This window comes from Bifidobacterium asteroides, from assembly GCF_003202755.1.
GTDB classification, from domain to species: Bacteria; Actinomycetota; Actinomycetes; order Actinomycetales; family Bifidobacteriaceae; genus Bombiscardovia; species Bombiscardovia asteroides_F.
In genome coordinates this window covers 749,728-865,070 of the sequence record NZ_QGLK01000001.1, presented here as the reverse complement: position 1 = coordinate 865,070, position 115,343 = coordinate 749,728, and the positions used below count along the sequence as shown (strand labels likewise).

General features: G+C 61.7%; 90 protein-coding genes and 1 other RNA gene (2 of these 91 only partly in view). 32 read left to right on the top strand and 59 right to left on the bottom strand.

The window, feature by feature from the left end:
• Positions 1–1,326, bottom strand: the 5' portion of a protein-coding gene (aspS, locus tag DKK74_RS03165; RefSeq protein WP_110412852.1) for an aspartate--tRNA ligase. The gene continues 477 nt to the left of window position 1, outside the view; the window shows 1,326 of its 1,803 coding nt (coding positions 1–1,326); the start codon lies at positions 1,324–1,326; the stop codon falls past the left edge of the window.
• Positions 1,327–1,365: 39 nt separating this feature from the next.
• Positions 1,366–2,751: a histidine--tRNA ligase gene (gene hisS, locus DKK74_RS03160; RefSeq protein ID WP_110412704.1), complete on the bottom strand. Its 1,386-nt coding sequence runs from the start codon at positions 2,749–2,751 to the stop codon at positions 1,366–1,368.
• A gap of 84 nt (positions 2,752–2,835) precedes the next feature.
• On the opposite strand from hisS, the gene DKK74_RS03155 reads away from it, so the two are divergent.
• Positions 2,836–4,398 (top strand): DUF349 domain-containing protein, encoded by a 1,563-nt coding sequence (locus tag DKK74_RS03155; protein ID WP_110412703.1) that lies wholly within the window; start codon positions 2,836–2,838, stop codon positions 4,396–4,398.
• 208 nt (positions 4,399–4,606) lie between these two features.
• Here the strand turns inward: DKK74_RS03155 and DKK74_RS03150 are convergent, their stop codons facing one another.
• The 3 genes from DKK74_RS03150 to DKK74_RS03140 all read right to left on the bottom strand — a co-directional run bounded on the left by DKK74_RS03150 (position 4,607) and on the right by DKK74_RS03140 (position 7,808).
• Complete coding sequence (locus DKK74_RS03150) at positions 4,607–6,967, bottom strand: RelA/SpoT family protein (protein ID WP_258334425.1); 2,361 nt, start codon at positions 6,965–6,967, stop codon at positions 4,607–4,609.
• An 83-nt stretch (positions 6,968–7,050) separates the two neighbouring features.
• On the bottom strand, positions 7,051–7,515 hold the full coding sequence (gene dut / locus DKK74_RS03145) for a dUTP diphosphatase (protein WP_110412850.1): 465 nt from the start codon (positions 7,513–7,515) through the stop codon (positions 7,051–7,053).
• Positions 7,515–7,808: a DUF4193 domain-containing protein gene (locus DKK74_RS03140; protein ID WP_024627827.1), complete on the bottom strand. Its 294-nt coding sequence runs from the start codon at positions 7,806–7,808 to the stop codon at positions 7,515–7,517. Before DKK74_RS03140 ends, dut begins: the two co-directional genes overlap by 1 nt.
• A gap of 167 nt (positions 7,809–7,975) precedes the next feature.
• On the opposite strand from DKK74_RS03140, the gene sepH reads away from it, so the two are divergent.
• Entirely contained in the window at positions 7,976–9,061 is a 1,086-nt protein-coding gene (gene sepH / locus DKK74_RS03135) for a septation protein SepH (protein ID WP_110412702.1), read from the top strand.
• 22 nt (positions 9,062–9,083) lie between these two features.
• Here the strand turns inward: sepH and DKK74_RS03130 are convergent, their stop codons facing one another.
• Positions 9,084–10,307 carry an alkaline phosphatase family protein gene (locus tag DKK74_RS03130; RefSeq protein ID WP_110412701.1) on the bottom strand — a complete coding sequence of 408 codons (1,224 nt, stop codon included), beginning with the start codon at positions 10,305–10,307 and terminating at the stop codon, positions 9,084–9,086.
• Between the two features lie 112 nt (positions 10,308–10,419).
• Here DKK74_RS03130 and DKK74_RS03125 point away from each other — a divergent pair, with 112 nt between their 5' ends.
• Positions 10,420–13,044 (top strand): DNA gyrase/topoisomerase IV subunit A, encoded by a 2,625-nt coding sequence (locus DKK74_RS03125; RefSeq protein ID WP_110412700.1) that lies wholly within the window; start codon positions 10,420–10,422, stop codon positions 13,042–13,044.
• Between the two features lie 17 nt (positions 13,045–13,061).
• Here the strand turns inward: DKK74_RS03125 and DKK74_RS03120 are convergent, their stop codons facing one another.
• From DKK74_RS03120 to DKK74_RS03105, 4 genes are all read right to left on the bottom strand, one after another.
• Positions 13,062–18,011: an ATP-dependent helicase gene (locus tag DKK74_RS03120; RefSeq protein ID WP_110412699.1), complete on the bottom strand. Its 4,950-nt coding sequence runs from the start codon at positions 18,009–18,011 to the stop codon at positions 13,062–13,064.
• Between the two features lie 48 nt (positions 18,012–18,059).
• Positions 18,060–20,417: a DNA gyrase/topoisomerase IV subunit B gene (locus DKK74_RS03115; protein ID WP_110412698.1), complete on the bottom strand. Its 2,358-nt coding sequence runs from the start codon at positions 20,415–20,417 to the stop codon at positions 18,060–18,062.
• 129 nt (positions 20,418–20,546) lie between these two features.
• Entirely contained in the window at positions 20,547–21,971 is a 1,425-nt protein-coding gene (locus tag DKK74_RS03110) for an RNA polymerase sigma factor (protein WP_375537543.1), read from the bottom strand.
• 113 nt (positions 21,972–22,084) lie between these two features.
• Positions 22,085–22,693 (bottom strand): DUF4192 family protein, encoded by a 609-nt coding sequence (locus DKK74_RS03105; RefSeq protein ID WP_181414887.1) that lies wholly within the window; start codon positions 22,691–22,693, stop codon positions 22,085–22,087.
• Between the two features lie 200 nt (positions 22,694–22,893).
• On the opposite strand from DKK74_RS03105, the gene DKK74_RS03100 reads away from it, so the two are divergent.
• Both DKK74_RS03100 and DKK74_RS03095 read left to right on the top strand, forming a co-directional pair.
• Entirely contained in the window at positions 22,894–24,120 is a 1,227-nt protein-coding gene (locus tag DKK74_RS03100) for a polyprenyl synthetase family protein (protein ID WP_181414886.1), read from the top strand.
• On the top strand, positions 24,113–26,344 hold the full coding sequence (locus tag DKK74_RS03095; protein ID WP_110412694.1) for a protein kinase domain-containing protein: 2,232 nt from the start codon (positions 24,113–24,115) through the stop codon (positions 26,342–26,344). Before DKK74_RS03100 ends, DKK74_RS03095 begins: the two co-directional genes overlap by 8 nt.
• Before the next feature lie 25 nt (positions 26,345–26,369).
• Here the strand turns inward: DKK74_RS03095 and DKK74_RS03090 are convergent, their stop codons facing one another.
• Positions 26,370–27,059: a lysophospholipid acyltransferase family protein gene (locus tag DKK74_RS03090; protein ID WP_110412693.1), complete on the bottom strand. Its 690-nt coding sequence runs from the start codon at positions 27,057–27,059 to the stop codon at positions 26,370–26,372.
• Positions 27,060–27,107: 48 nt separating this feature from the next.
• Here DKK74_RS03090 and DKK74_RS03085 point away from each other — a divergent pair, with 48 nt between their 5' ends.
• On the top strand, positions 27,108–27,653 hold the full coding sequence (locus DKK74_RS03085) for a hypothetical protein (RefSeq protein ID WP_110412692.1): 546 nt from the start codon (positions 27,108–27,110) through the stop codon (positions 27,651–27,653).
• An 82-nt stretch (positions 27,654–27,735) separates the two neighbouring features.
• On the opposite strand, the gene trpD is transcribed toward DKK74_RS03085, so the two are convergent.
• The 3 genes from trpD to hpf form a co-directional block, all read right to left on the bottom strand.
• On the bottom strand, positions 27,736–28,836 hold the full coding sequence (gene trpD / locus DKK74_RS03080; protein WP_110412691.1) for an anthranilate phosphoribosyltransferase: 1,101 nt from the start codon (positions 28,834–28,836) through the stop codon (positions 27,736–27,738).
• Between the two features lie 229 nt (positions 28,837–29,065).
• Positions 29,066–32,020: a preprotein translocase subunit SecA gene (gene secA / locus DKK74_RS03075; RefSeq protein ID WP_110412690.1), complete on the bottom strand. Its 2,955-nt coding sequence runs from the start codon at positions 32,018–32,020 to the stop codon at positions 29,066–29,068.
• Positions 32,021–32,245: 225 nt separating this feature from the next.
• Positions 32,246–32,920, bottom strand: a complete 675-nt coding sequence (gene hpf / locus DKK74_RS03070) for a ribosome hibernation-promoting factor, HPF/YfiA family (protein WP_110412689.1) — start codon at positions 32,918–32,920, stop codon at positions 32,246–32,248.
• A gap of 177 nt (positions 32,921–33,097) precedes the next feature.
• Here hpf and rnpB point away from each other — a divergent pair.
• Positions 33,098–33,474: RNase P RNA component class A (gene rnpB / locus DKK74_RS03065), an RNA gene on the top strand.
• Positions 33,475–33,510: 36 nt separating this feature from the next.
• On the opposite strand, the gene DKK74_RS03060 is transcribed toward rnpB, so the two are convergent.
• From DKK74_RS03060 to DKK74_RS03030, 7 genes are all read right to left on the bottom strand, one after another.
• Entirely contained in the window at positions 33,511–34,278 is a 768-nt protein-coding gene (locus tag DKK74_RS03060) for a regulatory protein RecX (RefSeq protein WP_258334424.1), read from the bottom strand.
• Between the two features lie 151 nt (positions 34,279–34,429).
• Complete coding sequence (recA, locus tag DKK74_RS03055) at positions 34,430–35,584, bottom strand: recombinase RecA (RefSeq protein ID WP_110412687.1); 1,155 nt, start codon at positions 35,582–35,584, stop codon at positions 34,430–34,432.
• 228 nt (positions 35,585–35,812) lie between these two features.
• Positions 35,813–36,046 carry a DUF3046 domain-containing protein gene (locus DKK74_RS03050; protein ID WP_110412686.1) on the bottom strand — a complete coding sequence of 78 codons (234 nt, stop codon included), beginning with the start codon at positions 36,044–36,046 and terminating at the stop codon, positions 35,813–35,815.
• A gap of 145 nt (positions 36,047–36,191) precedes the next feature.
• Entirely contained in the window at positions 36,192–36,710 is a 519-nt protein-coding gene (locus DKK74_RS03045; RefSeq protein ID WP_373637637.1) for a helix-turn-helix domain-containing protein, read from the bottom strand.
• A 270-nt stretch (positions 36,711–36,980) separates the two neighbouring features.
• Positions 36,981–37,550, bottom strand: a complete 570-nt coding sequence (locus DKK74_RS03040) for a CinA family protein (protein WP_110412685.1) — start codon at positions 37,548–37,550, stop codon at positions 36,981–36,983.
• Positions 37,547–38,152 carry a CDP-diacylglycerol--glycerol-3-phosphate 3-phosphatidyltransferase gene (gene pgsA, locus DKK74_RS03035; protein ID WP_110412684.1) on the bottom strand — a complete coding sequence of 202 codons (606 nt, stop codon included), beginning with the start codon at positions 38,150–38,152 and terminating at the stop codon, positions 37,547–37,549. Before pgsA ends, DKK74_RS03040 begins: the two co-directional genes overlap by 4 nt.
• Before the next feature lie 107 nt (positions 38,153–38,259).
• A complete protein-coding gene (locus tag DKK74_RS03030) occupies positions 38,260–40,968 on the bottom strand; it encodes an FtsK/SpoIIIE family DNA translocase (RefSeq protein WP_110412683.1) in 2,709 nt (902 codons plus the stop codon).
• A gap of 100 nt (positions 40,969–41,068) precedes the next feature.
• Here DKK74_RS03030 and DKK74_RS03025 point away from each other — a divergent pair, with 100 nt between their 5' ends.
• Positions 41,069–41,779, top strand: coding sequence for a Fic family protein (locus DKK74_RS03025; RefSeq protein WP_181414885.1), 711 nt, complete (start codon positions 41,069–41,071; stop codon positions 41,777–41,779).
• A gap of 24 nt (positions 41,780–41,803) precedes the next feature.
• Here DKK74_RS03025 and DKK74_RS03020 read toward each other — a convergent pair whose 3' ends face one another.
• From DKK74_RS03020 to miaB, 3 genes are read right to left on the bottom strand one after another with little or no spacing between them, the layout of a single operon-like run.
• Positions 41,804–42,325: a MerR family transcriptional regulator gene (locus tag DKK74_RS03020; protein WP_110412682.1), complete on the bottom strand. Its 522-nt coding sequence runs from the start codon at positions 42,323–42,325 to the stop codon at positions 41,804–41,806.
• Positions 42,326–42,359: 34 nt separating this feature from the next.
• Entirely contained in the window at positions 42,360–43,364 is a 1,005-nt protein-coding gene (gene miaA / locus DKK74_RS03015) for a tRNA (adenosine(37)-N6)-dimethylallyltransferase MiaA (protein ID WP_110412681.1), read from the bottom strand.
• Positions 43,351–44,751 (bottom strand): tRNA (N6-isopentenyl adenosine(37)-C2)-methylthiotransferase MiaB, encoded by a 1,401-nt coding sequence (gene miaB, locus DKK74_RS03010; RefSeq protein WP_258334423.1) that lies wholly within the window; start codon positions 44,749–44,751, stop codon positions 43,351–43,353. Before miaB ends, miaA begins: the two co-directional genes overlap by 14 nt.
• Positions 44,752–44,902: 151 nt before the next feature.
• On the opposite strand from miaB, the gene DKK74_RS03005 reads away from it, so the two are divergent.
• Positions 44,903–45,613 (top strand): GTP pyrophosphokinase, encoded by a 711-nt coding sequence (locus DKK74_RS03005; RefSeq protein WP_232347151.1) that lies wholly within the window; start codon positions 44,903–44,905, stop codon positions 45,611–45,613.
• Positions 45,614–45,733: 120 nt separating this feature from the next.
• Here the strand turns inward: DKK74_RS03005 and DKK74_RS03000 are convergent, their stop codons facing one another.
• Positions 45,734–46,573 carry an aldo/keto reductase gene (locus tag DKK74_RS03000; protein WP_110412678.1) on the bottom strand — a complete coding sequence of 280 codons (840 nt, stop codon included), beginning with the start codon at positions 46,571–46,573 and terminating at the stop codon, positions 45,734–45,736.
• Between the two features lie 695 nt (positions 46,574–47,268).
• On the opposite strand from DKK74_RS03000, the gene DKK74_RS02995 reads away from it, so the two are divergent.
• Both DKK74_RS02995 and DKK74_RS02990 read left to right on the top strand, forming a co-directional pair.
• The gene (locus DKK74_RS02995; RefSeq protein WP_258334422.1) at positions 47,269–50,466 is read left to right on the top strand and encodes an InlB B-repeat-containing protein; all 3,198 of its coding nucleotides are present in this window, start codon (positions 47,269–47,271) and stop codon (positions 50,464–50,466) included.
• Between the two features lie 328 nt (positions 50,467–50,794).
• Entirely contained in the window at positions 50,795–51,598 is an 804-nt protein-coding gene (locus tag DKK74_RS02990; RefSeq protein ID WP_110412677.1) for a Bax inhibitor-1/YccA family protein, read from the top strand.
• A 51-nt stretch (positions 51,599–51,649) separates the two neighbouring features.
• Here DKK74_RS02990 and acnA read toward each other — a convergent pair whose 3' ends face one another.
• The 12 genes from acnA to DKK74_RS02930 all read right to left on the bottom strand — a co-directional run bounded on the left by acnA (position 51,650) and on the right by DKK74_RS02930 (position 69,160).
• On the bottom strand, positions 51,650–54,382 hold the full coding sequence (gene acnA, locus DKK74_RS02985; protein WP_110412676.1) for an aconitate hydratase AcnA: 2,733 nt from the start codon (positions 54,380–54,382) through the stop codon (positions 51,650–51,652).
• Between the two features lie 110 nt (positions 54,383–54,492).
• On the bottom strand, positions 54,493–56,979 hold the full coding sequence (locus DKK74_RS02980; RefSeq protein ID WP_110412675.1) for an HAD-IC family P-type ATPase: 2,487 nt from the start codon (positions 56,977–56,979) through the stop codon (positions 54,493–54,495).
• 13 nt (positions 56,980–56,992) lie between these two features.
• Positions 56,993–57,607, bottom strand: coding sequence for a substrate-binding domain-containing protein (locus DKK74_RS02975; protein WP_110412674.1), 615 nt, complete (start codon positions 57,605–57,607; stop codon positions 56,993–56,995).
• Position 57,608: 1 nt separating this feature from the next.
• Positions 57,609–58,895 (bottom strand): class I SAM-dependent RNA methyltransferase, encoded by a 1,287-nt coding sequence (locus DKK74_RS02970; RefSeq protein ID WP_110412848.1) that lies wholly within the window; start codon positions 58,893–58,895, stop codon positions 57,609–57,611.
• Positions 58,888–59,574, bottom strand: a complete 687-nt coding sequence (locus DKK74_RS02965) for a DUF3159 domain-containing protein (protein WP_110412673.1) — start codon at positions 59,572–59,574, stop codon at positions 58,888–58,890. Before DKK74_RS02965 ends, DKK74_RS02970 begins: the two co-directional genes overlap by 8 nt.
• Positions 59,575–59,578: 4 nt before the next feature.
• Positions 59,579–60,427, bottom strand: a complete 849-nt coding sequence (locus DKK74_RS02960) for a DUF3710 domain-containing protein (protein WP_110412672.1) — start codon at positions 60,425–60,427, stop codon at positions 59,579–59,581.
• Positions 60,428–60,464: 37 nt separating this feature from the next.
• A complete protein-coding gene (locus DKK74_RS02955; protein ID WP_110412671.1) occupies positions 60,465–62,462 on the bottom strand; it encodes a dipeptide ABC transporter ATP-binding protein in 1,998 nt (665 codons plus the stop codon).
• A gap of 11 nt (positions 62,463–62,473) precedes the next feature.
• Entirely contained in the window at positions 62,474–63,463 is a 990-nt protein-coding gene (locus DKK74_RS02950; RefSeq protein WP_110412670.1) for an ABC transporter permease, read from the bottom strand.
• A gap of 31 nt (positions 63,464–63,494) precedes the next feature.
• Positions 63,495–64,421, bottom strand: a complete 927-nt coding sequence (locus DKK74_RS02945; protein ID WP_110412669.1) for an ABC transporter permease — start codon at positions 64,419–64,421, stop codon at positions 63,495–63,497.
• A gap of 190 nt (positions 64,422–64,611) precedes the next feature.
• Positions 64,612–66,258: a peptide ABC transporter substrate-binding protein gene (locus DKK74_RS02940; protein ID WP_110412668.1), complete on the bottom strand. Its 1,647-nt coding sequence runs from the start codon at positions 66,256–66,258 to the stop codon at positions 64,612–64,614.
• Between the two features lie 126 nt (positions 66,259–66,384).
• A complete protein-coding gene (locus DKK74_RS02935; RefSeq protein ID WP_110412667.1) occupies positions 66,385–68,055 on the bottom strand; it encodes a peptide ABC transporter substrate-binding protein in 1,671 nt (556 codons plus the stop codon).
• Positions 68,056–68,227: 172 nt separating this feature from the next.
• A complete protein-coding gene (locus tag DKK74_RS02930) occupies positions 68,228–69,160 on the bottom strand; it encodes a tyrosine recombinase XerC (RefSeq protein ID WP_110412666.1) in 933 nt (310 codons plus the stop codon).
• 104 nt (positions 69,161–69,264) lie between these two features.
• On the opposite strand from DKK74_RS02930, the gene DKK74_RS02925 reads away from it, so the two are divergent.
• A complete protein-coding gene (locus tag DKK74_RS02925; protein WP_110412847.1) occupies positions 69,265–69,537 on the top strand; it encodes a DUF6725 family protein in 273 nt (90 codons plus the stop codon).
• Here the strand turns inward: DKK74_RS02925 and DKK74_RS02920 are convergent.
• The 14 genes from DKK74_RS02920 to msrB all read right to left on the bottom strand — a co-directional run bounded on the left by DKK74_RS02920 (position 69,527) and on the right by msrB (position 83,939).
• A complete protein-coding gene (locus tag DKK74_RS02920; RefSeq protein WP_181414905.1) occupies positions 69,527–70,564 on the bottom strand; it encodes a prephenate dehydrogenase in 1,038 nt (345 codons plus the stop codon). The genes DKK74_RS02925 and DKK74_RS02920 overlap by 11 nt on opposite strands.
• Before the next feature lie 65 nt (positions 70,565–70,629).
• On the bottom strand, positions 70,630–71,616 hold the full coding sequence (locus DKK74_RS02915; RefSeq protein ID WP_110412664.1) for a prephenate dehydratase domain-containing protein: 987 nt from the start codon (positions 71,614–71,616) through the stop codon (positions 70,630–70,632).
• Positions 71,613–72,032 carry an alcohol dehydrogenase gene (locus DKK74_RS02910; RefSeq protein WP_181414884.1) on the bottom strand — a complete coding sequence of 140 codons (420 nt, stop codon included), beginning with the start codon at positions 72,030–72,032 and terminating at the stop codon, positions 71,613–71,615. The genes DKK74_RS02915 and DKK74_RS02910 overlap by 4 nt, the downstream gene beginning before the upstream one ends.
• Positions 72,033–72,148: 116 nt before the next feature.
• On the bottom strand, positions 72,149–74,068 hold the full coding sequence (gene typA, locus DKK74_RS02905) for a translational GTPase TypA (protein WP_110412846.1): 1,920 nt from the start codon (positions 74,066–74,068) through the stop codon (positions 72,149–72,151).
• Between the two features lie 114 nt (positions 74,069–74,182).
• Complete coding sequence (gene scpB, locus DKK74_RS02900; protein ID WP_110412662.1) at positions 74,183–74,845, bottom strand: SMC-Scp complex subunit ScpB; 663 nt, start codon at positions 74,843–74,845, stop codon at positions 74,183–74,185.
• Complete coding sequence (locus DKK74_RS02895) at positions 74,842–75,645, bottom strand: segregation and condensation protein A (RefSeq protein WP_110412661.1); 804 nt, start codon at positions 75,643–75,645, stop codon at positions 74,842–74,844. Before DKK74_RS02895 ends, scpB begins: the two co-directional genes overlap by 4 nt.
• A complete protein-coding gene (locus DKK74_RS02890) occupies positions 75,642–76,481 on the bottom strand; it encodes a ParA family protein (protein WP_110412660.1) in 840 nt (279 codons plus the stop codon). Before DKK74_RS02890 ends, DKK74_RS02895 begins: the two co-directional genes overlap by 4 nt.
• Before the next feature lie 45 nt (positions 76,482–76,526).
• Positions 76,527–77,456, bottom strand: coding sequence for a site-specific tyrosine recombinase XerD (gene xerD / locus DKK74_RS02885; protein WP_110412659.1), 930 nt, complete (start codon positions 77,454–77,456; stop codon positions 76,527–76,529).
• Positions 77,457–77,535: 79 nt separating this feature from the next.
• Positions 77,536–79,296 (bottom strand): spermidine synthase, encoded by a 1,761-nt coding sequence (locus DKK74_RS02880; protein WP_258334421.1) that lies wholly within the window; start codon positions 79,294–79,296, stop codon positions 77,536–77,538.
• 117 nt (positions 79,297–79,413) lie between these two features.
• Positions 79,414–79,797, bottom strand: coding sequence for a 50S ribosomal protein L20 (rplT, locus tag DKK74_RS02875; RefSeq protein WP_110412658.1), 384 nt, complete (start codon positions 79,795–79,797; stop codon positions 79,414–79,416).
• Positions 79,798–79,845: 48 nt separating this feature from the next.
• The gene (rpmI, locus tag DKK74_RS02870; protein ID WP_015021617.1) at positions 79,846–80,040 is read right to left on the bottom strand and encodes a 50S ribosomal protein L35; all 195 of its coding nucleotides are present in this window, start codon (positions 80,038–80,040) and stop codon (positions 79,846–79,848) included.
• Positions 80,021–80,692: a translation initiation factor IF-3 gene (infC, locus tag DKK74_RS02865; RefSeq protein WP_110412657.1), complete on the bottom strand. Its 672-nt coding sequence runs from the start codon at positions 80,690–80,692 to the stop codon at positions 80,021–80,023. The genes rpmI and infC overlap by 20 nt, the downstream gene beginning before the upstream one ends.
• 236 nt (positions 80,693–80,928) lie before the next feature.
• A complete protein-coding gene (gene asnB / locus DKK74_RS02860) occupies positions 80,929–82,818 on the bottom strand; it encodes an asparagine synthase (glutamine-hydrolyzing) (protein ID WP_110412656.1) in 1,890 nt (629 codons plus the stop codon).
• A gap of 146 nt (positions 82,819–82,964) precedes the next feature.
• Positions 82,965–83,939, bottom strand: coding sequence for a peptide-methionine (R)-S-oxide reductase MsrB (msrB, locus tag DKK74_RS02855; RefSeq protein WP_110412655.1), 975 nt, complete (start codon positions 83,937–83,939; stop codon positions 82,965–82,967).
• 172 nt (positions 83,940–84,111) lie between these two features.
• Between msrB and DKK74_RS02850 the strand changes: the two genes are divergently transcribed.
• From DKK74_RS02850 to gap, 5 genes are all read left to right on the top strand, one after another.
• Positions 84,112–84,849 carry an AzlC family ABC transporter permease gene (locus tag DKK74_RS02850; RefSeq protein ID WP_110412654.1) on the top strand — a complete coding sequence of 246 codons (738 nt, stop codon included), beginning with the start codon at positions 84,112–84,114 and terminating at the stop codon, positions 84,847–84,849.
• Positions 84,846–85,202, top strand: a complete 357-nt coding sequence (locus DKK74_RS02845) for a branched-chain amino acid transporter permease (protein WP_110412653.1) — start codon at positions 84,846–84,848, stop codon at positions 85,200–85,202. The genes DKK74_RS02850 and DKK74_RS02845 overlap by 4 nt, the downstream gene beginning before the upstream one ends.
• Before the next feature lie 14 nt (positions 85,203–85,216).
• Positions 85,217–86,011 carry a thiamine diphosphokinase gene (locus DKK74_RS02840; protein WP_181414883.1) on the top strand — a complete coding sequence of 265 codons (795 nt, stop codon included), beginning with the start codon at positions 85,217–85,219 and terminating at the stop codon, positions 86,009–86,011.
• Between the two features lie 40 nt (positions 86,012–86,051).
• Positions 86,052–86,477: an arsenate reductase family protein gene (locus DKK74_RS02835; protein ID WP_110412651.1), complete on the top strand. Its 426-nt coding sequence runs from the start codon at positions 86,052–86,054 to the stop codon at positions 86,475–86,477.
• 189 nt (positions 86,478–86,666) lie between these two features.
• Positions 86,667–87,722 carry a type I glyceraldehyde-3-phosphate dehydrogenase gene (gene gap / locus DKK74_RS02830; protein ID WP_110412650.1) on the top strand — a complete coding sequence of 352 codons (1,056 nt, stop codon included), beginning with the start codon at positions 86,667–86,669 and terminating at the stop codon, positions 87,720–87,722.
• Positions 87,723–87,796: 74 nt separating this feature from the next.
• On the opposite strand, the gene DKK74_RS02825 is transcribed toward gap, so the two are convergent.
• Positions 87,797–88,393 carry a DedA family protein gene (locus DKK74_RS02825; protein WP_110412649.1) on the bottom strand — a complete coding sequence of 199 codons (597 nt, stop codon included), beginning with the start codon at positions 88,391–88,393 and terminating at the stop codon, positions 87,797–87,799.
• A gap of 77 nt (positions 88,394–88,470) precedes the next feature.
• On the opposite strand from DKK74_RS02825, the gene ybaK reads away from it, so the two are divergent.
• Positions 88,471–88,977 (top strand): Cys-tRNA(Pro) deacylase, encoded by a 507-nt coding sequence (ybaK, locus tag DKK74_RS02820; protein ID WP_110412648.1) that lies wholly within the window; start codon positions 88,471–88,473, stop codon positions 88,975–88,977.
• Positions 88,978–88,995: 18 nt separating this feature from the next.
• Here the strand turns inward: ybaK and DKK74_RS02815 are convergent, their stop codons facing one another.
• Positions 88,996–90,063, bottom strand: a complete 1,068-nt coding sequence (locus DKK74_RS02815; RefSeq protein WP_110412647.1) for a 4-hydroxy-3-methylbut-2-enyl diphosphate reductase — start codon at positions 90,061–90,063, stop codon at positions 88,996–88,998.
• A 172-nt stretch (positions 90,064–90,235) separates the two neighbouring features.
• On the opposite strand from DKK74_RS02815, the gene DKK74_RS02810 reads away from it, so the two are divergent.
• Together DKK74_RS02810 and DKK74_RS08875 are read left to right on the top strand one after the other, a co-directional pair.
• Complete coding sequence (locus tag DKK74_RS02810; protein WP_110412646.1) at positions 90,236–91,204, top strand: aldose 1-epimerase family protein; 969 nt, start codon at positions 90,236–90,238, stop codon at positions 91,202–91,204.
• 96 nt (positions 91,205–91,300) lie between these two features.
• Positions 91,301–91,375, top strand: a complete 75-nt coding sequence (locus DKK74_RS08875; RefSeq protein ID WP_099327425.1) for a 50S ribosomal protein bL37 — start codon at positions 91,301–91,303, stop codon at positions 91,373–91,375.
• Between the two features lie 157 nt (positions 91,376–91,532).
• On the opposite strand, the gene DKK74_RS02805 is transcribed toward DKK74_RS08875, so the two are convergent.
• Complete coding sequence (locus DKK74_RS02805) at positions 91,533–91,820, bottom strand: hypothetical protein (RefSeq protein ID WP_110412645.1); 288 nt, start codon at positions 91,818–91,820, stop codon at positions 91,533–91,535.
• A 39-nt stretch (positions 91,821–91,859) separates the two neighbouring features.
• On the bottom strand, positions 91,860–92,480 hold the full coding sequence (locus DKK74_RS02800; RefSeq protein WP_110412844.1) for a sigma-70 family RNA polymerase sigma factor: 621 nt from the start codon (positions 92,478–92,480) through the stop codon (positions 91,860–91,862).
• Between the two features lie 153 nt (positions 92,481–92,633).
• On the opposite strand from DKK74_RS02800, the gene DKK74_RS02795 reads away from it, so the two are divergent.
• The 4 genes from DKK74_RS02795 to DKK74_RS02780 all read left to right on the top strand — a co-directional run bounded on the left by DKK74_RS02795 (position 92,634) and on the right by DKK74_RS02780 (position 97,204).
• Entirely contained in the window at positions 92,634–93,392 is a 759-nt protein-coding gene (locus DKK74_RS02795) for an exonuclease domain-containing protein (protein WP_110412644.1), read from the top strand.
• A 172-nt stretch (positions 93,393–93,564) separates the two neighbouring features.
• On the top strand, positions 93,565–95,133 hold the full coding sequence (locus tag DKK74_RS02790; RefSeq protein ID WP_110412643.1) for a Mur ligase family protein: 1,569 nt from the start codon (positions 93,565–93,567) through the stop codon (positions 95,131–95,133).
• Positions 95,134–95,219: 86 nt separating this feature from the next.
• The gene (locus DKK74_RS02785; protein ID WP_110412843.1) at positions 95,220–96,464 is read left to right on the top strand and encodes a carboxylate--amine ligase; all 1,245 of its coding nucleotides are present in this window, start codon (positions 95,220–95,222) and stop codon (positions 96,462–96,464) included.
• A complete protein-coding gene (locus tag DKK74_RS02780; RefSeq protein ID WP_110412642.1) occupies positions 96,461–97,204 on the top strand; it encodes an aspartate/glutamate racemase family protein in 744 nt (247 codons plus the stop codon). Before DKK74_RS02785 ends, DKK74_RS02780 begins: the two co-directional genes overlap by 4 nt.
• Here DKK74_RS02780 and smc read toward each other — a convergent pair.
• Both smc and DKK74_RS02770 read right to left on the bottom strand, forming a co-directional pair.
• On the bottom strand, positions 97,137–100,775 hold the full coding sequence (gene smc / locus DKK74_RS02775) for a chromosome segregation protein SMC (RefSeq protein WP_110412641.1): 3,639 nt from the start codon (positions 100,773–100,775) through the stop codon (positions 97,137–97,139). The genes DKK74_RS02780 and smc overlap by 68 nt on opposite strands.
• Positions 100,775–102,196, bottom strand: a complete 1,422-nt coding sequence (locus DKK74_RS02770) for a bifunctional folylpolyglutamate synthase/dihydrofolate synthase (protein ID WP_110412640.1) — start codon at positions 102,194–102,196, stop codon at positions 100,775–100,777. The genes smc and DKK74_RS02770 overlap by 1 nt, the downstream gene beginning before the upstream one ends.
• Positions 102,197–102,402: 206 nt before the next feature.
• Here DKK74_RS02770 and DKK74_RS02765 point away from each other — a divergent pair, with 206 nt between their 5' ends.
• The 7 genes from DKK74_RS02765 (at position 102,403) to DKK74_RS02735 (ending at position 111,450) form a co-directional block, all read left to right on the top strand.
• Positions 102,403–103,953 carry an aminopeptidase P family protein gene (locus DKK74_RS02765; RefSeq protein WP_258334443.1) on the top strand — a complete coding sequence of 517 codons (1,551 nt, stop codon included), beginning with the start codon at positions 102,403–102,405 and terminating at the stop codon, positions 103,951–103,953.
• Between the two features lie 3 nt (positions 103,954–103,956).
• Complete coding sequence (locus tag DKK74_RS02760; protein WP_110412639.1) at positions 103,957–104,499, top strand: NUDIX hydrolase; 543 nt, start codon at positions 103,957–103,959, stop codon at positions 104,497–104,499.
• Positions 104,500–104,704: 205 nt separating this feature from the next.
• The gene (locus DKK74_RS02755) at positions 104,705–105,466 is read left to right on the top strand and encodes a LytR/AlgR family response regulator transcription factor (protein WP_110412638.1); all 762 of its coding nucleotides are present in this window, start codon (positions 104,705–104,707) and stop codon (positions 105,464–105,466) included.
• 5 nt (positions 105,467–105,471) lie between these two features.
• Entirely contained in the window at positions 105,472–106,728 is a 1,257-nt protein-coding gene (locus tag DKK74_RS02750; protein WP_110412637.1) for an ATP-binding protein, read from the top strand.
• Positions 106,729–106,835: 107 nt separating this feature from the next.
• The gene (locus DKK74_RS02745; protein ID WP_110412636.1) at positions 106,836–109,769 is read left to right on the top strand and encodes a glycoside hydrolase family 3 protein; all 2,934 of its coding nucleotides are present in this window, start codon (positions 106,836–106,838) and stop codon (positions 109,767–109,769) included.
• A gap of 1 nt (position 109,770) precedes the next feature.
• Positions 109,771–110,145, top strand: a complete 375-nt coding sequence (locus tag DKK74_RS02740; protein ID WP_110412635.1) for a hypothetical protein — start codon at positions 109,771–109,773, stop codon at positions 110,143–110,145.
• A gap of 279 nt (positions 110,146–110,424) precedes the next feature.
• Positions 110,425–111,450, top strand: a complete 1,026-nt coding sequence (locus DKK74_RS02735; protein ID WP_181414882.1) for an alpha/beta hydrolase — start codon at positions 110,425–110,427, stop codon at positions 111,448–111,450.
• A 29-nt stretch (positions 111,451–111,479) separates the two neighbouring features.
• On the opposite strand, the gene DKK74_RS02730 is transcribed toward DKK74_RS02735, so the two are convergent.
• Positions 111,480–112,715 carry an ROK family protein gene (locus DKK74_RS02730; RefSeq protein WP_110412633.1) on the bottom strand — a complete coding sequence of 412 codons (1,236 nt, stop codon included), beginning with the start codon at positions 112,713–112,715 and terminating at the stop codon, positions 111,480–111,482.
• A 192-nt stretch (positions 112,716–112,907) separates the two neighbouring features.
• Between DKK74_RS02730 and DKK74_RS02725 the strand changes: the two genes are divergently transcribed.
• Complete coding sequence (locus DKK74_RS02725) at positions 112,908–114,449, top strand: xylulokinase (RefSeq protein WP_110412841.1); 1,542 nt, start codon at positions 112,908–112,910, stop codon at positions 114,447–114,449.
• Between the two features lie 19 nt (positions 114,450–114,468).
• Here DKK74_RS02725 and DKK74_RS02720 read toward each other — a convergent pair whose 3' ends face one another.
• Positions 114,469–115,343, bottom strand: the 3' portion of a protein-coding gene (locus DKK74_RS02720; RefSeq protein ID WP_110412632.1) for a glycoside hydrolase family 2 TIM barrel-domain containing protein. The gene runs 2,383 nt beyond the window's last position; only the last 875 of its 3,258 coding nucleotides appear in the window; the start codon falls outside the window, past its right edge — the gene reads right to left on this strand; its stop codon occupies positions 114,469–114,471.

Below are 115,343 nucleotides of genomic sequence, written 5' to 3'. Positions count from 1 at the left end.
GTCCGGATCGTCGGTGGGCTTGAAGAGCGGGAAGTCCACCACCCAGGTCAGGGCGAATTCGTCGGGCTTGAGCAACCCCTGGCGACGGGCGATCTCCACGCGGGCCGCACCCAGCAGGGTCTGTGAGGCCTCGCGGGGTCCGGCTGCGAAGAAGACGGCATCCCCGTCCGAAGCGCCCACAGCCTCCTTGAGACCCTGGCGCTCGGCATCGGACAGGTTCTTGGCCACCGGGCCCTTGAGGGTGCCATCGCCAGTGAACTGGACGTAAGCCAGACCCTTAGCTCCCCGCTGGCGGGCCCACTCCTGCCAAGCGTCGAACTGCCTGCGGGGCAGATTGGCCGCGCCCTGATAGACCACGGCACCCACATAGGGGGCCTGGAAAACTCGGAAGGGTGTGTCCTTAAAGTACTCGGTCAGCTCGACGATGGGGTTACCGAAGCGCAGGTCAGGCTTGTCGGAGCCATACTTGTCCATGGCCTCCTGCCAGCTGATCCTGGGGATGGGCAGGGTCACCTCGAATCCCGCAGCCTTCCAGACCTCGGCAATGACCTGCTCGGCCATGGCCATAACGTCCTCCTGGGAGGCGAAGCTCATCTCGATGTCCAGCTGCGTGAACTCGGGCTGCCTGTCAGCACGGAAATCCTCGTCGCGGTAGCAACGGGCAATCTGGTAATAACGCTCGAAGCCACCCACCATCAGCAGCTGCTTGAGCAGCTGAGGGGACTGCGGAAGGGCGTACCAGGACCCGGGCACCAGACGGGCCGGCACCAGGAAGTCGCGGGCACCCTCAGGGGTGGACTTAATCAGGGTTGGTGTCTCAATCTCGCAGAAGTCCATCTTGTCCAAGGCAGCACGGGCGGCACGGTTCATGGCGGCCCTCAGTCGGATGTTGTGCTGCATGGAGGGCCGACGCAGGTCCAGATAACGGTAGCGCAGCCGCACATCCTCGCCTGGCAGCTTGTTCTCGGCCTCGTTCTCCAGGGCTGTGGACACCTGGAAGGGCAGGGCGGCCGACTTGGCCAGTACCTCAATCTTGTCGGCAACGATCTCGATGTGCCCGGTGGACAGGTGCTCGTTGTCATTGCCCTCGGGACGTTCGCGAACCTTGCCGGTGACCTGGATCACATACTCGCTGCGCAGTGGCCGGGCCTCTTCCTCGTCGTAGATGACGATCTGCACCAGACCAGAGCGGTCACGCAGGTCAATGAAAGCCACACCTCCGTGATCACGGCGGCGATCCACCCATCCGGCCACCGTGACCTGGCGACCGACCATATCTTCAGTGACATCCGTGGCGTAGCTCGTTCTGTAAGCCGACTGGCCCATGCTCTCCTGTACCTCCATAATGCTCGGCCTGCCCCTGCGTCAGGCCTGGTATTCCACACTCTGCCGGGCATACAGGCTATCCGGCGTCCACGACACCAGGTCAGCCGGAATCTGTTCGCCGGTGATGATGTTCTTGACCTGGTCGCCCTCCTGCTGGCCATCCTTGGCTGGGAACCAAACATAGGGAATGCCCAGGTGGTCGGCATAGCGGATCTGCTTGCCGATCTTGGCTGCAGTGGGTGACACATCAGCAGCGATCCCCTTGGCACGCAGGTCCTGGGCGATGTGGTTGCTGATGGTGCGATCCTCCTCGTCCCAGACAGCGACCATAACCGCCGCCGGGGAGACCCTTGAGGCCTGGACCCCCTGGGCCAGCAGATAGGAGAGCAGACGGGAAAGCCCAATGGACAGCCCCACGCCTGGATAAGTGCGGTTGCCCTGGCTGGCCAGGTTGTCGTAACGGCCGCCGGAGCAAATAGAGCCCAAGGACTGCGCCCCCTCTAGGAAGGTCTCGTAGACCGAGCCGGTGTAGTAGTCCAGCCCACGGGCGATCTTCAGGTCGGCGATGACCGAGCCCGGCCGGATGCGGGCGGCCTCGTCGATGATCATTGCCAGAGTCTCCAGCCCCTCAATGGCCAGAGCATAAGAAGGAGACTGCTTGTCAATGCCAACCTTGTCAACCAGGGCGTCGAACCGCTGACGCAGCTGCTTGCCATCGTCGGCAGTCAGCTCGGCCAGATCCAGGCAGGCCCTGGCCTGGTCTTGATTGGCACCGCACTCACTGACCAGCAGGCTAGCCACCTCATCAGAGCCGATCTTGTCCAGCTTGTCGATCTCACGTAGAACGCCCTCGACATCCTCCAGACCCAGACCCCGGTAGAATCCCTCGGAAAGCTTGCGGTTGTTGGCGTGCACAGTGGGCTTGGGCAGGCCAAAGGCCCGCAGCTCTTCCAGGGCGCTCAGCATGACCAGGGGTACCTCGACCTCATAGTGGTCGGGCAGCTCCCCGTTGCCGATCACATCAATATCAGCCTGGACGAACTCCCTGAACCGTCCCTCCTGAGGGCGCTCCCCCCGCCAGACCTTCTGAATCTGCCAGCGCTTGAAGGGGAAGGTCAAGTCGTTGCTGTGTTCCACTACATAACGGCTCAGCGGCACAGTCAGGTCAAAATGCAGGCCCAGCCGACGCTCCACTGGCACATCCTTCTCCTGCCCCAGATCCTGCAGTCGGGAGAGCAGGTAGATCTCCTTGCTGGTCTCCCCCTTCTTGAGCAGGCTGGAGCCCTCTTCTACAGCTCTGGTCTCAATGCCGATGTAACCGTTCAATTCGAAGACCTTACGGAGCGTGTCGATGATGCGCTGCTCCACCACTCTTTGCGAAGGAAGCCATTCTGGGAAACCGGATAGAGATGTGCCTTTTGCCATAAGAACCTATACTATAGGAGGTCAAGGAAAATGGTATTGCCATATTTTGCGATCTCTCCAACACACAAGCCTAAGGAGCTGGCCATGGCCGACAACACCGCCGTCACACCCGAGAACACCTCGACACCACAGGAGGAGCACACCGCGGACGCGGAGGGCCAGGTCGCCGCTGCGACAACGCCCGAAGCCGGGCAGGAACAGGCTGCCCCCGGACAGACCGCATCTACTGAGGATGCACCAACCCAGAGCGCACAGGTACCGGCTGAGCCACAGCCTGCAACTGCTGAAGCGCCCGCGCCGGTAGCTACACCTGCTGCGCCCAAGCCCAAGGCGGTTCCCTCCCCCGCGGCTCTGGCCCACAAGGCCCCTCACGTCAAGGCCGCCCCGGCCGCTCCCACCTACAGCCAAGAGGAGATCGACAAGGCAGAAGCCTTCGGCCGGGTGGACGAGCAGGGCAACGTCTTCGTCCGCGAGGGTGATCAGGAGCGTCAAGTAGGCCAGTTCCCCAATGCTGATGCCAAGGAGGCCCTGGACCTTTACGCCCGCCGATACTTGGACCTCAAGGAGAAGCTGAACCTATTCGCCTCCAGACTGCGCAGTCCCAAGATCAAGGCCCACGAGATTGACGAATCCATAACCTCACTCAAGGAGGAGACCAGTCAGCCTGAAGCAGTCGGCGACCTTGCCGCCCTGCGCACGCAACTGGAGCAGCTGGCTGAAAAGGGGCAGACTCGCAAGGCTGAACTGGCACAGGCACGCAAGGACGCTATGGCCAAGGCCATCAAGGAGCGGACCGCCATTGTGGAGAAGGCCGAAGAGCTGGCAGCCTCCCTGGGCGACTCCACCAACTGGCGATCCACAGCAGACAAGTTCCGTTCCCTCTTCGAGCAGTGGCAGCACCACCAGCGCACCACCATCCGCATTGACAAAGCCGACGCGGACGCGCTCTGGAAGCGTTTCTCCTCCGCCCGCACCACCTTCAACCAGGCCCGCCGCAAGTGGGCCCAGCAGCGTGATGCCCAGCGGTCCGAGACCAAGCGGATCAAGGAAGAAATCATCGCCGAGGCCGACCAGATCAAGGACTCCACCGACTGGGGACCCACCTCCCATCAGTTCAACGAACTCATGGACCGCTGGAAGCAGGCCGGGCGTGCAGGACGTCAGGATGACGACGCCCTCTGGGCTCGGTTCCGTCAGGCCGCGGATGTCTTCTTCAACGCCCGTCAGGCCGACCGGGACAAGACCTCGGTCAACGAGCGCGAGAACCTGACCAAGAAGGAGGCCCTGGTGGCCAAGGCCGAGGCCTTGCTGCCCGTCAAGGACTCCAAGGCCGCCAAGCAAGCCCGGCAGGAGCTGGCCAAGATTCAGGAGGAATGGGACGCCATTGGTTTCGTCCCCCGTGACGACGTGCGCCGAATCGAGGGCAGGATGGATGCCGTGGACCGGCAAATCAAGGCCGTGGAAGATGCGGCCTGGAACCAGTCCGACCCCGAGGCCGATGCCCGCGTCTCCAGCTTCGAGCAGCAGCTGGCCGCCCAGCTTGAGGACTTGAATCGGCGGATTGCCGCTGAGCAGGATCCGGCCAAGAGGCAGGAGCTGGAAGCCGAAAAGGCCACTAAGGAACAGTGGATGAACGCCGTGCGCTGATCGATTGCAGCTGTTCCCGCTAAGACCCCCGGCCAGGTCATTGACCACCGGGGGTCCTTCTATAACCACCGTTTATAACCATCTATCAGACTTTAGTCCAGCGAATTTTCAAAAACTGAAAGCAGGTGATCGCTTCGACAAAACAGTTGGAACATGCCGTCGTCAGTGTATGAAGGAAAAGCTGACATAGTGGTGGTTGGGGGAAAGGTCAAATGGCCCGCATATGAGGACTGGTCGAGCCCTTGGCTCCGGTCAGCCGGTAAGCATCGAAGACACCGTCTATCTTCCTGACAGCCGATAAGAGCGTGTTCAGATGCTGGGGGTCACCCATCTCGAAGACGAACTGGCTGACCGCCACCCGGTCCCGGCCGGTAGACTGGCTGCCAGACAGGATATTGACGCCGTGGTCGGACAGCACCTGGGTGATGTCTGAGAGCAGATGGGGCCGGTCCAGGGCCTCCACCTGGATCTGGACCATGAAGGTGCCCTGTTTACCCGTCCAGGAGACCTCAATGATCCGTTCGGGCTGCTTCTTACGCAGGTCCAGAAGGTTCTGGCAGTCGGACCGATGAACCGAGACCCCCTGATTGCGGGTGATGAACCCGGTGATGGGGTCTCCAGGTACTGGGGTGCAGCAGCGTGCCAGCTTGACCCAGACATCATCCACGCCCTTGACCGAGATCCCTTGGGAGGTCTCCGGCCGACTGGATTTGGTGACCCGCTGCAGGGGAATGGCCTCCTGCTCCACCTCGTCCTCAAGGGCCGACCGACCAGCGTCATGGACCAACCGCGAAATCACGTTTTGGGTGGATACCTGTCCGTCACCAATGGCTGCGTAGACCGCCTTCTCATTGGGATAGTTGAGCTCGTCGGCGGCCCCCACCATGGCTTCGGGCGTCAGCAGGGTGGCCACGGGAAGGTTCCGCTTGCGCATGGCGCGGATCAGCTCGTCCTTACCCTCTTCGATAGTCTCCGAACGGCGTTCTTTGCTGAACCACTGACGGATCTTGCTACGGGCGCGAGGGCTCTTGGCGAAGCTGAGCCAGTCGCGCGAGGGCCCATCGGTGTCCGACTTGCTGGTCAGGATCTCCACCGTGTCCCCGTTGCGCAGCTTGGTATCCAGAGGGACCAGACGGCCATTAACACGCGCGCCCATGGTTCTGTGGCCCACCTCGGTGTGGACGGCATAGGCGAAGTCCACGGGCGTGGAATCGGCCGGCAGGGAGATGATCTTGCCTTTGGGCGTGAACACATAGACCTCGGCCGCGCCCAGATCGTCCTTCAGGGAACCCAAGAACTCGTTGGAGTCCGGAGTCTCGCTGGTCCAGTCAGCCAGCTGCTGGATCCAAGTCAGATTGTCTTCCTGGCTCAGCTCTCCCTCCTGGCGCTCACGCTTGACATCGGACTTATCGGGTTGGGAGAGCTCACGGCCGGCAGAACCGTTCTCCTTGTACTTCCAGTGGGCGGCGATGCCGAACTCTGCGCGGCGATGCATCTGCCAGGTGCGGATCTGAATCTCGACTGGCTTGCCGCCCGGGCCCACCACCGTGGTATGCAGGGACTGGTAGCGATTGGTCTTGGGCATGGCAATGTAGTCCTTGAACCGCCCAGGCACCGGGCTCCACCGGGCATGGACGGCACCTAAGGCCGCATAGCAGTCGCGAATGGTGTCCACGATGATGCGCACCCCGACAAGATCATAGATGTTGGCGAAATCGTGCCCGCGCACAATCATCTTCTGGTAAATGCTGAAGTAGTCCTTAGGCCGTCCGGTCACCTGAGCCTTGATGCCTTGGGCGTCCAGATCCTCGTGGATCTCGTCCAGGATCTGCTGCAGGTAGACCTCCCGCTGGCCGGCCCTGCGGGAGACCAGCACTACGATCTCGTTGTAGATCTTAGGATAGAGGGTCTTGAAGCTGAGCTCTTCCAGCTCGGTCTTGATGGCGTTCATGCCCAACCGGTTGGCAAGGGGTGCATAGACGTCCAGGGTCTCACGGGCCTTGCGCTGGGCTGATGCAGCCTTGACATAGCGCCATGTTCGGGCGTTGTGGACCCGGTCGGCCAGCTTGACCACCAGGACGCGCACATCCCGGCTCATGGCCACAATCATCTTGCGGATGGTCTCGGCCTGGGCCGAATCGCCGTAGTCCATCTTGGATATCTTGGTGACCCCGTCCACCAGGCCGGCAACCGTGTCGCCGAACTCGTCCCGGCACTGCTCCAGGGTGTAATCGGTGTCCTCCACGGTGTCGTGCAGCAGACCGGCCGAGACCACAGTGGGCCCCATGCCCAGGTCGGCCAGAATCTGTGCCACAGCCAGTGGATGGATAATGTAGGGCTCGCCGGACTTGCGCCTCTGGTCGGCATGCTGGACCACGGCCCGGTCGTAGGCGCGCTGGAGCATGGACAGATCCTCGCCGGGATGATGGGCGGTGCAGATCTCCCAGATGGGCATCAGGGGGTTGAGCGGATCGTCGCTGACCTCGCACCCCAGGGCTCTGGAGGACAGGCCAGAAGGGGCCTGGTCGCCGACATCATTGCTGCAGACGCTGCCCTCCTGAGTGACCATTCAAGCCTCCAATATCCCGATATAATGCACCAATCCTACACTTGCGCCTGGCCCATTCAGACCGCCCGTGTCCGAAAAGTGCTTTAGCGGCCAGTCGAGCCGAATCCGCCATCTGAACGCACCGAGCCAGGCAGGCGTTCGGCGGGCACAAAGCGGGCCTGCACGTAGCGCTGGATGACCAATTGGGCGATGCGCTCTCCCGGTTCGAAGTGGACCGATTCATGCGGATCCAAGTTGATCAACGGCACCTTGATCTCACCCCGATACCCTGAATCGATGGTCCCGGGCGCGTTGAGCACGGTCACCCCCATTTTTACTGCCAGTCCCGAGCGAGGATGAACCAGGCCGACGTACCCGTTGGGCAGGGCCAAGGCCACTCCCGTGGGAACCAGCGCCCGCTGGAAGGGGGCCAGATCCACAGCCACCCTGGCTCGCAGATCGGCCCCGGCATCGCCAGGCATGGCGTATTCGGGTACGTCGGCCCCATCCAAGGACTTGAACAGGACCTCGACCGTTTCGGGCTCGTTGTAGGACTCGTCATAGGCCATCAGGCGGCGCATTCCTTGCAGACGGGCTTGCCGTCGGGGGTTGTGTAGGCCAGCTGGCTCCGGTGCTTGACCAGGAAGCAGTTAGAGCAGATGAATTCATCGCCCTGCATGGGGATGACAGTCACCGAAGAGTCCTCATTGCTCAGGTCCGCGCCAGGCAGCTCGTAGTCCTCGGCGATGGCGTTCTCGTCATCGTCCAGGTCAGCCCCGGCATCCTGGCCGCTTTTGCCAAGCTCCTGCAGGGATTCCTCGTCTTCGTCCTTGTCTCGCGGGGTATCGTAATCCTGTGCCATCGTGTACCCTTTCCTTGTTCGACCAGCCACCTCGTATACCGGTCATTTCACACGATATGTACTGCGCATAGGATACACGATTTCAAAAGCACGTAAAATACCAACCGTAGGGCACAATGGAAATACCTGAGGCCGTGTAAAGGAACCGTAAGAGGATAGGGGCGTGCATGTCTGAGAATGGGACCAGGATGGCCAGCTTTGACCATGTCGACGACAGGGGCGATCTGGTCTTCGTCTGTGACCACCGGCACTTCGCCGTAAAGGTCGACGATGCGCTTGATCGCGCCATTCTTGAGGCCAAGCAGGTCAGGGAAGAAGAGGACGTGGACCCCCAAACTGGCAAGTCCAAGCCACTGCCTGTCTCTGCCATTCAGGCGGCTGTGCGCGCCGGCGCCCGCCCCGAGCAGGTGGCACAGCAATACGCTGTCAACGAAGCGCTAGTACGGCGTTTCGCGGCTCCGGTGGAGACCGAGAAGAAGTACGCCATCGAGCAGTTCCTGACCATGCCAGCGCCCAAGGGGTCAGGCGGGCGTAACTACCAGGAACTGATAGGCAAAGTACTGGCCCGTGCGGGGGTCAGTCTGGCACAGGTTTCCTGGCAGGCCACCAGGCGAGGGTACGAACCTTGGAATATCAACGGGGTGTTTACCTTGGACAAGCGGATCTTCAACGCCCACTGGGCCTGGAACATGCATGACAACACCGTGACCTGCCTGAATGGGGCGGCCAGGATGCTGCTGGACGATTCCGCAGACGACCATGGACAGGAGCGGCCCGCCTGGGACCAGGGTCGCGCCGAAGAGATCGACGACCAGACCGACAGGCGCCCTCCAACCCAGGACGATACCTTTGCCAAAATCGAAGACGAGGAAGATGACCGTGAAACGGGCGACCAGGAAAATGGTGAGCGTCAGGCGGCGCTCACGGCCTGGCTCTATGGCAAACCCAAGGAAGGCCAGGAGCGGACAACCGAACGAGAGCTCAACCACCCCCGTGCCGAGCTGACAGAGGACCCTGACACGGCCGAGCATCCCCCAATCAGGGACACCGAGTCCACTATGGTTTTGCCCGTTCAGAACCATGGACAGAGCCAAGCTGACCAGGAGCAGCTTCAGCAGCCGGATCAAAGCGATGATGCCAGTCAGGACGATCAGGAGGACGAGCCCAAGGAGGGTCGCCGCAGCAAACGGGCCAAAAAGCACTCCGGACGGTCGGCCGTACCCAGTTGGGACGAGATCCTCTTCGGTAAGTAGCTGAGCACTTTATCCCAGGCGGTCAGACCAGATCGATTAGGCAGGGAATCTGCGTCTCCAAACGGGTCCAAGAGCCGTGGACGCCAGGCAGCCTGGTCGCCGCATCAGTCTGATCGGCCGAATTCACCAGAGTGACCCGGTCACCGGCCAGAACCAGAAGGTCGCCGATCATGGGGCGAATCCGAGCGTCCACAGGGCCAAAGATTCCCTGTTCGATGGCCTGGTCCCGGGTCATCACCCAGGCCCGCTCCCCCAGTCGCTCCTGCCAACGGGCGGCCACGACCCGAGAATCCGCCCCCTGGTCCAGATAGAGCATGACCGCCCTGGGCTCGCCGCCCACCAGTCGCACATCCCGATTCAGCTCCGGGTCCTGGGCGATGTCAATGCGCTGATCCGGATCAGTTTCGACCATGCCGTGATCGGCTACGATCACTGTCAAAGTCCCGGCTGGCAGGCGGCGATGAAGTTCGGCCAGCTGTGCATCGGTCACTTCGAGAGCGGCCACCCATTCTTCGCCCTCCCAACCGCTGTGGTGGCCCACCTTGTCCACATCGCGGATGTAGAGGTAGGTCAGCCCCGGCTGGCGGGCAGCCTCACAGGCGGCCAGAAGGCGCTGGCGGGAGTGGTTGTGGGCCAGGTACTCCCCGCCGCGCAGAGCCGCACGGGTCAGGGCTGAGTCACGAAAACGCGGCAAGCCCGAAGAGGTCACCCTGACCCCCTGCGCCTGGAGGGTCTCGAAGACAGTTGGACGGCGTTGCAGACGTTCGGGGTCCTGGGCCCCTCTGAACTGGATCATCTGGCCAAGCTGGCCGGTGTCGGGGTTCAGCTGGGTATAGCCGGTCATGCCGGTCAGCCCAGGGCTGGTTCCGGTGCCGAATACCCCCATAGCCGCCACAGTGGTCGAGGGCAGACTGGTGTAGAGGGGACGCTGATTGATGGGTTCGGACAGCAGCGAGCGCAGGTAGGGCACATGGCCCTGACGGCTGACCAGGTTCCAGAATCCCAGCCCATCCACTAGGACGACGACAACCGACCGGGCATCAGGCAGTTCCAGGGCCTCCTGGAGGGCCTTTGCAGACGGATGCACGTCGGTGGCCACAGGCACTCCCAGGCATGCGCTCAGGGCGGGCAGGACGGCAGACAGATGCCGAGGTCCGCCAACATGATTGTCCCCCGCCTGGTCCCCGTATTGGATAGGCAGACTCGGCTCCAGCAGTTCCTTCATGTCAGGTGTATCCAGACCCATGTCTTCCATTCAAGCACGGTCAGACCCCAGGCCGACACTGGACCCAGCAGGCACGCTTTGGCGGACCGTCCGGTTATCATAAGGCGGAACGTGAAGGAGCAGGAGCTGGAGCATGGCAACTCATCGCAGGAGCAAGGCGGCGGGGTACGACCCCCGGCAGGTCAAGGAGCACATCGTCGAAACCCCTCTGAACGAGGAGATGAGCAAGTCCTTCCTGGAATACGCCTACTCGGTCATCTACGCCAGGGCCCTGCCCGATGCCCGAGACGGACTCAAGCCGGTCCAGCGACGGATCATCTACCAAATGGGCCAGATGAACCTCAATCCGGACCGCCCATACATGAAGTCCGCCAGGGCCGTGGGCGAGGTCATGGGCAAGCTGCATCCCCATGGCGACTCCTCCATATATGAGGCCATGGTCCGCCTGGCACAGCCCTTCGCCATGCGCCTGCCTCTGGTCGACGGCCACGGCAACTTCGGATCCTTGGACGACGGACCGGCGGCTTCCCGTTACACCGAGGCCAGGCTGGCCCCGGCGGCTCTGGGCATGAACGCCGACATCGACCAGGACACGGTGGACTTCTCCCCCAACTACGACAACAAACTCAAGGAGCCCCAGGTCTTGCCCTCGGCCATCCCCAACCTGCTGGTCAACGGAGCCTCAGGCATCGCCGTGGGCATGGCCACCAATATGATCACCCACAATCTGGGCGAGGTGGTGGCCGCCGCCAAGTATCTGATGGCCCACCCGGACGCAGGGCTGGATGAACTCATGCGCTATGTACCCGGTCCGGATTTGCCCGGGGGCGGGATCATCGTAGGGCGGGACGGCATCCGCAAGGCCTACGAGCACGGCCGGGGGGCCTTTGTGACCAGGTCCGTCACCCACCTGGAAAACGTGACCGCCCGAAAGAAGGCCATAGTGGTCACCGAGCTGCCCTTCATGGTGGGCCCTGAGCGGGTTCTGGAGCGCATCTCCGAGGGGGTGCGCAACCACAAGCTGGAAGGCATCTCCAGCGCCATCGATCTGACCGACCGGCACAACGGGACCCGCCTGGTCATCGAGATCAAGACAGGATTCGACCCGGCTAAGGTCCTGGGCAAGCTCTTCAAGTACACGCCCTTGGAGGACTCCTTCACCATCAACAACGTGGCTCTGGTCCACGGACGGCCCAGAACCATGGGGCTCAAGGAGCTGCTGGAGGTCTGGGTGGAGCACCGGCGGACGGTCATCCACCGTCGCAGCGAGTTCCGCCGCAAGAAGGCCTTGGAGCGTCTGCACCTGGTCGAAGGGCTCCTGCTGGCCTTGGTCGACATCGACGAGGTCATCCAGGTCATCCGCAGTTCGGACGACGCGGATGCGGCTAAGACCAAGCTGATGGCGGTCTTCGACCTGGATCAGACCCAGGCCCAGTATATTCTCGACCTGCGGCTGCGGCGGCTGACCAAGATGAGCAGGATCGAGCTGGAGGGCGAGCGCGACGACCTCAAGAAGCAGCTGGAGGAACTGGAGCGGATTCTGGACTCCTCGGCCGAGCTGGACCGGGTGATCATCCAGGAGATGGACCAGGCGGTGGCACAGTGGGGCACGCCCCGACGCACGGTCATCCTAGACCAGGAGCCCTCTGGAGACCTGGCCCCCGTGCAGTCAGCAGCAGCCGGCGATCAGCAGACCTCTGGCAAGGTGAGTGCTGGCCCACAGGCTGCACTGGTGGTAAGCGGAGGAACCAGCCGCAGCGGAGACGGCGGCGATCTGCACATGGAGGACAAGCCCTGTACGGTCATGATGAGCGCCACCGGCCTGCTGGCACGCAGCACTCCGGGCGCCCTGGATGCCTGGCGGACCCGGCCACGCAACCAGGATAGGGGGCACGACGACCAGATCATCGCCATATTCGCCACCACCACCCTGGCCACCTATGGCCTGGTCACCACGGCTGGACGGCTGATCACGGCCCCTGTGGCCGACCTGCCGCTGATCCCGGCCACCGCCAACCCCAACCTGAGCGGCGGCGTCGTGGCCGACGAACTCCTGGGCGGGACCACCAGCACCGAGCCACAGGCCGACGAGCACGCCGTCACCGTCATCGACATGGCCGACTCCCGGCCCCTGGCCCTGGGCACCCGGCTGGGCACGGTCAAGCGCTGGAACCGCGAATCCCCTACCACCATGGACTCCTGGTCGGTCATCGATCTGAAGGATGGCGACCAAGTGGTCTTCGCAGCCCCCTGCCAGGACGGGGACCGCATGGTGTTCATCTCCTCGGATGCCAACCTGTTGACCTTCACCGGGGACAAGGTCCGACCCCAGGGCCGCAATGCGGCAGGCATGGCTGGCATCCGTCTGGCCCAGGGCTGCCAGGTCGCCACTTTCGCGGTCGTGCCGGCCGGGGAGATCGGCTGGACCTACCAGGAGACCGGCGAGGATGGCATGAGCACCCAGGCCGGGGCGGTGGTTCTGACCGTGGCCGGCGACTCCGAGGCCCTTCCAGGCACCGAGAACGGGTCGGGCAAGCTGACCCCGTTGGAGATGTATCCGGTCAAGGGCCGCGGCACGGGTGGCGTGCGCTCCCAACGCTTCCTCAAGGGTCAGGACACCCTCCTGCTGGCACGGGTAGGCGCTTGGCCCCTGCACGCCAGCACCGCCGCCGGTTCTCCGGTCGAACTGCCCGACGTGGACATGCGCCGGGATGCCTCCGGCCAGGAGCTGGCAGCGCCCATCGCCTTCGTGGCCTGAGGGCGCTCGGCACAGACTCAGTAGAGGGCCATGCCGCCCGGCCCGGCCGTGAATCCGGCGGCGGCCAGGGCCATGCCCACCGGTTCGCGCATGGTCAGGGGCCGGCCATTGGCATCACTGAAGAGGATGCGTCCCTGCCCGCCCCGCCTCAGCCATGAGGCCAGCTGGGCGAAGGCGGCCTCCAGCAATCCACGCTCGGGCTGACCGAAGACCAGGAGATGATGACCCTTGGGTGCCGCATAGACCAGGGCGCGGCCTCTATTCTGCACCAGGAGGTTCCCCATCCGCCGAACGGGCCGGCCGCCGGCATCCCCTGATGTGGTCGGCCAGGCAAGGGCCGTGCCATAGAGGTTGGCTGGATCGGTCACGTCCATGACCACAGGTTCGGCAGTTCGCTGCCCCGATCCGCCTTCACCGTCATCATTGCGATCATCCTCTTGGAAGCCCCTGAGCTGGTCGATCACCTCCCGCGGGGCGAACTGGGCGCCGCCGAAACCGTCGACGATGACCCCACGCGTCAGCTGGCCGGCCTCCTCCATGTGTCTGCAGACCTGATAGAGGGCCGAGAATCCGCCGGGCAGGGTCCGCACTTCGGGCAGGACCGGGGCCAGGAGCCCATAGCGGTCCAGGACGGCTCGCTCCTCGTGGACCAGGCGGACGGTCCGCTGCCGGTCATCGTCCTGGCCGCCTCTGGATCTGTCGCTCGAATCGGTCATGCCAGTTCCCGCTGCAACTTCTGCCGCTCCGCGCTCATCCGCAACCAGAGTCCAGAACCCCTCCATAGCCGCTGACAGCGTTGATGAGCCGGCCACACGCGTCAAGGCTGCGCGACCCAAGGGCCTGCCGCGTCCACGCAGTCCATGGGGTAAACGGCGGGTCCTACCCGAGCGTTGCGGTTCCGATCCTCGGACCAGCCGCCGGACCGGAGCCAGGGAGGCGTTGGTGACCAGTCCACGTCTGACCAGCCCCCAGAGCGAACGGGCCAGGGCCTCCTGGTCGGGGGCTTTAGAATCAGGGGACTCCATGCCATCCCCGCCCCGGCTGGTGCAGGCGCGGAGAAGGCGATCGAAGCGGTAGGCTCCCCCGTCAGCCAGAACATCCAGCAGGGTCTCTTCCATATCGCCACCGTTGCCCGGGTTGCTCGATTTGCCGACCTCATCCGTGACCGACGGAGAACCGCTGGATTGTGCCGGAAGCTCCTCATCCAGGTCCTCGGCCAGATAAAAGGTCATGGCGCCCAGCGGACCCTCCCCCTGGTCGGACCCCACCCAGACCACCTGGCCCGAGGCCAGCAGATCGTCCATCAATGCGGGACCGTAATCACGCACCCTGGCCGGGAAGATGGCCGACTCCCAGAGCGCGGGCGGCAGATTCAGTCCCTCCAGCTGCGCAACCACCTCCAGCAGTCCCTCGGTGCCCATCAACGGCTCCTGGCCAAGGGGTGCCAGACCCTGCCGGTGAAGGAGAAAGTCGCTGTAGACATGGCCGGGAACGGGGCTGGCAGCCTTGCTGGCCTTGTCCAGGGACCGCGAGCGCAGCCGACGGAAGACCCCTGGATCCAGCCATCCTCGGCAGGGTTCGCCTCCCTCCCATCCGGGCTCGCCATAGGCACTCAGGTCAGGACGGGGGAAGACACCGGTCATGAGCAGCTCGCGGGCGACCAGGGAACGCAGTCTGTCCTCCAAGAGCGCACTGCCCAGACCCAGGCGGCCGGCGAGGTCCTGGGTGGTGAACGGCCCATGGACTGCAGCATATTGCCTGACCAGCTGGTCGAAGGCCTCGCTGTCCGATTCAGATTGCTTTGTCGGCTGGGCGGATGGATGGATGATGCCGGGCCCCAGGACCGCAGTCAGCCGCCCCGCCTGACCGGCCCATACCCAGCAGTCACGAGCGCCCAGTCTGACCTGGACCACCCTGGACTGGGCCTGCAGCTCATCCAACATGGCCCGGACCTGCGCATCCGTCACCGATTCGTCCTCCTGACCGCGCATGCGCCGACGAATCCCGGCCAGGTCCATGGGGCCCAGGGTGCGCAAAAGGTCGGCCAGTCCTTCGGCACCCCTGGCCCGGGTCCTGGGCGAAAGCCGCTGCAAATCCGCGATCACCTGGTCGACGGTCTCCTGGTCCAGAAGGTCAGCCATGTCCACCTGGCCGACCATCTGCTCCAGCAGGTCGGAGTCGATGGCCAGCATGGCGGCGTCGCGCTCGGCCTTGGGCATGTCGTACTGGTACATGAAGGTGCCCAGGTAGCCGAAGAGCAGTCCTGAGGCCATGGGTGAGGGGGTCTTGGTGGAGGCCGGGACCAGACGGACGCTCCCCTGCTCCAGGTCGGCCATGAGCTCGCGCAGGGCAGGCATGTCGTAGACATCCTGCAGGCACTCGCGCATGGTCTCCAGAACCAGGGGGAAGTCATCCTCCTTCAGGGCCGCGTCCAGCAGACGGGAGGCCCGCAGACGCTGCTGCCAGAGCGGAACCCTGCGGCCCGGCTCCATCCTGGGCATGTAGAGCGAGCGGGCTGCGCACTGGCGGAAACGGGCCTGGAAGAGCGCAGAGCCAACCAGATGCCGTCGGACCTCGCTCTCCACCTGATCGGGGGTGAATCCGAATATCCGCTGATCTTCCAGGAAGGCATCGGTGCCCGGGATCTGCACGACGATGCCATCCTCCCCAGCCCAGACGGAACCGTCGTAGCCGCGCTCGCGGGAGAGCCGGGCGGCTATGGCCAGGGCCCAGGGCTCGTTGACCCTGCGACCATATGGCGAATGGAGGATCAGCCTCAGGTCGCCTTCCTCGTTGGGGCAGCGCTCGACCACCAGATGCCGGTCGTCGGGCACCCGGCCGGTGGAGGCCTGCTGCTCGGCCAGAAAGGTGGCCAGATTGTTGATGGCAGGACGGTCCAGGCCGTCCTCCAACAGGCGAGAACAGACGGGTCGAGTGAAGCCCGGTCGACCGGAGGCGGTCTGGACCGCCGGTATAAGGCCCTGTGACAGTTCCCTGGCGAGCCTGCCCAGACGACGGCCGAAGGCGGGGTCACGGCCGGTGCCCTCCCCGTGCCAGAAGGGCAGCCTGGCTGAGCGTCCCGGGGCGGGCACCACCACCACACGGTCGCGGGTGATCTGCTGGATTCTCCAAGAGGTGGTGCCCAGGGTGATCACGTCCCCCTTGCGGGACTCGTAGACCATCTCCTCGTCCAGCTCCCCCACTCGGCGGGGCTTGCCGCCGGCGGCCTCTGAGGGCATGACCACACTGTAGGAGCCACGGTCGGGGATGGTGCCTCCGGAGGTCACTGCCAGTCGTTGTGCACCGGGGCGGGCCGTCAGGGTACCGGTCTGGTGGTCCCAGACCAGGATGGGGCGGAAGGCGGTGAAGTCCTGGGAGGTGTAGGCCCCGCTGAGCATGCCCAGCACCGCCCGGTAGACCTGCTGGTCCAGGTGGGCGAAGGGCGCGGCCCGTCTGACCGTGGCCAGCCAGTCCCCCTCCTTGAGCGGCCCCATGGCGGCCGCGGCCACCGTCTGCTGGGCCAGAACATCCAAGGGGCTACCGGGCATGACGGTGGGTTCGATGTCGCCCTGGACCATGCTTTCCATGCTGGCCGTGCACTCCAGGATCTGCCCGCGGGTCAGGGGAAAAAGCCTGGCCTGCGATACCCGTCCCACTTGATGGTCGGCCCTGCCCACCCGCTGCAGCCCCGAGGCGGTCGACAGCGGGGCGTTGACCTGGATGACCAGATCGACCGAGCCCATATCGATGCCCAGCTCAAGGCTGGAGGTAGCCACCACGCACCGCAGTCTGCCGGCCTTGAGATCGTCCTCCACCTGGCGGCGGCGCTCCTTGGACACCGAGCCATGGTGGGCCATGGCAATGGGTTGGTCGACAGGCTGGCCGGATGTTCTCTCGGAGGTGGACCCGATGGCCGAATCGTAGTGGGCGGGCTCCCTGGCCTGCACAACCCTGCCCGTGGTCCGGTCTGTTTCAGGGCACAGACCTGGCTGGTCCTGCCCACTGCTGCCTCGCCTACGGTGGTTGGGCGCTTGCAGATCGGACTGGTGCAGGTCATTCAGCCGGGCGGTCAGGCGCTCGGCAAGACCTCTCGAGTTGACGAAGACCAGGGTGGTGTGGTGGGACAGGACCTGGTCCAGAATGGCCCGTTCGACGGCTGGCCAGGTGGATCCGCTTCTTTGGTCGCCCTCCTGACCCTTCTGGCCGGATTCGCCGGGCGGTGCAGCCAGATCGCCCATGTCCTCCAAGGGCTCGATCAGCCGCAGGTCCATGGCCGTGGACGACTTGGGCTGGATCAGGCTGACCGGACGGCTGCCGCCCAGAAAACGTGCCACCTGTTCGGGCGGCCGTACCGTGGCCGACAGGCCGATCCGCTGCACGGGCTGCCCAACCAGATCGTCCAGCCGCTCCAGGCTCAGGGCCAGATGAGCCCCGCGCTTGTTGCCCGCCAGAACGTGGATTTCGTCCACAATAACGGTCTGCACATTCTTCAACGTGCTGGCTGCCTTGGAGGTCAGCATCAGATAGAGGGATTCAGGGGTGGTGACCATAATATCCGGGGGATGGGCGGTCAGGGCCCTCCGGCCGCGGGCGTCGGTGTCCCCGGTGCGGATGCCCGTCCGGACCTTGGGCGCTTTGTGTCCCTGCTGTCCGAATCGCTCGGCTATACCGTCCAGCGGAGCCTGCAGGTTGCGGGCCACATCCGTCCCCAGGGCCTTCATGGGCGAAATGTAAAGCACGGCGACCCCAGGCTTCCGAGAGCGCCGAGGCATGGTCATGAGCTCGTCGATGGCCCAAAGAAAGGCGGCCAGGGTCTTGCCTGACCCGGTGGGCGAAATGATCAGTGCATCACCGCCTGAGCGGATGGCCGGCCAGGCCTGCATCTGGGTCGGCGTGGGCCCGTCGGGAAAGGCCTGGCGGAACCAGCCGGCCGTCTGCGGGGAGAAATTATCCAAGGGATCGCCCATATGCGTCACACTCCTCTCCCCGTCCCTTTGGGCCTTGCTGAAGGTCGATCAGGTGTCGATCTTGCTCCGGTCGAAGTCGTCGGCATTGTCCACGATGAACTGCTTGCGGGGCGGCACGTCGTCGCCCATGAGCAGGGGGAAGATGCCGGCCGCCTGAGCGGCATCCTCCATGCGGATGCGGCGCAACATGCGGGTCCGGGGATCCATGGTGGTGTCGGCCAGCTGGTCGGCGTCCATCTCGCCCAGACCCTTGTAGCGCTGCACATCGGGATTGTAGTCGATGTGCTTGGCCCGCAGGTCGGCCAGCTTGCCCTCCAGCTCATCGTCCGAATAGGTGTAGATGAACTTCCCCTTGTTCTTGCCTGCAAGCGCGATTCGATGCAGGGGCGGCACGGCAGCGTAGACCCTCCCATTCTCGATCAAGGGCCGCATGTAGCGGTAGAAGAGGGTCAGCAGCAGGATGCGGATGTGGGCACCGTCCACGTCGGCATCGGTCATCATGATGACCTTGTTGTAGCGGGCCTGGTCGATGTCGAAGCTGGCCCCCGAGCCGGCGCCGACCACCTGGATGATGGAGGCGCACTCCTTGTTGGTCAGCATCTGGGACAGGGAAGCCTTCTGCACGTTGAGGATCTTGCCTCGGATGGGCAGCAGGGCCTGGAACATGGAGTTTCGGGCTGCCTTGGCCGTACCCAGGGCGGAGTCGCCCTCGACGATGAACAGCTCGGCGATGTCGTCGTTGCCAGGCATGGAATCCGAGAGCTTGGAGGGCATGGAGGCCGACTCCAGGGCGTTCTTGCGCCTGGTGACCTCCTTGGTCTTGCGTGCCTGGACGCGGGCGTGCATCTCGCCGACGATCTTCTCCAGCACCTGGCCGGACTGCTCCTTGAAGCCGCGTTTGGAGCCGCTGATCATCTGGCCGAACTGGTCGTCGGTCATCCGGGTGACGATGGGCTTGACCTGGGCCGTACCCAACACGTCCTTGGTCTGGCCCTGGAACTGCGGCTCGGCGATACGCACGGTGACCACGGCCACCAGCCCGGCCAGGACATCGTCTCGCTCCACCTTGGTGTGGGAATCCTTGAGGTTGACCTTGAGGCGGCGGGCGTTGGCCTCCACGGCCTTGCGCACCTGGCGGGTCATGGCGTTCATGAACCCGTCCACATGCATGCCTCCGCCGGGCGTCTCCACCACATTGACAAAGCTGCGAACGACTGAATCGTAATCGTTGACCCAGCGCAGGGCGATATCCACCCCGCAGACACGTTCCACCTGCTCGGCGTGCAACTCACCGTCCGAGCCCACCCGCTGGGTCTCCTCCTGGTAGGTGTCCTGGCCGCTGATCCGCCAGATGTCGCTGACCGGCTCGCCCTTGGACAGGAAGTCCACGAAGTCCGTCACCCCGCCGGTGTGCAGGAACTCCTCCACGCGCTGATGGCCGGACTCGTCCTCCGGCTGCAGCATGGCCCGGTCGGCCCGCTCGGTGGCCGAAAGGTCGGCATCATCCGGCTGCGCGTCCTCGGCACGTTCGCCTTCGGTGCCTTCTTCAGAGAGATCGTCGCTGTTGGAAGATCCAAGAAGGTTTTCCCGATCGTCCTGAACGTTCTGATTGTCCGGCTCCGCAGCGGATTCGCCGTCAACCTCCAGGCGCAGGTCCTGTTCGGCGCTTCCTGTGGCGGGGATGCGGTCGTCAATCACGGTGATCTTGAGGCCGGGCACCAGGAAACTGGTCTGGCGCACCCGGTCGATCAGCTGGGCGTAGCTGAACCGGGCCGTGGGGTTGAAGATTTCCGGGTCGGCCCAGTAACGCACCCTGGTCCCGGTCCGGGACTTGGGCACGCTGCCCACTACTTCCAGGGGTGTAGGCCGGTTTTTCCTGGTGCGCTTGAAGGGCGAGTCAGGCGAGGGCCGCTCCGGATCAGGGTCCTGGTAGATGCCGGGATGACCCTGGTGGAAGCGCATCCGGTGGGTCTTGCCATCCCTGTCCACCTCCACGTCCAGTCGGGAGCTCAGGGCGTTGACCACCGAAGAGCCCACGCCGTGCAGGCCGCCCACAGCCGTGTAGGAGGAGTTGCCGAACTTGGCACCTGCGTGAAGCTTGGTCAGGACCACCTCCACGCCGGTCAGCCCGGTTCGAGGCTCAATATCGACGGGGATGCCCCGGCCGTTGTCGTCCACCTCGATGGAGCCGTCCTTGTGCAGAATGACCTTGATATGGTCGCACTGGCCGGCTAGGGCCTCGTCCACGGCGTTGTCGATGATCTCCCAAAGGCAGTGCATGAGCCCCTGGCTGTCCGTGGTCCCGATGTACATGCCTGGACGTTTGCGCACTGCGTCCAGGCCATCCAGGACCGTCAGACTGCCGGCACCATAGGACTTTCCCTTTTCAGGCTTTTTCGCCACCATTTACCTCGCCGTTCACCTCTTGGCGCCCAGGGGACACGGGTCCTCGCATGGGCGGTCGCTTACGCACCGATGACCATTTCTAGCAAGGAGGCCTCGACAGCATCCGGACCTCCCCGCCGGGCGCAGAGGTCACTGATCCAGGAAGTCACGCAGGGTCTGCGAGCGCGAAGGATGCCGCAGCTTGGACATGGTCTTGGACTCGATCTGGCGGATGCGCTCACGGGTGACCCCGTATACGCGGCCGATGTCGTCCAGGGTCTTGGGCTGCCCATCCTCCAGGCCGTAACGCATCTTGATGACGCCGGCCTCGCGGGGGCTCAGGGTCTCAAGCACCTGCTGGAACTGCTCCTGCAGCAGGGAGAAGGCCACAGCATCCGAGGGGGCGATGGCGTCGGTGTCCTCGATCAGATCGCCGAACTCCGAGTCACCGTCCTCGCCCAGAGGGGTGTGCAGGGAAATGGGCTCGCGCCCGTACTTCTGGACCTCCTGGACCTTCTCGACGGGCATGTCCAGCTCACGGGCCAGCTCGTCGGGGGTGGGCTCGCGACCCAGGTCCTGCAGCATCTGACGCTGGACGCGGGAGAGCTTGTTGATGACCTCGACCATGTGAACGGGCACACGGATGGTGCGGGCCTGGTCGGCCATGGCACGGGTGATGGCCTGACGAATCCACCAGGTGGCGTAGGTGGAGAACTTGTAGCCCTTGGTGTAGTCGAACTTCTCCACCGCACGGATCAGACCCAGGTTACCTTCCTGGATCAGGTCCAGGAAGAGCATGCCTCTGCCGGTGTATCGCTTGGCCAGGGAGACCACCAGTCGCAGGTTGGCCTCCAGCAGATGGTCCTTGGCCTTCTTCCCGTCGTTGGCGGCCCACTTGAGCTCGCGGCGGCGCTTGAAGTCCATGCCCTCGCCTTCGGTGTCCAGCAGATGCTGGGCATAGAGGCCGGCCTCGATACGCTCTGAGAGATCCACCTCCTGTTCGGCGTTCAGCAGGCTGACGCGGCCGATCTGCTTGAGGTAGTCCTTGACGGGATCGGCAGTGGCGCCGGCGGTGACCACACGACGCTTGGGGTTGCCTGAGGGAGTGACATTCTCATCGTCATCGGAATCGTCGACGACGAAGGCGCCCTTGACCTTGGCGGCGAGGGCATGCGCGGCCTTGCGGTCCTCCTCGGCCTCATCCTCGACCTGGTGGGCCTCGTCCTCCTCCTGATCGTCCTCGTCGGGCTCGTCCTCCAGCTGATCCTCGCTCTTGTCCAGCTGGTCGTCGTCCTCCTGGTCCTCGAGCAGGTCCTCGTCGGGCTCCTGCTCCTCCGGCTGCAGGATGGGCTCCTCTTCGACCTTCTTCTTGGTCTTGGAGGCCGGGCGACGGTTGGTCTTGGCCGTCGAAGTGCTAGCAGTGGCGGTCTTGCGGGCTGCGGTCTTGCGGGACGCCTTGCTGCTGCTGGTCTTGGACCTGGTGGCGGTCTTGGTCTTGCCGGCGGTTGAACTGGTCCGGCCCTTCCCGGTATCCACTGCGGCTGTCTTGGCTGACTTGGTGTCCTTCGTGGCCAAATTCTCCTCCTGGATCATCCCACCCGCCGACACTGCTTTCAAGGCACAGCTATGGCAAGGTCAAATCTTAGACTCACTAAGTGAACCACCCCAGGGGGACGATTATTCCCGATTCAGCCCGATTGCCTCCAGGCCGGGTCGATGCCGCGACCGATCAAAGCCAGGACGATGGCGGCCAGACTGCATGAGCGGTCGTCGGAAAGAGCTTCCTCGGCGAACCCGCATGCCCGGGATCCCCCATTCCACCAGTCGACGTAGGCCGCGACCGCCAGGGGCTGGGACCGAAACCCCGGCGGAACCTGATCAGCTATGGCTTGAAGCATGGCCAGCCCGGCCCGGCAACGCGGATGGTCCGGCCGCGTGGCAGGGTCCTTGAAGACCGCATCCAGAATGTTGCAGAGCGCCGTCACATTGGACGCATCGTTGGGACGCACACACAGGTCCAGCAGCCGGTCAGCGTGCAGACCAGGCTCAGGCGCCAGGATTGACAGAATCAGCCCGTCGCGTATGGCCAGGGTTTCCTTGACGGCCACAGCCAGACGGTCCGCCGAGTCGGAGTCCAGAGGCGGGTGCGCCTGCTGCCGCCCCCTCAAGCCGGCAGTCCAGTCTGTCAAGGGTTGCTGGAGCCATCGCCTGTCAGCATTTTCCACACCCCATCGTCGTCGACCCTCTCGATAGTTCTCCACCAGTTTTGTCATGCCGTGTTCATATGAATCGTTCATGCCGTCATCGCCTCCCATCCGCTCCCGGTCTGTGGTCCGGGGAGCCTAGGCACCATCCTGAACCCGTTGGAACCGTTAGGAAGACCACAGCCGATCATGTGGTCAAGTGGGGTCATCCATCCACCATGGTCCTTGCAGCCATGGGCCTTGCAGCCTGCCTGCTGGGCAGATATGCGGATAGGCTCTAAGGCATGAAGAGCGTGACTGCAGCACGGGTCGAACAACGCATGGAGGAACTGCTCCGGAGCCAATGCGACCACCTGACTGCTCCAGAGCCCGGACCGGACCATCCCCTGGATCAGAACCCCTCACAGGGGGCTTTGCAGGAGGTCATCCACCAGGCAATCGAGGCAGGCCGTGGCGGCAAACGACTGCGCGCCCTCCTGCTCTGCGATGTCTGGCGGGCTCTGGAATCCGAGCAGAATCCGGACCGTGAACAGGCGGCAGTAGACCTTGCCTGCGCCTTGGAGGTCTATCAGACCAGCGCCCTGGTCCACGACGACATCATCGACGGCTCCCCCCGTCGTCGGGGCCGTCCTGCCGCCCATCTGGCCCTGAGCCGGTCGGCCGCCGGAAACGATCCAAGCGACCGGCTCCCCGCAGGCCCCGATGCCCGTGGCACCGGCCTGGGCATCCTCCTTGGCGACCTGCTGGCATCACTGAGCACAACCATGGCCCTCCAGGCGGCTGCCGACCTGCCTCAGGAATCGGCCATCGGCAGAGCCTTTCAAGCCATGCAGACGGCCGTGGTCACCGGCCAGATCCTGGACATGGGTATGGAAGAGGCTCCACTGGACGATCCGAAACGCCTGGGCAGTCAGGCCCTGCACACCATGGCCTGGAAGACCGCCTCCTACACCACCATGGTCCCCCTGGCCCTGGGCCTGCTGGCTGCCGGAACGGACCTGGAGGGACACAAAGATTCGGTACGCGCCCTGGGTCTGGATCTGGGTCTGGCCTTCCAGCTGGAGGACGATCTGCTGGATGTGGCAGGCGACGACCGCCATACCGGCAAACCCGTTGGCGGTGATATCCGCGAGGGCAAGCGGACCGTCCTCCTGGCCGACACCCTGGCCATGGCCGATTCTGACCAGGCCAAGGAGGTTCGCCGACTCTACGGTTCCCCGACCGAACGCCGCAAGGACGCCCAGGTGAATATGGTTCGTGACCTGATGCAGTCCTGCGGTGCCGTAGACGCCAGTCGTCGACGCATAGCCGACCTGTCCGTCCGAGCCCAGGACCGAGCCCAGGCCTTGGCCGATGATCTGCACCTGTCTGCCAGGGGCCGAACCATCTTCCTGAATGCCTGCCGACGCTTCCTGCCGCTTGCCACCACCGCCGGGTATCATGAACGTGTATCTTCCATTGATGCCGAGGCCGGTCAGGCCTCCGAGGTGCAGAGGGCCGGACAAGACGAGCATGAGTGAAGCAGACGAGAGGACCAGCGACCGGATCATAGACGGGCGCTACCGCATTCTGCGCGAGATTGCGCAAGGTGGCATGGCCACGGTCTACGAGGCTCTGGACCTGCGGCTGTCCAGACATGTGGCTGTCAAAATCATGCACACCATGCTGGCCCAGGGGCCACATAGGGCCCAGTTCGAGGAGCGCTTTCGCCGGGAGGCCAGGTCAGCGGCCGCCATCGCCAACCCCCACATCGTCCAGGTCTACGATACCGGTGTCGACCAGGGGCTGGACTACCTGGTTATGGAGTATGTCCACGGAATAAGCCTGCGGCGGGACATGGCTCGGCAGGGCGTCTATCCCCTGAAGGAGACCCTGCGCATCGTGGGCGAAATCCTGGACGGCCTGGCCTCCGCCCACCGAGTCGGCGTCATCCATCGCGACATCAAGCCGGAAAACATCCTCATCAACGACCGCGGCCACGTAGAAATCACCGACTTCGGACTAGCCCGCGCCGCCGCTCAAGCCACCCTATCTTCGACGGGTATGCTCATGGGCACGGCCGCCTACCTGGCCCCCGAAACCATCGAGAACAACGAGGCCTCCCCCCAAAGCGACCTTTACGCCGTAGGCATCATCGCCTACGAGATGCTGACCGGCACGGTCCCCTTCGCCAGTGACAATCCGGTAACCATCGTCTTTAAGCACGTCCACGAGGACGTCCCCTCCCTGGCCAGGGTCTGCCCCGGAATCGACCCATCCGTAGCCGCCCTGTTCTCCGGACTGACCGACCGCTCCCCCGAAAATCGCCCAGACAACGCAGGCAAGGCCCTGGAAAGTCTGAGAAAGGTGGTCAGGGGGCTGGACCGGCAGGCCATGGACTACATGTTGCCTGCAACAGCTGCAACAAGCGGAGAGCCCGAATCCGCCATCGCCGGAACCCCTAGACACGACCCTGAGATGCCCGAATCGCCAACTCAAAAAGCTACAGCACCCAGCGACGATGCCGAAGATGCAGCCACACAGACCATTGCTGCAGCAACCGACCCGGAGGGTTCAGATACGGTCCCGGCTGTGCCCGCACCACCTGAAGCCGATGCGGACGCAGCAACCAGACGCTATAGGCTCAACGACGTGGACACCCCCTCCAGGGCCGAAACTACAACTGTTCTGCAGCCTCAGAACATAACAGCTTCCCCCGCCGATATGGCTGCCGTACCGGCTTCCGTCCAGACAATGCAGCAAGGCGCTGCAGAGGCCAAGCCCAAGCACCGGCATCACGGCTTGATCATCGTGCTGGTAGTTCTGCTGGTGCTGGCCCTGGCCGGAGGCGGCGGTGGCGCCTGGTGGTACTACCTAGGCCCGGGCAGTTATTACGCCCTGCCCAAGCCAGATGACATCTCCTGCTCCGAAAACCAGGAGTGCAAGATTATCGGTGCCGACTACGCCAAGTTCGCCCGCACCCTCAAGGTCGCAGGCATCGATGTCGACACCGACTACAACTTCAGCGACCAAGTGCCCAAAGGGGCCATCATGACCGCGGATCCCGATACCGTTGGAGCTCGCATCAGCAAGCGGGGCGGCAGACTCAACCTAACCGTCTCCAAAGGGGTTCGCCAAGCCACGGTGCCCAAGGACATCCTCATTCCGGACACCTCCAACGGCAAGGACCCCTTGCAAGCCCTGAAGGCGGCTGGATTCGACAAGATCGACCATGACTCCTCCAAGGACCAGTACTCCATGGATATACCCGAGGGAGCGGCGATTTCGGTGGAGCCGGCCCCAGGGACCAGGACCCGACACGATACCAAGGTCAGCCTGGTCCTGTCCAAGGGTCGGATGCCGGTGGCCATGCCCGACATCATCGGCAAGGCCAGGGATGATGCCAAGGCGGCCTTGGAAGCCCTCCGGCTCAAGGTCAACTACAGCGAGAACTGGTCAGACACGGTCCCCCGCAACCAAGTGATTTCCGCCTCCCACCAGGCCCAGGAACAGCTTCACTGGGGTGATGCGGTCAACGTAGTGATCTCCAAGGGACCGCAGTCCATCACCATGCCCGACGTGAAGGGCAAGAGCCAGGACGAGGCCACCCAGATCCTGCAGGGATACGGACTCAAGGTCAACATCTCAGCGCCGCTGGGCAACCTGACCCACACGGTGCGAATTCAGGACCCCAACCCCGGCACCCAGGTCAAGGTGATCAATGATGACGGCTCGCCGGCTGTCGTGACCCTGACTGTGGTCTGACTACGCTACTCCTTGCAGTTCGTCGTTAGCCCAGTTCTTCTTTGCTCTCATGTGCCTTGATGACCTGGGCATACACATCCACGTAGCGCTGCCCGCTCATCTCTTGGATCTCCTGCATGATCCTGTCGGTCAGGTTGCGAATCTCCTCGTGGGTGAGGCTGTTGACCGGCATGTAGGGCACAGTGATGGGCTTGCCGAAGATGACCTTGGTCCTGCCACGATGCGGAAACACATGGCCGGGCTCCTGAAGCTGCCGGGTACCGATGATGGCGGTAGGCACCACTGTCGTTCCAGTCTCGAAGGCAAGCCGCGCCGCCCCAGTGTGCCCTCGGTAGAGCCTGCCGTCAGGGCTGCGCGTACCCTCCGGATGGATGCCGAAGATGTGCCCGTGCTCAAGGATGGAACGTGCGGTTTCCATGGCTCCCAGCGACTTGGAGCCGCCCGACCTGTCGACGGGGAAGACTCCGACCGAGCTGAACCACCACTTCTTGAACTTGCCCTTTATTCCCTTGCCGTTGAAGTACTCGGCCTTGCCCATGAAATGGATCATCCGCGGGCAGGTAATGGGTAGGAGGGCATCGTCAATGACGGCCAGATGGTTGGAAGCGATGATGGCAGCCCCCTGCTTGGGAATATTCCCCGTGCCTTCAACGGTCGGTTTGAACCAGGTACGCGCCAACGGACCGAGCAGTTTGACGAAGAACCAGTACAGCACAGAGACTCCTTGGTAGCGAATGCGTGCGGCCGAGGTTACGATGGTTCTATGACCGAGCACAAGCATAACGACGCCGGGAATCAGTATAACAGCGAGGCGGGAACCGGGTCCTCACAGGGGAACGATGAGTGGGCGGACTTCCTGAACTCGCACGCTGACGAGCTAGGTTCCCTGGAATCGTCCAGGACAGCCAAGGAATTCGAAAAGAAGGCTCGAAAGTCCGAGAAGAAGGCGGCGCTCAGGGCCGAGGACTTGAAGCGCAACTCCTTCGTCGGCGGCTCCGGACCGCGCGATTTCCAAGGCAGGAGCTGGCTTGACACCGACGAGGTCATGGACCAGTCGTCGAATTTTGTTCCGCCTAACCCCGACCTGAGCGACCTGGGCAAAAGGCGGATGGCTTTCATCATCATGACTGTGCTGGGCCTGGTCTGCTTCTTCCTGACCATCTTGATCCCCCGCTGGTCCGGCTTGACCGGCCTGCTGGCTGGCCTGCTCTTGCTGATAGGCATCGCAGGGTTGATCATCGACCGGAAGAATTTCCGTGATACCTCAAGCGGCCTCTTCGATGATGACAATCGGTTCTATCGGCAATGATGCTGTGGGCCGCCAATACGTTCGGGCCTCGCTGGCAGAAACATCAGCCAGCGAGGCCCGAACAGTTGTGGCAGCCGCGAACTTACACCAAGACCGGACGATGTGCCCGTTCCTCTTGCTGGCAGCGGGTTTGCGCTTCCTGGGCTCCGTGAATCCAGGCGGCAAGCAGGTCGGCGGCCCTGCCCTGGTCCACAACTTCCGTAGCCAGTTGGTAGGCCTGGGCAAACCGGACGCTCAGGTCGGCTTCCGGACCAGCATCAATCTGCGTGCCGTCAGCCACGATGGCCGACGCTGCATTGAGTAGGGCCGTTGAACGGGAAGGAACCGACTTTCCACCCAGGAAGTCCCTGACGACACTGGCGTTGAAGGCTGGATCGCCGCCGCGCAGGTCATCCAGATCGACCGGGTCAATACCTAGCTCACGAGTCGGGTCGAAGGACCGCTCTTTCACCTTGCCCTGGTGGATCTCCCAAATGGAAACCGGGCCTGTCGGGGCCATCTCGTCGAGGCCCTCGACCGAGGTGTAGACCATGCCCTCCTGACCGCGTGAGGCGTAAACCTGGGCCATCATGGGACTCAGCTGACGCTGGGCACATCCAATGGCCACATAGCGCGGGTTTACCGGGTTGGTCAAGGGTCCCAGCAAGTTGAAGACGGTCGGGATGCCCAGCGACGAGCGGACAGGTCCTGCAAAACGCATGGCAGGGTGAAAGGTCTTAGCAAAGACGAAGGTGATGCCGAAGCGGTCAGCCATAGCGGCAACCTCCTGCGGCGGCAGATCCAGGGGAAGACCCAGCTGTTCCAGACAGTCGGCGGTGCCGCTCTTGCTAGATGCGGCCCTGTTGCCGTGTTTGACGATTCTGACCCCTGCTGCGGCAGCCACGATGGCGCCCATAGTCGACAGATTGACCGTCGCCGCCCCATCGCCGCCGGTGCCGACGATGTCGGTCACGTCGCCACTGACCTTCAGCGGCACCGCATGACCCACCATGGCCTTGGCAGCCCCTTCGACCTCCGGGCTGGTCAGCCCCAGGGTGGACTGCATGGACAGGACGGCGCCCACCTGCACCGGGTCGGCATTCCCATCCATCAGGTCGTTCATGCACCACTCGGCCTCATCCGCGCTCAGGTGTCGACCGGACACCAAGGAGTTCAGGACGGATTTCCAGCTAAGTGGCCGCATGATGACTCTTTTCCTTTGAAGAAGCGGGGCCGGATGCCCCGCTATTTGCTCTAGGTTTACTGCCCAGCCCCTCCCCTGCACAAGGCCATCCCATATTTTGGTCACTTTGCTACCAATATATGAAAGTTTACAATCCAATATATGGAAACGGCCATCGCCTTGCGTGCGATGGCCGTCAATCAGATCAGCAACCCTGCCTGGGCAGTTCGCTGGCGATTACGCGTACCTGTCATTTCTTTTCGTTCTGGCCGTGGCACATCTTGTACTTGCGTCCAGAACCGCAGGGGCAGGGGGCGTTGCGAGGTGTACCTGGGAAGGTGCGGCCATCGGCCCAGGGCGAATGATCTTCTACGGCCTTTGGCCTCTTATTGGCAGGAACCTTGCCCTCGGCATGACTGATGGGCGCAGGCCCGACTGGGGCCGGGGCGCTAGCATCATCAGCCTCGCTAGCGTCAGCGACATCCTCGGAAGAGTCCTTATCGGAATCCTCTTCCAAATCCTCCTGGATGCTGCCAGCAGGAGCACCTTCATCACGCTCCTCGGCAGTCTCGTCGATGTCAGTGGTCTCGTCCTCGGCATCAGGCTCTTCAGGCGCCTGATAGTTGACCGGCTCGGACTGGCTCTCCTCGTTCTCCTTGCGCTCCTCGCGGGCCCGCCGCTCGTTCTCCTGGCTGGCCGCTATCTGTTTGAGGTCCACGTTGAAGAGCAGCTGCACGGTCTGCTCCTTGATGGCATCGATCATGGAGTTGTACATCTGGTAGCCCTCGCGCTGGTACTCCACCAGAGGGTCACGCTGACCCATCCCGCGCAGGCCGATGCCGTCCTTCAAATAGTCCATCTCATAGAGGTGTTCACGCCACTTGCTGTCCAGTACGGATAGGACCACCTGGCGCTCCAGTTGCCTGGATCCCTTCTCGCCCAGCTCATCCTCACGCTCCTGGTAGATGGAATCGGCATCCTCCACGACCTTGTCAGCCAGGGCCTTAACCGCCTTGTCGCCTTTCAGGTCCTCCAGAGAGTCCATGGTCTCATCCTGATCAAGACTGATCGGATACACGGAGGCCAGCGCCTTCCAGAGCCCGTCGGCATCCCATTCCTGTGGCTTGTCCGAACCGTTCTGAGCCCCGCGGATGTATGAGGTCACGGTCTCGCGGATGAAGCGGAGGATGTCCTCGTGAATGTCCTCACCCTTGAGCACGGCCTGACGCTCGCCATAGATGACCTGACGTTGCTTGTTCATCACGTCGTCGTACTTGAGCACGTTCTTGCGGATCTCGTAGTTGCGGGATTCAACGGACTTCTGCGCGTTGCGCACACCTTTGGAGACACTCTTGGTGCCAATGGGTTGACCTTCGGGCAGGCTCTTGGAGGACATCATTCGGGCCACCAGCTGGGTGTTGAACAAGCGCATCAGGTCATCCTCCAAGCTCAGATAGAACCTGGATTCACCGGGGTCGCCTTGACGGCCGGAACGGCCGCGCAACTGGTTGTCGATTCGGCGGGACTCGTGCCGCTCGGTGCCCAGCACATAGAGGCCGCCCAGCTTGACGACCTCCTCATGCTCGTCCTTGACCTGCTCCTTAACGGAGTCCAGCATCTTGGGCCAGCGCTTCTCATACTCCTCTGGTGTGTCGTCAGGCGAGTAGCCCTGCTCCTTGAGCTTTTGATCGGCAAGGAACTCCACGTTGCCGCCCAGCATGATATCGGTGCCGCGTCCAGCCATGTTGGTGGCCACGGTCACGGCCCCCTTGCGCCCTGCCACTGCCACGACCGCAGCTTCACGCGCATGTTGTTTGGCGTTGAGAACCTGGTGGTCGATGCCGGCCACGTCCAGCAGGGAGGAGACCACCTCGGAGGACTCCACGGATGCGGTACCCAGCAGGATGGGCTGGCCCTTGGCATGTCGCTTGGCAACATCGCGGACGATGGCGGCCAGCTTCTCCTTCTTGGAGCGATAGATCAGATCGTCCTGATCCTTGCGGATCATGGGCTTGTTGGTGGGGATCGGCAGTACGCCTAGCTTGTAGGTATTCATGAACTCAGCGGCCTCGGTCTCGGCCGTACCGGTCATGCCCGCCAACTTGTCGTACATACGGAAGTAGTTCTGCAGGGTGATGGTGGCGAAGGTCTGGTTTTCGGCCTTGACCTCCACACCTTCCTTGGCCTCGATGGCCTGGTGGAGACCCTCGTTGTAGCGACGTCCCTTAAGCAGACGGCCGGTATGCTCGTCCACAATCAGCACTTCGCCGTTCTGGACGACATAATCGCGGTCGCGCAGGAAGAGCTCCTTGGCTTTGATGGCGTTGTTCAGGTACCCGATCAGAGCGGTGTTAGCAGGCTCGTAAAGGTTGTCGATGCCCAGGTAGTCCTCCACCTTAGTGATGCCGGGATCCAGGATGCCGACGACTTTCTTCTTCTCGTCGACCTCGTAATCCTCATCCCTGGTGAGCTTGGGGACCAGCTTGGCGAACTGCCGATACCATCGGGTCACATCGCCCTCGGCCGGGCCGGAAATAATCAGAGGAGTTCGAGCCTCGTCGATCAGGATGGAGTCCACCTCGTCCACGATGGCGAAGTGGTGTCCGCGCTGAACCAGCTCGTCCTTGTCCCAGGCCATGTTGTCACGCAGGTAGTCGAAGCCGAATTCGTTGTTGGTGCCGTAGGTGATATCCGCCTGGTATTGCTTGCGGCGCTCGGCGGGACGCTGATCAGTGATGATGCAACCCACGCTCATGCCCAGGAAGCGGAAGATGCGCCCCATAAGCTCGCTTTGGTAGGAGGCCAAATAGTCATTGACTGTGACCACGTGCACGCCCTTGCCCTCCAAAGCATTCAGATAGCTGGGCAGGGTAGCCACCAGGGTCTTGCCTTCGCCGGTCTTCATCTCCGCGATGTTGCCCCAGTGCAGGGCCGCTCCACCCATCAGCTGGACATCGAAATGCCGCTGGCCCAGGGTGCGTTTGGAAACTTCGCGGACCGTGGCGAAGGCTTCGGGCATCAAGGAATCGAGGGATTCGCCGTTCTCCAATCGCTGCTTGAACTTAGGCGTCTGCGCCTTGAGCTCCTCATCACTCATGGCCGAGATCTGATCCTCGAAGGCGTTAGTCGCCTTGGCCACCCCCTGAAGCTTGCGAATCTGACGACCCTCGCCCATACGGAGGACCTTGTCCAAGACTGCTACCACGTTGCGCTCCCTACCGTTCCTTTATGGCCTTCACACGCCCTCAGCCGGCGTAGGCCCAGACCTTGATTATCTTACGCGAATGCACCGATTTTCTCGAAACGGATTGTTCCAGAAACCCAACTGCGGTCTTGGCAGCTGGACCGGGCATTGAAGAAGGGCCATTCTCCGGAGGTCAGACAACCTGCCGCCGAGGAATCGCCCCACAGTTCAATATCTTTTCTTCGGTTACTGCTTACCGCCTACATGCTCAGGCGTATCGATCTCGAAGACACCGTAGCTCCATCCGTGCCGACGGTAGACCACTGATGGGCGCTTAGTCTCCTTGTTGACAAAGAGGAAGAAGTCATGACCGATCAGCTCCATCTCGTATAGGGCCTCGTCGATACTCATGGGCTCTGCGATGTGCAGCTTGCGGCGAATGACGATAGGGGTGTCTCCCACCTGCACTTCGACAGACTGGCCGGGCGCCAGGTCCGAGGCCACGGCGCTCTGAGCGCTGTTGTCGGGATTGGACTCCTGGCCCTGATCTCCCTGATCGCCTGCCTGATCGTCCACGGACAAATCGACGGGCAGGGGCGGATGCTCCAGTCCACGGCGGTGGTCCTTGCGGCGGTCGCGGACTCGCCGCAGACGCTGGGTCAGCTTGTCCAAGGCCATGTCCAGCGCGCTGAACTCGTCGGCGCTGGAAGCCTCGGCGCGAATCACGGTCTTGCCGGCCTGGACAGTGAGCTCCACCCTCTTGGCGCTGTCAGCCTGGCGGGGATTGCCTTCATGTGTCAGAACGACCTGGATGCGCTGGGCATCGGGGGCGATGGCCGTCACCCTGTTCATCTTGCTGTCCACGACATCGCGGAACCGCTGCTTGATTTGGGTATGTCGACCGGTAATGACGATCTCCATGGGAATCTCCTTGCACTTGTGAGCGGATGAACCGCTGGTGCGATGGCGGACTTGGTCACCATCGACTGTGCTTCCGATTGTATCCGAAGAGCATGGCTGACTCACTGATTGAGCTTGTGGCCAGAGCGGGATCTTGACCGCTGGTCCGGTCGTTCAGTTCCGCTATGCTGTATCCCCGAGACCTCTCGGATGGCCGCGGCCCCTCCTCCTGGGAAGGGCTGAGGAACTTCCGGGCTCCACAGAGCACGATGGCGGATAACGTCCGCCCAGGGCGACCTGAGAGATAGCGCAACAGAGAACAGACCGCTCGCCTTGTTAAGGCGAGCAAGGGTGAAACGGCGGTGTAAGAGACCACCGGGTCGACGGTAACGCCGACCGCATGGCAAGCCTCATCGGGAGCAAGGCCAAGCAGAAGGCATTCAGGGGCTGCTCGTCCCGCCTTCGGGTAGGCCGCTAGAGCCTGGCGGCAACGTCAGGTCGAGATGGATGGCCATCCATTGTCCGGATTTTATCCGGTCGATGACAGAACCCGGGGTATATGAGAGGTCTCATCTTCTCTTTTACCGCGTGGTGCTTAGGCAGCAATCGGCTCAATCGAGAGGGTCGTCAGAGACGAAAAGGTCTGCTGCCACCTGGTTGAGGAGGCCGGGACTGTGGCCCTTGCGGGATCCAGCACTCCAGAATCGCCGTTTGCGCACCTTGAGATCAAGTCCGGCTGTCTTTCGGGCCACCTTGCGACCAAGCTCGTAGGCGGAGTCAACAAAGAGTCCCTCGCGAGAGGCCTGGGCCACCACCTGCGCAGCCAGTCCTGGATCCAATCCCTTGCGGGTCATCTCCGAGAGTACGCCCCGCTCCCCCATGGTGCGATGCAGGCAGGAACGCAGAAGATCCTGGGCATAGGCCAGGTCATCTACCAGACCCAACTTGGTCAACCGGTCGATCACCTGATCGACCACGTTCGTATCAAACCCCTTGTCGACCAGACGACGAGCCAGAGCCCCGCTTGAACGTGCCGCCGCATCCAAAAGGGTCAGAGCAGCCTCCCGGCAAGCATCCGCATCATCGGCATCTGCTCGCGGAGCTGCAGGCGCGGAACCTCCGCCAAAGCCGCCAGCACGTGGGCGACGGCCACGACGGCGGGTCTTTCTGTCGGAACCACGGGCAGAATGGCGGCCATAGGAATGGCGACCTGCCAGAGATTCATCAGCCATATCAGCATTGGCAGAACTGTCTACCTCTTCCAGACTGCCTCCGAACCGGGCGCTATGCCCCAGACCCACGGCAGCAGCCCGCACTGGGCGGCTGTCCTCCTTGAAGCTGTCATCCTTCTGCTTAGGAGCAGGATCAAGGACTGTCACTGAATCTGCTGGACCATCCGATCCCACAGAATCTGTCTGTAACTGGTCCGACCGAGAATTCTTCGACTCTGTACTAGAGTCGGTAGAATCCTCGGCCTGCGCCAGGCGGACAGGATTATCCTTGAGGAAGTCCTCGGCCGAGATCATCGGGTCATGCAGCCTGGGCCGTGGGCACGGTGCTGTTGACGTCGACCGGAGCCGAGTCGTCTTCCTTGCTGTCTTGGTCAGAGTCAGCCGGATCAGCCTTGTCGTCCTCGGAGGGAGCGGGAATAAGGCCGAAGGCAACCTTGACCTTATCTTCAATCTCCTTGGTCAGGCCGGGGTTGTCCTTGAGGAACTGACGGACGTTCTCCCTGCCCTGACCCAACTGATCGCCCTCGTAGGTGAACCAGGAGCCCGACTTCTTGACGATATTGGTCTGCAGGGCCATGTCCAGAACCGAACCCTCCTTTGAGATGCCCTCCCCGTAGAGAATGTCGAATTCAGCCACCTTGAAGGGCGGGGCCATCTTGTTCTTAACCACCTTGACCTTGGTGCGGTTGCCCACCGCCTCGTCGCCGTTCTTCAGGGTCTGGATACGGCGGATGTCCAGGCGGACCGAAGCATAGAACTTCAGGGCCTTGCCGCCGGTAGTGGTCTCCGGGCTACCGAAGAAGACGCCAATCTTCTCCCTGAGCTGGTTGATGAAGATGGCCGTGGTATTGGCCTGGGATAGGGCACCGGTCATCTTGCGCAAAGCCTGGCTCATCAGACGGGCCTGCAGACCCACGTGGCTGTCGCCCATGTCGCCCTCGATCTCGGCCTTGGGCACCAGGGCGGCCACTGAATCGATGACGATGACATCCAGGGCGCCGGACCGGATCAGCATATCGGCGATCTCCAACGCCTGCTCGCCATTGTCCGGCTGGGAGACGATCAGGGAGTCCGTATCCACACCCAGCTTCTTGGCATACTCGGGATCCAGAGCATGCTCGGCATCGATGAAGGCAGCCACTCCACCGCCGGCCTGTGCATTGGCCACCGCATGCAGGGCCAGGGTGGTCTTGCCCGAGGACTCAGGACCGTAGATCTCGACAATGCGGCCGCGGGGCAATCCGCCGATGCCCAGGGCCATGTCCAAGGCCAGGGACCCGGTGGGAATGACCTCCACATCCTGGGCGGGCTTGTCGCCCAGGCGCATGGCCGAACCCTTGCCGAAGCTCTTCTCCACCTGCGCGAGGGCCGTGTTCAAGGCTGCCTGGCGACGAGGGTCGATCCCGCCCTCTTCTTCCTTCTTCGCCTTGCCACTGTTGCTCTGACGTGCCATATGGCTCTCCTTCTTCGTAACCGACCTCACGATGACGACATCCTGATTAACGACCTCACGATTGACAGCCTATCCGCCGTCGGAACCCGTCTGCGGTCCAGGCGCCCGATGTGGTCGAACATGCCGGTGGTCACCGGACCATGGGTATCAGTATACCCGACCATGCGAACAAATGTTCGAAAATCGCTTGGAATGGGGAATAAGTTCGCGGAGAATAAAACCCGTCGATCAGGCTGCCGGCATGGGCGGCGCATTGTGGTCCTTCCCCCAGCGGCGGGAGTCGGGAATCTCCATCTGATCGCAGAGCACGTTCCAGACCACGCGCGGCTCCACGCTTGCATCCAGAGCCTCTATTACGGTCATGGCATCCAGGGCGGTCAGCCTTTGGTCACGGGCCAGACTGCGTCCATAGACTCGGCCGAAGACCTCCTCCAGCAGCTGCCAGAATTCCCGTTCACGCACCCGACATCACCTTTCGTCCAAGACCCACTCTGTCACACCCCTTCTACGGTAGCAACCGACAGTCAGCAGAAGAGGGCGCCTGGTTCATCAGAACCGGACGCCCTCAAGAACGGTCCACCGGATCAACCGGCTGGATCTGACATGCTTACTCCTGGGTGGACTCCAGGTAGTCCGCTACCATCCGCAAGGTCTGCGGCACACCCAGGCCCAGCGCGTCGGCGATGGAGCTCAGCAGCTCGGAGCTGGCCTCCTTCTGGCCACGTTCCACCTCGGACAGGTAGCCCAGGGACACGCCAGCCTTCTCGCTGACCTCACGCAGAGTCTTGTGATCATTGGTCCTCAGCTCGCGCAGCACGTGGCCCAGGGCCTCACGCAGGGAAACGGTATGGGTGACGGCCCGACCGTCGTTGGTGGAGGCTGCCCGCTGACGGCTGGCTTCCATGCCGTCCTCTTCCATCCACATCTTGTTCAGGTTTGCCTGGCGTTCCTCCTTGGCCTTCTTGGCGGCCTTGGCACGGATCACCTGCTGCTGGGCGAAGACGACGGCACGACGCTGGGCGGGTGTCAGATCACGAACCCGCGCATTGCGCTCCACTCCGGGTGCGGCCGGCTTGACATCATAGGTATCGTTGGTTCGAGTCATCACGGTCTCGGTGCTGGCCATAGCAGCCCCTTTCGCCATTATCGTGTTCAACTTCTTACACATTGACCAACAGACGAGCCAGTAGATTATTCCAGGGGAGGAACCTGAAAGGCCTGCTTTGTGACCAAGGTCACGTATATGAAAGAAAGGAATCAAGAGGCAGGAGCAATGACTCAATAAAGCCACCCTCTTTCTTTGGCCTGCTGGCTACAGCAGACCCCGCAAACGCAAGGTTCGGCATCGGCTTGCAGAAGCTGTAAAACCTCTAAAACGACCTACGGCATAAGGCCGTTAGCCGCGCGAGTGCAGGGCCCGATCCAGCTGGTCTAGAATCCGCATGACCGTGCCGCGGCGCACCTGTTCGCGGTCGCCATCCAAATGCAGCTCGTAGGCATAGGTCCGGTAGGCATGGGATTGAAGGCCGGTCTCTATACGTCGACCCAACACCCGGACGGGGAGGGCCAGACCGATGTAGACCAGCCCGGCAGGATCATCCCCGTCAGGACCTGGACCGGCCACACCGGTAGTGGCCATGCCGATGACCGTATCCTCGTGCCCCGGCCTGGTGTAGAGCCTGGCCGTGCCCTCGGCCATCTCCTGGGCGACCCGTGGATGAACCGCACCCTGGGTGGCCAGCAGGTCCTGATCCACCTTGAGAATGGCAGCCTTGGCAGCGATGTCGTAGGTGACGGCTGACCCAAGGAAGACGTCTGACGCCCCGGGAATCCTGACGAAGGCATCGGCCAGCAGTCCCCCGGTCAGCGATTCGGCAGCGGCCAGCAGCAGGCCCGAATCACGGCAGGTGTCGATGATCCGTCCAGCCAGGTCATCGCAACGGCCCTGCACACTCTTACCGATCATCGCCGCATCCCTATCACGTATTCCGCTCCCGAGTAAAGGCAGAGGGCCAGGGCCACAAGGATGACCACACGGGTGGCCACCAGGTACCAGGGCCAGACCGGCGACAAGGGTACCATGAGCATGCCCAGGCCGATGCACTCAAACAGGGTCTTGTACTTTCCAGCCCGGGAGGCGGCGATGACCCGCCCCTGCTTGTTGATGACCAGGACCCGCAGCAGGGTGATGCCTAGTTCACGCACCAGAAAAAGCACGGTGACCCACCACCAGAGCTCGCCGAAGACGGAGGCCACAATCAGCGCCGAGCAGATCAGCAGCTTGTCGGCAATGGGGTCCATGAGCTTGCCCAGCTCGGTCACCTGGTTGTACCGGCGGGCCAGCCACCCGTCCAGCTTGTCGGTCGAGGCGGCGAGGATGAAGAGCACGGCGGCGGTCCACCGCATGCCAGGCTTGCGCTCGCCGCAAGGACCGGCCATCAGATCCAAGGCGATGAAGACCAGGACCAGGAGGATACGGGTGTAGGTGACCAGGTTTGGGGGTGAATTCCATCCTTCGAGAAGCCTGCGCCTCTCACGACCGGTCTCTGACTCGGCATGCTCCTGCATTGCCACTCCTTATACGCGATACTCGTGCGCTTGGGCCGTCCAACACTACATGCCGGGCGGCAGTTTCATCATAACGGTAGACCAGGCCTGGCTTTTTGGGCAGATGTTCAGCCATGCGCTTGCTCATCCGGGGCGGGATCCATGGAGGTGATGTCGCCTCGGATGAAGGCCAGGGCCTGCTGCAGCTGCGGCGGTTGGATGAGCACCTCGCGGGCCTTGGAACCCTCCGATGGCCCTACGATTCCCCTCGACTCGAGTAGATCCATCAGCCTCCCCGCCCTGGCGAAGCCCACACGCAGCTTGCGCTGGAGCATGGAGGTGGATCCGAACTGGGTAGTCACCACCAGCTCGGCCGCCTGGAGAAGCTCGTCCATATCGTCGCCGATCTCCTCCTGGATCTCATTCTTGTGGTCGGCCTTGTCGGCCATCTGCTCAATGTCCTCACGGTAGTGGGGCTTGCGCTGGGTGCGCACATAATCCACCGCCTTGCGAATCTCGGACTCGGAGACCCAGGCTCCCTGAACGCGGGTGGGCTTGGCCTGGCCCATGGGCAGGAAGAGGGCGTCGCCCTGGCCGATCAGGGTCTCGGCACCAGTGGCGTCCAGAATGACCCTGGAATCCGTGGATGAGGAGGTAGCGAAGGCCAACCTGGAGGGGATGTTGGCCTTGATCAGGCCGGTGACCACGTCCACCGAGGGCCGCTGGGTGGCCAAAACCAGGTGGACGCCGGCGGCACGCGCCAGCTGGGTGATTCGCTGGATGGAGCTCTCCACGTCGTTCTTGGCCACCATCATCAAATCGGCCATCTCGTCGACCACCACGACCAGGTAGGGGTACGGGGCCACCTTGCGATTGGAGCCCGCCGGGGCGTGGACCTTGCCCTCGCGCACGGCCTTGTTGAAGTCCTTGATGTGCCGGAATCCGAAAAACTGTAGGTCGTCGTAGCGGGCGTCCATCTCCTTGACCACCCACTCCAGGGCCTGGGCGGCCTTCTTGGGTTCGGTGATGATGGGCGTGAGCAGGTGGGGAATGCCGGCGTAGGCGCTCAGCTCCACGCGCTTGGGATCCACCATGATCAGGCGGACCTGTTCGGGCGTGGCCCGCATAATCAGCGAAACCAGCATGGAGTTGATGAAGCTGGACTTGCCCGAACCCGTAGCGCCGGCCACCAGCAGGTGGGGCATCTTGGTCAGGTCGGCAGTCACATAGTGGCCTTCCACGTCCTTGCCCACGGCGGTCATCATGGGGTTGTCGTCCTGCTTGGCCTTGTCGGAGCGCAGCACGTCGCCCAAATGGACGATCTCGCGGTCCACGTTGGGAATTTCGATGCCGATGGCCGACTTGCCGGGGATGGGAGACAGGATGCGCACATCCGAGCTGGCCACCGCGTAGGCGATGTTGCGCTGAAGATTGGTGACCTTCTCCACCTTGACACCCGGGCCCAGCTCCACCTCGTACTGAGTGACCGAGGGGCCGCGCAGGAAGCCCACCACCTTGGCGTCCACGTCAAACTGCTGGAAGGTCGATTGCAGGGCTTTGATGACCGCGTCGTTGGCCGAGGTCCTGACCGCGTGGGGCTTGCCCTTGACCAGCAGGTCCGTGCTGGGCAACACATAGGGCCGACTCTCGTCCACCTCGCGATCATCTGAGGAACTTGAAGCGTCAGTACCCTGGGCTCCGGCCGTGTGATTCCCTGCTCCCGGAGCGGGTTGGGCATCCATCTGCACAGTGTCCGCCGCAGCTGCGGCAGCGGCCCAGGGGTCCGAGGCCCCCACGCCGGACAGGGCAGCAGCATCCACCTTGGGATGCCCCTGCTCCCTGGCATCCAGGAGGGCAGCCGTGGCCGGGGCCTCCACTGCGGGCATGCTCTGCGTGGACACCTGGTCAGATTCGGCATCATGCGCCGACCGATCACTCTGGTCAGCCCTTTCGAGAGAAGCCGCCTGGGAAAAGGGCTCATCAGCCTCGTAACGCTCCAGATGGGTGTCAGTATCCTTGCCGATGCGGCCATGCAGCAGCCGGCTGAACCAGCCGGCCACCCCGCCCTTGCCGGAGTTCTGGACATCCTTCTGGTCCGACTCCTCGTGGGTGGGCACGCCGGGTGCCAGGGGCAGGGTGTCATCCCCCAGCCTGACCTCGTTGGGGGCAGTCTGCGCCGAGACCGAGCCGGAGCCGTGGGTCCTCTTCCCGCGCAGCCAGGCCATGAGGTCGCTCATATGGAATCTAAAGGTGATGAAGAGGCCGAAAATTGCCACGAGGACGAAGATGATGACAGCGAAGACCTTGGACAGCCCCCAGGCCAGGGGCGAACCCAGAAAGAACCCCAGAAGACCGCCTGAGTCGCTGATGGCTTTCATGTCGAAGCCGCGATAATCCGAGGCCATGAGCACGTCCAGAATGGAGCAGACCGACCAGAGCACCACCATGAGGCCGCCCACCACAGGCAGGTTGCCCGCCTCTCGTTCGGTGTAGCAGACCAGCCGGAAGGCTGCAAAGAGCAGAACCACCGGCAGGATGATGCTGCAGAGTCCCAGAACGCCCGCAGCCAGGGCGTGCAGTCCCCGCCCCAGGAAGCCGTTCACACGGAACCATTCGCTGGCACAGAAGAGCACGGCCAGGATGACCAGCACGAAGCAGAGCCCGTCCTTGCGGTAGGCGGAGTTGTCGCCGTTCTTGCCGGCCACGGCACGCACCAGGGATCCCATGCCCCGGGGCAGGGCCAGCAAGGCCTTGTGCCAGAAGGGTTCCGGGTCCTGGCTGTCCTTGGATGCGGTCCGACCGCGACTGCGTGCGTCTGCTTGCTGCTTACGTGTCATAACCCTTTCAGCCTACCCAAAACTCCGGTCCGCATCGGGCCCGCCGGGTCAGTGTGCACAACTCTTTCAGACGGGGGCCGCCGGGGCTAACATCGTTGACATGACACCAGCAGAACGTCAGAGCTCCGTGGCTTTCGCCATGCGCAACCTGCTTCTGGATGTCCGTCAGCCCAGTCCCTCGGCCCTGCAGACGGCAAGCGACTTTATGGCGGGCAGAAAGCAGGCCGAAGCGCTGGCTGACCACGCCCGGCGCTTGGAGGCCAAGGCGGATGCCCTGACGGATGCACTCTTTCTGCGGACCATCCTGATCTGTCAGCGGCCTTGGGCGACTGAGGGCGATCTTGAAGAGCTGCGAGCCATCCACCGCCGACTGCTGCCCAACCTGCCAGAAGAGCGGATGCTGCGCCGACCCCAACCGGAGGACGACGCCAGCCTATATCCGGCGACCATGCTGGAGCAGGGGGCTGCGGCCATCGGCCAGGAGCTGGCAGCCGAACGCAACCTTGCCAGCCTGGACCGTCCGGTCTTCGTGGAGCGCCTGGCCCACTACTACGACGAGCTCTCCTACCTGCACCCCTTCGCCGACTGTGACGGCATGACCCTGCGCATCTTCCTCTCGCGCCTGTCGCACGATGCCGGCTGGGACCTGGACTGGGGACAGGCTGATCCGACCGCCCACCGCCGGGCCATCCAACGAGCGCTCCGGGGCAGCACCGATGACCTGCAGGCCCTGATTGCGGGCATGGTCCGCCCGGTCAACCCAACCCGAATATTTCTGATCGCCGGATGGGACCAGGGTCCGGCCCACTGAGTTGGCAGCCTCAGCCCGGCAACCTCAGCTTGGCAGCCGCTCGTTGCCGCTGCGCTTGGCGGCCTCGATGATCTGGGCACTCCGATTGATCAGTTCTGTCGCCCCGGCCTGGTCGTGGTCGCGGACGCGCCCCCAGTAACGTATTTTGAGCTGCACATACCGCTTCCGCGCGCGCAGGCCGGCCATCCGCTGGTCCAGCCGCCGTCTCTGCTCGGCCAGGAGCTCGATCTGCCGTCCGGCGGCCTCGGCTCCCGCCGCACGGTTGCCCAGATACTCCCGCATGTGCTCCAGGGACATGCCCGTGGCGCTCAGGCAGGAGATGGTCTCCAGCAGGTCCAGATCATCCTGGTTGTAGCAGCGGTGGCCGCTTGAGGGGTCCCTGGCAATGGGCGGAATGATGCCAATGGTCTCGTAGTAGCGCAGGGTGGTCTCCGGCATCCCCGACATGAGCGAGGCCTGGCGGATGGTGTACCAGGGCCCGGATTCCTGGTCGGCCTGGGTTCGGTCGGTCTGGGTTTCAGCCTGGGGCTGCGTGATGGTGGTCATACCCGTCAAGTCTAGGAACTTCAAGTACTTGAAGTCAAAGCGCGCCCAGATGGTGTCTGGTCACCCTCCCCTGGTCCGACTGGTCGGCCTGGGCGTCCGCCTGCTCGAAGCAGCCTTGGTCGGCCCGGTCCACCAGGTCCAGGGCCTGCCGGGCCAGGTCCGGGGCCAGGGCATTCAGCCAGTGGATGCGCGGGTCCCGGCCGAACCAGCCCATCTGCTTGCGGGCCAGGCGCTTGGTCTTCTGCGCTATCAGACCGAAGGCGGCATCCAGGTCGGTGCGGCCGTCCAAGTAGTCCAGAATCTGCTGGTAGCCCAGGGCGCGTGAGGCCGTGGTCCCCAGGCGGTTCCGCAGCCCGCTCACCTCGTCGACCATCCCCTGGTCGCGCATGGCCTGGGTGCGCTGGTCGATCCTGCGGTCCAGCTCCTCCCTGGGCAGATCCAGCCCCAGCTGCAGGGCGGGCAGCAGGTAGCGGTACCGGGGCAGGCTGGCCGAATAGGGCCGTCCGGTGATCTCCATGACCTCCAGAGCCCGCACGGTCCGCCGCACATTCCGAGGGTCCATCCGCGCCGCAGCCTCCGGGTCCCGCTCCTGCAACTCGCGGAAGAGCAGCCCGGGTCCCTCCTCCTGGGCCCGCTCCTCCAGCCTGGCCCTGACCGCCGGGTCGGTGCCGGGGAAGGACAAATCGTCGATGACCGCCCGGGTATAGAGCCCTGAGCCACCGACCAAGATCGGCCGGATTCCCTGGGCCCGCAGGTCGGCTATCAGGGACCGGGCCATGGCCTGGAAGCGGGCCACGCTCATGGCCTCCTCCGGCTCGATGATGTCGATCAGGTGGTGGACCACCACCTGCCGCTCCTGGACCGAAGGTTTGGCCGTGCCCACATCCATCCCCCGGTACATCTGGTAAGCATCGGCATTAATGATCTGAGCCTCCTGCCCGCGCTTTTGGAGAGCTTGTGCCAGGGCCACGCCCAGTGCGGTCTTGCCCGAGGCCGTGGGACCCACGATGGAGACGATACGGGGGTCAGCGGATGTCATAGACCTGCCCCGCCTGGGGATCCGGGTCCGCGATCAGATAGTGGGGCCCTGCCTGGGTGACGGTGCAGGTCACCAGGTCCCCGGGCTTAGGCGCAGACATCCCCTGGGGCACGCCGACGTGGACCAGCACCCCGGTGCGCTCATGCCCGGTCACGCGGTGGGTGCTGCCGTCGTGCCGACCATGCCCGTCGCCGATCAGCACCTCCACATCTTTGCCCAGGAAGGCCTGCATGTGCTCCAAGGTGATGGACTCCTGCAGGGCCTGCAGCCGCTCGAACCGGTCCTGAACCACGGCCTTGGGCAGCTGCGGCATGCGCGCGGCCGGAGTGCCAGGCCTGGGCGAATACTCAAAGATGAAGGCCGACGAAAAGCGCGCCCGGCGCACGACGTCCATGGTGGCCTGGAAGTCTTCCTCGGTCTCCCCGGGGAATCCCACGATGATGTCGGTGGTGATCAGGGCATCGGGCATGGCGGTCCGCACCTTGTTCAGTATCTCCAGAAAGCGCTGGGACCGGTAGGAGCGCCGCATGGCCCGCAGAATCCGGTCGGAGCCCGACTGCAGGGGCATGTGCAGCTGGTGCATGACCGTGGGCGTCTCGGCCATGGCCGCAATCACATCGTCGGTGAAGGCCGCTGGATGGGGCGAAGTGAAGCGGATCCGCTCCAACCCAGGCACCTGGCCGCAGGCACGCAGGAGCCGGGCGAAGGCATAGCGGTCCCCCGTGGACCAGCCGTAGGAGTTGACGTTCTGTCCCAGCAGGGTCACCTGGCGGGCCCCGGAGCGCACGCAGTCCTCAACCTCCTGCAGGATGTCTTCCATGGACCGGTCCCGCTCCCGCCCGCGCACCGAGGGCACGATGCAGAAGGTGCAGGTGTTGTTGCAGCCGACCGATATGGACACCCAGGCCTGCGTGCGCGAGGCCCTGACCGCCGGCAGCCGCCCGGGCAGATCCCGCAGCTCCTGCGACACCCCCACCTGGGGCTGCCCGGCCTTGCGGGCCTTGTCCAACAGACCCGGCAGCGAGCCGATGTCCCTGGTGCCGAAGACCGCATCCACCCAGGGCGCCGCCTTCACGATCCGTTCCCGGTCCTTCTGGGCCATGCAGCCGCCCACGGCGATGCGCGTGTCGGGCTTGTGCTGCTTGAACCTGTGCCAGCGCCCGATGGTCCCGTACATGCGCTGGGTGGCGTTGTCGCGCACGGCGCAGGTGTTGAGCACCATCACGTCCACCTCGCGCGCGCGGACCTGCTCGGGCGTGGCCTGCTGGTAGCCCTGGTCCCGGAGCACCCCAGCGATCCGCTCGGAATCGTGCTCGTTCATCTGGCAGCCCAGGGTCCGCACATAGTAGACGCCCCTGCTGTCCTTACGCTGAGCGGTCACGCTCATACCCTCGCCTGCTTCCATAAGCCATGATTGTATGCGCAGGTCGGGTCCCGCTGCCATCGGGGCCTGTGGGTACCATGAGTCATGGTTACGAACGGCGGCATGGGAGGTTCATGTGATACTCGACCGTAACAGTGCCATGAGCGCATCCGAAATGAAGCAGCGACTGTCCGACTTGGACGAAAAGGACCGTCCCAAGTTGGACATCGACGAGATAACGGAATTCGTCAATCTCATGCAGACCTACGAGGGGGCCATGTACGAGATTTCGACCAAGCTGGACGTGCTGGACACGGAATTCCAGGTCCGGTTCAGCCACAACCCCATCCACCACATGGAGCGCCGGCTCAAGAGCGTGGACTCCCTGATCGGCAAGCTGCACCGCAAGAACCTACCCGTCACCATTCCCTCGGTGCGCGATCACATCTTCGACGTGGCCGGAGTGCGCGTCATCTGCAACTACCGGGATGACGTCTACTCGGTCTCCCGCTACCTCTCCGACCAGTCGGACATCCAAGTGCTGAGGGTCAAGGACTACATTCGCAACCCCAAGATGAACGGCTACCGCAGCCTGCACGTCATCTACGCCGTGCCGGTCTTCCTGACCTCTGGCCCCCATTACACGCCGGTCGAGGTGCAGTTCCGCACCATCGCCATGGACTACTGGGCCTCCCTGGAGCACCAGCTGCGTTACAAGTCCGACCTGCCCGACGCCCGCCTGGCCGAGCATTCGCAGACCCTACTGGACTGCGCCCGCTCTTTGCAGAACATCGAAGTGCAGATGCAGTCCATCCACCGAGACATCTCAGGTTCGCCCCAGGAACAGGAGACCGACGACGAAGCCATCAGCGGCAATACCGATTAGCTGAATCCTCACAAATCCTTTACCATAGGAACCAGGCCAGGTGGAAGGGTTGGGGCTTCCGCCGGGTCCCAGGAGGAGGCCCCGCCTGCAAGGTCGGGTCTCCTCCTGTACCACCATTACTCAGAAGTCGAATTTGTCGGGATCCGCACCGGTGCGCTCGTCCCTGTTCATGGCGGTGATGGCCTTCATATCCTCATCGCTCAGCTCGAAGTCGAAGACCTGCGCGTTCTGCTCAATCCGCTCCTTGTGGGTGGACTTGGGGATGACAATGACCCCACGCTGCAGGTGCCAGCGCAGCACGATCTGCGCCGGAGAGCGGTCATAGCGCTCGGCCATGGCCTTGAGCCTGGGGTCGGCCAGCAGGTTGCCGCCCGTGCCTCCCAATGGGCTGTAGGCCTCCACGTCCACACGCAGGGTGCCGTGGCAGTAGTCGATCAGGTCGTCGTTGACAAACTGGGGTGAGGACTCGATCTGGTCGACGGCAGGCTTAGTGCCGCTGATGGTGTGCAGCTCGTCCAGGTGGTGCTTCTGGAAGTTGCAGACCCCGATGGCACGCACCCGCCGCTGAGTGTAGAGCTCCTCCATGTCCTCCCAGGCCTGCTGCCAGCCCTTGGCGGGCCAGTGGATCAGGTAGAGGTCCAAGTAGTCCACGCCCAGCCGGTCCAGGCTCTCCTTGAAGGCCTCCTTGGTCCGCTCTGCACGGATGTCGTCATTCCAGAGCTTGGTGGTCAGGAAGACATCCCGCCGGTCAACCCCGGAGCGGCGCAGACCCTCCCCCACTGACTGCTCGTTGCCGTAGATCATGGCGGTGTCGATGTGGCGATAGCCCGCCTGCAGAGCCCAGGTGACGGCCTGGCTTGTGGCCTCGCCGTCGGGTGTTTGGAAGACCCCAAGCCCCAGCTGGGGGATGCTGACCCCGTTGTTGAGGGTGATGGCGGTATCGGTGACGTTTCCGGTCATATAGGCATACTCCTTGTCGGTCGATTAGAGGCCGTGACGTGTTGTCTGTTCATTCTATCTGTCAGGGAAGATGGGAGGAGCTGTTGCTTAGGCCTACCGCTGTGCATTTGCATCTCGTGTGTTGTTTTCTGGCTGGGTGGTAGGGTGAGAGACGGGGGAATCGAGAAGACGGCTGGCTTCTGCCATGGTTCCTGCAATTCGGTGCGGGATGGTGTTGACAGACTGGACAGCTTTCCGACAGGAAAAACGTTAATGTTATAGGCAGGCGGTGTTGATTCCGCTTGGTGTTTGGTGAAGGGGTTTTGGTTTCATGCATCTGGTTTCCCGTCTGCGTCGCATCATGGCGATGACGATCGTCCTGCTTGGCCTGCTGGCAGGCCTGGGCGTCGCATCCGCCCAGGCGGACGCTCCCATACTCACCGGGGGGGGGGGGTCGTCAGACCCCTCGCGTAGCTAACCAAACCCCCGGCATTTCCTCCAGCAACGCAACCAGTACACCACTGCCATCACCCTCACCAATACAAACCTCCACGCCATTAAGCCCGACAGCAAGTCCAAGCACCTCGTCATCGACGACGACAACACCAAGCAACACGGACACCACACCGACTCAATCAGCTGAAAAGACAGATAATCAGGCTTCGCGCACGGTGCGCTTCGACCCCGACGACGGCAGTAAGCCAACACAGTCAACCGTGAAAACCGGCACCCTCGCCACTCCTCCGCAACAGAATCCACAACGCGAACGCTTCCGGTTCAACGGATGGACTCATGATGACCAGCCTTTCGACTTCCAGACCCCCATCCTCCACGACACGACCCTGAAAGCCCGGTGGACCAAGACCACGGACTGGGCGCTGAGCCCGGACCACGGGCCCGCCTCCGACACCCGGCTGACCATCAGCCCACCAAGCAGACAGGAACCCTATTACGTCAGCATCCACACCACTGGAAACCAGACTGTCGGCCTAACGGGCGATGGCCACATCTACACATGGGCGCAAGACAGCACAACAGAACAGGTTTCTCTCCCCGCCCATGCTGCCGATGGGTTCCACTACCTGCAGGCCGCAGCCGGCAACCGATCGCAAGCCGCATTGGGATCCGACCAGCACATCTACACTTGGACCAGCCAACAGGCCACGCCCACCATCCTCGACACCAGCCAGAACAACCGATTCACCAGCATCAGCATGAACGATGACCTGCTGCTGGCCGTGGACCAGCAGGGACAGATCCACGCCTATAAGACCAGCCAGGCCGACAGCCAAAACACAAAACCGACAGAACAAGGCACAACCAGCCTGCCCGGACAAGCGCAGGCCATCACCGTCGCCGCCTCCGACAGCCAGGCTCTCATCGCGGACGCGGACGGGCACGCCTGGACATGGAATACGACCATTGAGAACTCCAAGCCCGAACGAGTCAAACAGGACCTAGGCATGCGCACCGTGCAAGCCCAAGCCCTCAGCAAAGGATTCATCCTCCTAGACACAGACGGGCACGCCTGGTACCAGGTCAACAACACCAACGCCATGATCCAGATCAGCCTGCCGGACAGCACGCAGGCCAGCCGGATCACCGCCAACGAGGACCAGGCCATCATCACCGGCACGGACGGCCACATCTGGGCCTGGAAACCCGGCAAAACACCCGCCAGCGCAGACAACGGAAAGCACCACTACACGCAGGCCGCAAGCATAGGCAACAGGCTCACTGCTATTGACAGGCACGGGAACCTATACCGATGGAGTCTGGGCGAGCAGGACCAGCCCGGCCAACCAGCAAGAATCAACACCGCACAGGCGCCCACCCTAGAATCAGCCAGCATGGACGGCCAGTTGCTGAAACTCAGCAAGAAAGACGATTTATGGCACGCGGAGATTCCCACCCGCCAGCCTGGGCAAACCGCCGTTCTCATCGCCGGCAAACAAGACGAGCAGCCCTTCACCAGAGGCCTCAAATACACCGTCGACCAGAGCCTGACCAGAGATGCCAGCCCAAAGGCCGGCCACTCCGTAAGCTTCGACACGACAGGAGGAGACCCGACCCCCGATCCGCAGCAGATCCTCTACCCTTACGGCAGAGTCAAGCGCCCCACTCCCAACCCGGCGCGCGAAGGCTACCAGTTCGACGGATGGTTCATCGGCAACATCGCCTACGACTTCAGCAAACCCGTCACTAAGGACCTCCTTCTCACCGCCCACTGGACGCCAGGCACATGGACCATCAACCCTGACAAGGGCAGCCAGCCCGGCGGACAACAGACCACCATCACTCCGCCACCCGGACAAGGCATAAAATTCAGCCAGATTAGCGGAGGAAAAGACTATAACACTGGTTTTTCCTTGGCTGTAGGCAGCGACGGAAACGCCTACGCCTGGGGAGACAACACGTATGGCCAGCTCGGCGACGGAACAACCAGTCAACGGACCACACCGGTCATGGTGAAGAAGCCCGATCACAAGACGTATCCGGATCTGCCCGCGAATTTCACTTACGTGCAGGTGAGCGCTGGAGGCCAGCACTCTCTGGCCGTGGGCAGCGATGGATACGCATACGCATGGGGACACAACGACTCTAGCCAGCTCGGCTACAGCACCAGCGATGACCATTCATCTATCCCTGTACGCGTGCGCGATCCCGACAGCCCAACTGATACGAGCAAAGGACTGAAAGCCACACAAGTCAGCGCCGGATACAATTATTCGCTAGCCATAGATGGCGACGGATACGCATACGCATGGGGACACAACGGGTTTGGTCAGCTCGGCAACGACAGCATCCCGACGGGACAATTTAATAGTAACGCCAGGTGTCTTGTCCCTGTACGCGTGCGCGATCCCGACAGCCCAACTGATACGAGCAAAGGACTGAAAGCTACACAAGTCAGCGCCGGATACGATCATTCGCTAGCCATGGGTAACAACGGGAACACGTACTCCTGGGGAGACAACAAGTATGGCCAGCTCGGCGACGGGACAACCATTCAACGGACTACGCCCGTCATGGCGAAGATCCCTGATCACAAGACGTATGCTGACCTGCCCGAGAATTTCACTTACGTGCAGGTAAGCGCCGGAGGCGATCATTCGCTGGCCGTCGGCAGCGACGGGCACGCCTACGCCTGGGGATACAACGAATATGGCCAGCTCGGCAACAACACCAGCGGCGACCATTCATCTATCCCTGTACGCGTGCGCGATCCCGACAGCCCAACTGATACGAGCAAAGGACTGAAAGCCACACAGATTAGCGGTGGACAAGAGCATTCGTTGGCTGTGGACAGCGACGGACATGTGTACGCATGGGGATTAAACAGCTATGGTCAGCTCGGCGACAACACCAGAAACAATCGGACAATCCCCGTAAAAGTGTTCGCCCCCAATCAGTCCACAAGCTCGGCCGATCAGTGGCTAAACGCCGTACTAGTCAGTGGCGGTTGGCGGCATTCGCTGGCGATCAGCACAGACGGAAACGCCAACACATGGGGAGAAAACCGGTATGGCCAGCTCGGAGACGACTCCAGAAACGACTCGAACGTTCCTGTGTCGGTGGTGTTCAATCTGACGCCGGTGATCAGCGGCGTCAAATTCGACACCAGCTCCGGCACGAATCTGACGCGCGGCAATAGTAATAGCGTGACCGTGCTCACGCCCGCGCACCAGCCGGGCACGGTCACGGTCAGCGTGGACTACACGCTGGGCGGCGCAGCCCAAACGCCGGACACCTCCCTCCGATACACGTACCTGCCAGCAGGCGTGCTCCCACAGGCCGGAGGGGAAGGCATCCTGCTCGCCCTAGCCACCGGCATGACCGGCATGGGCGGGGTCCTCGCCTCACGCCGCCACCGGAGGGAACAACACAGGCTGTCACACGCTTCGCACGAGTAAGAGCGGCCGGGCGGCGTATCAATCCCCCCGTCCCCGGCCCACATAGGGGGAGCAGGGGGAAAAGTGTCAGTCAAGGCTCAAACCCCAAAAGAGCCGACACCTTCCTCCCGCGCCCCCACCACGCTCCGTCCACCCTTCCAAAGTCTGGGCGGCACATCAGGAGAGGGGGCAACCGCCACGGCGGGATGTGGGCATGCAACCACCCCACCATGGCGGCCACCCCCACCCGATTCCAACCAGAGCAAACACCTGTTATAGGGCCAAACCGGCCATGTAGAATTGAACAAGACGACCATCCCGCCACAGACGGGAAGACAAGGAGGAGCAGATGGCTTTCAACGGGAATCCGCGGCCGCAGGCCCCATACGGTCAGTACACACAGCAGCCGATGCCGACCATGCAGGGTGGTGAGCCCTACGGCATGGGCGCGCCCATCGACACCAACGCAGCATATAGCTTTGAAAAGGCGGAACGGGTCTCCATGTCCCGTGCCTATGCGGAGATGGCCATCGGCCTGCTGGTCACCGCCCTGACCGCCTACCTGACTGCCCGGACCGGTCTGCTCCTGGCCTTCATGCAGGCCACGGGCACCTTGGGCTGGATCGGCATGGCCGTGGTCCAGGTGGCCTTCGCCATGGTCCTGAGCGTCCGAGTTATGCGCATGCGCACCTCCACCGCCCGGGTCATGTTCTACCTCTATGCGGCCCTGATGGGCTTCACCCTGAGCACCATCTTCATAACCTACTCACTGCCGTCCATCATGCTGACCCTGGTGATCAGCGCAGGCTTCTTCTTCGTCCTCAGCATGCTGGGGCTGACCACGCGGCGCAACATGCTGGGCATGGGGTCCATCTTCATGGCCGGCCTGCTCATGCTGATCCTGGTCCAGGTGGTCATGCTCTTCCTGGCCCCCTCCGACACGGCCCTGCGCGTGGTCTCGGCCATCGGTATCATCCTCTTCGCCGGGCTGACCATGTATGACGCCCAGCAGACCAGGGTCATCTTCGCCACCTACCGCAGCCAGGGGCCGGAGGCCATCAAGCGGGTCTCCATCCTCTGCGCCCTCAACCTCTACCTGGACTTCGTCAACCTCTTCCTCTACATCCTGAACCTGGTCGGCGATCGCAACTGATAAAAGAAAATCCCCGCCCCTGACGTTGGGGGCGGGGATTTTCTTATATCTTCAGTCCTCCTCGTCGGCCCTGGTCAGCAACCCGCGCAGCACGTACTGCAGGATGCCGCCGTTGCGGTAATACTCGGCCTCGCCAGGGGTGTCGATGCGCACCTTGGCCGCAAACTCCACCCTGCTGCCGTCGGACCGCTGGGCCCGCACCTGTACCTGCTCAGGCAGGGAGTTGTTCAGGGCATCGACACCGATCAAGTCATAGGTCTCCTGGCCGTCCAACCCCAGACTCTGGGCCGACTGACCCGCAGGGAACTCCAGCGGCAGCACGCCCATGCCGATCAGGTTGCTGCGGTGGATGCGCTCGAAGGACCTGGCAATGACGGCCCGCACACCCAGCATCCTTGTGCCCTTGGCCGCCCAGTCCCTGGAGGACCCCGTCCCGTACTCACTGCCGGCCAGCACCACCAGGGGAGTGCCCTGCCTGACATAGTCCTGCGCCGCCTCGAAGATGGTCGTCTCCTGACCGTCCATGAAGTCGTAGGTGAACCCTCCCGGGCGCACATCCAGCCCCACCGAGGCCAGAAGCTGGTTGCGCAGGCGGATGTTGCCGAAGGTGCCCCGGACCATGACCTCATGGTTGCCTCGCCGGGAGCCGTAGGAGTTGAAGTCCCTGGGGGCTATGCCGTGCTCCTGCAGGTAGCGGCCGGCCGGTGCATCGGCCTTGATGGCCCCCGCGGGCGAGATGTGGTCGGTGGTGACCGAATCCCCCAGCAGGGCCAGCACCCGGGCCCCGTGGATGTCCTCCAGAGGGTCGGGCTGGGCCTTCATGCCGTCGAAGAAGGTCTGGCGGCGGATGTAGGTGGAATCCTGGTCCCAGTGGAAGAGCTCGCCTTCCGGCACCTCCAGCTTCCGCCAGCGCTCGTCCCCGCCGAAGACATCCGCATAGTCGCGCAGGTACATGTCCCGATCCAGGGCGGCGCCCACCACGGACTCGATGGCCTCCTGGGAGGGCCAGATGTCCGCCAGCATGACCGGCTTGCCCTGGCTGTCCTGGCCCAGAGGGTCGTGCCAGGGGTCGAAGTCCATGGTGCCGGCCAGGGCGTAAGCCACCACCAGGGGCGGCGAGGCCAGGTAGTTCATCTTCACATCCGGGCTGATGCGCCCCTCGAAGTTCCTGTTGCCCGAGAGCACGGCAGTCACCGTCAGGTCATGATCGGCGATGGCCTGGTGGATGGCCGGGTCCAGGGGGCCGGAGTTGCCGATGCAGGTGGTGCAGCCGTAGCCGACCAGCTCGAAGCCCAGGGCATCCAGGTCCTTACTCAGGCCGGTCCGGTTCAGATAGTCCGTCACCACCTGGGAGCCCGGCGCCAACGAGGTCTTGACCCAGGGCTTGGGCTTGAGGCCCCGGGCGCGCGCCTGGCGGGCCAGCAGACCGGCGGCCACCATGACCGAGGGGTTGGAGGTGTTGGTGCAGGAGGTGATGGCCGCGATGACCACATCCCCGTCCCGCAGGCTGAACTCGCTGCCGTCGGCCTTCTTGACCGGCACAGCCTGGCCGTCTGCGTCCCTGCCCTGGTCGCTGTAATCCTTGAGATCCCGCTGGAAGGTCTTCTGGGCCTGGTCCAGCAGGATGCGGTCCTGGGGCCGCCGGGGGCCGGCAATGGACGGACGCACCGTAGACAGATCCAGCTCCAGCACCTGGGAATACTCGGGCTCGGGGCAGTCGGCATCCTCCGGGTCCATCCACAGGCCGTTGGCCTTGGCATAGGCCTCCACCAGGCGCACATGATCGTCGCTGCGGCCGGTCAGACGCAGGTAGTCCAGGGTGATTCGGTCGATGGGGAAGATGGCGCAGGTGGAGCCGAACTCGGGGCTCATGTTGCCCAGGGTGGCCCGGTTTGCCAGGGGGACCTGGGCCAGACCCTTGCCGTGGAACTCCACGAACCGGCCCACCACGCCCACCTCGCGCAGCATCTGGGTCACGGTCAGCACCACGTCGGTGGCGGTGACCCCCTCGGGTATGGATCCTGTCAGCTTGAAGCCCAGGACCTGGGGCACCAGCATGGAGATGGGCTGGCCCAGCATGGCCGCCTCGGCCTCGATGCCGCCTACGCCCCAGCCCAGCACGCCCAGGCCGTTGACCATGGTGGTGTGGGAGTCGGTGCCCACGCAGGAGTCCGGGTAGACCAGGGCCGGCCCCTCCCCTTGGGTCCTGTCCCTGCGCATGACCACCTGGGCCAGGTACTCCAGGTTGACCTGGTGGATGATGCCGGTGCCCGGGGGCACCACGCGGAAGTTTTGGAAGGCCTGCTGGCTCCAGCGCAGGAAGCGGTAGCGCTCACTGTTGCGCTGGTATTCCATGTCCATGTTGTGTTCCAGGGCGCCGGGCACGCCCGAGCTGTCCACCTGGACGGAGTGATCGATGACCATCTGCGCGGGGATGAGCGGGTTGACCAGGGAGGGGTCGTCGCCCAGGGCCTTGACGGCATCGCGCATGGTGGCCAGGTCGACCATGCAGGGCACACCGGTGAAGTCCTGCATGAGCACCCGGGCGGGACTGTACTGGATCTCCCTGTCGGGCTGGGCCTTGGGGTCCCAGTTCAGCAGCTGGTCCAGCTGGTCCCGGGTCACCGTGGTCCCGTTCTGGTGCCGCAGCAGATTCTCGGCCAGGATGCGCAGGCTGTAGGGCAGGTGGTCGATGCCCGGCAGGTCGCTGATCCGGTAGTATTCGAACTCCTCGGAGCCCACCTTGAGCTTGGAACGACCGGCATCTTGTGCGGATTCTGACATGCACCACCCCTTCCTTGGACGCTCAGGCACTGCCCTTGCGCCCATGTGGACCGGCGGCGGGAGGATCCCAGGCCGTCAGTGACGCTTATCTGTGCTTGTGAGGTTCATTCTTAGCGCCTATGTGTTACCTGGCCTATGTAACGTGCGCATGCCGGATAGCCCAGGACGGCCAGGACCATGAGCAGGGCACCCGCCAGGGCGAAGGCCACGGTGGCGGCCAGGGCCGGACCAGTGGGCAGGCTGATGGCGAAGAACCGCGCCACAACGGGAATCAGGGCCCCGATCACCCCGGCTGCGCCGAAGAAGAGTACCAGTAGGCCCCTCCAGGAGCGCAGGGGCCGGGCCACCTGGGTCAGGACCAGCACGCCCATGCAGAAGAGGACGATGGCGCAGACCGAACGCCAACGCCCCAGGTCGCCGGGCCGGGCCAGGTCCAGTCCCAGCAGGCCGGGCAGGCTCCAGGCCGCCGCCAGCACAATCAAAGCCGTGGCGATGCCCGAGGGCAGGGCGAAGGTGACCACACGCTTCAGGAAGCCGGGCCGGTAGCGCCTGGTGTTGGGGGCCAGGGCCAGGAAGAAGGCCGGCGTGCCGATGGTCAGGGCGCCGATGTAGGTGATGTGCCGGGGCAGGTAGGGGAAGGGGATGCCGGTCAGGACCACGCCCAGGGAGATCAGGGCCGAGTAGACGGTCTTGACCAGGAAGAGGCCGGCCACACGCTCCATGTTGGCCATGACCTGCCGGCCCCGGGCCACCACGTCGGGCAGGTGGGAGAAGCGCGAATCCACCAGGACCAGCTGGGCCACGGCCTTGGTGGCGGCCGCCGCATTGCCCATGGCGATGCCCAGGTCAGCCTCCTTCAGGGCCAGGGAGTCGTTGACCCCGTCGCCGGTCATGGCCACCGTGTGGCCCTTCAGGTGCAGGGCCTGGACGATGGCCTTCTTCTGGTCGGGCAGGACCCGGCCCAGCACGTCCACGTCCTCCAGGACCTCGGCCAGGGCTGCGGTGTCCTCGGGCAGCTGGCGGGCATCCATGGCCCGGGGCGCCCGGTCGCCGGTCAGGCCCACCTTGTTGGCGATGGCCGCCACGGTGGCCGGGTTGTCGCCCGAGATGACCCGGCAGCGCACGCCCTGCTGGCGGAACCAGGCCAGGGTCTCGGCAGCGTCGTCGCGGATGTGCTCCGAGCAGGTGATCAGGGCCAGGGGCTTGAGGTTCCCGGGCAGGTCGGGGCTGCTGGTGAAGTAGTCAGGCTGGTCGGTGCTCGGGTACCCGTCGGGGGCGGCCAGCATCAGCACCCGGTAGCCGCGGTCGGCCATGTCGGCCACCTGCTGGGTCACCCGGGGCCAGCTGCCCGCCTGGGATGCCAGGAGCACCTCCGGGGCGCCGAAGTACCAGATTCTGCCTGGCTGGTCGGCCACGGCGCTCCACTTGCGGGCCGAGGAGAAGGGCAGGCGGCTGACTGCCCTGCCTGGGCGCAGGTCGTCCATCCCCTTGAGGATGGCCCGTCCGGTGGCGTTGGGGCTCTCCTCCGCGCAGACGTCCACCAGGGCCTGCCGCATCTGCTGGGCCGGCAGATCCTCGGCCAGTGGGTGCAGGTCGTCGTAGACGATGCCCCCGTCGGTGATGGTGCCGGTCTTGTCCAGATTCAGGGCATCCACCCGGGCCAGGGTCTCCACGGACTCCATCTGCTGGACCAGGGTCTGGTGGCGGGCCAGGCGGATGGCGGCCAGGGCGAAGTTCAGGGAGGTCAAGAGGACCAGACCCTCGGGGATCATGCCCACGACCCCGGCCACGGCGGACACCACGGCCTGCCGCCAGGCTCCGGTGGCCAGGGCCGTCTGGAAGCCGCCCACGGTCCGCATCTGGGTGAAGATGAGCAGCAGGCAGAGGGGAATGACCACTATGGTCATGACCTTGAGGATGGTGTTGATGCCCTCGTTCAGGTCGGAGTGTACCTTCTTGTAGACCTTGGCCTTGGCCGTCAGCGTGGCGGCGTAGGAGTCGGCGCCCACGGCGGTCACCTGGGCCAGGGCCATGCCCGAGACGGCCGTGGAGCCCGAGTAGACCTGGTCCCCCGGCTTGTGCTTGACTGTGCGCGACTCACCGGTCAGCATGGACTCGTCCAGCTCCAGGCCGTAGGTGTCGATGATCTGCGCGTCGGCGGGCACCTGGTCCCCGGAGCGGATCCAGAGCAGATCCCCCTTGACGATGGCATCGTGGGGCACGGTCAGGTTGCGCCCATCCCTGCGCACCGTATAGTCGGAGGCCACCAGGATGGACAGCCCGTCCAGGGTGTGCTTGGCCTTGAGCTCGGTGGCCACGCCGATGCCGGTGTTGATGATGATGATCAGGCCGAAGACCGCGTCCTTCCACTGCCCGGTCAGCAGGACCACCACCATGGCGGTCAGGATGATCCCGTTGAAGAGGGTGAAGACGTTGTCGCGGATGATCTGGCCCAGACTGCGGGAGGTTTGGTCCTGGGAGACGTTGACCAGGCCCTGGGCCTTCAGCCGCTCCACCTCCTGGGAGCTCAGCCCCGGCCGGTCGGTCACCGGAAAGCCTGTGCCCGCTGTCGCCTCTTGCTCACTGCCTGTGCCCATTCTCGGCCCCCTCTCACTCAGCGCTCAGGCGCACGGCCATGATCCTGGCATGCGGTCCGTCGTCCACAATGGTCTGCAGGGCGTCGGCCAGCAGGGGCGCGCGTGGATGCCCGGCAGGATCCACCGGGTGAACCGTAGCCGCATAGTAGAGCCTACCCGGGTCAGGGGTCCAAGCCTTGGCGCTTTGAGCGAACTCTACCACAGGGATGCCCGCCTTCCGGGCTGCCTTGAGGGCTGGGGTCCAGTCGCCGGCTCCGGGCCGACGGATCAGAATCAGACTGACCCCGCGGTTGATGGCATCCTGCACGCCATCCTGCTGATCGCCGGTGGACTGTGCTGAGGAGAAATAGCCCTTCATCCTCTCCGCCTTCAATGATGCCAGGATGCGGCTGTCCAGACCGGCATCCGGGTCCTTACCGCCCTTCTGCGGGCAGCCGATCAAAGCCACGAGCGTGTCGGAGCGATCCACGCCGTCGTGGGGCACGGTACCCTCATGCCAGGAGTCGCCCACGGCCCTGTCCTTGGGGGCACAGCCGGTGAGCATGGGCAGGCCTGCCAGCAGAGCAACCGCCAACAGGAGACCCGCCAGCCGCCTGACCGCTGCCAAGACTTGCCCGGCGCGGCTCATGTCAGCGTCGCCTTCCCGTCGTGCGGGTGAAGACCGCCACGGTCTCCACGTGGTGGGTCATCGGGTAGATGTCAAAGGCCTCGAGGTGCTTGGGGCTGTAGCCCAGGGAGATCAGGGTGGCCGTATCCCTGGCCAGGCTGGTCGGGTCGCAGGCCACATAGATGATGGTCCACGCCCCGCTGGCGGCCAGCAGTCGGCAGACCTGAGCCTTGGCGCCGGCCCTGGGCGGATCCAGCAGGATCAGGTCGGGATGGCCCAGCCCCTTGGGAGCACCGCCAGCCAGGACCTTGGCCACATCCCCCCGACGCAGGGCCACCCGGTCCAGTCCAGCCCGCTTTACGTTGTTTTTCGCACTGGCAATGGCTCCGGCGGACCCTTCCACGGCCAGGAGCCGGGCCCGTCCGTCGGCCAGAGCGGCCAGGGGCAGGGTGAAGAGCCCTGACCCGCAGTAGAGGTCCCAGATGACCGGCTCGGCCACCCCGTCCAGGGCCTGCCTGGCCTGGTCCAGGACCGCCTTGGTCAGCATGACCGGTGCCTGACGGTGGACCTGCCAGAATCCGTCGGCCCGGACCTGGTACACAGGTCCTGCCCCAGCCACCAGCCGCTCTGTCAGCAGGCGGCTCCCCTTACTCAGGCGACCGTCCACCAGCAGGGCGTAGTTGTCACCGACCGGTCCCCCGTCGCGCGGCTGGGGCACGGCCAGGCGTATGCGGGCACCGGCGGGCAGGCCGCCCTCCCAGATGCCCAGTTCGTCGGCCTGATCCAGCAGCTCCTGGGTGGCCAGGGGCATGGTCTGAATCGGCAGGCGGTCATGCGATCCCCGCCGACGCATGGAGGGGCGGCCCCGATCGTCGGCCACCAACTCGATTCGTGTCCTCCAGTGCAGGCCGCTCAGCTCCTCATCGCCGGGAACACGAGCCACCGGCACCTGGACGTCCACCCCGCCCAGACGGGACATCTGCTGACCAATCAGATCAGCCTTCCAGGTCAGCTGACCGGGCAGGCTGACGTGAATCAGATCAGCGCCACCCAGGCCGCCTCCCCAGGCCAAGGGTCCCGCCAGGGGCCAGACGGGTTCGCGTCGGTCAGGGCTGGCCTCCAACACCTGAGTTACCTCGCCCGTGGCGAATCTGCCGGCCCGGCCGTGAGGCTCGTCCAGGAGGACCTCCACCAGCTCCCCGGGCAGGGCGAAGCGGATGAAGACCACCCGGCCGTCCTCCAGGTGGCTTACGCAACGGCCTTGGTCGGCATAGCGTTCGATGCGCAGACGAACCCTGGTCTCAGTCATGATCGGCATGAACCTCCTGGTCGGCCTGACGACGATGGTAGGGGCCGCCGATCAGCAGCCAGCTGACCCAAATGCCCAGAGCAAACAGGGGGAGGCCCAGGATCAGGCGTGCGGCGCCAAGAAACCCGACGGAACCAGTCAAATAGAGCGGCACCTGGACCAGCAGGCGCAGCGCAAAGACGGCAATCCAGACCAAGGTGGCCTGATTATAGGCCAGTACCAGCTCTGGTTCACTGCGCCAGGAGGCCAGCCATTGTCTCCACCCGGAGACGACGGGTCGGCGCAGATACTCCACCAGCAGGCCGATGCCAGGCATCCGTGCCAGCAGCGAGGCCCCAAGAACGATGATCCAGAATCCGTTGGTCAGGAATCCTGGCAGATAATAATTGCGGGCATCCCGGGTCAGCCATGCGGCCACCAGGCAGATGCCTACCGAAAGCAGACCGGCCAGCGCCCCCAGAAAGGACTGCCGCTGGACCAGACGAATCAAGAGCTGCACAACGGCCAGGACCGCCGAAATCGCCACAGTCAGCCCCAGACGGCCGGTAACTAGAAAGAAAACCAGAAATACCAGCCCCGGCAGCAGCGACTCGACAATCCCCCGCCAGCCGCCGATGGCCTCCATGACGGAGAAATCATCGTCAGCCAGCGCTGCCAGCCCGGAATGCTTCTGCTTCACAGCCTTAGCGGACCTCCGAGAACATAGGTCCGCGTGACAGTGTGGTCTTCACCTCGGTCTGCTGATCCGAGTTGAAGGGGCCCTCCGGCTTGTCGGGGATCTGCGCTGCCTCATCGTCCTTGGACTCCGTATCTTCGGCTTCTCCTCGGCGCTGATTGGGGGTGATGGGCGCATGCATGGGAACCAAGTCACGGGGGGCCAGGGGCTCATCGCCACGGACCACCACCAGGTCGGCCAGGTAGCCGTCGAGAACATCCTTCTCCTTGCCTCCCTTAGCTGCAGGGCCGGAGAAGATGCCTCGCAGCATCCAACGGGGTCCATCGATGCCCACCACCCGTGTCAGCAGGTTCTTGCCTTTGACCTTGACGGGCAGGGTCAGCTCCTTCCCAAAGACGCCGTCCACCTCCTCGCAGGAAGGGTTGGCCTTGAGCAGGTCGGCCCGGACCTCGTCCCACAGGCCCAGGGACTTGGGTGCCGCGAAGGGCTCCAGCTCCAGACTGGAGGACCCGTAGGTGATGGTGGCTCCCAGCACGTCTCCAGTCTGCGAGTTGGCCTTGAGCCTCAGCTCGCTGCCCTGTAGGAAGGGCAACATCAGGGCGCCGATATCAAGGTACTCATCGGTATCGGGGGCCTCGGGATCCATGCTGTCCCAGGGACCCTGGCCGCTCTGCTCGGCTTCGTCCTGTTCCGCAGCCGTCTCGTCACGGTCCTCCTCTGATGTCAGATCGGATTTCTCAGTGGATTCCTCAGCGCTCTCGAACTTGTCGGGCCCCTTGGACTGGTCCTCCTGATCCTCGATGTTCTCCTCGGCCTGCCTCTTGGCGCGTTTCCTGCCGAAACCGAACAATCCCATGATGCCTCATTTCCTTGTGAGTCTGTACAAAGGATACCTAGTCAAGACCCAGGCGCAGCTTGCCGCCGGGGATGGCGTCCAGCAGATCCTTGGTGTACTGGCGCTGCGGGTGGTCGAAGACCTCGTCGGTGGTGGCGTGCTCCACAAGCCGGCCGTGCTGCATGACCACCACCTCGTCGGCGATCTGCCTGACCACAGCCAGATCGTGGGTGATGAACAGGTAGCTCAGACCTTGCTCGGCCTGCAGGTCGTTGAGCAGCCGCAGCACCTGGTCCTGGACCAGCACGTCAAGGGCAGAGACGGCCTCGTCGCAGATGATCACATCCGGATTCAGTGCCATAGCCCGGGCGATGGCGATACGCTGACGCTGTCCGCCGGAGAGCTCGTTGGGGTAGCGCCCCATGACCGACTCGGGCATCTCCACCATGTCCAGCAGCTCCTTGACCCGCTTCTGCCTGGACTTGGCGTTGCCGATCTTGTGGATGCGCAGGGGCTCCTCGATGGAGCGGTAGATGGAGTACATGGGGTCCAGGGAGCCGTAGGGGTTCTGGAAGACCGGCTGCACGTGCCGACGGAACTCCATGAGCTGGTGGCTGCCGAAGTCGGCGATGTTCTGGCCCTCGTAGGTCACCCGACCTGAGGTGGGCTTGAGCAGGTGCAGAACCATGTTGGCCACGGTGGACTTGCCCGAGCCGGACTCCCCCACGATAGCCAGGGTGGTCCCCCGCTTGACCGAGAAGGAGACGTCGTCCACGGCCTTGAACATTTCCTTACGCCGCGGCAGCCTGAATTCACGGGTCAGGTGCTCCACGGTGATGACATGCTCACTGCGCTCCAGGGTGCTCTCGCCCTTGACGTGATGCTCCAGCAGGCCCTCGGCATCCTGACCACGCTGCTTGGCGGAGATGATGCGCTGGGAGGCCAGCGAGGGCGCGGCCTGGACCAACCGCTTTGTGTAGGGGTGCTGGGGGTGCTGCAGGACCTCCAGGCTGGGCCCTGACTCCACCACCTGGCCCCTGTACATGACCACGATGTGCTGGGCGCGCTCGGCTGCCAGACCCAGATCGTGGGTGATGAAGAGCACAGCGGTGCCCAAGGACTCAGTCAGGCTGCGCAGGTGGTCCAGAATCCGTTTTTGGACGGTCACATCCAGAGCGCTGGTGGGTTCGTCCGCAATCAGAAGGTCGGGCCGGGAGGCCAGGCCGATAGCGATCAGGGCACGCTGACGCATTCCGCCGGAAAACTCATGCGGATACTGCCGCGCCCTGGTGGCGGCCTCAGGCAGTCCAGCCTCCGACAGCAGGCCGGCGATGCGGTCATTCATGTCCGAGCCGGTCACATGCTCCTTGGCCAGCTCCCAGGCCTTGTCGTCATCCATACCGGCGTCGATCAGGGACTTGGCCACGCCCCAGCGGGTCTCGGAGCCCACATCCCACTCGGCCTTCATGGCCTCCATGGTCTTGTCCACGTCGACAACCCCGGCATCACTCAGGGCCTGGCGAGCAGCCTCGAGCAGACCGGGCAGGTCCTTGGAGGAGATGAAGAGCTCGTCGTCAGACTTCTTTACCTTCACCTCTTCGTCGCCAACCAGGGCCTTTGCCAACCGGGAGCGCTTCTCCCGTGAGACATCCATATGGTTGGCGGTCAGCGCTTCCTTGACCTGGGAGCCGATGCGCCAGACCGGGTTCAGATTGCTCATGGGGTCCTGCGGAACCAGGCCCACCTGGGAACCGCGCAGCGCCTCGTAGTCCTTGCGGTCCAGACCCACCAGCTCGCGGCCCTTAAGCCGGATGCTACCCCCGGTCACCTTGCCAGTACCGGGCAGAAGACCCAGCACAGCCATGGCCGAGGTGGACTTGCCCGAGCCGGACTCCCCCACGATGGCCACCCACTGGCCGGGATAGACGTTAAAGGAAGCGTCGCGAACTGCATGAACGGTGCGCCCATCGGCGGTGAAGTCCACCTGCAGGTCCCGTACGTCGAGCAGGGGCTGATTTTCCTGATTGGTAGTCATGTTCTTGTCTGCTTCAGTCATGCTTCCTCCACTCAGGCCGTTCTGCTCTTGGGATCCAATGCATCCTTGACCGCGTCACCCATCATGATGAAGGCCAGCACAGTGATGGCCAGGGCTGCGGAGGGATAGAAGAGGACCGAGGGATTGGTGGTCAGCAGGCTCTGGGCCGTTGAGATGTCCCCGCCCCAGGAGACCACGGTGGAGGGCAGGCCGATGCCCAGGAAGCTCAGGGTAGCCTCCGAGACGATGTAGCTGCCCAGCGACATGGTGGCCATGACGATGACCGGGGCCAGTGAGTTGGGCATGATGTGCCGGAAGAGGTTGCGCAAGGGCGTGGAGCCCAAGGCCGTGGAAGCGGTGTTGAACTCCAGGTTCTTGGCCTCCAGGACGGCACTGCGGGTGATGCGCGCCATGTTGACCCAGCCGAAGAGTGTCAGTGTCAGGATGATCTTCCACAGTGAGGTGGAGGTACGGAACATCTGCAGGAGCACGATGGCGCCCAGAATCATGGGGATGGCGAAGAAGATGTCGGTGATGCGGCTGAGCACTGCGTCAACCCAGCCCCCGAAGAATCCAGCAATTGCGCCGATGAGCCCGCCGAAGACGGTGACCAGAATGGTGGTCATGATGCCGATGGCCACCGAGGTTCGAGCCCCGTGGATGACGCGGCTGTAGACATCGCAGCCCTGCAGGTCGAAGCCAAAGGGATGTCCCGGCCGGCCCGGCTCCAGGGAATTGGAAAGATTGCAGGCCATGGGGTCCTGCTTGGCGAAGAGGTTGGGGAAGAGGGCCACCAGGATGACCACGATCGCCAGGATTGCAGAGATGATGAAGAGCGGGTTGCGCCTCAGGGTCTTCCAGGCGTCGGCCCACATACTGGTGGGCGGCACGTCCTCATCCACCGAGTCCACCTCGCGCAGGGGCGTCTCGTCAATGGGGGCCACGAACCGCTCCTGCCCCGGCAGGGGGCCGGGGAAGTAGACGCGGGCCTGGCTTTCGTTCTGTTCGCTTGACTCGTTCATTGCCGTTTCACTCATAGTCGGTCCCTCTCCCTCACGCATACCGGATCCGCGGATCGAGCACTGCGTAGAGCAGATCGACCAGGAGGCTGGTGATGACGAAGATCAGGACCAGAATGGTCACGATGGAGACCACCAGGGTGCCTTCGCCCCTCAGGATGGCCTGGTAGAGGGTGTTGCCCACGCCCTGGATATTGAAGATGCGCTCGGTGATCATGGCCCCGCCCATGAGTCCGCCGATGTCGGCGCCCAGGTAGGTGACCACGGGAATCAGAGAGTTGCGCAATACATGCCGGACGATGACAGATCGGTTGCTCATGCCTTTGGCCCGGGCCGTGCGCACGTAATCCTCGGAAATGTTTGAAGTGATCTCCGTCCTGGTTAGACGGATGATGGAGGCCATGGATACGGATCCCAGCACGATGGCTGGCATGAGCAAATCAATAAAGCCCGGATTGGCTCCGGCCGTGGCTGGCAGCAGATGCCATTTAACACCGAACAGGTACTGCAGAATGAAGCCGGTGACGAAGGTAGGCACCGAAATCAGCAGCAGGGAGAGGACCAGGATGATGTTGTCCGACCACTTGCCCTTGGTCAGGCCGCCGATGATGCCGAAGATCACGCCGAAGATGCCCTCGAAGACGAAGGCCATCAAAGCCAGCTTAATGGTCACTGGGAAGGCCCTGCCGATAACGCTGATCACAGGCTGACCGGCGAAGGTATTGCCAAAGTTCAGGGTCAGTGCGTTCTTCAGAAAAAGCACGTACTGCACGATGAAGGGCTTGTCGAGATTGTATTCCGAACGTATCTGTGCGGCAACGGCCTGATTGACCGGCTTGTCCCCGAACATGGCGGCCACAGGGTCACCAGGAAGCGCAAAGACTAGCGCGTATATCAGAAGCGTCGTGCCAAGAACGACGGGGATCATCTGCAGAATACGTCGCAGAAGATATTTACCCATCGGCTATTCTCCTTTGTCATCCGCGACCGGGATCGGCATGGGGATCGGGGCCGCCGCAAAAATTCTTGTTTGAGTCTACCAGCACACCTCAACAGGGGTGCAAAAACACCAAGGCCGACGCGGAGTAAATCCTCCCGCGCCGGCCCAGGCAGTATCAGTTTTGGGGTGTGTGATTCAAGCTCCCGTCACCTCACTTGCTGATGTTGTAGTAGGCGGGGGTTCCCTTCCAGGTGAAGGAAAATCCTTTGATGTTCTTCGCGGCCACGCCGTTGGAGTTCTGGTAGTAGAGCGGGACTGCTGGCAAATCGCGGAAGAGCACCTCCTCGGACTGCTGGTAGATCTTGTTGGCCTCGTCGATGCTCTTGGCGGAGGCTGCTTTGTTCAACAGGGCGTCAAACTCGGGGTTCCTGTAGGTGTTACCGTTGGATACCGAGCTGGAGAAGTTACTCGACAGATAGCTCTCAGGCGAGGGGTAGTCAGGCTGCCAGCCAGAGCGGAAGGCCGAGTCATTGAACTTGCCGTTCTGCACGTTGGAGCGGAACTCGCTGAAGGTGGGCAAAGGGTTGCCCGCAGCCTGGATGCCCAGGGCGTTCTTGATGGAGTTGGTGACGGCATCGTAGATCTCCTTGTGAGCACCATCGGCGTTGTAGGCGATTTTGAAGGTGTCGCCCTCGCCCCATGGGGAGATCTTGTTGGCCTCGGCCCAGAGCTCCTTGGCCTTGGACGGGTTGTACTTGAGCACGTCGGATCCCTTGATGCTGGTTGAATAGCCGGGGATGACGGGGGCCGTGAAGTCGTGGACCTCCTTGGCGGTTCCGGACAGCACCTTCTTGATGATGCTTGCTCGGTCGATAGACATGGAGACGGCCTGGCGACGTAGCTTGCCCTCCTGATCCTGGCCGAAGTGCTTCATGTAGGTCGGGATGGTGAACATCTGGATGACCGAACCCGGGTCGTTGACGGCCTGGACCGTGTTGTCGGTCTGGAAGGTTTTGCGAGCCGAGGCGGGCAGAGTGTCGAGTACATCCAGGTTGCCGGCCTGCACGTCGCGGTAAGCCGCGGTGGGATCGGTGTAGGACCGGAACTCAACACCGCCGTTCTTGACCTTGATACCGCCCTTGTAAGTGGAGTCCTTGACCAGCTTTATGGACTTGTTGTGCTCCCAGGACTGGAACTTGTAGGGCCCCACGGTCACTGGCTTCTCGCCAAAGGCCTTGGTGTCCTTATAGAAGGACTCAGGCAGCGGCGCAAAAGCGGTGTAGCCCACCTGAATGGGGAAGGTGGACGAGGGCGAACTGAGATCCACGGTGAAGGTCTTGTCATCGATGACCTTCAAGCCGGACAGCTGGGCCTCGCCAGGGGTGCCCTCCTTCTGCAGGTCGTCATAACCCTTGATGTTGGCGAAGAAGCTGGAGGCCAGCGGCTTGTTACCGATGTTGGCCGCCCAGGACCAGGCTTTGGTGAAGGACTGTGCGGTGACCGGGGTGCCATCCGAGAACTTCCAGCCGTCGTTGATGGTCACGGTGTACTGGGTGTTGTCCTCATTGGCCTTGATCTGCTTTGCGATCTCGTTGACTGGTTTGCCCTTGTCATCGAAGCGTACCAGCTTGGAGAACATGAGGTCGATGGGGTTGCCGCCCCCCACTTCGTTGGTCATGCCAGGGATGAGAGGATTGGTCGGTTCAGGGTTGAAGAACGAGATGACGGCATCCGAGCTGCCGCCGTTGGTACTATTGGCTGAGGAGTCAGATCCACCGGATCCGCCGCAGGCGCTCAGCGTGAGCGCCATGACGCACAGTCCGGCGCCGGCAATGGTCAGGGCCGATTGCTTCTTCATATGTGCTGCTCTTTCCTTTGGTTGGTTTCCCGAATCCGCCGCCAGTACACAAGACCCGGGCGCGAATCCGCTTTGCTGCGGGTCCGGCCGGGTCGACGACGGATTATGCTGTTTTCGGCACGATCATCACTTCTTCTTAGACAACTCCGCGAGGTTCGGATAGCTGTTCCAGCCCAGAGTCAATCCCTGCACATTCTTGGCGGAGGCACCCTTATTGTTGGCGTAGTAGAGCGGAACCGCTGGCATGTCCTGCAGAAGGATCTCCTCAGCCTGCTGGAAAAGCTTGTTGGCCTCGCTGGTGTCCTTGGCCTTTGCGGCCTGCTTCAGCAGGTCATCGAACTTGGGGTTCTTGTAGTCGCCATCGTTGGACCCGTTGCCGTCAGCCGCCGAGCTGGCAAAGTTGCTCAACAGGTAGCTCTCAGGAGAAGGATAGTCAGGTGACCAGGCCGACCGGAAAGCCGCATCCTTGTAGGCGCGCTTGTTAACGTTGCCACGGAACTCGCTGAAGGTGGGTACAGGAGTGGCCTCAGCCTTGATGCCCAGCGTGTTCTTGATGGAGTTGGCCATGCCGTCATAGAAATCCTTGGCACCCCCGTCAGCATTGTAGACCATTTGGAAGCTCTTGTCGGCAGGCCACTGGCTGATGGCATCGGCCTTGGCCCAGTACTCCTTGGCCTTCTTAGCGTTGTACTTCAAATTATCGGAGCCCTTGAGGTTCTTGGAATAACCGGGGATGGCCGGCGCGGTGAAATCAGTGGGCTGCACACCCAAGCCTCCCAGGACCTTGTCGATCAGCATCTTGCGATCCAAAGCCATGGAGATGGCCTGACGGCGCAGGTGACCCTCCTCGTCCTGGCCGAAGTGCTCCATGGTGGTAGGGATGGTAAACATCTGCAGGACGGAACCAGGCTTGTTGTAGCCCTGAACCAAGTTGTCAGTCATGAAGGTCTTCTGGGCTGAGGTGGGGACGGTATCGATCGCGTCCAGGTTGCCCGCCTGCACATCGGAGTAAGCCGAACCGACGTCAGTGTAGACCTTGTAGTCGATGCCGCCGTTCCGGACCTTGACATCGCCCTTGTAGGTGGTGTTCTTGCGAAGCTTGACCATGGCATTGTGCTGCCAAGATTCAAACTTGTATGGTCCCGAGCTGACCGGGTTCTCACCGTAGGCCTTGGTGTCCTTGTAGAAAGACTCGGGTAGCGGCGCAAAGGAGGTGTAGCCCACCTGGATGGGGAAGGTGGACGAGGGTGAACTGAGGTCCACGGTGAAGGTCTTGTCGTCCACGACTTTCAGGCCGGCCAGCTGTCCATCCGCGGGCGCGCCCTGCTTCTGCAGATCGTCATAGCCCTTGATGTTGGCGAAGAAGCTGGAACCCAACTGGCCGTTGTTCACATTGGCTGCCCAGGACCAGGCCTTAGTGAAGGACTGGGCCGTGATGGGAGTGCCGTCCGAGAACTTGCGCCCGTCGACCAGGGTGACCTTGTACTGGGACATGTCGTCGTTGCCCTTGATCTCTGAAGCCAGATCATTGTGGGCCTTGCCTTGGTCGTCGAAGCGGACCAGCTTGGCATTGATGGCGTCCACCACCTGCCCGCCGCAGCTCTCCACTGTGTTGCTGGGAATGAGTGGTTTGGCAGGCTCACACCCATGGACCGAAACGACGGTATTGTTGCCTGACTGGCTGCTGGACGATTGCTGAGCGCCCTTGGTGTCTGAACCACTACCGCAGCCGCTTGCCAAAAGCGCCAAGGCACAGATGGTCGCGGACACGAGCGTGAGCTGTGAACCCTTCTTCATTGCTGCTGCTCCCTAATATTCATATATTTACTAACTGTCAACTTCACGTCTGCAACCAGAGACACTAGGATGACCGAACCTCAAAGATCCCTGACAGACGTGTAAGCCACAATACGCCATATTCTGGTACGAAGATATTTCGTAAAGCAAGTCTCGTCTCACTTGCCGAATCTCAAGCCCGCGGAAAAGCTTGCCTGTACCGGTCCCGCAGCTGCTCGATGGAGACGTGGGTGTAGCGCTGGGTGGTTCGCAGGGAGGAGTGGCCCAGCATCTCCTGAACCTCGCGCAGGTCGGCTCCCCCATCCAGCATATGCGTGGCGGCCGAGTGCCGCAGGGCATGGGGGGCGATGTCGGGCACCCCAGCCTGACCAGCCGCCTGATGAACCACCTTGCGAACCTGCCGCTGGCCAACCCTGCCGCCTAGTTGACCCAGGAAGAGGGCCTGACCTGCCTTGCGGGCCGATTTAGCCGTTGCGCCCGCCAGGACCGGCCGCCCCTCCCCCAGCCAGCGATCCAGGGCGCGGTCGGCGGGCAGGCCATAGGGCAGAACCCGCTCCTTGGAACCCTTGCCCAGGACCTTCACAGTGCGGCTGTGCCGATGCACATCATCCAGGTCAAGTCCGCAAAGCTCGGCAACACGCATACCCGTGGCGTACAGCAGCTCCAGCATGGCCGCATCCCGCACCTGCAGGGCCGCTTGAACTTTCTCGTCCTCCCTGGACTCGACTGGATCCTGGTCAACCGTATCCATCAAGGTGCGGGCCTGATCATGCGTCAGGATTCGTGGAAGGTGCTCGGACTGCTTGGGACTGCTCAGGGCCAGAGTGGGGTCGGTCTTGATCCGGCCGTGCCTGCTCAACCAACCGAAGAAGGACCTTAGTGCGGCCGTCTTCCGGGCCATGGTCGAGCGGGCGTGAGTGGCTGCCTCACGGGCCAGCCAGGACCTGATGGTGGCCAGGTCGATCTGCGCAGGGTCATCGATGCCGCGCAAATGCATCAGGTGCAGAAAGCCCGCCAGGTCGGCCCGGTAGGAACGCACGGTGTTGGGACTCTTGCCTGCCACCCGGGAAAGATAGTCGGTAAAGTCCTGCAGATCCTGGTCCACTACGGGTGCTCCCTTCGCTTAGCTGTGCAGTATGTGCAATACAGTCTAGGCGTTTTTGCCCTCGTCGCAGCTGCAGGCGATACTGACGAAGGAGGTGGATGGCCATGCGTTTGCCAGCAACCATACCGGCCGGAGCACGTCTGGTGGTCAGGATTGCCCTGGGGTTGAATCCGGAAGATGGAAGGCCCAAGTTCCGCGACTACGTGGGCCATGTGGTCGACTGGGACAGACATCGGCTGATCCTGGACAGGGATCCGGCGGCCAATGGGTCACGCCCCGGGGAGCGCGTGACCCTTCAGGCGGCAGATATGGTGGCGCTGAAGCCGGTTCCGGAACGCCGTTCGCCCCGCCCGGACCATCCGGATCTCAGTCGATGACCGGCGGGTGCAGCACGCGGGCCCTGCTGGTGGTCAGGAAGGCCGAGACCTGCTCGCCGCGCAGGGCCGAATCCAGCAGCTCCTGCCGCCAGTTGCCCTCCTGCGGATCCAGTTCCAAATCAATTGTGGGCGTCTGCTCCTGGTCGCCCAAGGCAGCCTTGTAGCGCCGGAAGGGATCGGCCTGGAGAAAGAAGTCCCTACGCTTTTCAGCGGCCTCCGGCCCCTGATCCCGCAAAAATGAAGCCATGCCCTGCAAATTCTTGACCAGGGCATCCAGAAGGTCGGCCACCTGGTCAGCGTTCTCCTCCACCATGGCCCTGGTCCGCTCCGGATCGGTCAGGGCTACGCGGGTCATGTCCCGCCAGGATCCGGCCGCCAGAGCCGAAGCCACACGACGGTCAGGCGACCTCGTCAGCATGTTGGCCAGAGCGGTGGCCACCACATGGGGCATGTGCGAAATTAATGCCGCAGCCCGGTCATGGGTGGCATCATCCAGGGCGATCAGCCGGTTGCCCAGCCCCTGGGTGACCATGTCGGCTACCGTCAAAAAGCGGCTATAATCCGTATGCTCATCGACGCAGAGGGCCCAGAGAGCATCTTCCAAGAGGGCCGGGTCCGAATCCTCATAGCCGGTGCCCTCGCTGCCGGCCATGGGATGGGCGCCTACGTAGCGATCGGCCAGACCAGCCTGTTTGACCTGTCTGCGGACCGGACCCTTGACGCTTCCCACGTCGGTCAGGGTGGTGCCACGGGTCAGCATCGGGGCCAACGCCTGGAGCACGTCGGGCATGACCCGCAAGGGGGTGGCCAGCACCAGAACGTCGGGCTTGCCCTTGGCCAGCTCCTCTAGGGTGTCCACGCAATGGATTCCCTGGCTGCGGGCCTGCTCATAGGGACGGTTGTTATGGTTCCACGCGATCACGAACCTGCCTCGAGCGGCAAGGCGACGAGCCAGCGATCCGCCGATCAGACCCAATCCCGCCACGGCAATTTTGTGGGCCGAGGTCAGCACCGGCGAGGCGGCCATGCCAGCTATCGGGTGCATGTGCTCGGGGCCGGACAGGTCCATGTGTGGGAAGGGGGCGGATTCATCTACCATAACAACTCCTTACTAATCGTCTCGGAATCGGGGTCCTCACCCCGGAAGGCCCCCGCCCTGGGCAGCATCCATTCACGGATAGGGGGCGCTGGATGCGGGGTGCGCGGATGGACCGCCAGCGTCTTGAGCCAGTCCCCCCTGTCCAGCAGGTCAGCCAGCACCTGATGCAGACCCTTCTGCCATGGTGCGGCGTCGATGCTGGCAACGAAGCTGTAGGTCCCGTCGTGCCCCTTGATGGGCCGGGACATGAATGAGGTCATGTTTAGGCCCGCATCGCGCAGACGGTCCAGCAGGTTGGCCAGCACGCCCGGCCCGGTATTCAGGGGAATAAAGGTGACGATGGACTCGAAATCACCGCCTGGCGCCAGGCGGCGTGCCAGCTCGGCGGCCTGGTTCCGGGGAGCCAGCAGAAGGAAGTCGGTGCGAGCCCCCTGATAGTCCTGCACCTCCCGCCGGTAAGTCTCCAGTCCGTAGAGGCTCCCACAGATGCGCGGACCCAGAGCCACCTGATCCGGGCCCAGATCACGGCAGGCCGCAGCGTTGGAGTTGGCTGTCACCGGAGTGAGGCCTGTCTCTTTGATGAAGCCCTTGCACTGGGCCAGCCCATGAGGGTGAGCGTCGACTTGGACCAGGGGGCCATGGTCAGCCTGGACGAATGCGTCGAAAACGATAGGCAGGCGGACCATGCCGAAGCCCGATACCGATTGGGTGTCGATCAGGGCATCCATGTTGGGCACCACATGGCCCTCTACGTTGTTCTCCCAGGCCAGTACGCCCCAGCCTCGGCCCTCCTCGACTGCAGCCACAATGGCAGCCGCATCCGGGCAGGGCCTCAGATCCGCTTGGCAGTCCAGCCTTGTCTCCATGAGGTTGGCGGCCTCAAGGGCAGCCTGGTGGGTGAAGGTCCCCTCGGGTCCCAGGAAGTGCAAGGGTATTCGGTCGGGCAGAGTTAACGAAGTTCCTGATAGAACCTGGCTCATGCGGATCGCTCCTGACGACGCAGGGGGCCGTCAGCAAACCAGGAGGCAGGCAAGCAAATGGCCAGGGTCTGGATCAGGACCAGCCCGCCCATCCAGAGAAAGACCGCATACTTGGCAAAGAACGTAGGGAAGTTGGCATAGGGCATGAGCACATCGCCACCCGGCCCCCGCATGGAGAGCAACCAAACCACGACCGTCGATGCTACCAAATGCAGGGCCAGACCCATGGTGCCGCTGTCGCTGCGGACCCACCAGGCGGCCAAAGCCACCAGCAGATAAGCCAAGGCCATCCCCCAAGGCAGACCCTGAGCGGCCCCGGAGCGCTGGACTAGGGTTCCCAGCACGCCCACCGCCAGGCCAATAGGCAGGCCCAGCAAGCAACGGAAGGGACTTGTCTGACCAGACTCCTCCGCCAAATGGGAAGGATCCTGGTCATTGGATTTGGAAACCTGAGACTTCATGGGTTCAAGACTAGTCCGACCCGGTCACCATGGGGCGGCCGAGTCGCACTGTTCTGATTGTGAGAGAAGGCTTACTTCTTGTTGGCCCTGCGCTGACGGGCGTTCCACTTGTACCAGGCATCCCTGTCCAGGATGATCTTGCGCACGCGGATGGACTCGGGGGTCACCTCCACGCACTCGTCATCGTTGGCGAAGTCCAGGGACTCCTCCAGGCTCATGTCAATGGGCGGGGTCAAGGTCTCCAGCACGTCGGCGGTGGAGGAACGCATGTTGGTCATGTGCTTCTCCAGGGTGATGTTGATGTCCAGGTCGCCGGGCTTGTTGTTGATGCCCACGATCTGCCCCTCGTAGACGGGCGACTGGGGCTTGACGAAGAACTCACCCCGGGCCTGGAGCTTCTGCATGGCGTAGGGGCTGGCCTTGCCGGAGCGGTCGGAGACCATGGATCCGTTCTGCCGGGTCTTGATGTCGCCTGCCCAGGGAGCGTAGCCGGCAGAGATCGACGAGGAGATGCCAGTGCCACGGGTGGCAGTCAGCAGGGCGGTACGGAAGCCCAGGAGGCCACGGGATGGCACGGTGAACTGCATCCTGACCCAGCCGGAGCCATGGTTGGTCATGGTCTCCATGCGGCCCTTACGATCGGCCATGAGCTGGGTAACTGCGCCCATGTACTCCTCGGGCACGTCGATGGTGTCGGACTCCATGGGCTCCTGAACCTTGCCGTCCACGGTTTTGGTAACTACCTGGGGACGGCCTACGGTCAGCTCGTAGCCCTCGCGGCGCATCTGCTCAGCCAGGATGGCCAGGGCCAGCTCGCCACGACCCTGAACCTCCCAGGCATCGGGCCGATCGGTGGGCAGCACCTTGATGGAGACGTTGCCGATCAGCTCGCGGTCCAGACGGTCCTTGAGCATGCGGGCGGTCAGCTTGTGGTCCTTGCCCTCGGTGCCAGCCAGTGGCGAGTCGTTGGTGCCAAAGGTCATGGAAACGGCCGGGTCGTCAACGTGAATCAGAGGCAGGGGGCGGGGATCGTCCTGGTCGACGATGGTCTCGCCGATCATGATGTCCTCAACACCGGCCACAGCCACGATGTCGCCGGGGCCGGCCTCATCCACTGGGGAGCGCTGCAGGCCCTTGGTCCGCAGGATCTCGGTCAGCTTGAAGTTTTCGATGGATCCATCAACGCGCGACAGACCGTACTGGCGACCCTTGGTCAGGGTGCCGTTATAGATGCGCACCAGACCCAGCCGGCCCAAGTAGTCGGACGCGTCAATGTTGGTCACATGGGCCTGCAGGGGGGCGCCCTCCTCATACTCCGGGGCGGGGATGTTGTTCAGGATAGCCTCGAAGAGGGGCTCCAGGTCGTCGTTGTCGGGCACAGCACCGTCGGCAGGCTGGTTCACAGAGGCCTTGCCGGCCTTGGCTGCGCAGTAGATGACCGGCAGGTCCAGGAGGGAATCCAGATCCAGGTCCACTCCCTCCTCGCTCACGTCTTGGGCCAGACCCAGGAGCAGATCGGTGGATTCTGAGACCACCTCGGAGATGCGGGCATCGGGACGGTCGGTCTTGTTGATGACCAGGATGACGGGCAGCTTGGCCTCCAGGGCCTTGCGCAGAACGAAGCGGGTCTGGGGCAGGGGCCCCTCGGAAGCGTCCACCAGCAGAACCACGCCATCGACCATGGAGATGCCGCGCTCCACCTCACCGCCGAAGTCGGCGTGGCCGGGGGTGTCCACCACATTGATAGTGATGCCGTCGGGCTCGCCCAGCTTGGCTGCCAGGGGGCCTGTGTACTTGACGGCGGTGTTCTTGGCCAGGATGGTGATGCCCTTCTCCTTCTCAAGGTCGTTGGAGTCCATGACCCGGTCGGGCACCTCCTCCCGCTCGGAGAAGACGTGCGACTGCTGCAGCATGGCGTTGACCAGGGTGGTCTTGCCGTGGTCAACGTGTGCCACAATCGCCACATTTCGTATATCGCCGCGTACCGCCATCAAAACCTCATTCTCGTGAATGCTATCCATGCCCCCACCGGCCTAGCTGCCGGCTGGCGTGGTCCAGGAATTGGACAAACAGAGACAAGTGTAACCGCCTTGTGTGACAGGCGTTCACTCCTCCTCGCCCTGGGACGAACCATGGGCAAGATCCGGGGATTCGGGTTGCCCATACAGCTCCTGGCGGGCTTGGGCCAGAGCCGAGTCCTCATCGGGCAGAAAGGGGGCAAGTGAGGGCAGATCCTCCAAGGACTGCAGGCCCATCCGTTCAAGGAAAAGGTCGGTGGTAACCAGCAGCGCGGCGTGGGTTTGCTCGTCCAGGCCTTCCTCACGAACCAAGCCGCGCACCAACAGAGCCCGGATGACCCCATCTGAGTTGACCCCGCGAATCTGACCCACCTGGGCACGGGTCATGGGCTGGCGGTAGGCCACGATGGCCAGGGCCTCCAGGGCCGCCTGGGAGAGCCGTGCCGTCTGACCGTCCTTGACGAAGGCCGCCACAACGGGCTGGTAGGCGGCCCGGCTGGTCAGTTGCCAGCCCCGGGCGGTCCGACGCAGTTCGAATCCTCGGTCGCCATAGGACTCGGCCAGCGATTCCAGGGCGGCATTGACCGGTGCCGGGTCCACGGCCAGCACCCGGGAGAAGTCCTCTGCAGTCAGCGGCCGGTCCGTGGCCACCAGAATGGCCTCCAGGCAGGCGGTCAGTCCACCGGGAAAGTCCTGCACGTCGAAGTCCACATATTCGGGACGGGTGTCGGGAGCCGAGGATTGGCTCATGCGAAGTCCCCCTCACTGATCAAGGCCGTTTCCGGCTCCTGGGTCGGCCCTATCCAGCGCAGGTAGAGCGGCTGGTATGGACCATCCTGACGATACTGGATCAGTTCCTGCCTGAAGAAGATCAGAACGGCCAGGAATCGGGCCACCACCTGCGCCCGGCCCTTGGATGAGGCGACCAGATCGGCGAAGGCCACCGGCTGACCGGGCCGTGCCAGCAGGGCCCGGCGAACCTGGTCGGCCTCCTTGTTCAGGTCGACCAGGGGCACGTGCAACTGGTCCAGACGTACCTCTGAGGCCGGAGCGTTGACCAGGGCATTGGCGCAGAGCAGGGCCAGATCCTCCGGCTTCAGAGTCCAGACCAGATCAGGCAGCAGGTGGGTCAGCTGGGGCTCCAGATGGCCGGGATGCGCGTAGCGGCCCGAGTTGGCGGCCAACCTGGCTCGAAAGTCCTGTCCCGCCTGCTTGAAGGCCCGGTACTGCAGCAGCCTGGCGAAGAGCAGATCACGCTCCCGAAGGGCGTCCATGGAGGCCTGGTCGCGCATGGACTCGTCCTCCACAGGCAGGAGGGCGGCGCTCTTGGCCTCCACCAGCACCGAGGCCACGTCCAGGAAGGCACTGGCCTGGTCCAACCCCTGACTGAAGTCCAGGGTGCGCACATAGTCCAGAAATTCCCCGGTGATGGAGGCCAGGGATACCTCCGTCAGGGAGAGCTTTCGGTTGGCCAGCATGCCCAGCAGCAGGTCGAAGGGCCCCTGGTAGACATCCAGGTCGACGGCGAAGCCGTCCGCTGATCCGCTCACGCCACGATGCCGCGGGCGATCAGCTCCCGGGCGACCTCCCGATACTCCTTGGCGGTCTTGTGCTCGGGAGCGAACATGGTGATGGGCTCGCCGGCCACCGTGGCGTCGGGCAACTTGATGGACCGGCTGATGATGGAGTGCAGGACCTTGCCCTTGAAGGCCTCGTAGATGCGCTGAAGCACCTCGTCCGAATGCAGGGTCTTGGTGTACATGGTGACCAGCACTCCGTAAACCTGCAGGTCGGGGTTGATGCGGCTGCGGACCTTCTCTATGGATTGCATGAGCAGGGCCACGCCGCGCAGGGCGAAGAACTCGGCCGCCACAGGGATGATGACCCCGTCCGCGGCAGTCAGCGCGTTGACGGTCAGCAGACCGAGCGAGGGCTGGCAGTCGATGATGATGGCGTCATACTCCTGCCGCAGGGGCCGGATGGTTGCCGCCAGGGCCTGCTCCCGGCCGACCTCGGTGACCAACTGAATCTCAGCGGCCGACAGATCGATGTTGGCCGGGATGATGTCCAGACCGTCAAAACGGGTGTGCCTGACCACCTCGTGAACATCCAGGGAGGTGTCGAACATGGCGGTGTAAATGGTGTTGTCCACACTGTTGGCATTGATGCCCAGACCCACGGTGGCCGCGCCCTGGGGGTCGAAGTCCACGATCAGCACCCGTCGCCCATACTGGCACATGGCCCCGGCGATGTTGATGGATGATGTGGTCTTGCCCACGCCGCCCTTCTGGTTGCACATGGCGAGGACACGGGCCGGGCCGTGCTGTTTCAAAGGCTCCGGGGCAGCGAACGTCTCATACTCGCGCCCTAACAAATCCGTAGGCATGCCTCTACCCTATCAAGTTTCCGACCGCATTCGCGGGTTGGCGGGTCAGCGAGCGCGGGGATGGGCCGTCTGGTAGGTCTCCATCAGGGCCTGCGGGCTGACGTGTGTGTAGATCTGTGTCGTGGTGACCGAGGCATGGCCCAGCAGCTCCTGGACGGAACGCACATCGGCGCCTCCCTCCAGCAGATGAGTGGCGAAGGAGTGCCGCAGGGTGTGGGGGTGCAGGGGCCTGTTCAGTCCCGCCCGGCGTCCGGCATCCCTGACCACCTGCCAGACCGTCTGCCTGGTCAGCCGCTTGCCCCGCTTGTTAAGGAAGACGGCCCGCAGCTCCCTGCCCTTGGTGGCCCGATTACACAGGCTGGACCGCCCCAGATTCAAGTAAGTCTGCATGGCCCGGCAGGCGTAGGAGCCCATGGGCACCAGACGCTGCTTGTCGCCCTTGCCGGTCAGACGGACCACCCGCTCGTTAAGGTCCATGTCCTCCAGATCGGTCCCCACAGCCTCCGAGACCCGGCAGCCTGTGGCGTACATGAATTCCAGCAGGGCCTTGTCCCGCAGGACCACAGGATCCTTGGACCCGCCCATTGCGGCCACATCCAACAGCCGGGTCACCTGGTCCACGTCCAGCACATCGGGCAGGGCCGAGGTGCCCTTGGGAGCCTTGACGGTACGAGAGACATCCTGGTCGGTCACCCCCTGCTTGAGGGCGAACCGGTGCCACTCATGGACAGCGGCCATCCTCCGTGAGCGGCTGGCTGAGCTCTCATCGGCCAGATTGGCCAGAAAGCCCTCCACATCGGCGGTTTGAATCTGCTCCACGCTGGTGATGCCTCTAGCGGACAGCCAGTGAATGTACATGTTCAGATCGGACTTATAAGCCTTGACCGTGGCGGGGGCAAGACCCCGCTCCAGACCAGTGTAGGCCAGGAACTGATCCAGCAGAGCGGTCAGCCCCTCCTGATGATCACCGTCCACTACCGCTTAACCTCCGGTTCTCTTCATCAGTACTGGTCTTTAGAGCATATTCTAACGCGTTGTGGATTGGAGCGAACGCTCAAGAGACTTCCCGAATCAGCCCTTGAATCCCTTCTTGCTGAAGAATCCGTCGATAGGGGCCGGCCTCCCTGCTGATGATTCCGTCAATAGCGTGCATGCCCAGCAGCTCCACTGGCGCATTGTCATCAGTCAATACCCTCCCATTTATATCCCCAACCGTGCTCAGGCGGGAGCTGACCTGCTCCATCATCTCGGACAGGTCCGGATCAGGGCTGACCCTGGCTGCCTCCTCCGCCAGTAGTTCGGAGGCCGGATAGTCCCTCATAGCCTTCCTCTTATCCCCTCCCGCTTCCGAGAAATCTGCGGAAACAAGGCGACGTGCAAAGAGCTCGCGGTTGGTGGTCTGGGGCACATCGGCCGTCAGGATGGCATCGGAGCCGAAGACCCTGGTGATGGTATTGGTCAGGGCCGCATTGATGGACCCCTGACCGTCGTCGATCATGTTCATGTTGACCACCATGACCCCGCCCGGATTCAGGTGGTTCCTAACCAGGGTGAAGAACTCGGTGGAACTCATCTGGAAGGGTATGGTGATGTCCTGGTAAGCATCGACCATAATCAGGTCGTAGTGCTGGCTGTTGGCCGCCAGCCAGGCTCGGCCGTCGTAGGTGGAAACCTGAATATCGGAGGGCTGATCAAAATACTTGATGGCCAGGTTGCTGATGGCCTGGTCAATCTCCACCCCCTGGATGGCCATCCGTGGATAGTACCGCCTCAGTTGCCGGGCATAGGTCCCGGTCCCCATGCCCAGGATCAGAGCCGAGCGGGACTGATCGGCCATGAGCGGTGCTGCCAGAGCCGTGTCGTAGTACATGCCGGTCATCCCGGGATGCTTCATAGTCACCGACTGGACGCCGAAGAGAACGTTGGTGGAAAGGATGGTTCTATCCGCCAGGGTTTTGACCTGCAGATAGTTGTAGATGGACTCGCCCTCATAGGCCAGGCCCTTCTCCCAGAATGCGAATCCCGTCATTGGCGAGAGGGCAGCTGAGACTACAAAGGCCACAGTGGCGATCAGGCAGGCCAGGCGGTGCGCATGGGAGGAAAGAAAATAGACCAAGGCCACCAGAAGCAATATCCCTGAGAAGATCAGAAAGGTAACGAAGGTCCCCACGGCAGGGATGGTCACAAAGGTGGGCAGGAAGGTGCCCAGGATGGATCCCACGGTATTGCAGGCGCTGAGCCGGCCGACCACCGAAGCGTTATCGTCCAGGGAGTCGGTGGCGCTCTTGACCAGGCCCGGTGTGATGGTGCCCAGGAGGAAGAGGGGCGGAACAAAGATGATCAGGCAGGAGATAAAGGCCGCCAGGACCAGGAAGTTGGTAGAGACGGCCACGATCAGCAGTCCCGAAATCAGAATGATCAGATACTTGCCGACCAAAGGAATCAGGGCGATCCAGACGGCCGCGGCCATAATGCTCAGGTAGAGCCTGTCCGGGTCAGGGTTCCGGTCAGCCCAGCGGCCGCCGACGACGGCACCCAGGGCCAGGGCGATCATGATGGTCCCGATGATGATGGTCCATACAATCTGAGAAGACGAGAAGTAAGGAGCCAGCAGGCGGGAGGCCCCCAGCTCAGCGGCCATAACGGCCATCCCCGAGAAAAACTCCGTTACATAGAGAAAGATGCGCGACCGAAGGATGGGGCGCGACTGATTGATTTTGGTTAGCTTGGATCTACCGCTGCCGCGAGATGGACTGGCTTGAACTGCTGATTCTGCCGAGACAGCCGACTCGACTACGCTGTGATCATCGTTCATGGCGGCTCCCGGCATCATTGTCGTCAATCAACTTACCGTCCCGCTGATAAATGGTCAAATATGCAAAGAACCCCGCCAAAGACGAGGTTCTTGAAATACGGTATCCAGATCCGCTGATCAAGCAGTGACCGGAGCGTTCACATCGGCAGGCAGGGCCTTCTTGGCCTCAGCCACGATGGCGTTGAAGGTGTCGATGTCGTTGACGACCAGGTCGGCCAGAGCGCGGCGATCCAATTCGATCCCGGCCAGGCGCAGCCCTTGAATGAAGCGGTTGTATGTGATTCCCTGGGCGCGGCATCCGGCGTTGATGCGCTGGATCCACAGCTTGCGGAAGTCACCCTTGCGGGCCTTGCGGTCCCGGAAGTTGTATGTATATGAATGGAGCAGCTGCTCCTTGGCCTTGCGGTAGAGACGGGAGCGCTGGCCACGGTAGCCTGACGCCCGCTCCAGGACGACCCGACGCTTCTTATGCGCGTTGACTGCCCGCTTGACTCGTGCCATAGATATTCCTCAGCTTTCTAAAATCTCACTCGACGCGACAGCACCCGCTCAGCGGGCCAGCATCCTCTTCATGTTCTTGGACTGGGTCGGAGCGAGCACCTCGTCAGTGGACAGGTGACGACGCTTCTTGGCCGACTTGTGCTCCAGATTGTGGCGCATACCGGTCCCGGCGTGCATGAGCTTGCCCGAACCCGTGGTCCGGACGCGCTTGGATGCGGCGGAGTTACTTTTCATCTTCGGCATTGCTGCCCTCCTTGGATTTCATCTGCTTGGGAGAAGTATTGTTGTCGGTCTTGGCAGCCAAATGAGCCGCCTGACGGGCCTTGCGCTCGGCACGGGCCTGGCCGCCCCGCCGACGCTGCTCGGACTGGGTGTGGACCTTCTTGCCCTTGGGCGACAGGGTCATGATGATGTTGCGCCCCTCCTGCTTGGGGGCGAACTCGATGGAGCCCAGATCCGCGACGTCGTCAGCCAGCTTGCGCAGGAGCTCCACGCCACCGATGGGCCGGGACTGCTCGCGCCCACGCAGCATGATGGTGACCTTGACCTTATCTCCGGCGGACAGGAAGCGGCGCACGTGCCCCTCCTTGACCTCGAAGTCGTGGTCGTCGATCTTCAATCTGAAGCGGATCTCCTTGATCTCCGACATACTCTGGTTGCGGCGCGCCTCACGAGCCTTGATCTTCTCGTTGTATTTGAACTTGCCGTAATCAATGAGCTTGGCGACCGGGGGTTTGGCCTTGGGCGCAACCTCGACCAGGTCAAGGTTGGCCTCCTTGGCCAGGTTGAGGGCGACGGAGGTCGCAATAATTCCCACCTGTTCGCCGTTGGGCCCGATCAGGCGTACCTGAGACACTCGTATATCGTCGTTAATCCTTGGTTCGTCGCTAATGATGACTCCTTCTCAAATACCACAACATCCACTGCCCGGCGAAGAACCCATAGGTTTCGAACATGACCCTCGCAGCCGTACGGCAACGAAACAGCCAATGCCTGCACCGCACATAATGACAGCCAGCCGTTACCGGCGCAGGTCGAACCCGAAGCCATGGAAGGCTCCCAGGTGGGATCATCCGCTTTCTTGATTTCTCAAGCCGGATAATAGTATAACACAGCCTTCAGGACAGATCCCTAGGCATGAAGATCCAGCAACCCTGGCTTGGCCCCGTCGTGGTTGAAGTAAACGTCATACCAGGTCAGGAAGGAGTAAACAGTCCAGATCTTCCGGCGGGCATCGTTGCGCTTGGCATAGTTGTCATCCAGCATCCGCAGCAGGGCCTCCTGGTCGAAGAACTCGGACACCCACTCCTGTTCGAACAGGCTGCGGACCAGCCGATAGTAACGCTCCTGATGCAGCCAGTCCCGGATTGGCACGGGAAAGCCCAGCTTTTCTCTGGCGGACCACTCTCTGGGAATATGACGGTCAGCAGCCTTGCGGAAGGTGAACTTGGTGTTCTGATCAGTGATCAGGTATCTGGTAGGCACCTTCTCGGCCACATCCATCAGCTTGCGGTCCAGCAAGGGAACCCGCAACTCCACCGAGTGGGCCATGGTCATCTTGTCGGCCTTGAGTAGGATGTCCCCGGGCATCCACTGATGTATGTCCAGATACTGCTTCTTCTTAATCTCGGACAAGTTGCGCCCCTTGAGTCGGGCATATATCCTTCCGGTGATCTCAGAGACTCTGGGAGCCTTGCGATAGGCCGGCTTGAGCAGTTTTCCGGCCTCGTCCTCGCCGAAGACCCTGGCCTGACCGATGAAATTCTCTTCAGCAGGGGCCAGGTTGGCATACAGGTGCCAGGCTCCGTGGAAGTGCTTGCCCTTGGCCCAGCGTCCGATAGCGTACCGAGCCTTGCGGGGCAATCGTCCCAGAAGGCGGGTGACATCCTTGATGATGCGCGAGCGCGTATGCACCCCGTAGTCTATATAACCGGCGAAGAGCTCGTCGGCGCCCTCCCCGCTCAGTACTACGCGCAGGTCTCGGCTGGCCAGCTCGGAAAGGAAGAAGAGCGGCACGCAGGAGGGATTCGAGTCAGGTTCGTCCATGTACCACTGGATCTGTGGGAAGTAGCTGAAGGCCTGGTCGCCGTCCAGGGACTCGCTGGTGTTGTTGAGATTGAGCATGGAGGCCAGTTCGCTAGCCTGGTCGGACTCGTTGTAGGTCCCCTTGCCAAATCCGATTGAATAGGTATGCCGGGGACGCGCCAGGGCTGTGACATAGCTGGAGTCCACCCCCGAAGAGAGAAAGGAACCCACCTCCACATCGGCTACCTGGTGGGCCTTGACAGAGTCCTGAACGGTCTTGTCAATCGCGTCGACCAAGTCCTTCAGGCTCTGCTTGCTCTCTCCAAATGCCGGATCGTAATACTGGTGGATGTCCATCTTTCCATCCCGAAAGGTGAACCAGTGACCCTCGGGAAGTTTGAATACGCCCTTGAAGAAAGTCTCAGGGAGCGCCGAATACTGGAAGGTCATGTAGGGACGCAGGGCCTGGTTGTTGAGCTCCTTGTGGAAATCTGGATGCTGCAGGAGACTCTTGATCTCCGAGGCATACATAAAAGTACCGCCCATCCGAGCGTAATAAAAAGGCTTGATACCGAAATGATCCCGGGCCCCGAAGAGCTCGCCGCGGCCACGGTCCCATATGACAAAAGCGAACATGCCACGCAGACGGTTGACAACCTGGTGGCCCCACTGCTCGTAACCATGCAGGATGACTTCGGTGTCCGACTCGGTGGAGAAAGTATGGCCCAGGTCGATCAGTTGGCGGCGCAGTTCGCGGTAGTTGTAGATCTCCCCGTTCATGGTGATGGCCATGGAGGAGTCCTCATTGAAGATGGGCTGGTCGCCGCCCTGCAAATCGATGATGCTGAGGCGCCGAAAACCCAAGGCCACCCGCTCATCCACGAAATGACCCTCGCTGTCAGGCCCACGGTGGGCGATGATATCTGTCATCCGCTTAAGCACTGCCGTCTTTTCCTCGGCAGAGGTGTCGTTGACGAACCCAGCAATCCCGCACATAGGCCTGACTCCTTATTAGTTCACCAAGAGCCCACAATAGACCAAGAGGGCAACAGAAACAGGAAACAAACGAACCTTGTGAGTAGACTGCGCCGGAACCCCCATAGGCTGAAAGCTCCGACGTGCCAATGACAGCAGAACTGTCATTATATTGCTGCATCCACCAGGGGCAGGTAATCTCCGTAGCCCTCCGCCTCCATCCGGTCCCGCGGCACGAATCGTAGGGCGGCGGAATTCATGCAGTAGCGCTGCCCGCCACGGTCAGCCGGGCCATCGTCGAAGACATGCCCCAGATGGATGCCGGTCTGTGCTGTCCGTACCTCGATCCGGGGCCGACCCAGCAACTTGTAGTCATTGCGATTGACCAGCAGTTGAGGGTCAATGGGCTTGGTAAATGCCGGCCAGCCACAGCCCGAGTCGTACTTGTCGGCCGAGGAGAAGAGCGGCTGCCCGCTGACCACGTCCACATAGATGCCCGGACGGAACTCTCCGTCGTAGGCGTTGGTGAAGGGCCGTTCGGTGGCCGAGTGCTGGGTCACCTCGTAGCTTTCAGGGTCCAGGGACCAGATGCGCTCGATGTAGCGTTGGCGGGAAGCGGCATTGGCAATGGCCTCCAGGGGGATGTGGCAGTATCCGCCAGGGTTTTTGAGCAGGTAGTCCTGGTGGGACTCCTCCGCCGGATAGAAGTTGATCAGGGCCTCCACCTGCACAGCGGGATGACGGCCGGTCCGGCGCTCCAACTCCTCCAAGGCGCGACGGAAGACGGGCTCCTCCTGCTCGCGATGCTCGGGATCCCAGTAGAGGCCGCTGCGGTACTGCCTGCCCCGGTCGTTGCCCTGGCGATCCACCGAGAATGGGTCGATCAAATCCAACAGAAGTAGGGTCAGGGTCCGTAAAGTGACGGTTTGGGGATCATAGGTCAGCCGCACACTCTCCACGGCGTCGGTGACACCGCTGCATACCTGCTCATAGCTGGGGGCGGGCACTGTGGACTGGGCGTATCCTACCTGGGTGTCAATGATCCCGTCCACCTCTTGGAAGAACCGCTCGATGCCCCAGAAGCATCCCCCAGCCAGGACGACCGTGGCCAGGTCGTTGGTCGAAACCTTGTTCTTGTCCATGATTCCTCCTCACGTACCGGTGCCTATCGTTAGGTTCAACAAGAGCCGGAGAGTCCCTATTCCGCCCTTCCAGCCTCTTGACAGCCTTCTCACATTGTCGACCAGTCTGCCCCTGCGGCGCAAGAGGCGATTATCATATGACCATTTCCAAATCGAAGCCAGGAGGTTGATCATGCAGCGAGCGCAGGAAGAGGCAGACGACGATGCGAAGTCCTCCGGGACCGTCCTCGACTCCCTGGCTGCAGCCTTTCCACGGACCCTCCCCATCTTGGCTGGATTCATGGTGCTGGGAGCCTCCTACGGTTTTCTGATGACCAGCCGTGGATTCCCGGTGATCTACCCGCTGGCCATGAGTGCCCTGATCTACGCCGGATCCATGGAGTTCGTGACCGTGGACCTGCTCATGTCCACCTTCAATCCCTGGGGCGCGCTGATGCTGACCCTGATGGTCAATGCACGGCATCTCTTCTACGGCCTGGCCATGCTGCCGGTCTTTCGAGGGACGGGCCGGAAGAAGCCCTATCTGATTTTCGGGATGTGCGATGAGACCTTCGCCCTGGAGTCCGCCGACCCTCACCCCGCCGGAACCGACAAGGGCTGGTACCTCTTCTTCGTCACCCTGCTTAATCAGATCTACTGGGTGGGCGGAGCCACCCTGGGCGCTGTGCTGGGCAACCTGGCGAACTTCGACACCCGGGGGCTGGATTTCGTGCTGACTGCCATGTTCCTGGTGCTCTTCCTGGAGCAGTGGCGGCAGGCCGAGGCCCGCGTGCCGGCCCTGATCGGTCTGCTGGCTTCGCTGGCCTGCCTGCTTGTCTTCGGACCCGACCGATTCATCATCCCGTCCATGGCGGTCATCCTGGCCGTCTTCATCCTCTTGGACTCCCGGAGCCAAAGGAAGGCCTCATGACCACTGCACAGCAACTGATCACCATAGGCATTGTGGTCCTGGGAACCATGGCCACCAGATTCCTACCCTTCATAATCTGGCCGGAGGGGCGTCGGCCACCGGCCCTGGTGACCAGGCTGGGACATCTGCTGCCCGCTGCCGTCATGGGACTGCTGGTGGTTTATTCGCTCAGGCACACCAACCTGGCAGGAGGCGACCACGGACTCTATGAGGCCCTGGCTCTGCTGGTCACAGCCCTGGTCCACCTGCGCTGGCGAAACATGATGATCAGCATCGCCTGCGGCACCCTGACCTATATGGCCCTAGTGCAAGGGTGGCTGATCTTCCTGATCCGTCTGGTTGGTCTGGGATGATGGGGATGCGGCCAATGGGCGAGCGCAGAAAGAAGGACCTAATGCAGAATGACGGTCAGTCGGACCGTACGGACCAGGCAAGTCAGGCACCGCTCTGCCGGATTTGGGGCGCAGGACAGTACTTTGGCGAAGAGACGGCACGCGGCGGACAGGCCATGGTCATCGCAGCGGACGGCGGGCTGGAGCCGGCCCTGGAGCACGGTGACGAGCCGGAACTGGTCGTGGGCGACTTCGACTCCCTGCCCGCTGGCAGCCAAAAGCTGCGTACAGACATCCCCCGCCGGGTCCTGCCTGCTGAGAAAGACGACACGGACCTGCTGGCCGCAGTCAAGGTGGGCTGGCGGTACGGTTGCCGAAGATTCCTTATATATGGCGGCCTGGGCGGGCGCATGGACCACACGCTAGCCAACCTGAACCTGATCCATCTGATTGCTGCAAGCGGTGGCCGGGCCGAACTCTGGGGCCAAAGAATGCTGGTCACAGCTCTTGGCCCTGGAAGCCTGGACTTTCCCGCCTGGGACTGCCCGCCCAGGTCCATGGTCTCCGTCCTGGCGGCCGACGACCAGGCTCTGGGTGTGGTTGAGCAGGGCCTCAAATACCAGACGGACGGCATGACCATGACCAACCGGCAGGTCACTGGTGTCAGCAACGAGTTCCTGCCCGGTAAACCGGCCCACATAGCACTGAAACAGGGAACAGTGTTCGTCGCCTACCCCACCTCGGCGCCCGAGCCGGTCTGGAGCACCAACCTGGAGCCCAAGGCCGACCTAGGCTCCCTGGAGACTCGACCCTCCCGTCGGCTGGCCTGAACCTCTTTTGACTTGGAATCCCACTTGGAAAGGAAAACCTATGGCGGAATCATCAACCACACTATCGGCAGCACCTACAGCCGAACACCCGCTCTTCATCTGCTACAGCCGCTGCTCCACCTGCGCCAAGGCCCGCACCTGGCTGCGTGATCACAATGTGGACTTCACCGAGCGCGACATCAAGGAGCACCGCCCCACCCAGGAAGAATTGACCGAATGGCTGGACATAAGCGGCCTGCCCGTCCGGCGGTTCTTCAATACCTCGGGTCAGGCCTATCGCAGCCAGGGGCTGAGCAAACGCTTGCCGCAGATGGATACGGAGCAGGCTCTGCAGCTGCTTTCCACCGATGGCATGCTGGTCAAGCGTCCCATCCTGCTGGATGGCCGCCATGTCCTGGTCGGATTCCGTCAGCAGCAGTGGGAGGATTGGCTGGCCGATACGAACGAAAATTCTCACAATTCCTGATCGTTTTGTTGCGCAAACAAACAACAAAATCTACCATTTTTTTTGTTCGTTTTTTCCTCGGCACAACCAGCGTAGTCGCTTGCTATAAGTACACAGGGTTCTATAAACTATGAGATGTTATCAGTAATCGGCCATATACGGTCCGGTAATTTTTGTGCTGTATACGGCCAATCTCCAAGGGAGAATTGAATGACAGTAAAGATTGGCATCAACGGATTCGGACGTATCGGTCGTCTGGCCTTCCGGCGCATCTTTGAGCTCCAGGCCCGTGGCGGCGACGCCTCCAACATCGAGGTTGCCGCCATCAACGATCTGACCACCCCGGCCATTCTGGCCTATCTGCTCAAGTACGACAGTACTCAGGGCACCTTCCGTCACGACGACGGCACCCCTGTCTCGGTCACCTCCACCGATACCGCCATCGTGGTGGACGGCAAGGAGTACCCGGTCTATGCCGAGAAGGATGCCAACAACATCCCCTGGGTCAATAACGACGGCGTGGACTACGTGCTGGAGTGCACCGGCTTCTACACCTCGGCCGAGAAGTCCCAGGCCCACTTGAACGCCGGAGCCAAGAAGGTTCTGATCTCTGCTCCCGCCAAGGACGACACCACACCCACCGTGGTCTACGGCGTCAACGAGGAGACCTTGAAGTCCTCCGACAAGATCATCTCCGCCGGCTCCTGCACCACCGGCTCCCTGGCCGCCATGGTCAAGATGCTTGATGACAACTTCGGCATCCGCATCGGCTACATGACCACCATCCACGCCTACACCGGCTCCCAGATGCTGCTGGACGGCCCCAAGGGCAACAAGCCGCGCAACACCCGCGCCGCCGCCATCAACACCATCGAGCACTCCACCGGTGCCGCCAAGGCCATCGGCAAGGTCGTTCCCTCCGTTGACGGCAAGCTGCAGGGCCATGCACAGCGCGTGGCCGTTCCCTCCGGCTCCGTCACCGAGCTGACCTGCGTCCTGGACAAGAAGGTCACCGTTGACGAGATCAACGACGCCGCCAAGAAGGCTTTCGAGGGCAAGGACTACTACGGCTACAACGACGAGGGCATTGTCTCCTCCGACGTGATCGGCGACACCCACGGTGGCGTCTTCGATCCCACCCAGACCGATGTCAACACCCACGGTGACGACCAGCTGGTCCGCACCGTTGCCTTCTACGACAACGAATATGGCTTCACCAGCAACATGATCCGCACCCTGCTCTACTTCGCCAAGCTGGGCGACTGAGCATCCGGCCGGTTCTTCCGGCCATAGCGTTTACGGGGTCCGTTCCCTATACGGGGGACGGACCCCTTGTGTAATCAGCGCCTCCGGGTGAGCGCCCGCATGGCCAGGTCGCAGACCAGGCCGACGACCATGCCCACCAGAAAGCCGATGGCCATGACGGCCAAAGGGTTGTTCTCCAACCAGGAGGCGGCCAGATACCCCAAGGTCCACATATAGATGGACCAGAGCAGACCGGCCAGTGCAGCCAGAGGCAAATAACGGTTCAGCGGATACCGCGCCGCCCCGGCAGTCAGATTTACCACGGTCCGGCCCGAGGGCACGAACCGCGAGGCCAGTGTGAAGAAGCCGCCTCCCTGCAATAGCGCCCGGTGGGCCCATGATGTCACAGCCTTGCCTGCGGCACCTCGAAAGACGGCTAGACGATTCAACGGGACAAGCCGTCCCAGCCCATAGGTGCAGGCATCGCCGCCCACGAAAGCCAAGGCACAAACCAGAAAGACCAGGACGGGAAAGGGTCTTCCTGTGGCCCGAAAGGCCGAAGCCGTGGCCAGGACCATAAGCTCCGTAGGTATGGGAATGATCAGCGCATCCAGAAAAGCTGCCAGAAAAAGTACGGCCAGCCCCCAGCCGCCTGTCACCGCATCGAGCAGCCAGGCATTGACAGCGGTCATGGACTACCCTTTCCGCGCAAATGGGGCCAAAGACACCCCTCAGCCAACCTAAACGGTCAGTACCTTAGCATGGAGTCATGAGCAAGAAGAAGCGAGCGGATTCGGATGCCGCGACTCCAGCCATGGCCCAGCTGGAGCGTCTAGGGGTTCCCTTCACCGTCCACGAGTATCATCACAATGCCGACCACATGGACCAGGGGTACGGCATCGAAGCTGCCAAAAAACTGGGCCTGGATCCGCGCACAGTCTACAAGACCCTGATGGCCGACACGGGCAAGGAGCGGGTCATCGGCATTGTTCCGGTGACCGGACACCTAAACCTCAAGCATCTGGCAGCAGCCGTGGGCGCCAAAAAGGCCCGCTTGGCCGACAAGGCCCAGGCCGAGAGGGAGAGCGGATACGTTCTAGGCGGCATATCGCCCTTCGGACAACGCACCGCACACATCACCGTGTTGGACCAGGGCGCATTGGATTTCGACACCATCATGGTCTCCGGCGGTAAGCGCGGCATCAGCCTGGGTCTGGATCCTCGGGATTTGATCCGTGTCCTCAAGGCCAAGACCGCACCCCTAGCCACCGACTGAGAGTTTTAGCGCTGGGGCTTAATCCTGTGGCTGTGGAACCTCTCTAGATGCGCGTGCTGAGCGCAGGGCAGCAGGTAGGACGAAGTGCATGTGCTCGTCTACTGCTCGCTCCCGGGTCACCTGGGTGAACCCTCGGGAGGCCAGGGTCTCCAGTACCCCCTGAACCAGGTTCTCGGGAACCGACGCACCCGAGGTGAGCCCTACCGAATCCATGCCCTGCAGCCAGGTCGGGTCCAGCTCGCTCGCGTCGTCGACTCGGTGGGCCCTGCGCTCACCCTGACCAGGAAAGCGGACATCCAGGGCCTGACGGGCCACCTCGACCAAACGCACCGAATTGGAGGAGTTGGCTGACCCCACTACAATCATGCAGTCCGCCTGCCCGGCCACCAGCTTGACCGCCTGCTGCCTGTTCTGGGTGGCGTAGCAGATGTCTGAGCCCGGCGGCTCTTCTATCCAGGGGAAGCGTCGACGCAGGGCCGCAGCCAGGTCGGCGGTCTCATCCAGGCTCAGGGTGGTCTGGGTCAGCATGACAAGAGGCGTGTCCGGCCCGAAGTCCAAAGCGTCGATATCGGCCTCATGCTCCACCAGATGAACTCGGTCCGGGGCCTCCCCCATGACTCCAATAGCCTCGTCGTGCCCCCGGTGACCTATGTAAATGATCCGGTAGCCGTCCCGAACGAAGCGCTGCACCTCCCGGTGGACCTTGCTGACCAGGGGGCATGAGGCATCAACCACACGCATTCCCCGCCGCTGGGCCTCCTTGACGACCGAGGGAGCGATGCCATGAGCTGAGAAGACCACAGGCACCCCGGCACGGACGGCCTGGTCGGGAATCTGGTCCAGCTCGTCCACGAACACGGCCCCCCGCCGGGACAGGTCCTCGACCACATGCCGGTTGTGGACTATCTGTCGGCGCACATAGACCGGGGGCAGGCCCTGGTGGGGGTTGTCCGCATCCAGGATGGTCTGCACGGTCTGGATGGCACGGTCCACCCCCGCGCAGAACCCGCGCGGATCAGCCAGGACGACCCGCCCATGCCCCTGTGGGGTCGGCTGTTCGCACACGGTGGTCCGAAATCCTGCCACTGCCGCTCCTTAACGATGTCAATCCGGACGGTTCCGGACACTGCAAGTCCATGGTAGAAAGCCAGGACGGCCCCCGGTAGTCCATCCGCCACTCTTTCACCAAGAACCCAAGACCACCCAGGCGCTAGGATGGTGGCGTACCAAGCATCAACGGCACTATGGAAGTGGGAGCATGCATACGAACGAGATGATGGGCGGGGCCGTGCCCCGGACAGGACAGCAGTACAGCATCCGTCATGGGGACTACGAAGCGGTGGTGACCGAGCTGGGAGCCATTCTGCGCGTCCTGAAATACCGGGGAAAGGACCTGCTGGCTTCATTCGACCCGGATGGGACCGTACCCTGCAGCAACGGGAACGTGCTGGTACCCTTCCCCAACCGGATCGAGGACGGCACCTACGAATTCCAGGACCACACCTATACCCTGCCCATCGACGAGCACGACCGGAACACCGCCATCCACGGGTACGGATACCGCGCCTACTGGCGGCTGCAAGCCCTGACTGAGGACTCCGTCAGCCTCTCCTGGCGGGTGCCCGACATGGGCGGATACCCCTTCGACGTGGTTGTCACCGTCACCTACACCCTTGACGACCAGGGGCTGACCATGACCACCCGGGCTCTGAACCTGGGCGACGATGCTGCACCCTGGGCCTTCGGCATCCACCCCTGGCTAGCCAACGGCAAACAGGGGGTTGGTGACCAGATTCAGAAAGACAACGCCCCCTGCACCCTGTCCATTCCCTGCCGCACCCACGTGGTGGTCGACCCCGACAGGCTGCTGCCCACTAGTACCGAACCCGTCCAAGGGCGAACAGATCTGCGCCAGGGCCCTGCGCTGGGTGAGGATGCGGACTTCGACGATGCCTGGACTGATGTGGAGCGGGACGACGACGGCACCTGTTCGGCCTGGTTCACCCGGCCGGACGGCATACGCATTCAGCTCTGGGGCGATGAGACCATCACCTCATGGCAGGTCTGCACTGGAACCGGCTTTGACGCGGGCATGCGCCCGGCCGGTGTTGCCGTGGAGCCCATGACCGCCTACGCTAACGCCTTCAGAACTGGTCGGAATCTGGTCATTCTGCAGCCTGCCGCCGTCTATACCACCCAGGTGGGCTACCGGGCACAAGAGGTCTGAACAGCGTCTGAGCAGCCTGGCTGGTCGACAAAGGTCAGCCCGGTGTGCGATAATCGGCAAGGCTTATAGGTTCATCAGTAGCAAAGGAGTCCAATCATGGGCATGCGCGGACGCAAGCGCAGGGATCGCCGCAAGAAGGCCGCCAACCACGGCAAGAGGCCGAACACCTGATCGTCTGCCCCGGCACCAACGGTGCCGGGGTTTTGCATATATAAATAAAAAAAAAAACCATGGCTGCATAGGCATAGCCATGATCCCTGCAATAGCCTGAACAGTCGGATAGAACCGACGTTTTGCCAAGAAATCGACGGGGTCTACCTAACTGAATCTACTTGTCCGTAGTGCGTTCCGTGGTCCCCTGCTCCAGTTCATCCATCTGATCGAACATGTGCCTGAGCCGGTCCAGCAGACAGTCCGGTGCACATTCGGGACGCAGGTACCGGCGCAGCTCCTCGATGACCATGCGCTCCCGCTCGTCGCAGCAGGAATCCGGATCGAAGCAGTCGCTGGGGTCAACGCAGGAGGCATCCTGGTAGATGCGAAGGCTGGTGTGGGTCACCCTGACAGAGCCGCCGCCATCGTATGCGTAGTGACTCATCTCCACGCGTCCGTCCATGCTCCTGCCCACTTCCTGATACCCGATCTTCGGGGGCTCTCAATGCCCCTTGCTACTGATCTCTTTTTTTATACTAGGCCTGGCCTCAACAGGTCTACTGCGTTCCGCTGAGGGCTTGCCTGCAGCCCCGCGCTCCTGCTGATAGCCGCGCTCCTTGGCATACCGCTCCAGCTCCTGACGCAGCTGCGAGCGCGCACGGTTCAGTCGGCTCATGACCGTGCCGATCTTGATGCCCTCCTCGTCGGCCACCTGTTGGTAGCTCTTGCCATCGATGGCAGCGTCGATGAAGACCCGTCGGCGTTCCGGACTAAGCCGGTTCAGGGCAGCCATGATCTCCTCGGGGGCGAAGGTCTCCATGTACTCCTGCTCGGCGGATTTGAGCCCCTCGGACCCGTGCTCCGATGCCGAGTAAATATCCCAGTCGTTGTACTCGCCAGTAGAGTCGTTGGCCCTTTGTGGGCGCCGCTTGGCCTTGTGGTATTGATTGAAGTAGGCGTTGCGCTCGATGGTGGTCATCCAGGCCTCGAAATTGCTGCCGGGCTGGAAGCGGTCGAAAGCCTTGAATCCTCGCTCGAAAGTGTCCTGAACCAGATCCTGGGCGTCGTCGGGGTTGTTGGTTAGGCGCATGGCCTGTCGGTAAAGCACATCCACCGCAGGCATGGCCAGGGCCTCGAATTGACGTTTTCTGCTTTCGAGTTCGCTGGTATCTGCCACACCCCTATTGTGCCATCCCCCCTCGCCCGTCGCGGTTCCGACCCGGTCGCGGGCCGGTCGGTCCTCGGTTACCATAATGACTGAGGAGAAATCACGCTTATGGAAAACACCGAGTACACAAGCATGGAGCAGGCGCTTCAGTCCGCTCCCCAACAAAGGGGATCGACACGCCTAGGGGACTCCTGGCTTCTGGGGTTCGACACCGAGACCACGGGCACCAAACCGGGCAAGGACGGCATTGTTTCGGCCAGCCTGGTTCTGCGCGACCCGACAAAGGGCTATTCAGGGGATGTAGTAGCCACCTGGATAGTCAATCCGCACCAACATATCAGCAAGGGGGCCAGCCGGGTCAACGGGTTTACCGATCAGCAGCTGACCGCCGAGGGCATGGAGCCTGAACTGGCGACCAAGCAAATGGCCGGATTCATCGCCCGCGCCCAGGACAAGTGCATCCCCCTGCTGGCCTACAACGCCCCTTTCGACGTGCAGATGCTGGACGGGGACATCGCCCACTGGTGCGCAGGCTCAGTCAAGCCCCTGAGCGAGGGGGATCTGCTAGTGGTGGACCCTCTGGTCCTGGACAGGGAGATCTCCCACCGGTCGGGCCGCCGCACCCTGGGGCTGACCAGCGAGTACTACGGCGTCATTCCCCATGGAAACTTCCACGATGCCACGGCGGATACTGTGGCGGCCGTGGACCTGATCAAGCCCATGACCACCCTATTCCCGCAGGTAGCGCGAATCACCATGGACTCCCTTATGGACTGGCAGCGGCAGGCACAGGCCAAGTGGCGGGAACACTTCAATCAATACCTGCTCTCCCAAGGCCGCCGTCCAGTCACCGACTCCTGGCTCTGAGGCTCAGATCCGAGGCCGACCCGCCGCCCGCTTTTGTCCATTCAGTCAAGGGGTCGCCGGATTCTCCTGCCTTGGCTCCAAGGCGGTTTAGACTTGGGTCTGGTCTCGATCAAGGTCACCAATCGGGGCTGGACAAGTCAGGTGACAATCAACAGACAAGGGGAAGACGGGCATGGCGCTGACGATGACTTCAACCCTGGAGTTGCTGCGCGAACAGGGCCAGCTACGCGAGGTAATCCAGGGCGATCAGTGGACTTTGAATACTCCAGAGGACACCCAGTCATCCAAACCATTCACAAATATCACCTACGACACCCGTCAGGCTGGAGCCGGCAGTCTGCTCTTCTGCAAGGGCCGTTTCCTGCCCGAATATCTGGATGCCTGCAATCCCGAAGGACCGGCTGCCTATGTAGCCCAGCAGGATCTATCCTCCCACACCAGAGCCACGGGGATCATCGTCAACGACGTGCGCAAGTCCATGAGCCTGCTGGCTGCCGCTTTTTACGATTATCCCCAGAAGCAGCTGACCCTGGTAGGAATTACCGGCACCAAGGGCAAGACCACCACCGCTTACTTTCTGCATGCCATGCTGGGCAAGATCTCCGCAGGCCGAGCGGCTCTGCTCTCCTCAGTGGACAACTGTCTGGACGGCCGCCATTACCAGGAGTCCCAGCTGACCACACCCGAGTCACTGGACCTCTTCCGCATGATGCGCCAGGCGGCAGACGCCGGCATGCGCTACCTGGTCATGGAGGTCTCCTCCCAGGCCTACAAGGTAGATCGCGTCTACGGGCTGACATTCGACCTGGGGGCATTCCTGAACATATCCCCCGACCACATCAGCCCCATCGAGCACCCCAGCTTCGAGGACTATTTCTACTGCAAGCGTCGCATAATCTACAACAGCCGGCAGCTGGTCCTGGGAGCTGAAGCCTGCGGAGCCGATCTGATCCGTCAGGATGCCCAATTCGTCGGCATTCCAGTGACCACCTTCGGCGATGGTTCCAAGCATGACGACATCTTGGTCCACAGGACTCCTGGCGGAGGCGACGACTATCTGATAGGGCCTTCGGGCGGAGTCATGATGCCAGTCAGCCTGTCCATGGACGGGGATTTCAACGCCCTGAACGCGGCTGCCGCCCTGGCCATGCTGATCCGTCTGGGTCTGGAACCTGACGCAAACGTCCTTCAGGCCATGGAGAGGGTCAGGATAGCCGGGAGGATGGAACGCTTCAAGGCCGACAACCGGGTGGTCTACGTCGATTACGCCCACAACAAGGCCTCGGTCACTGCGCTGCTGGACTTCGTGGACGAGCGCTACGGCGAGCGCAGACCCCTGATCACCCTGGTCTCCGGCTCTGCAGGCGGCAAGGCCATCGACCGCAGGAAGGGCATCGTCAGTGCCGCCCAGGACCGCGTCGACCGGCTGATCCTGACCGCTGATGACGAGGACGGAGAAAGCTCGGACCAGGTGGACAGGCAGATGCTGGGCTTCGTGACCAACCCGGGACTGGAGGCCAGTATTGTGCCGGATAGGGCCCAGGCCATCAAGCAAGCCCTGGGAGATCCTGGTCGGCCGGAGGATCGTCTGCGAATCACCTTGGTCATCGGCAAGGGTGAGGAGCGCTGGTTCAAAAAGAACGGCAGCCATGTACCTTACGAGGGCGACGACCACGTTGTGGCACGTCTGTTGGGTACGGAAAGCTACGACCTGGGAGCCACAGGCGCAGCCCGCAGCTGACGATCCCGACGGTTCCCTAATATGGAAAGCCGAATGCCCCACAGCAGAATGGTGTGCACGAGTACATGGTAGGTGGTTTCAGAAAGATGAAAGAGTTCCAACCGGTCATACTGGGCACCGACATCAACGCCTACGGGATGGCGCGGGCCTTCCACGAGGCCTACGGACTGGTCTCCACTGTATTCGGCCACTACCAGTTATCCCCCACCAAGTACAGCCGGATCCTCGACGTGCACCTGGTTACCGACTTCACCAATCCCAAGGTCTTTGTGCCCGCCCTAAATAAATGGGCAGACGCCTATCACCGGGACCATCCAGGGGCCACCCTGCTCCTACTGCCCTGCGGGGACAGCTACGCCAACCTGCTGGACAAGTTCGGCAATTCCCTGCGCGACCGATTCGCCTTCAACGCCATCGACCAGGAGCTGAACCGGTCCCTCTCGCTCAAATCCTCCTTCTACGAGCTTTGCGATCGCTATGACCTGCCCCACCCGAAGACAGTGTCGGTAGATGCTGAGGACGTGAAAGCCGGCCGCCACCGGAATCTGCCCTTCGACTACCCGGTGGCCATGAAGGCAGCCGACAGCGACGAGTGGCTGAACATCAGTTTCCCCGGGCGAAAAAAGGCCTTTATATTCAGCGACCCGGACGAGCTAGACACCATGATCCGCAGGTCCTACCAGGCCGGGTACACCTCGCAGATGGTCATCCAGGACTTCGTGCCAGGAGGCGATGACAACATGAGGGTGCTCAATGCCTACGTGGACCATCACCACCGGGTGCGCATGATGTTTCTGGGCCATCCCCTGCTGGAGGATCCCACTCCCGAAGCCGTGGGCAACTATGCGGCCATCATGCCCGACTACAACCAGGACATCTTTGACCGGATCAAGGCCTTCCTGGAGGACATCAATTACAGTGGTGTGGCCAATTTCGACATGAAGTACGATCCGCGTGACGGCGTCTACAAGCTTTTCGAGATCAACCTCCGCCAAGGCCGCAGCAGCTATGTGGTCACCTTGAATGGCTTCAACTTGGCCCGCTGCTTTGTGGACGACCTGGTCCTGGACACCCCCTTCAACGGACGCACCGTCTTCGGCCGGGGACATCGTCTATGGATGGAAATTCCCAGGGACATCTTCCGCAAGTACTGCGCAGACTCCGAGGACAAGCGACAGGCCATGGCCATGATCCGACGCGGGGACTGGGGCACCACCCTGGAGTACAGCAAGGACCTCAATTTCAAACGCTGGATGCTGATCCGTCACATGTTCTCAATCTATCGGCGTCGTTACCGGCGCTATTTCCGCGACAAGAGGACGCTGGCATGAAAAATTTCTTCGTTGTTCTGGGCGGCATGGGTACACTGGCCACCGAAAGCTTCGTCAGGGTGCTAGACCGTTTGACCGGGGCACGCAGGGATCAGGACTTTCTGGACTATGTGGTCTTCAATCATGCCAGCGTGCCCGACCGCACCGAGTTCATCCTGGGCCGCAGCAAGGATGATCCCTTCCCCTATCTGGCCGAGGACGTGCGTCAGGCCACAGCCATGGGGGCCTCCTTCATGGTCATGGCTTGCAACACGGCCCACCAGATTCTGCCCAGACTCCAGGCTCTGACCCCGGTGCCCATTCTGGACATGCCCCAGGCCACCATCGACTGGGCAAATAAGCGATATCCGGCGCAAACCCATCCGCGCATGGGGTACATGGGCACGGAGGGATCCCGTCATGCCGCCATCTACCAGGGCCCTGCCGATAGGGCCGGCTATCTGCTGGTGGACCCGGACCAGGCCCTACAGGACCGTGTAAGCGCGCTGATCTACGACGACGTCAAGGAAGGCCGCCTGGACCGGGATCGCTACCTGGGCGTCCTTGATGCCTTCCTGAATGACTACCACTGCGACTCGGTCCTGCTGGGCTGCACCGAACTCTCGGTGCTCAACGAAGCCTACCCCATGCCGCAGCTGCCCATCGTGGACTCTCAAGAAGTTCTGGCCCGGGTCACCCTTGATCGTGCTCAGGCTCTTCGCGACCTGAAGGATCCGGATTCTTCAGCCGCTGAGAGATGACGGCCGTCACCCCATCCCCTCGCATAGTGACCCCGTAGAGGACGTCAGCGATGCCCATGGTCCGTTGTTGGTGGGTGATGATGATCAGCTGTGCATGCTCGCGCAGCTGCTTGAAGGCCTTGAGCAGCCTGGTCAGATTCACGTCGTCCAGGGCGGCCTCAACCTCATCCATAACGTAGAAGGGGCTGGGTCGGGCCGTGAAGATGGCCAGGAGCAAGGCCAGAGCCGTCAGTGACCGCTCTCCTCCCGAAAGCAGGGAGAGCCTGCGGACCTTCTTGCCGGCCGGGCTGGCCTCGACCAGAACGCCTGTGGTCAGCAGGTCGTCCGGGTCCTCCAGCCGCAACCGCCCGCGTCCACCAGGGAAAAGAGTGGCGAAGATGTGCTCGAAGGCCCGGGCAGTGTCGTCAAAGGCCTCCTTGAAGACCGTGACCATGGTCGAATCCAGATCCTTGACCAAGGCCATAAGATCGTCCCGAGACCCTACCACATCCTGACGCTGCTCGTGCAGGTAGCGGTTGCGGGACTCCAGGGCCTCGTATTCCTCAGTGGCCAGCGGGTTGACCTTGCCTAGGGCAGCCAGGTCCCGCTTGGCCTTGGCCAGCCGCTTCTCCTGCTCACCGCGCTGGTAGGGCACTGTTTTGAAGGCTGGCGAATCCCCGTCTTCCTTTGTCGCTTCCTGGTCAAGGGGCACCGGGTTGCCCTCGTCATCCAGGACAGGCACCGGACGGTCGGGGCCGTATTCGCGGATCAGCTCCTCCGGTTCCATGCCTAGGTCATCCTGGATGCGCTGACGCAGACGGCCGTCCTCGCCGGCCAGGCGCTCCCGCTCCAGATCCAGACCGTGCTCATCCTGTCGCAGACCTGCCACCTTCGGCTCCAAAGCGTCCCTGCTGGACCGCAGATCGGTCAGCTCCTTGTCGTGGGCCGAGGCCTTGGCTCTGAGATGATCCCGACGGCGAGCCGCACGCTCCATCCTCTCCTTGATCAGCTGGGCCAGCAGATCGGCCCTGAGCACAATAAGCTCCAGGGAGGCCATGCCAGCCTTGCGCCGACGGTTCTCCTTGCCTATCCGCTGACGATGGCGTTCTGCTTGGTCGGCCTGATCTCGCAGCAGATCAATCTGACGCAGCAGTGAGGCGTGCCGCCGGTCGCTCTCGGTCCAGGTCAGCTTGGCCTCCATCTCGGCGGTGCGGGCCTGATCCAGGTCTGTTTCCAATTCATGCTGTCGGTCTTCCAGGCCCTCCGGGTCGTCAGAGTCAGACCCCCCGTCCTCCTGGGCACGGGCTAGACCTGCCTTGAAATCCTCCAGTTTGAGTTCGTGGGTGCGCACCTGGTCGCGCACCTGGGTCAACCGGTCATCCAGATCCTTGACCCCGGCCTGTGCCCGATCCGATTCCTTGCGGGCTGCTGCCAGTTCCCTGGCGGCCTGCTCGGCCTTGACCCGGGCCTCTGTGCACTGGTTGCGCGCCTCCTGCAGCTGTTGCTCAGCCTGCTCGAGGGCGGCACGGGCCGCATCCATCTGCGGCTGCAGGGTCTGGGACTCCTCCTGGAGGGCCTCCACCTGCACCAAGGCCTTATCCCTGCGCGCAGTCAGCGCCAGGTCGCTGGTTGCTGGAGCGGATCCGCCTACAGCACCTACCCGGTCATAGATGTCGCCCGGGCGGGTCAGCGCCTGCTGCCATCCGTCCTCCAGGGCACGGCGGGCCTGATCGGCGTCATCGACGACAGCTGTGGAGGCCAGCAGACTGCGGACAGCCGCCAGCACCCCCTGGGCACGGTCGGGGTCGGCAGGATGCTCGCGCAGGACCACCAGGTCGGCGGCCGACCGCCAGGGGCCATCGCCGGGACTTACTCCTGCCCCCTTGAGCGGGCCTGATGCCGAGATCAGCGCGGCGCGTCCCAAACGGTCCCGGCGGGCCCGCTCCAGGGTTCGGTCGACCGTCTGGCCATCCCTGGCCACCAGGGCCGAGGCATAGTTGTGCAGGGCCTGGGCCAGGGGCTCCTCCCAGCCCCCCTCCACACTGACGAAGTCGGTCAGCTGACCGAGCAGGGCCGGATCCCCGGCCTGGGACAGGGCCTCGCCGGCGCCGCGATGGTCCAGCGTGTCCGCCAGGGCATCAGCCTTGGCCTGGGCCGAGATGGCATCGGACTGGATCCGGCGTTCCCGCTCCTGCAAGTCGTTGAGCCTGTTGCGAGCCTGGTCCCTGACCCGGCCTGCCTGGTCCAGAGCCTGTCTGCCGTCCTGGTCAGGGCTCTCCTCCTGGCTGTCCAGGTCCCGCACCCGGTTTCTGGCACGCTCCAGACCCTCCCTGACCTGATCCTGCTGTCGGATCAGGTCACGCTCGCGCTGCCTGGAAAGTTCCAGGGCCGATTCCTCCTTGGCCACCAGCTGCGTCAGGTCGCCCAGCCGAGCCTGCCGCTTTCTGGCAGCCTGCCGCAGCTCGGTCATGGTCTGCCGGTGAGCGGCCAGCCGCCGCTCCAGATCCGCACGGGCTTGAACGCAGCCATCCAGGGCGATCCGGTCGGCTCCGACCTGGCCCTCCTCCTGGTCGGCCTGGCCCCTGAGTTCGTCGGCCCGCCGCCTGAGCACCCCAGGATCCTGCCCCTGGTCGGCCACCATGCCGGCCTCCAGCGAACGGCTGCGCTCCCTGGCCAAGGATGCCAGGGACCCGGCCCGCTCACCCAGCTTGGTCAGGTCGTTCCACTGCTGGTTGACCGCCTCCAGGGCCGGACTGGACTGTCTGTCCAGCCCCTCCAGCTGTTCGATGCGCAGTTTGACCCTGGTTAGGTCCTCCTGCCCCCTGGCCAGCTGCCCCCGAGTCTGAACCAACCGCGAGCGCAGATCTTCCAGCTTCTTTTTCGAGGTCAGGGCGTCGTCGGCATGGATGCGGGCCTGGGCGTCCCGCAGACTGACCTGGATCATGTCGGCCCGGCGGGAGACCTTAGCCTGGCGACCCAGCGGCCCCAACTGCCGATGAATCTCGCCGATCAAGTCGTCCAAACGGGACAGGTTGTCCTCGGTGTTGGCCAGCTTGTGCAGGGCCCGTTCCTTGCGCTTGCGGTGCTTGAGGATGCCGGCCGCCTCCTCGATGAAGGCCCGATGGCCGGCCGGATCAGCCCGCAGGATGGCATCCAGCCGCCCCTGACCGACGATCACGTGCATTTGCTGGCCCAGCCCGGTGTCGCTGAGCAGCTCCTGAATGTCCAGCAGACGGCAGTCGGAACCGTTGATGGCATATTCGGACCCGCCGTTGCGGTAGATGGTCCGGCTGATGGTCACCTCGGTGTAGTCGATGTCCAAGGTCCGGTCGGTGTTGTCGATGGTCAGGGTGACCTGCGCCCGGCCCAGCGGCGGCCTGGAGGAGGTGCCGGCGAAGATGACGTCCTCCATGGATCCGCCGCGCAGGCTCTTGGCCCCCTGCTCGCCCATGACCCAAGCCAGAGCGTCGACTATGTTTGATTTGCCTGATCCGTTGGGACCCACCACAGCGGTGATGCCCGGCTCGAAGCGCAGGGTGGTAGCCGAGGCGAAGGACTTGAAGCCCTTGAGGGTCAGCTCCTTGAGATACATCAGGCGCGCTCCGCCTTAGGTTTAGCCAGATCAGGGTTGGGACGCTCGGCCAGCAGGGTGCGGGCATCGCCGGCAGTGACGAAACTGCCGCAGATCAGCACCCCCCGGCCATAGCCCACTCCGGTTTGATCCTCGCTGTCGACCATGTCGACGGCCGTCTGGATGGCATCGGGCATCCGGTCGCGCCGGACCACCCTGTCGGGTCCGAAGACCCGCACGGCGACCCGCTCCAAATCCTCGGCTGGCATAACCCGGCTTTTCCAGGAGTTCTCTGTGACCACGACGCTGTCCAGCACGGGCTCCAGCAGGCCCAGATAGTCCTCCACCTGTTTGTCAGCCATCATGGAGATCACACCCACCAACTGCTTGAAGTCGTAGTTCTCCTCGATGGCTGCCCGCAGGGATTGGGCCGCGTTCAGGTTGTGTCCGCCATCAATAATTATGGTGGGCGAGGTGCGCACCTGTTCGATCCGTCCGGGGATGCGCACCTGGCTCAAGGCCTCGGCCACCAAATCCTGGTCCAGGGCCCCGTTGACAGGGATGACCGTCTCGGCCGCGGCCAAGGCGGCCAGGGCGTTATGGGCCTGATGCTCGCCAAACTTGTCTATGGGCACATCCTTATAGAGTCCCTGAGGCGTGCGCAGGGTGGCCACCTGGCCGCCCACTGCGGGCATACGGGAGACCACCTCCAGCTCACTGCCGTCCCTTAAAAGGGTGGGGGCGCCCTGCTCGCGTACGGCCTGTTCGATGATGGGCATGACGGCATCCTCATGAGGTTGGGCACCGACGATGACCGTGGACTTGGGCTTGATGATCCCGGCTTTCTCCCCTGCTATCTGCTCGACCGTATCCCCCAGCCACTGCATGTGGTCCATGTCCACCGGACCGATGATGGCTGCGTCGCCATCAAGGACGTTGGTGGCATCCCATCGGCCGCCCATCCCAACCTCGACGATGGCCACGTCCACGGGGGCGTCGGCGAAGGCCCAGACAGCCATGGCGGTCAGGACCTCGAAGAAGCTCATGGGAGCCCTGCCCTGCTGGGCGAAGCGGTCGTCCACCATGGCGATGAAATCCTCGATCTGCTGGTAGAGGTCCACGAAGTCCTCGTCTGAGAGCTCCTGGCCGTCGATGGCGATCCGCTCGTTGATCCGCTCCAGGTGGGGCGATGTATAGAGCCCGGTGCGTAGACCGTAGGCCCTAACCAGAGCCTCGGCCATACGCGCCGTGGACCCCTTGCCGTTGGTCCCGGTAACGTGGATGACCCGGAAGCTGTGCTCGGGATGGCCCAGCAGGTCCAGCATCATCCCCATCCTGTCCAAGTCCAGATTGGGGCTGTCATGCTCGGCGGGACGCGCCATGATGGCCCGCTCGACATCGCGAATATTCTGACCCTTGCTGTTGGGGTGTTCGAATGACATATTCTGCCTGTGCCTCCTGCTGGCTGTGGATGCTTCCCGCCTATTCTATGCGCGACCGGCCCCGATTGAAGGCCGAAACAGCCGACTGACACATTGGCGAAACGCACTACCATGGAATCAACATGGTCGGAACCGGAATTTCAAGGAGGCTGGACGTGACCGCATCCGCACAGGAGCATCTACAAGGAGACATCGATCCGAAGAATGTGGACCTGGATGAGCAGAACATGGAGGATCGGGTGAACAACCGCACCCTGCGCCCCAATTCCCCCGCCTTCCAGAAGTTCATGACAACCGGCTGGCAGGCCCAGGAGCCGCAGATCGAGCCGCTGGAGTCCAGCAAATACACCGAGCGTCGCCTGCGGGAACTAGGCCGGCGTTTCCCCGGCGAACGGCTGGTCATCCCCGCCGGATCCTACAAGACCCGAAACAACGACAACGACTATGCCTTCCGCCCAGACACCACCTTCGCCTACTACACGGGTCTGGGCGAAGACTACGAACCTGGAGCCATCCTAGTCCTGGACCCGGTGGACCCCGACAGTCCTGAGGCTGCCAAGGGCCTGACCCATACCCCTGAGCTCTTCGTCCATCCCCGGGCCGATCAGTCCACCCGCGACTACTACCGGTCCGCCCAATACGGGGAGTACTGGGTTGGTCCCCGAGCCGGACTGCGGGAGCTGGCCATCATGACCGGCATCCCCACCAAGGACATCGCCTCCTTCCCTGATGCCATCGCCAAGGATCTGGGACCGGACCAGGGAGCGGTCAAACTGCGTGTGATCCGCACTGCCGACCAGGAGGTCTTGAACCAGGTGGAGGCCGCCCGCAAGGCCAACGGCATCGGGGGTCCGGACCGCAATGAGGAAGCCGACGACAAGCTCGAAGAGTTCACCTCCGAGGCCCGCATGATCAAGGACGACTACGAGGTGAACGAGCTGCGCAAGGCCATCGCCGCCACCAAGGACGGGTTCGACCGGATTCTGACCCATCTGCCCCAGGTGATAGGCAAGCCCCGTTCCGAGCGGATGCTGGAGGGCGTCTTCAACGCCAACGCCCGCGAGAAGGGCAACGACGTAGGCTACGGATCCATCATCGCCTCTGGGAAGCATGCCCCCATCCTGCACTGGATGCGCAATGACGGGACAGTCCAGAAGGGCGACCTGCTCCTGATCGACGCTGGCGTGGAGGTAAACAGCCTCTACACGGCCGACATCACCCGCACCTTCCCTGTAAGCGGCACTTTCAGCCCCCTGCAGAAGCGGATCTACCAGACCGTGCTCAAGGCCCAGCAGGCCGGTTTCGAAGCCGCCAAGCCAGGTGCCACCTACTCGGACATCCATCATGCCGTCATGCGTGTGCTGGCTGAAACCCTGCACGAGTGGGGCATCCTCAAGGTCAGCGTGGATGAGTCCCTCTCCCCCCAGGGCCAGCAGCACCGCCGCTGGCACGCTTGCGGATGCGCCCACCACCTGGGCCTGGACGTGCACGACTGCGCGGAGGCCAGGTACGAGTCCTACCAAGGTGCCCCCATCGCCCCTGGGATGATCTTCACCATCGAGCCCGGACTGTACTTCAAGGAGAACGACCTGCTGGTGCCTCCGGAGTTCCGCGGCATCGGCGTGCGCGTAGAGGACGATGTGCTCATGACCGAACAGGGGCCCCAGTGGCTGTCTGCGGGCATCCCCAAGACGGTGGAAGAGGTGGAGGCCTGGATGGCGCAGCGGGCTGCGCTGGCCGACCCGGACCGGGACTGACATATGCCCACTCCTGACTTCGTACTCAGACTGCGCCGGTTCATAGGCCATGACCTGCTCTGGCTGAACGGTGTGACGGCTTTCGTCACTGACGACCAGGGCCGAGTCCTGCTGGGCCGGCGCTCCGACACCGGCCAGTGGGCTCTGGTCTATGGGATCAACGAACCTGGCGAGGATCCGGCCGACACCGTGGTCCGCGAAGTCAAGGAGGAAACCGGGGTGGATGTGATCGTCACCGACCTGGCTGCGGTCACATCCTCCCAAGAGATAGTCACCTATGCCAACGGGGATAAGACCATGTACATGGATCATCTGTTCATCTGTTGGCCCGACCCCAGCGGTAATGCCGACCCCTATGTGGGTGACGAGGAGAGCCTGTCAGTCGGCTGGTTCAACCCCGGTCAACTCCCAGCCCCGCTGGCCCAAACCACTGTGGAACGCATGGCCCGAGCTCGAACCTATCTGAAACGTCTGCAAGGCGGAGATGCCCACGCCCTCTTCAAGGTCGGCGGCAGGGAGTTGCCTGCATTATCAGAAAAGCGCTAACCCACATTTAATGGCTGAGTGACCTTTCAGACAACTGCTGAACCGGCTCGTAGTTAGAAATTAGCAACCACTTTTTCCAATTGAGTGGCCCGCTCCTACTTTGCATTATTACCAGGGGTTGTCCCTTAGTCGTTAGAGAAGACTCTAATCACCTTTCCTGCATTGCATTCTGGCGAAAGCAACAGGGACAAAGCCTGCACTAAGCATGCCTTCTACACTCTTCACCAAACTTCCAGCGCCGCTAATCACGTATCATAAAAACATGTTTCGCGTCGCTGTAGTAGAAGATGATCAAAATTTTGCAACACGTATGAAAAACTATTTGCGTCGTTATGCCAGTACTCAGCATCTAGCCCTTTCGTACGACTTTTATTCTGATGGACTCAGCTTTCTCGATAAATTTGCTGGACAGTATCAGCTGGTTTTCATGGATATCATCATGCCTGGAGCCAACGGTTTGGAGACGGCTGCGAAAATGCGTCAGAAAGATCAGGATCTTTGTCTTATCTTCATTACAACTCAGCCACAATATGCCTTGCACGGATACGAGGTTTCAGCCTTCGACTTCATTGTTAAGCCGTTGCATTACAACTTGTTTGAGATCAAGATGAACAAAGCCATGCGATCAATTCATCCAGATGAAAGCATCGTAATAAACCAACCGGGGGATGATTTTCGACGACTTTCCATTCGAGATATTTTCTATGTCGAAAGCCAAAAGCATTACCTTATTTTTCATACTTCACAAGGTGAATACAGAATGCGCGGTCGCATGTCAGATGTGAATGAACGTTTGCTTGTCCAAGGATTCGTGAATATCAGAAAATCGATTCTGGTAAACATGGCTTACATCACCCGCGTTGATAATGACACTGTTGGTTTGGATGGGACTTGCCTGCCCGTTGCGCATTCCCATAAGCAAGAGTTTCGTCAGCAATTAGCTGTTTATTTGGCTGGAAAGGCGTAGAATACTTGAATTCTTATCTGGCCATCACCGTTGCTCACGGATATATTCCACAAATCCTCCTAGCTGAAACGCTCTTCACTTATCGCTTGAGCAAACGCACGCATTTTTACAGCCGATTGATTATCGGGTTGATCGTCGTTCTTCCATTGATGGTCGTCGTCCCCAACTGGATAAACAACCACTGGTCAGGTCTTTTCTCGCTGACGGTATTTCTTTTGTCTCTAATTTTATGGTGGGCTTGTCTTCTCCAAAGCTTCAAGGATATTTTGTTCTGTTGTGTTAGTGCGCAACTGGTGCAAAATCTGTCGTATAACCTCGAACAAGCACTGTATCAGCCTTTTGCCCAGCATTTCAACGCTGTTGGGAGCCTGGCTCTCTCAATCACTTGTACCTGTTTGACATACGGTCTGACCTATCTAGTCATAGCAAAACGCTCTGGGCCGCACCCTACAGCCGAAATTAACGATACATACGTCTATTCCTTCGCCTTGATCACAGCCGTGTTTGTGTATCTCATGCAATATCAATATCAAATCACTGGAATCGGAAACTATTGGGTATCTCATCTGCCCTTGATGCTGTGCTGCGTAGCAGGTCTCTGCGTGCAATACGGTTTTGTCGCCCTGAAAACTGCAAGCGGAGAGCGAATTGCACTGGAACGCCTTATGAGGCAGGAAGCCAAACAATATGAACTGACCAAGCAGAATATTGATCTAATCAATATGAAGGCACACGATCTCAAACATCAACTCTTGCGCATACAGGAAGGATTGGGAGAAGATAAGGATGACCTGTCTGAAATTAGTTCGATTCTTGACAGTTACGACAACAGTCCCCATACCGGCAACAAGGAATTGGACCTGATTCTGAGCCAAAAGGAAATGCTGTGCAGACAGGATGAAATTGTCTTTTCTATCATGGTTCAGCCTGATTCCCTTTCTCGGCTCGATCCTGGTGATATAGCGTCAATATTCGGCAACCTTCTTGATAATGCGATTGAATACGAACGTAAAGTAAGTGATCATACTCAAAGATACATAGGTCTTAAAATTCGCACCATCGATGGCTTAATAGGAGTTCGAGTGGAAAACTACTGTCGAAGCAAGCCAAACATGAGCAATGGCCTGCCTGTCAGCACAAAGGACGACAGGAAAAACCACGGATTTGGCCTGAGAAGCGTTGCATACACTACGAACAAATACAAGGGCACTTTGCATTTGGGCATGGAGGGCGATCTTTTCGTTGCCAGCCTCCTTCTATGATTCCTTGCCCGAAAGCGGCCGATATTTGCCAAATGATTTTCCTCAGATTATGTATGTCATAGTCTGGCCGTGGTTCAGCCTAGTGGAACCGTGAGGAGAATACCGAAATGAGCAAACACAGCGCCGAACGAGCTGTGCGTGTTGCCACGGCGGCAACGAGCATTGTACTTGCCCTTTCTTTAGGAGCAGTATCTGGTGCCAGGACATACAGCTCTTATGTGACCACCGTACTTGGTGGGAGCCCTTTCACAATAAAGGATACAGAAAAAGCCAATAAAATTTACGAAGCCAGAGGCAATGGAATGCCCCTCTCCAAATGGAAGACCAAAGCAGACTCGCTTGTACAGACGGTTGCCGGTGAAGGCATCGTGTTACTGAAAAATGATGCGAACACGCTACCACTGGCAAAGGGCTCGAAGGTTACTCTGTTTGGCAGATCATCCACCGATTTGGTCCTGGGTGGTACTGGAGCTGGAGGCATAGATCCCGACAGAGCCGTCGACCTCAACAAGGCTTTGACCGCAGAAGGGTTCAAAGTCAACAAAACCATGTGGAACTTTTATCAATCCTACAAGGGTAAGCCTGGTTATATTCGTTCCAATGGAACATACATGGGCACACTACCCAAGGATGTGCATATAGCCGAACCACCCGTCAGCGAATACACAGCAGCCGTTCACCAATCATACGATACCTTCGCAGACGCAGCCATCGTAGTGTTCTCACGCGTAGGCGGTGAAGGCTCTGACATGCCAACTGGTAAATTCGGCGACGGAAACCGATACCTTGCCCTTCAGGACAGTGAAAAGCAAGTGCTCAAGGAAATCCATGACAGCGGAAAATTCGGGAAAGTCATCGCGCTTATCAACACATCCAATGCCATGGAACTCAGTTGGATGGATCAAAACCAATACGGCATCAATGCATCCTTGTGGGCAGGCGGACTCGGACAAAGCGGAGCCAGAGCAATAGCCAGGATATTGGATGGCACAGTTAATCCTTCAGGCCGCCTGGTTGACACCTATGCGTCAAATTCGTTCTCGGCACCTGCCATGCAAAATTTCGGAGACTTCACCTTCACCAATGGCCAAGCTATCAACAAACGTATTGGTCCTGCCAACAAAGGCGACAAATATCTGGTTTATCGCGAAGGAATTTATACAGGATATCGTTATTATGAAACTCGATATGCTGACAGTGTCCTCGACCCGGAAGGGACAAAGGCCAATTCGTCCTCTGGCGCCTTTGCAGACAAAACTTGGAATTACGATCGTGAAGTAGTGTTCCCGTTCGGATATGGTCTCAGTTATGGCAATAGTGAAGGTCATCCTTTCCAGCAACAACTTGTTTCCTCTTCTGCAGACGAGCGGGGAGCGACTTTCGAAGTCAAAGTGACCAATACAGGCAATGTTTCCGGCAAGGACGTCGTACAACTGTATGCACAGCAGCCGTATCAACGTGGGGGCATCGAAAAATCGGCAATTCAACTTGTTGGTTTTGACAAGACACCGGTTCTTCAACCTGGGCAAAGTACTTTGGTCACTATCAAAGTGAAAGCACGCGATTATTCCTCCTACGATGCGCATACTTTGAAAACATATGTTCTCGATCAGGGTGATTTCTACTTTGCTATTGGCAACAATGCCCACCAAGCACTGAATAACATCCTTGCTAGCCGTGGAGCGAATCCCGCAAGAATGGATGAGCATGGTGATCCAGGATGCGTGCATCTGTGGCACAACGAAAAGCCTATCAAGTTGGACAAAGCCTACTCAGGCAAAGTCATCGGCAACATATTCCAATCAGCCGGGCTGGAACATTATGGAAAGCGAACAGGGTATCTGACACGCAGCGATTGGACAACATTCCCGAAACCATACAACAAGCTCAAAGCCACCGATGCGATGATTCATGATATAGATGCCGCTGGCGGATATCAAGCCGGAGACAAGGATACATCGTCGATCACCACTAAGGCCAAAAATGGCTTAACCTTCGCTCAAATGCATAAGGCTCGGTTCAATGATCCAAGATGGGAAAAACTACTTGATCAAATGAGCGTGGATGATTTGGTGACTTTAGTAACACGTTCTGGACAGGTCGCAATTCCATCAATTTCATTCCCTGCTCAATTCATGAAAGACGGGCCTCAAGGCAACAACGTCAGACCATATGTAGAGGATGGAAGCAAGGCAACTGGATATTGTGGTGAGGTTACTGATGCTTCTACATTTAACCGTTCTCTAATACATCAGGAAAACGAAGCAAAGGCAGAGGATTGGATAAGAACGGACACAGCAGGTGCTTATGCTCCTGCGATGAATATCCATCGCACACCGTATTCTGGGCGCAACTTCGAGTATTACTCAGAGGATGGCTACTTGTCAGGCGAATTTGCCTATGAAGCAGTCACGGGATTGCAAAAACACGGTGTTGTGGCCTTTGCCAAGCACTTCGCCATGAATGATCAGGAAACCAACCGGCAAGGCGTATGCACATTTGCTGATGAGCAAACCATCAGAGAGATCTACCTCAAAGCTTTTGAACGACCTTTCACTGATGGCCACGTTAAAGCCACAATGGGCTCGTTTAACCGCATTGGATGCATATGGACGGGAGCGCACCAAAAGCTGATCAAAAACCTGATCAGGGGTGAATGGGGATCTATGGCGATTGTAGATACTGATATGGCTATTAACCCAATCCTGCAGAATGCCGGCGCCGGGTTGGAAGCAGGCAACACCATGTGGGCGACCTCAGCATCCACCTTCCACGACCAGATTGTCAAGCAAGCAGCACACGATAAGAAAATGCTGTCCAATTTGCGCCAGTCCGGACATATCATTCTTTACACCTTTGTCAACAGCAATGGCGTCAATGGTCTGTCCACAGCTTCAAGGGTGGTAAAAGTGACTCCGCCATGGCTGAAATTGGCTTATACGGTAGTTGGGTTGCTATGCGTGATCGATCTTGCACTCTTCATAACCCTGATTCGAAAGAGCAGAAATTCCGCTCATATCACTATTGAAAGCGACAATTGAAATGAATAAGGCGATAACCAATTTTGTTTGCATAGCAACAGCAGCAATCGCTCTTATCACATCACTGGTCTATATAACCTCCAAGGCCCAAGGCCACGTTATTGCGATAATGCTGTTCCTTATACTCGGGGCACTGCTTGAAATACTCTTACTGTTCAACCCGGGCTGGAAGTTTGTGGAGTATATCCCCTTCTTAAGTCTACTTGTAGCCGGATTATTATTTACCAAGTCAGGAGCTGATGAACTTTATGCGATCTTCTCAAAGATGAACATGGAGGGACTCAGCACCTCCTGGATTGTATCAGCCGTGCTCATTGTGGTGACTTTGATCCTAGCTGGTGCTACCACGGTTATTTACCCATACAGAAACAAGTGAAACCTGGCTATGTTCGTTCATATCCGTTCCCTTTTGAACACTCCGGTAGACTGCATCAATGTCGTTGGGACAGGCGCAATTACAATAATCTCGGTACTCGATGTTCTGAGATATGCAACATACGGATCGTTATTGCCTGTATTGACAATCGCATTCGTCGACCTGTGCTCCATACTCCTATGCGTTCTGACCGTAATGACACATTGTTCACCAATACTGATCCTGGTGGTTGGCATAAACCTTGCACTTGGAGATTTTATGAACAATCGGGGAACGGCTATGGACAACATAGCTTTCTTCATTATCGCAGGTATTGCATTTCTAGCAGCTTGTATGGGCAGTTTAGCTATGGCAAAAGGCCATACCAAGATTGATTTGGTTGCCTGCCGGAAAATCCTGGCTGTATTGATTGTGCTTTGTGTAACAGCGGCCACCTTATGGCAGACATGTATGACCCTGGCCAGGGACAAAACTCAAGCCGGGCCAAGTATATGGTCGGTCCCAAGTGAGTTCGAATCAACGTCCAATCACCCTGGCACTGTCCGGCCCCTTGGGTATCGAACCCATGCCTACAGCAGCGACGGACGCGAAGTTCAGAAAACAGCCTACGTTTACCTTCCTTTCAAATACGATCAGCACAAGAGCTACGACATCCTTTATCTCATGCATGGAACAGGAGATAGCGCTAGTTACTGGCTGAAGAAGCATCCCGAAAATGTTCACATGGTTGATCAATTGATCGATCATCGAATCATCAAGCCAATGATTATCGTTACCCCTTCTTTTTATGTTCAAAATGATGCAAAAGACCATCTGGATACCTTGACGTATTCTTTCGCAAAAGAGCTGCGCAGAGATCTTATGCCTGCGGTCGAGTCCCGCTATTCCACTTATGCGAAAAAAATCGATGACCAAGGATTCCGAGCAAGCCGTAATCACCGAGCGTTCGCTGGCCTGTCGCGAGGAGCAGTCACCACCTACCATTCAGCAATAGAGCAAAATCTAGATTATTATTCCTGGTTCGGCACATTTAGCGGCAGCCGAACCAGTGCACATGAGTTCAAAACAACTGCCTGTGCTTACCCGTTTAGCACATATCCAATCCATTACCTATATGCATCAAGCGGTAGTTTTGATTTCGCTTTGGCAGGACAACTTAATGACTACCGTAACCTGCTCAAGGTTGACAACAGACTGGAGCCAGGCAAAAATACCCGATTCGATGTATTTCCTATGCGATACCATTCCTCTGGCAATTGGCATTTGGCCCTATACAACTTTTTGCAGTGTATTTTTCACAATTAAGCCGATTAAGAGAGATATATACAGATCGGTCATGCCGACAAAAAGTCCAATGGATTGTCAATGAACCTGCGCAAGCCCACCTGGGCCGCTCCCCTCAGAGCCGGATAATCAGCCACCAAGGGCATCAACACACGAATATTGACCGCATCCCGTCCAAGAGAAAGCTCATTCAAACGTTGTTCAAGACGATCAGACAATTCAGAGCCAAAATTAGACCAGAACCCTCCTAGAATCACGGTATCGACATCAACTATGTTAATTACGGTAACAATCACAGAGATCATGGCATCCAATCCACGATCTATGGCATCAACTGCGTTGGCATCGCCCTGCTGCCAACGCTTGTAAAGTTCATCCATCGATTCAGACTTCACGGCATCATCCCCGGAAGCTATGCAAGCTGCCTCAACGAGAGCTCGCCGCCCTGCATAGGTTTCCAGGCATCCTCTACGCCCACAACGACAAGTAGGACCATTTAAATCCACAGAAACATGGCCAAGCTCGCCGGCGAAACCGTGATCTCCCGTCTCTACAGAGCCACGACGGACCACCGCACCTCCAATGCCGATATCCGTGGATAAATAGATAAATGAATCTGTAGGGGCAAGTGTGCACTCATGCGAACTTGTCAATCTTTGCGTTGCCTGTCCTGGAATCTGCGATAATGCTGCAAGTCTTGCCTCGTTGCCCGCTCTTGGTGTTAATCGTCTGACCACAGAAAACTGAGTAAGATCCAAGCGTTCCCATCCGAGATTCCTCGCCATGAGCAAAGTATTATCATCGGTTACCAACCCTGGCAAAGCCAGACCAGAACCCACCAGGCGATAGTGCTTATGATTCAGAGCCTTCTCAATAGGTCTAGACAAATCATCGAGTTCATCGAAAATATCCTTAGGATTAGTTCTTCGCATATCGTTGTGAATCCATTTGGCATCGATAACCCTGCCATCCAGATCCAAAGCCATGCACCCGAAACCGTCAGTGTTGATCTGCAGACCTAAACCAGCCCATCTGCCATGAGCCACGGAAAGCGGTGTGCTTGGCCGTCCATGGGTCGTCTGAGAAATATCAGGTTCACCTTCACGAACAACATGATTATTGAGCAGTATGTTTGCCAGGAGCGACATGGTGGCCTTGGTCAGCCCGGTGGCCTTGGCCAGATCCGCCCTGCTGAGCGAGGTAGGCGACCGCAGAATGGTGTCGATGATGACTGAGAGGTTGTGGTTCCTCAAATCATCCTGATTGATAGAGCGCAGGGCAGTCACGGTTCAACAACCTTTCATGAACGAACATAGGCCCGCTGAATCCTGGGCCTCTTCAACATCTTACGTTCGAATCGGACGGCAGGTCAGCAATTGGAGGGCCCGGACCAAGGTCATTTAGTTTATCGATTTAATAATTGAGATACTATGGTGAAGTACTCCAATGACCGGAGCCCAGAAAGCAAGGAGGCTGACATGAATGAGATCCTGGTGGCGGGAGTGGACACATCGACCCAGTCCTGCAAGGTAAGGGTCACCGAGGCCCGGACCGGTCGGCTGGTCCGTTTCGGCAAAGCTCCTCACCCGGCAGGCACCAGCGTTGATCCCATGGCCTGGTGGAAGGCCTTTCAAGAGGCTTCAGCACAGGCGGGAGGTCTGAACGACGTTTCAGCCATCAGTGTGGGTGGCCAGCAGCACGGCATGGTATTGCTAGACCGTCAAGGGCAAGTGATCAGAGATGCCCTGCTCTGGAACGACACCCGTTCGGCTCCTGATGCCGACGAGCTCATCATCCGGCTAGCCAAGTCAAAGACCGGAGAGGCTGGAAGCGCTCAGGCGGAAAACGACGGGGCAAGCAAGAACCCGGACTCGGACCGGAACCTGGCCATGCGCGGCAAACAAGCCTGGGTGCGGGCTGTAGGCTCCTCCCCAGTAGCCTCGTTGACCATAACCAAAGTGGCCTGGGTCAGCCGGGTTGAGCCGGATAATGCCAGGGCCATCGCGGCCATATGTCTCCCCCACGACTGGCTAAGCTGGGCCATCGCCGGTCATGGCCCAGCAGCCAACCCGGGGACCGAACCCGGGCTGGAGGATCTCTTCACCGATCGCTCAGATGCTTCCGGCACCGGCTACTACGACCCCGCCGCCGACCGCTACCGGCGTGACCTTCTGGACATGGCCCTGCCTGAAGACATGGCCGAGCGGGTGATCCTACCTAAGGTTCTTGGCCCCCACCAGGTCGGAGCCAAGGCCGACCCCCGCATCGCCGGCAGGGATGTACCCGGCGGCTGCATCATCGCACCGGGTGGCGGCGACAACGCTATGACGGCACTAGGACTGGCCATGCAGGTGGGCGACGTCTCCATCTCCCTGGGAACCTCTGGTGTCGCTGCAGCGGTCAGCCCGGTTCCAGCATACGATATGAGCGCCTCGGTGACAGGATTTGCGGATGCGACCGGCCACTGGCTGCCCCTGGCCTGCACCATCAACGCATCACGCATCCTGGACGCGGGTCTGGCCGCCCTGGGCACGGATTATGACGGTCTTGCTGAGCTGGCGGAGAAGTCCACGCCGGGTGCCGAAGGAATCACTCTGATTCCCTATTTCGACGGCGAGCGCACCCCCAACCGCCCTGATGCCCACGCCAGACTGGAGGGGCTGACCCTGGCCAACACCACGCGCCCCAACCTGGCCAGAGCATTCGTGGAAGGACTGCTCTGCTCCCAGCGCGACTGTCTGGAACTGCTGAAACGGCTTGGCACCACGGTCTCCAGAATTCTCCTGGTCGGCGGCGGCGCCAAGTCTCCAGCAGTCAGAGCCTATGCCCCAGGAATCCTAGGGATGGATGTCCAGCTGCCGCGGCCGGACGAGTATGTGGCCATCGGTGCGGCCCGCCAGGCAGCCTGGGCTCTGAATGGAGAAGAGGAGCCCCCCGTCTGGTCGGTGAACATCGACACCACGCTGACGGGAGACCCGTGTGAGCAGGTCTACCAGCAGTATCTGCGCTGGCGGGGATGAAAGGCCCCGCAAGCATGGGTCACTTGGAACGGACTCGCAGGTGCAGTCCGAAGACCAGATCGGTTTCATTCAAGCGGTAAGCGGGATCCAGCTCGGGTCCGCAGCTGTTGGAGCCTACGCCGCTTGTGGCATAGTCCAGGCAGAGCACGGTCGAGCCGCACTCCTCCAGCTCGTGGTCGTGCCCTTTGGCGGTCAGCTCCTCCTGCGTGTAGGGGGAGCAGTTGAAGCTAATGGGTCCATCCCCCGCTGCCTGCAGCAGGGAGCAGTCATCCTCCACCAGGACGTAGTCGCAGCCATAATGGGAGCCGTTCTCCTGGGGACGCAGGTAGTGCTCGACCATGCCTGACGCAGTGTCACGGAAGACTCCGTAGTGGCTGGCACGGTGCATGTCCCGGTAGCTCTCGTAGGGCCCATAGCCGCAGTAGGTGACCCGCTGCAGGCTCTTGGGCAGGAAGAGTCGCAGGCCGAACCTGGGCAAATAGGGGAACTCAGGATCCCGATGCAGCTCCATCTTCAGATCCAGCCCACCCTGGTCGCTCAGGGCCCATGTGGCAAGGATACTGCCCATGGGCTGGATGGAGGGTGCTACCACGGACAGTGCAGCCTTGATGGTGGTCAATCCCCTGTCCTGATCGGTCTGCAGCTGACAGGACAGGGCCCTGGTACTAGCCCGGTCATACTCGGCTTTACGCCATTCCTCCTTAATGATGGCATCGTTGTCGATAGGCGCCCGCCAGAGGTTGACCTCCATAGGGGCAGTCAATAGGGAACGGTTGTCGATGCTCATGGATTCCACCATGCCGGTGCGGCGGTTGAAGACGTAACGCCAGTCGGACCCCTCCACATCGAAGCGGGTATCAGTCTGCCTAACCACCGGCCGGTGAGCGCCCCGGG

Excerpts from the sequence above, each read along its gene's own strand:
- hisS (WP_110412704.1), bottom strand. The coding sequence starts at position 2,751 with ATGGCAAAAGGCACATCTCTATCCGGTTTCCCAGAATGGCTTCCTTCG.
- DKK74_RS03155 (WP_110412703.1), top strand. The coding sequence starts at position 2,836 with ATGGCCGACAACACCGCCGTCACACCCGAGAACACCTCGACACCACAG.
- DKK74_RS03150 (WP_258334425.1), bottom strand. The coding sequence starts at position 6,967 with ATGGTCACTCAGGAGGGCAGCGTCTGCAGCAATGATGTCGGCGACCAG.
- dut (WP_110412850.1), bottom strand. The coding sequence starts at position 7,515 with ATGGCCTATGACGAGTCCTACAACGAGCCCGAAACGGTCGAGGTCCTG.
- DKK74_RS03140 (WP_024627827.1), bottom strand. The coding sequence starts at position 7,808 with ATGGCACAGGATTACGATACCCCGCGAGACAAGGACGAAGACGAGGAA.
- sepH (WP_110412702.1), top strand. The coding sequence starts at position 7,976 with ATGTCTGAGAATGGGACCAGGATGGCCAGCTTTGACCATGTCGACGAC.
- DKK74_RS03130 (WP_110412701.1), bottom strand. The coding sequence starts at position 10,307 with ATGGGTCTGGATACACCTGACATGAAGGAACTGCTGGAGCCGAGTCTG.
- DKK74_RS03125 (WP_110412700.1), top strand. The coding sequence starts at position 10,420 with ATGGCAACTCATCGCAGGAGCAAGGCGGCGGGGTACGACCCCCGGCAG.
- DKK74_RS03120 (WP_110412699.1), bottom strand. The coding sequence starts at position 18,011 with ATGGGCGATCCCTTGGATAATTTCTCCCCGCAGACGGCCGGCTGGTTC.
- DKK74_RS03115 (WP_110412698.1), bottom strand. The coding sequence starts at position 20,417 with ATGGTGGCGAAAAAGCCTGAAAAGGGAAAGTCCTATGGTGCCGGCAGT.
- DKK74_RS03105 (WP_181414887.1), bottom strand. The coding sequence starts at position 22,693 with ATGAACGATTCATATGAACACGGCATGACAAAACTGGTGGAGAACTAT.
- DKK74_RS03095 (WP_110412694.1), top strand. The coding sequence starts at position 24,113 with ATGAGTGAAGCAGACGAGAGGACCAGCGACCGGATCATAGACGGGCGC.
- DKK74_RS03085 (WP_110412692.1), top strand. The coding sequence starts at position 27,108 with ATGACCGAGCACAAGCATAACGACGCCGGGAATCAGTATAACAGCGAG.
- trpD (WP_110412691.1), bottom strand. The coding sequence starts at position 28,836 with ATGCGGCCACTTAGCTGGAAATCCGTCCTGAACTCCTTGGTGTCCGGT.
- hpf (WP_110412689.1), bottom strand. The coding sequence starts at position 32,920 with ATGGAGATCGTCATTACCGGTCGACATACCCAAATCAAGCAGCGGTTC.
- recA (WP_110412687.1), bottom strand. The coding sequence starts at position 35,584 with ATGGCACGTCAGAGCAACAGTGGCAAGGCGAAGAAGGAAGAAGAGGGC.
- DKK74_RS03045 (WP_373637637.1), bottom strand. The coding sequence starts at position 36,710 with ATGGCCAGCACCGAGACCGTGATGACTCGAACCAACGATACCTATGAT.
- DKK74_RS03040 (WP_110412685.1), bottom strand. The coding sequence starts at position 37,550 with ATGATCGGTAAGAGTGTGCAGGGCCGTTGCGATGACCTGGCTGGACGG.
- pgsA (WP_110412684.1), bottom strand. The coding sequence starts at position 38,152 with ATGCAGGAGCATGCCGAGTCAGAGACCGGTCGTGAGAGGCGCAGGCTT.
- DKK74_RS03030 (WP_110412683.1), bottom strand. The coding sequence starts at position 40,968 with ATGACACGTAAGCAGCAAGCAGACGCACGCAGTCGCGGTCGGACCGCA.
- DKK74_RS03025 (WP_181414885.1), top strand. The coding sequence starts at position 41,069 with ATGACACCAGCAGAACGTCAGAGCTCCGTGGCTTTCGCCATGCGCAAC.
- DKK74_RS03020 (WP_110412682.1), bottom strand. The coding sequence starts at position 42,325 with ATGACCACCATCACGCAGCCCCAGGCTGAAACCCAGACCGACCGAACC.
- miaA (WP_110412681.1), bottom strand. The coding sequence starts at position 43,364 with ATGACATCCGCTGACCCCCGTATCGTCTCCATCGTGGGTCCCACGGCC.
- miaB (WP_258334423.1), bottom strand. The coding sequence starts at position 44,751 with ATGAGCGTGACCGCTCAGCGTAAGGACAGCAGGGGCGTCTACTATGTG.
- DKK74_RS03005 (WP_232347151.1), top strand. The coding sequence starts at position 44,903 with ATGAAGCAGCGACTGTCCGACTTGGACGAAAAGGACCGTCCCAAGTTG.
- DKK74_RS03000 (WP_110412678.1), bottom strand. The coding sequence starts at position 46,573 with ATGACCGGAAACGTCACCGATACCGCCATCACCCTCAACAACGGGGTC.
- DKK74_RS02990 (WP_110412677.1), top strand. The coding sequence starts at position 50,795 with ATGGCTTTCAACGGGAATCCGCGGCCGCAGGCCCCATACGGTCAGTAC.
- acnA (WP_110412676.1), bottom strand. The coding sequence starts at position 54,382 with ATGTCAGAATCCGCACAAGATGCCGGTCGTTCCAAGCTCAAGGTGGGC.
- DKK74_RS02980 (WP_110412675.1), bottom strand. The coding sequence starts at position 56,979 with ATGGGCACAGGCAGTGAGCAAGAGGCGACAGCGGGCACAGGCTTTCCG.
- DKK74_RS02975 (WP_110412674.1), bottom strand. The coding sequence starts at position 57,607 with ATGAGCCGCGCCGGGCAAGTCTTGGCAGCGGTCAGGCGGCTGGCGGGT.
- DKK74_RS02970 (WP_110412848.1), bottom strand. The coding sequence starts at position 58,895 with ATGACTGAGACCAGGGTTCGTCTGCGCATCGAACGCTATGCCGACCAA.
- DKK74_RS02960 (WP_110412672.1), bottom strand. The coding sequence starts at position 60,427 with ATGGGATTGTTCGGTTTCGGCAGGAAACGCGCCAAGAGGCAGGCCGAG.
- DKK74_RS02955 (WP_110412671.1), bottom strand. The coding sequence starts at position 62,462 with ATGACTGAAGCAGACAAGAACATGACTACCAATCAGGAAAATCAGCCC.
- DKK74_RS02950 (WP_110412670.1), bottom strand. The coding sequence starts at position 63,463 with ATGAACGAGTCAAGCGAACAGAACGAAAGCCAGGCCCGCGTCTACTTC.
- DKK74_RS02945 (WP_110412669.1), bottom strand. The coding sequence starts at position 64,421 with ATGGGTAAATATCTTCTGCGACGTATTCTGCAGATGATCCCCGTCGTT.
- DKK74_RS02940 (WP_110412668.1), bottom strand. The coding sequence starts at position 66,258 with ATGAAGAAGCAATCGGCCCTGACCATTGCCGGCGCCGGACTGTGCGTC.
- DKK74_RS02935 (WP_110412667.1), bottom strand. The coding sequence starts at position 68,055 with ATGAAGAAGGGTTCACAGCTCACGCTCGTGTCCGCGACCATCTGTGCC.
- DKK74_RS02925 (WP_110412847.1), top strand. The coding sequence starts at position 69,265 with ATGCGTTTGCCAGCAACCATACCGGCCGGAGCACGTCTGGTGGTCAGG.
- DKK74_RS02920 (WP_181414905.1), bottom strand. The coding sequence starts at position 70,564 with ATGGCCGCCTCGCCGGTGCTGACCTCGGCCCACAAAATTGCCGTGGCG.
- DKK74_RS02915 (WP_110412664.1), bottom strand. The coding sequence starts at position 71,616 with ATGAGCCAGGTTCTATCAGGAACTTCGTTAACTCTGCCCGACCGAATA.
- typA (WP_110412846.1), bottom strand. The coding sequence starts at position 74,068 with ATGGCGGTACGCGGCGATATACGAAATGTGGCGATTGTGGCACACGTT.
- scpB (WP_110412662.1), bottom strand. The coding sequence starts at position 74,845 with ATGAGCCAATCCTCGGCTCCCGACACCCGTCCCGAATATGTGGACTTC.
- DKK74_RS02890 (WP_110412660.1), bottom strand. The coding sequence starts at position 76,481 with ATGCCTACGGATTTGTTAGGGCGCGAGTATGAGACGTTCGCTGCCCCG.
- DKK74_RS02880 (WP_258334421.1), bottom strand. The coding sequence starts at position 79,296 with ATGAACGATGATCACAGCGTAGTCGAGTCGGCTGTCTCGGCAGAATCA.
- rplT (WP_110412658.1), bottom strand. The coding sequence starts at position 79,797 with ATGGCACGAGTCAAGCGGGCAGTCAACGCGCATAAGAAGCGTCGGGTC.
- rpmI (WP_015021617.1), bottom strand. The coding sequence starts at position 80,040 with ATGCCGAAGATGAAAAGTAACTCCGCCGCATCCAAGCGCGTCCGGACC.
- asnB (WP_110412656.1), bottom strand. The coding sequence starts at position 82,818 with ATGTGCGGGATTGCTGGGTTCGTCAACGACACCTCTGCCGAGGAAAAG.
- msrB (WP_110412655.1), bottom strand. The coding sequence starts at position 83,939 with ATGGACAAGAACAAGGTTTCGACCAACGACCTGGCCACGGTCGTCCTG.
- DKK74_RS02850 (WP_110412654.1), top strand. The coding sequence starts at position 84,112 with ATGCAGCGAGCGCAGGAAGAGGCAGACGACGATGCGAAGTCCTCCGGG.
- DKK74_RS02845 (WP_110412653.1), top strand. The coding sequence starts at position 84,846 with ATGACCACTGCACAGCAACTGATCACCATAGGCATTGTGGTCCTGGGA.
- DKK74_RS02840 (WP_181414883.1), top strand. The coding sequence starts at position 85,217 with ATGGGCGAGCGCAGAAAGAAGGACCTAATGCAGAATGACGGTCAGTCG.
- DKK74_RS02835 (WP_110412651.1), top strand. The coding sequence starts at position 86,052 with ATGGCGGAATCATCAACCACACTATCGGCAGCACCTACAGCCGAACAC.
- gap (WP_110412650.1), top strand. The coding sequence starts at position 86,667 with ATGACAGTAAAGATTGGCATCAACGGATTCGGACGTATCGGTCGTCTG.
- DKK74_RS02825 (WP_110412649.1), bottom strand. The coding sequence starts at position 88,393 with ATGACCGCTGTCAATGCCTGGCTGCTCGATGCGGTGACAGGCGGCTGG.
- ybaK (WP_110412648.1), top strand. The coding sequence starts at position 88,471 with ATGAGCAAGAAGAAGCGAGCGGATTCGGATGCCGCGACTCCAGCCATG.
- DKK74_RS02810 (WP_110412646.1), top strand. The coding sequence starts at position 90,236 with ATGCATACGAACGAGATGATGGGCGGGGCCGTGCCCCGGACAGGACAG.
- DKK74_RS02805 (WP_110412645.1), bottom strand. The coding sequence starts at position 91,820 with ATGGACGGACGCGTGGAGATGAGTCACTACGCATACGATGGCGGCGGC.
- DKK74_RS02800 (WP_110412844.1), bottom strand. The coding sequence starts at position 92,480 with ATGCCTGCGGTGGATGTGCTTTACCGACAGGCCATGCGCCTAACCAAC.
- DKK74_RS02795 (WP_110412644.1), top strand. The coding sequence starts at position 92,634 with ATGGAAAACACCGAGTACACAAGCATGGAGCAGGCGCTTCAGTCCGCT.
- DKK74_RS02790 (WP_110412643.1), top strand. The coding sequence starts at position 93,565 with ATGGCGCTGACGATGACTTCAACCCTGGAGTTGCTGCGCGAACAGGGC.
- DKK74_RS02785 (WP_110412843.1), top strand. The coding sequence starts at position 95,220 with ATGAAAGAGTTCCAACCGGTCATACTGGGCACCGACATCAACGCCTAC.
- DKK74_RS02780 (WP_110412642.1), top strand. The coding sequence starts at position 96,461 with ATGAAAAATTTCTTCGTTGTTCTGGGCGGCATGGGTACACTGGCCACC.
- smc (WP_110412641.1), bottom strand. The coding sequence starts at position 100,775 with ATGTATCTCAAGGAGCTGACCCTCAAGGGCTTCAAGTCCTTCGCCTCG.
- DKK74_RS02770 (WP_110412640.1), bottom strand. The coding sequence starts at position 102,196 with ATGTCATTCGAACACCCCAACAGCAAGGGTCAGAATATTCGCGATGTC.
- DKK74_RS02760 (WP_110412639.1), top strand. The coding sequence starts at position 103,957 with ATGCCCACTCCTGACTTCGTACTCAGACTGCGCCGGTTCATAGGCCAT.
- DKK74_RS02755 (WP_110412638.1), top strand. The coding sequence starts at position 104,705 with ATGCCTTCTACACTCTTCACCAAACTTCCAGCGCCGCTAATCACGTAT.
- DKK74_RS02745 (WP_110412636.1), top strand. The coding sequence starts at position 106,836 with ATGAGCAAACACAGCGCCGAACGAGCTGTGCGTGTTGCCACGGCGGCA.
- DKK74_RS02740 (WP_110412635.1), top strand. The coding sequence starts at position 109,771 with ATGAATAAGGCGATAACCAATTTTGTTTGCATAGCAACAGCAGCAATC.
- DKK74_RS02735 (WP_181414882.1), top strand. The coding sequence starts at position 110,425 with ATGGACAACATAGCTTTCTTCATTATCGCAGGTATTGCATTTCTAGCA.
- DKK74_RS02725 (WP_110412841.1), top strand. The coding sequence starts at position 112,908 with ATGAATGAGATCCTGGTGGCGGGAGTGGACACATCGACCCAGTCCTGC.